101 protein-coding genes and 1 other RNA gene (2 of these 102 cut by a window edge) are annotated in these 115,343 nt (G+C 43.8%); 35 read left to right on the top strand and 67 right to left on the bottom strand.

From position 1 onward, the window contains the following. Window positions 1-469 carry the 5' portion of a CBASS oligonucleotide cyclase gene (locus ABHV44_RS06055; protein WP_459073770.1) on the bottom strand. It extends 509 nt beyond the left edge of the window, so 469 of the gene's 978 nt are visible here — the first part of the coding sequence; the start codon lies at window positions 467-469; the stop codon falls past the left edge of the window. Between the two features lie 2 nt (window positions 470-471). Beyond that, window positions 472-693: a DUF2188 domain-containing protein gene (locus ABHV44_RS06050; RefSeq protein ID WP_459073769.1), complete on the bottom strand. Its 222-nt coding sequence runs from the start codon at window positions 691-693 to the stop codon at window positions 472-474. A 505-nt stretch (window positions 694-1,198) separates the two neighbouring features. Between ABHV44_RS06050 and dacB the strand changes: the two genes are divergently transcribed. Both dacB and ABHV44_RS06040 read left to right on the top strand, forming a co-directional pair. Continuing rightward, window positions 1,199-2,548 carry a D-alanyl-D-alanine carboxypeptidase/D-alanyl-D-alanine endopeptidase gene (gene dacB / locus ABHV44_RS06045; RefSeq protein WP_459073768.1) on the top strand — a complete coding sequence of 450 codons (1,350 nt, stop codon included), beginning with the start codon at window positions 1,199-1,201 and terminating at the stop codon, window positions 2,546-2,548. A gap of 461 nt (window positions 2,549-3,009) precedes the next feature. Next, window positions 3,010-3,537 carry a hypothetical protein gene (locus ABHV44_RS06040; RefSeq protein ID WP_459073767.1) on the top strand — a complete coding sequence of 176 codons (528 nt, stop codon included), beginning with the start codon at window positions 3,010-3,012 and terminating at the stop codon, window positions 3,535-3,537. Window positions 3,538-3,955: 418 nt separating this feature from the next. On the opposite strand, the gene ABHV44_RS06035 is transcribed toward ABHV44_RS06040, so the two are convergent. Further along, on the bottom strand, window positions 3,956-4,534 hold the full coding sequence (locus ABHV44_RS06035) for a YqgE/AlgH family protein (protein ID WP_459073766.1): 579 nt from the start codon (window positions 4,532-4,534) through the stop codon (window positions 3,956-3,958). A gap of 92 nt (window positions 4,535-4,626) precedes the next feature. Here ABHV44_RS06035 and ABHV44_RS06030 point away from each other — a divergent pair, with 92 nt between their 5' ends. Beyond that, entirely contained in the window at window positions 4,627-6,378 is a 1,752-nt protein-coding gene (locus tag ABHV44_RS06030; protein WP_459073765.1) for a M14 family zinc carboxypeptidase, read from the top strand. A 222-nt stretch (window positions 6,379-6,600) separates the two neighbouring features. On the opposite strand, the gene ABHV44_RS06025 is transcribed toward ABHV44_RS06030, so the two are convergent. The 5 genes from ABHV44_RS06025 to ABHV44_RS06005 form a co-directional block, all read right to left on the bottom strand. Further along, window positions 6,601-7,233, bottom strand: coding sequence for a carboxypeptidase-like regulatory domain-containing protein (locus ABHV44_RS06025; RefSeq protein ID WP_459073764.1), 633 nt, complete (start codon window positions 7,231-7,233; stop codon window positions 6,601-6,603). A gap of 174 nt (window positions 7,234-7,407) precedes the next feature. Further along, window positions 7,408-9,009: a peptide chain release factor 3 gene (locus tag ABHV44_RS06020; protein WP_459073763.1), complete on the bottom strand. Its 1,602-nt coding sequence runs from the start codon at window positions 9,007-9,009 to the stop codon at window positions 7,408-7,410. Window positions 9,010-9,092: 83 nt separating this feature from the next. Then, window positions 9,093-9,989, bottom strand: coding sequence for a mechanosensitive ion channel family protein (locus ABHV44_RS06015; protein ID WP_459073762.1), 897 nt, complete (start codon window positions 9,987-9,989; stop codon window positions 9,093-9,095). 8 nt (window positions 9,990-9,997) lie between these two features. Beyond that, a complete protein-coding gene (locus ABHV44_RS06010; RefSeq protein WP_459073761.1) occupies window positions 9,998-10,705 on the bottom strand; it encodes an LOG family protein in 708 nt (235 codons plus the stop codon). 123 nt (window positions 10,706-10,828) lie between these two features. Beyond that, window positions 10,829-11,365 carry a hypothetical protein gene (locus tag ABHV44_RS06005; protein WP_459073760.1) on the bottom strand — a complete coding sequence of 179 codons (537 nt, stop codon included), beginning with the start codon at window positions 11,363-11,365 and terminating at the stop codon, window positions 10,829-10,831. A 124-nt stretch (window positions 11,366-11,489) separates the two neighbouring features. On the opposite strand from ABHV44_RS06005, the gene ABHV44_RS06000 reads away from it, so the two are divergent. The 4 genes from ABHV44_RS06000 (at window position 11,490) to ABHV44_RS05985 (ending at window position 16,056) form a co-directional block, all read left to right on the top strand. Beyond that, window positions 11,490-11,906, top strand: a complete 417-nt coding sequence (locus tag ABHV44_RS06000; protein WP_459073759.1) for an acyl-CoA thioesterase — start codon at window positions 11,490-11,492, stop codon at window positions 11,904-11,906. Window positions 11,907-12,048: 142 nt separating this feature from the next. Further along, complete coding sequence (locus tag ABHV44_RS05995) at window positions 12,049-14,400, top strand: T9SS type A sorting domain-containing protein (protein ID WP_459073758.1); 2,352 nt, start codon at window positions 12,049-12,051, stop codon at window positions 14,398-14,400. 238 nt (window positions 14,401-14,638) lie between these two features. Beyond that, window positions 14,639-15,043: RNase P RNA component class A (gene rnpB, locus ABHV44_RS05990), an RNA gene on the top strand. Between the two features lie 11 nt (window positions 15,044-15,054). Continuing rightward, window positions 15,055-16,056, top strand: a complete 1,002-nt coding sequence (locus tag ABHV44_RS05985) for a glycosyltransferase family 2 protein (protein ID WP_459073757.1) — start codon at window positions 15,055-15,057, stop codon at window positions 16,054-16,056. Between the two features lie 60 nt (window positions 16,057-16,116). Here ABHV44_RS05985 and pruA read toward each other — a convergent pair whose 3' ends face one another. The 20 genes from pruA to htpG all read right to left on the bottom strand — a co-directional run bounded on the left by pruA (window position 16,117) and on the right by htpG (window position 42,128). Next, window positions 16,117-17,745, bottom strand: a complete 1,629-nt coding sequence (gene pruA, locus ABHV44_RS05980; protein WP_459073756.1) for an L-glutamate gamma-semialdehyde dehydrogenase — start codon at window positions 17,743-17,745, stop codon at window positions 16,117-16,119. 203 nt (window positions 17,746-17,948) lie between these two features. Beyond that, window positions 17,949-20,366 carry a TonB-dependent receptor gene (locus tag ABHV44_RS05975; protein ID WP_459073755.1) on the bottom strand — a complete coding sequence of 806 codons (2,418 nt, stop codon included), beginning with the start codon at window positions 20,364-20,366 and terminating at the stop codon, window positions 17,949-17,951. Between the two features lie 69 nt (window positions 20,367-20,435). Continuing rightward, window positions 20,436-20,963, bottom strand: a complete 528-nt coding sequence (locus ABHV44_RS05970; RefSeq protein WP_459073754.1) for a hypothetical protein — start codon at window positions 20,961-20,963, stop codon at window positions 20,436-20,438. Between the two features lie 63 nt (window positions 20,964-21,026). Next, entirely contained in the window at window positions 21,027-21,785 is a 759-nt protein-coding gene (locus ABHV44_RS05965; protein ID WP_459073753.1) for a DUF481 domain-containing protein, read from the bottom strand. A gap of 86 nt (window positions 21,786-21,871) precedes the next feature. Next, window positions 21,872-22,912, bottom strand: a complete 1,041-nt coding sequence (locus ABHV44_RS05960; RefSeq protein WP_459073752.1) for a GNAT family N-acetyltransferase — start codon at window positions 22,910-22,912, stop codon at window positions 21,872-21,874. Window positions 22,913-22,999: 87 nt separating this feature from the next. Then, complete coding sequence (locus ABHV44_RS05955) at window positions 23,000-25,396, bottom strand: FG-GAP-like repeat-containing protein (RefSeq protein WP_459073751.1); 2,397 nt, start codon at window positions 25,394-25,396, stop codon at window positions 23,000-23,002. Window positions 25,397-25,400: 4 nt separating this feature from the next. Next, entirely contained in the window at window positions 25,401-27,827 is a 2,427-nt protein-coding gene (locus tag ABHV44_RS05950; protein ID WP_459073750.1) for an FG-GAP-like repeat-containing protein, read from the bottom strand. Window positions 27,828-27,923: 96 nt separating this feature from the next. Continuing rightward, the gene (locus ABHV44_RS05945; RefSeq protein WP_459073749.1) at window positions 27,924-30,308 is read right to left on the bottom strand and encodes an FG-GAP-like repeat-containing protein; all 2,385 of its coding nucleotides are present in this window, start codon (window positions 30,306-30,308) and stop codon (window positions 27,924-27,926) included. Between the two features lie 55 nt (window positions 30,309-30,363). Further along, window positions 30,364-32,748: a penicillin acylase family protein gene (locus ABHV44_RS05940; RefSeq protein WP_459073748.1), complete on the bottom strand. Its 2,385-nt coding sequence runs from the start codon at window positions 32,746-32,748 to the stop codon at window positions 30,364-30,366. 58 nt (window positions 32,749-32,806) lie between these two features. Continuing rightward, window positions 32,807-34,537 (bottom strand): DEAD/DEAH box helicase, encoded by a 1,731-nt coding sequence (locus ABHV44_RS05935; RefSeq protein ID WP_459073747.1) that lies wholly within the window; start codon window positions 34,535-34,537, stop codon window positions 32,807-32,809. Window positions 34,538-34,621: 84 nt separating this feature from the next. Next, complete coding sequence (locus tag ABHV44_RS05930) at window positions 34,622-35,209, bottom strand: hypothetical protein (RefSeq protein ID WP_459073746.1); 588 nt, start codon at window positions 35,207-35,209, stop codon at window positions 34,622-34,624. Window positions 35,210-35,274: 65 nt separating this feature from the next. Further along, complete coding sequence (locus ABHV44_RS05925) at window positions 35,275-35,703, bottom strand: hypothetical protein (protein WP_459073745.1); 429 nt, start codon at window positions 35,701-35,703, stop codon at window positions 35,275-35,277. Window positions 35,704-35,766: 63 nt separating this feature from the next. Next, the gene (locus ABHV44_RS05920; protein ID WP_459073744.1) at window positions 35,767-36,276 is read right to left on the bottom strand and encodes a hypothetical protein; all 510 of its coding nucleotides are present in this window, start codon (window positions 36,274-36,276) and stop codon (window positions 35,767-35,769) included. Between the two features lie 77 nt (window positions 36,277-36,353). Then, complete coding sequence (locus ABHV44_RS05915) at window positions 36,354-36,929, bottom strand: 5-formyltetrahydrofolate cyclo-ligase (RefSeq protein WP_459073743.1); 576 nt, start codon at window positions 36,927-36,929, stop codon at window positions 36,354-36,356. A 7-nt stretch (window positions 36,930-36,936) separates the two neighbouring features. Beyond that, window positions 36,937-37,224, bottom strand: a complete 288-nt coding sequence (locus ABHV44_RS05910; RefSeq protein ID WP_459073742.1) for a YbaB/EbfC family nucleoid-associated protein — start codon at window positions 37,222-37,224, stop codon at window positions 36,937-36,939. Between the two features lie 44 nt (window positions 37,225-37,268). Then, window positions 37,269-38,036 carry a TerB family tellurite resistance protein gene (locus ABHV44_RS05905; RefSeq protein ID WP_459073741.1) on the bottom strand — a complete coding sequence of 256 codons (768 nt, stop codon included), beginning with the start codon at window positions 38,034-38,036 and terminating at the stop codon, window positions 37,269-37,271. A gap of 263 nt (window positions 38,037-38,299) precedes the next feature. Beyond that, complete coding sequence (locus ABHV44_RS05900) at window positions 38,300-39,121, bottom strand: TPM domain-containing protein (protein WP_459073740.1); 822 nt, start codon at window positions 39,119-39,121, stop codon at window positions 38,300-38,302. Continuing rightward, window positions 39,111-39,548, bottom strand: a complete 438-nt coding sequence (locus ABHV44_RS05895) for a TPM domain-containing protein (RefSeq protein ID WP_459073739.1) — start codon at window positions 39,546-39,548, stop codon at window positions 39,111-39,113. Before ABHV44_RS05895 ends, ABHV44_RS05900 begins: the two co-directional genes overlap by 11 nt. A gap of 67 nt (window positions 39,549-39,615) precedes the next feature. Continuing rightward, complete coding sequence (locus ABHV44_RS05890; RefSeq protein ID WP_459073738.1) at window positions 39,616-40,197, bottom strand: LemA family protein; 582 nt, start codon at window positions 40,195-40,197, stop codon at window positions 39,616-39,618. 29 nt (window positions 40,198-40,226) lie between these two features. Next, complete coding sequence (gene htpG, locus ABHV44_RS05885; RefSeq protein WP_459073737.1) at window positions 40,227-42,128, bottom strand: molecular chaperone HtpG; 1,902 nt, start codon at window positions 42,126-42,128, stop codon at window positions 40,227-40,229. 241 nt (window positions 42,129-42,369) lie between these two features. Between htpG and ABHV44_RS05880 the strand changes: the two genes are divergently transcribed. The 3 genes from ABHV44_RS05880 (at window position 42,370) to ABHV44_RS05870 (ending at window position 44,655) form a co-directional block, all read left to right on the top strand. Then, window positions 42,370-42,918, top strand: coding sequence for a hypothetical protein (locus ABHV44_RS05880; protein WP_459073736.1), 549 nt, complete (start codon window positions 42,370-42,372; stop codon window positions 42,916-42,918). Window positions 42,919-42,992: 74 nt separating this feature from the next. Beyond that, window positions 42,993-43,430: a hypothetical protein gene (locus ABHV44_RS05875; protein WP_459073735.1), complete on the top strand. Its 438-nt coding sequence runs from the start codon at window positions 42,993-42,995 to the stop codon at window positions 43,428-43,430. 121 nt (window positions 43,431-43,551) lie between these two features. Further along, complete coding sequence (locus tag ABHV44_RS05870; RefSeq protein ID WP_459073734.1) at window positions 43,552-44,655, top strand: FAD:protein FMN transferase; 1,104 nt, start codon at window positions 43,552-43,554, stop codon at window positions 44,653-44,655. 3 nt (window positions 44,656-44,658) lie between these two features. On the opposite strand, the gene ABHV44_RS05865 is transcribed toward ABHV44_RS05870, so the two are convergent. The 3 genes from ABHV44_RS05865 to ABHV44_RS05855 are packed head-to-tail and all read right to left on the bottom strand — an operon-like array spanning window position 44,659 to window position 46,761. Then, a complete protein-coding gene (locus ABHV44_RS05865) occupies window positions 44,659-44,865 on the bottom strand; it encodes a membrane or secreted protein (protein WP_459073733.1) in 207 nt (68 codons plus the stop codon). A 48-nt stretch (window positions 44,866-44,913) separates the two neighbouring features. Further along, the gene (locus ABHV44_RS05860) at window positions 44,914-45,651 is read right to left on the bottom strand and encodes a GIN domain-containing protein (RefSeq protein ID WP_459073732.1); all 738 of its coding nucleotides are present in this window, start codon (window positions 45,649-45,651) and stop codon (window positions 44,914-44,916) included. A 3-nt stretch (window positions 45,652-45,654) separates the two neighbouring features. Beyond that, window positions 45,655-46,761, bottom strand: coding sequence for an acyloxyacyl hydrolase (locus tag ABHV44_RS05855; protein ID WP_459073731.1), 1,107 nt, complete (start codon window positions 46,759-46,761; stop codon window positions 45,655-45,657). Window positions 46,762-46,840: 79 nt separating this feature from the next. On the opposite strand from ABHV44_RS05855, the gene mazG reads away from it, so the two are divergent. Next, the gene (gene mazG / locus ABHV44_RS05850) at window positions 46,841-47,602 is read left to right on the top strand and encodes a nucleoside triphosphate pyrophosphohydrolase (protein ID WP_459073730.1); all 762 of its coding nucleotides are present in this window, start codon (window positions 46,841-46,843) and stop codon (window positions 47,600-47,602) included. A gap of 77 nt (window positions 47,603-47,679) precedes the next feature. Here mazG and ABHV44_RS05845 read toward each other — a convergent pair whose 3' ends face one another. Further along, window positions 47,680-48,108: an FKBP-type peptidyl-prolyl cis-trans isomerase gene (locus tag ABHV44_RS05845; RefSeq protein WP_459073729.1), complete on the bottom strand. Its 429-nt coding sequence runs from the start codon at window positions 48,106-48,108 to the stop codon at window positions 47,680-47,682. Between the two features lie 255 nt (window positions 48,109-48,363). Next, a complete protein-coding gene (locus ABHV44_RS05840; RefSeq protein WP_459073728.1) occupies window positions 48,364-50,088 on the bottom strand; it encodes a phytanoyl-CoA dioxygenase family protein in 1,725 nt (574 codons plus the stop codon). A 715-nt stretch (window positions 50,089-50,803) separates the two neighbouring features. On the opposite strand from ABHV44_RS05840, the gene ABHV44_RS05835 reads away from it, so the two are divergent. Both ABHV44_RS05835 and ABHV44_RS05830 read left to right on the top strand, forming a co-directional pair. Continuing rightward, window positions 50,804-51,907, top strand: coding sequence for a slipin family protein (locus ABHV44_RS05835; RefSeq protein WP_459073727.1), 1,104 nt, complete (start codon window positions 50,804-50,806; stop codon window positions 51,905-51,907). A 68-nt stretch (window positions 51,908-51,975) separates the two neighbouring features. Then, a complete protein-coding gene (locus ABHV44_RS05830) occupies window positions 51,976-53,382 on the top strand; it encodes an RtcB family protein (RefSeq protein WP_459073726.1) in 1,407 nt (468 codons plus the stop codon). A 72-nt stretch (window positions 53,383-53,454) separates the two neighbouring features. Here ABHV44_RS05830 and ABHV44_RS05825 read toward each other — a convergent pair whose 3' ends face one another. Further along, on the bottom strand, window positions 53,455-54,669 hold the full coding sequence (locus ABHV44_RS05825) for a DEAD/DEAH box helicase (RefSeq protein WP_459073725.1): 1,215 nt from the start codon (window positions 54,667-54,669) through the stop codon (window positions 53,455-53,457). 572 nt (window positions 54,670-55,241) lie between these two features. Between ABHV44_RS05825 and ABHV44_RS05820 the strand changes: the two genes are divergently transcribed. Next, a complete protein-coding gene (locus ABHV44_RS05820) occupies window positions 55,242-55,694 on the top strand; it encodes a cold-shock protein (RefSeq protein WP_459073724.1) in 453 nt (150 codons plus the stop codon). A gap of 97 nt (window positions 55,695-55,791) precedes the next feature. On the opposite strand, the gene ABHV44_RS05815 is transcribed toward ABHV44_RS05820, so the two are convergent. The 7 genes from ABHV44_RS05815 to gyrA form a co-directional block, all read right to left on the bottom strand. Continuing rightward, window positions 55,792-56,406, bottom strand: a complete 615-nt coding sequence (locus ABHV44_RS05815; RefSeq protein WP_459073723.1) for an invasion associated locus B family protein — start codon at window positions 56,404-56,406, stop codon at window positions 55,792-55,794. Window positions 56,407-56,475: 69 nt separating this feature from the next. Beyond that, window positions 56,476-57,153, bottom strand: a complete 678-nt coding sequence (locus ABHV44_RS05810) for a response regulator (protein WP_459073722.1) — start codon at window positions 57,151-57,153, stop codon at window positions 56,476-56,478. Window positions 57,154-57,158: 5 nt separating this feature from the next. After that, the gene (locus ABHV44_RS05805; RefSeq protein WP_459073721.1) at window positions 57,159-57,929 is read right to left on the bottom strand and encodes a sensor histidine kinase; all 771 of its coding nucleotides are present in this window, start codon (window positions 57,927-57,929) and stop codon (window positions 57,159-57,161) included. A 732-nt stretch (window positions 57,930-58,661) separates the two neighbouring features. Beyond that, window positions 58,662-59,033 (bottom strand): hypothetical protein, encoded by a 372-nt coding sequence (locus ABHV44_RS05800; protein ID WP_459073720.1) that lies wholly within the window; start codon window positions 59,031-59,033, stop codon window positions 58,662-58,664. Window positions 59,034-59,074: 41 nt separating this feature from the next. After that, complete coding sequence (locus tag ABHV44_RS05795; RefSeq protein WP_459073719.1) at window positions 59,075-59,200, bottom strand: hypothetical protein; 126 nt, start codon at window positions 59,198-59,200, stop codon at window positions 59,075-59,077. A 253-nt stretch (window positions 59,201-59,453) separates the two neighbouring features. Next, complete coding sequence (locus tag ABHV44_RS05790) at window positions 59,454-60,599, bottom strand: tetratricopeptide repeat protein (RefSeq protein WP_459073718.1); 1,146 nt, start codon at window positions 60,597-60,599, stop codon at window positions 59,454-59,456. Window positions 60,600-60,835: 236 nt separating this feature from the next. Further along, the gene (gene gyrA / locus ABHV44_RS05785; RefSeq protein WP_459073717.1) at window positions 60,836-63,391 is read right to left on the bottom strand and encodes a DNA gyrase subunit A; all 2,556 of its coding nucleotides are present in this window, start codon (window positions 63,389-63,391) and stop codon (window positions 60,836-60,838) included. A gap of 235 nt (window positions 63,392-63,626) precedes the next feature. Between gyrA and ABHV44_RS05780 the strand changes: the two genes are divergently transcribed. Next, complete coding sequence (locus ABHV44_RS05780) at window positions 63,627-66,251, top strand: ATP-dependent Clp protease ATP-binding subunit (protein ID WP_459073716.1); 2,625 nt, start codon at window positions 63,627-63,629, stop codon at window positions 66,249-66,251. A 140-nt stretch (window positions 66,252-66,391) separates the two neighbouring features. Next, complete coding sequence (locus tag ABHV44_RS05775; RefSeq protein ID WP_459073715.1) at window positions 66,392-66,691, top strand: FtsB family cell division protein; 300 nt, start codon at window positions 66,392-66,394, stop codon at window positions 66,689-66,691. A gap of 27 nt (window positions 66,692-66,718) precedes the next feature. On the opposite strand, the gene ABHV44_RS05770 is transcribed toward ABHV44_RS05775, so the two are convergent. The 3 genes from ABHV44_RS05770 to ychF are packed head-to-tail and all read right to left on the bottom strand — an operon-like array spanning window position 66,719 to window position 69,003. Beyond that, the gene (locus ABHV44_RS05770; RefSeq protein WP_459073714.1) at window positions 66,719-67,396 is read right to left on the bottom strand and encodes a rhomboid family intramembrane serine protease; all 678 of its coding nucleotides are present in this window, start codon (window positions 67,394-67,396) and stop codon (window positions 66,719-66,721) included. A gap of 13 nt (window positions 67,397-67,409) precedes the next feature. Next, on the bottom strand, window positions 67,410-67,901 hold the full coding sequence (locus tag ABHV44_RS05765; protein ID WP_459073713.1) for a YybH family protein: 492 nt from the start codon (window positions 67,899-67,901) through the stop codon (window positions 67,410-67,412). Between the two features lie 4 nt (window positions 67,902-67,905). After that, window positions 67,906-69,003, bottom strand: a complete 1,098-nt coding sequence (gene ychF / locus ABHV44_RS05760; RefSeq protein WP_459073712.1) for a redox-regulated ATPase YchF — start codon at window positions 69,001-69,003, stop codon at window positions 67,906-67,908. Window positions 69,004-69,174: 171 nt separating this feature from the next. Here ychF and ABHV44_RS05755 point away from each other — a divergent pair, with 171 nt between their 5' ends. The 3 genes from ABHV44_RS05755 to ABHV44_RS05745 all read left to right on the top strand — a co-directional run bounded on the left by ABHV44_RS05755 (window position 69,175) and on the right by ABHV44_RS05745 (window position 71,593). After that, window positions 69,175-70,020 carry a transketolase gene (locus ABHV44_RS05755; protein ID WP_459073785.1) on the top strand — a complete coding sequence of 282 codons (846 nt, stop codon included), beginning with the start codon at window positions 69,175-69,177 and terminating at the stop codon, window positions 70,018-70,020. 4 nt (window positions 70,021-70,024) lie between these two features. After that, window positions 70,025-70,978: a transketolase family protein gene (locus tag ABHV44_RS05750; RefSeq protein WP_459073711.1), complete on the top strand. Its 954-nt coding sequence runs from the start codon at window positions 70,025-70,027 to the stop codon at window positions 70,976-70,978. A 360-nt stretch (window positions 70,979-71,338) separates the two neighbouring features. Further along, the gene (locus tag ABHV44_RS05745; protein ID WP_459073710.1) at window positions 71,339-71,593 is read left to right on the top strand and encodes a hypothetical protein; all 255 of its coding nucleotides are present in this window, start codon (window positions 71,339-71,341) and stop codon (window positions 71,591-71,593) included. A 441-nt stretch (window positions 71,594-72,034) separates the two neighbouring features. Here ABHV44_RS05745 and ABHV44_RS05740 read toward each other — a convergent pair whose 3' ends face one another. After that, complete coding sequence (locus tag ABHV44_RS05740) at window positions 72,035-72,577, bottom strand: LA_2272 family surface repeat-containing protein (RefSeq protein WP_459073709.1); 543 nt, start codon at window positions 72,575-72,577, stop codon at window positions 72,035-72,037. Between the two features lie 327 nt (window positions 72,578-72,904). Between ABHV44_RS05740 and typA the strand changes: the two genes are divergently transcribed. Continuing rightward, on the top strand, window positions 72,905-74,704 hold the full coding sequence (typA, locus tag ABHV44_RS05735; RefSeq protein WP_459073708.1) for a translational GTPase TypA: 1,800 nt from the start codon (window positions 72,905-72,907) through the stop codon (window positions 74,702-74,704). A 61-nt stretch (window positions 74,705-74,765) separates the two neighbouring features. Here the strand turns inward: typA and ABHV44_RS05730 are convergent, their stop codons facing one another. The 3 genes from ABHV44_RS05730 to ABHV44_RS05720 all read right to left on the bottom strand — a co-directional run bounded on the left by ABHV44_RS05730 (window position 74,766) and on the right by ABHV44_RS05720 (window position 76,765). Continuing rightward, window positions 74,766-75,110, bottom strand: a complete 345-nt coding sequence (locus ABHV44_RS05730) for a thermonuclease family protein (RefSeq protein WP_459073707.1) — start codon at window positions 75,108-75,110, stop codon at window positions 74,766-74,768. Window positions 75,111-75,253: 143 nt separating this feature from the next. Then, window positions 75,254-76,144, bottom strand: coding sequence for a 4-hydroxy-tetrahydrodipicolinate synthase (gene dapA, locus ABHV44_RS05725; protein WP_459073706.1), 891 nt, complete (start codon window positions 76,142-76,144; stop codon window positions 75,254-75,256). 69 nt (window positions 76,145-76,213) lie between these two features. Beyond that, window positions 76,214-76,765, bottom strand: a complete 552-nt coding sequence (locus ABHV44_RS05720) for a DUF6913 domain-containing protein (RefSeq protein WP_459073705.1) — start codon at window positions 76,763-76,765, stop codon at window positions 76,214-76,216. Between the two features lie 145 nt (window positions 76,766-76,910). On the opposite strand from ABHV44_RS05720, the gene ABHV44_RS05715 reads away from it, so the two are divergent. Then, complete coding sequence (locus ABHV44_RS05715; protein WP_459073704.1) at window positions 76,911-77,636, top strand: hypothetical protein; 726 nt, start codon at window positions 76,911-76,913, stop codon at window positions 77,634-77,636. A 99-nt stretch (window positions 77,637-77,735) separates the two neighbouring features. On the opposite strand, the gene ABHV44_RS05710 is transcribed toward ABHV44_RS05715, so the two are convergent. Beyond that, window positions 77,736-78,302 carry a type 1 glutamine amidotransferase domain-containing protein gene (locus ABHV44_RS05710; protein WP_459073703.1) on the bottom strand — a complete coding sequence of 189 codons (567 nt, stop codon included), beginning with the start codon at window positions 78,300-78,302 and terminating at the stop codon, window positions 77,736-77,738. Between the two features lie 244 nt (window positions 78,303-78,546). Next, window positions 78,547-79,368: a DUF7282 domain-containing protein gene (locus ABHV44_RS05705; RefSeq protein ID WP_459073702.1), complete on the bottom strand. Its 822-nt coding sequence runs from the start codon at window positions 79,366-79,368 to the stop codon at window positions 78,547-78,549. A 295-nt stretch (window positions 79,369-79,663) separates the two neighbouring features. Here ABHV44_RS05705 and ABHV44_RS05700 point away from each other — a divergent pair, with 295 nt between their 5' ends. Together ABHV44_RS05700 and ABHV44_RS05695 are read left to right on the top strand one after the other, a co-directional pair. After that, window positions 79,664-80,182 (top strand): hypothetical protein, encoded by a 519-nt coding sequence (locus tag ABHV44_RS05700; protein ID WP_459073701.1) that lies wholly within the window; start codon window positions 79,664-79,666, stop codon window positions 80,180-80,182. Window positions 80,183-80,391: 209 nt separating this feature from the next. Then, window positions 80,392-82,800 (top strand): TonB-dependent receptor domain-containing protein, encoded by a 2,409-nt coding sequence (locus ABHV44_RS05695; RefSeq protein ID WP_459073700.1) that lies wholly within the window; start codon window positions 80,392-80,394, stop codon window positions 82,798-82,800. Here ABHV44_RS05695 and msrA read toward each other — a convergent pair. The 5 genes from msrA to hflK form a co-directional block, all read right to left on the bottom strand. Continuing rightward, window positions 82,797-83,351, bottom strand: a complete 555-nt coding sequence (gene msrA, locus ABHV44_RS05690) for a peptide-methionine (S)-S-oxide reductase MsrA (protein WP_459073699.1) — start codon at window positions 83,349-83,351, stop codon at window positions 82,797-82,799. The two genes, ABHV44_RS05695 and msrA, sit on opposite strands and share 4 nt — an antisense overlap. Before the next feature lie 53 nt (window positions 83,352-83,404). Then, on the bottom strand, window positions 83,405-84,241 hold the full coding sequence (locus ABHV44_RS05685; RefSeq protein WP_459073698.1) for an alpha/beta hydrolase: 837 nt from the start codon (window positions 84,239-84,241) through the stop codon (window positions 83,405-83,407). 83 nt (window positions 84,242-84,324) lie between these two features. Next, a complete protein-coding gene (locus ABHV44_RS05680) occupies window positions 84,325-86,367 on the bottom strand; it encodes an FAD-dependent oxidoreductase (protein WP_459073697.1) in 2,043 nt (680 codons plus the stop codon). Between the two features lie 27 nt (window positions 86,368-86,394). Continuing rightward, window positions 86,395-87,339 carry a protease modulator HflC gene (gene hflC, locus ABHV44_RS05675; protein ID WP_459073696.1) on the bottom strand — a complete coding sequence of 315 codons (945 nt, stop codon included), beginning with the start codon at window positions 87,337-87,339 and terminating at the stop codon, window positions 86,395-86,397. Between the two features lie 3 nt (window positions 87,340-87,342). Further along, window positions 87,343-88,326, bottom strand: a complete 984-nt coding sequence (hflK, locus tag ABHV44_RS05670) for an FtsH protease activity modulator HflK (protein ID WP_459073695.1) — start codon at window positions 88,324-88,326, stop codon at window positions 87,343-87,345. An 891-nt stretch (window positions 88,327-89,217) separates the two neighbouring features. On the opposite strand from hflK, the gene ABHV44_RS05665 reads away from it, so the two are divergent. Further along, complete coding sequence (locus ABHV44_RS05665; protein WP_459073694.1) at window positions 89,218-89,490, top strand: RNA recognition motif domain-containing protein; 273 nt, start codon at window positions 89,218-89,220, stop codon at window positions 89,488-89,490. A gap of 50 nt (window positions 89,491-89,540) precedes the next feature. Here the strand turns inward: ABHV44_RS05665 and ABHV44_RS05660 are convergent, their stop codons facing one another. After that, the gene (locus tag ABHV44_RS05660) at window positions 89,541-90,422 is read right to left on the bottom strand and encodes an RluA family pseudouridine synthase (protein WP_459073693.1); all 882 of its coding nucleotides are present in this window, start codon (window positions 90,420-90,422) and stop codon (window positions 89,541-89,543) included. 86 nt (window positions 90,423-90,508) lie between these two features. Here ABHV44_RS05660 and ABHV44_RS05655 point away from each other — a divergent pair, with 86 nt between their 5' ends. Both ABHV44_RS05655 and ABHV44_RS05650 read left to right on the top strand, forming a co-directional pair. After that, complete coding sequence (locus ABHV44_RS05655) at window positions 90,509-90,826, top strand: DUF3817 domain-containing protein (protein WP_459073692.1); 318 nt, start codon at window positions 90,509-90,511, stop codon at window positions 90,824-90,826. A gap of 76 nt (window positions 90,827-90,902) precedes the next feature. Next, a complete protein-coding gene (locus ABHV44_RS05650; protein WP_459073691.1) occupies window positions 90,903-91,853 on the top strand; it encodes an aldo/keto reductase in 951 nt (316 codons plus the stop codon). A gap of 52 nt (window positions 91,854-91,905) precedes the next feature. Here the strand turns inward: ABHV44_RS05650 and ABHV44_RS05645 are convergent, their stop codons facing one another. From ABHV44_RS05645 to ABHV44_RS05630, 4 genes are all read right to left on the bottom strand, one after another. Then, window positions 91,906-92,298, bottom strand: a complete 393-nt coding sequence (locus ABHV44_RS05645) for an acyl-CoA thioesterase (RefSeq protein ID WP_459073690.1) — start codon at window positions 92,296-92,298, stop codon at window positions 91,906-91,908. A 51-nt stretch (window positions 92,299-92,349) separates the two neighbouring features. After that, entirely contained in the window at window positions 92,350-93,666 is a 1,317-nt protein-coding gene (locus ABHV44_RS05640; RefSeq protein ID WP_459073689.1) for an ABC transporter permease, read from the bottom strand. Next, the gene (locus ABHV44_RS05635) at window positions 93,663-95,048 is read right to left on the bottom strand and encodes a DoxX family protein (RefSeq protein WP_459073688.1); all 1,386 of its coding nucleotides are present in this window, start codon (window positions 95,046-95,048) and stop codon (window positions 93,663-93,665) included. The genes ABHV44_RS05640 and ABHV44_RS05635 overlap by 4 nt, the downstream gene beginning before the upstream one ends. Before the next feature lie 101 nt (window positions 95,049-95,149). After that, entirely contained in the window at window positions 95,150-95,734 is a 585-nt protein-coding gene (locus ABHV44_RS05630; RefSeq protein ID WP_459073687.1) for a DUF1599 domain-containing protein, read from the bottom strand. Window positions 95,735-95,779: 45 nt separating this feature from the next. Between ABHV44_RS05630 and folP the strand changes: the two genes are divergently transcribed. The 3 genes from folP to ABHV44_RS05615 are packed head-to-tail and all read left to right on the top strand — an operon-like array spanning window position 95,780 to window position 98,355. After that, a complete protein-coding gene (folP, locus tag ABHV44_RS05625) occupies window positions 95,780-96,625 on the top strand; it encodes a dihydropteroate synthase (protein WP_459073686.1) in 846 nt (281 codons plus the stop codon). 9 nt (window positions 96,626-96,634) lie between these two features. After that, the gene (gene cdaA, locus ABHV44_RS05620) at window positions 96,635-97,417 is read left to right on the top strand and encodes a diadenylate cyclase CdaA (RefSeq protein WP_459073685.1); all 783 of its coding nucleotides are present in this window, start codon (window positions 96,635-96,637) and stop codon (window positions 97,415-97,417) included. 17 nt (window positions 97,418-97,434) lie between these two features. Next, window positions 97,435-98,355, top strand: a complete 921-nt coding sequence (locus ABHV44_RS05615; protein ID WP_459073684.1) for a bile acid:sodium symporter family protein — start codon at window positions 97,435-97,437, stop codon at window positions 98,353-98,355. 1 nt (window position 98,356) lies between these two features. On the opposite strand, the gene ABHV44_RS05610 is transcribed toward ABHV44_RS05615, so the two are convergent. From ABHV44_RS05610 to ABHV44_RS05595, 4 genes are all read right to left on the bottom strand, one after another. Continuing rightward, window positions 98,357-98,824: a DUF2383 domain-containing protein gene (locus ABHV44_RS05610; RefSeq protein ID WP_459073683.1), complete on the bottom strand. Its 468-nt coding sequence runs from the start codon at window positions 98,822-98,824 to the stop codon at window positions 98,357-98,359. 70 nt (window positions 98,825-98,894) lie between these two features. Next, window positions 98,895-100,334 carry a choice-of-anchor B family protein gene (locus ABHV44_RS05605; RefSeq protein WP_459073682.1) on the bottom strand — a complete coding sequence of 480 codons (1,440 nt, stop codon included), beginning with the start codon at window positions 100,332-100,334 and terminating at the stop codon, window positions 98,895-98,897. A gap of 54 nt (window positions 100,335-100,388) precedes the next feature. After that, window positions 100,389-100,652: a hypothetical protein gene (locus ABHV44_RS05600; RefSeq protein WP_459073681.1), complete on the bottom strand. Its 264-nt coding sequence runs from the start codon at window positions 100,650-100,652 to the stop codon at window positions 100,389-100,391. 147 nt (window positions 100,653-100,799) lie between these two features. Then, window positions 100,800-102,866: a dipeptidyl-peptidase 3 family protein gene (locus ABHV44_RS05595; RefSeq protein WP_459073680.1), complete on the bottom strand. Its 2,067-nt coding sequence runs from the start codon at window positions 102,864-102,866 to the stop codon at window positions 100,800-100,802. 123 nt (window positions 102,867-102,989) lie between these two features. Between ABHV44_RS05595 and ABHV44_RS05590 the strand changes: the two genes are divergently transcribed. The 6 genes from ABHV44_RS05590 to ABHV44_RS05565 all read left to right on the top strand — a co-directional run bounded on the left by ABHV44_RS05590 (window position 102,990) and on the right by ABHV44_RS05565 (window position 111,742). Then, window positions 102,990-105,932: a GH92 family glycosyl hydrolase gene (locus tag ABHV44_RS05590; protein ID WP_459073679.1), complete on the top strand. Its 2,943-nt coding sequence runs from the start codon at window positions 102,990-102,992 to the stop codon at window positions 105,930-105,932. Next, window positions 105,929-106,465 (top strand): hypothetical protein, encoded by a 537-nt coding sequence (locus ABHV44_RS05585; protein WP_459073678.1) that lies wholly within the window; start codon window positions 105,929-105,931, stop codon window positions 106,463-106,465. The genes ABHV44_RS05590 and ABHV44_RS05585 overlap by 4 nt, the downstream gene beginning before the upstream one ends. Next, window positions 106,462-106,842, top strand: a complete 381-nt coding sequence (locus ABHV44_RS05580) for a YopX family protein (RefSeq protein ID WP_459073677.1) — start codon at window positions 106,462-106,464, stop codon at window positions 106,840-106,842. Before ABHV44_RS05585 ends, ABHV44_RS05580 begins: the two co-directional genes overlap by 4 nt. 111 nt (window positions 106,843-106,953) lie before the next feature. After that, the gene (locus ABHV44_RS05575; RefSeq protein ID WP_459073676.1) at window positions 106,954-109,521 is read left to right on the top strand and encodes a zinc-dependent metalloprotease; all 2,568 of its coding nucleotides are present in this window, start codon (window positions 106,954-106,956) and stop codon (window positions 109,519-109,521) included. Window positions 109,522-109,862: 341 nt separating this feature from the next. Continuing rightward, a complete protein-coding gene (locus tag ABHV44_RS05570; protein ID WP_459073675.1) occupies window positions 109,863-110,606 on the top strand; it encodes a hypothetical protein in 744 nt (247 codons plus the stop codon). A 14-nt stretch (window positions 110,607-110,620) separates the two neighbouring features. Then, window positions 110,621-111,742, top strand: a complete 1,122-nt coding sequence (locus ABHV44_RS05565; protein ID WP_459073674.1) for a hypothetical protein — start codon at window positions 110,621-110,623, stop codon at window positions 111,740-111,742. A 2-nt stretch (window positions 111,743-111,744) separates the two neighbouring features. Here ABHV44_RS05565 and ABHV44_RS05560 read toward each other — a convergent pair whose 3' ends face one another. The 3 genes from ABHV44_RS05560 to ABHV44_RS05550 all read right to left on the bottom strand — a co-directional run. Further along, window positions 111,745-112,131 carry an iron chaperone gene (locus ABHV44_RS05560; RefSeq protein WP_459073673.1) on the bottom strand — a complete coding sequence of 129 codons (387 nt, stop codon included), beginning with the start codon at window positions 112,129-112,131 and terminating at the stop codon, window positions 111,745-111,747. 117 nt (window positions 112,132-112,248) lie between these two features. Next, window positions 112,249-114,573 carry a M1 family metallopeptidase gene (locus ABHV44_RS05555; protein WP_459073672.1) on the bottom strand — a complete coding sequence of 775 codons (2,325 nt, stop codon included), beginning with the start codon at window positions 114,571-114,573 and terminating at the stop codon, window positions 112,249-112,251. Between the two features lie 175 nt (window positions 114,574-114,748). After that, window positions 114,749-115,343, bottom strand: the 3' end of a protein-coding gene (locus ABHV44_RS05550; protein WP_459073671.1) for an HYR-like domain-containing protein. Its footprint extends 5,828 nt past the window's final position; the window shows 595 of its 6,423 coding nt (coding positions 5,829-6,423); its start codon lies off the right edge, out of view; it ends in the stop codon at window positions 114,749-114,751.

Genomic DNA, 115,343 nt, shown 5'->3' with positions numbered 1-115,343 from the left:
CTCCACGTTCTGGCTGCCAAACGTAATCTTCATGGTTTTCGATGGGGACAACTGGCACTATGTCGACCTCAAGGCCAGTGTTTATGAATACTATTTTAACAGCTTTGGTTTTGCCATCGGCATCAACATCTTTAGAAATATCTTTAGTAGGGTATATATCTTCGAGATATTGGACCACGAAATCATGAAGCTTTTCGATGTCATCTTTCTTAGCGTCATCACCTTCAATTACGAAGACTAAGTCAACATCAATTGGGTTATCCCCAGTTGATCGGAGAATAGTCCCTTTCTTCCATGACCCGGCTCTAATTACCTTGGTAACTTTTAAACCTGTACTCTCATCCTCGTGAATCTTGTCTTCTAATCGTGAAATTAGATTGTTGAACTGATCACGATATTTTGGCATGTTCTCTCTGCGTAGTTTAATACTATCTACAAAGATCTGAAGTTGTGAATTTTTTAATTGCATAGTTATCCTTTTGGTGGGTAGGGATCGTTTCCGTAGCTGTTACTTTCCCGAAAACGTCCATCTTTCCCTTTGATTAATACTTCTGAAGACTGCTTCTTCGCAATCTTTTTTGCTTTATTGATTGCCTCTTTCTGAGTCTTTGATATTTTGCTCGCTCTTTTGTTTCCATATCCTTTTACAGACCATCCATCAGGATGAGGTGAAACTATTTGTTTCTTCGCCATGATTTAATGGGTTTTATTTGATAAACAATACATTAGTCCCGGAGTATCCGGATGTGGAAGAGTCACCAAGAAGCCAACGAAGCGAAATATCTAAGAGATCTGAGAGTATTCTACAGATAAATCTATATTTGCGGAAAATTGACTTGAAAGATTGCAACCCTTTGTAGTCAATTGATATCCAAAATAATTTGGTGGCTGGTTGGATTTTTTCAACCGAGCCACCAAATTACAATTTCAATGCCATAATAATATCTAAATTATATTTTTTAGGCCTTTTTGTTATATCCATTGTTAGTTTTGCTAGTTGTATCGCGGTAACTTGGTTTATCTACACCCAAAAATACATTCTATCAACAGTTAATAGTTGAAAACTTTTTGTCGGTTTTCATGACACTAACATGACAATTGTTCGCGAAAACTGTCAAATTCTTTACCAGTTTGAGTCTAATTGTCAGTTTTCGAATTTCTTTACCTTTCTCAGGAAATTGCAAATGATATTTAAATAATGAAAGTCAAAGAGGCATTCATCATTCTATTTGTAGGCTTTTTAAGTGGCTTTCCGCGGGCCCAATCCCAACCCGCCTTCAACTCCTTCCTTTCCGACCCAGTCCTTCACCACGCCACAGTTTCCTGTGCATTGGTGGATGTGGCAAGTGGAGAAGTGGTTTTTGAGCACGAAAGCGAGAAGACGATTTTGCCAGCTTCGAGTCAGAAGTTGTTTACCACGCTGGCAGCACTGGAGCTCTGGGGCGATGAGCATCGCTTTCCAACAGAGGTTTGGCGCAAGGGTAACTCCGTTTATCTCGACACCGCTGGCGACCCGACTTTCGGTTCTGATCGGTTTGCCGAGTCGCGAACGGATATCGAAGAGCTTGTCAGCAAACTCAAGGAAAACGGAATCACTGAAATCGACACGCTTTTCGTGAGAAACGATGTTTTCACGGACATGCCGTTTGCCGGAACAGTTCCAGTAGAGGATGTTGGCAACTACTACGGTGGCGGTGTGCGCTCTTTCTCTTATCTGGAGAACATCTACAAGCTGCACCTTCAGTCGTCTTCGCAAGTAGGAGGAGAGGTGAAAGTTCTGAGAACCGAGCCGGAGTTGCCGTTTTTGGAGTTCGACTGCCAGGTGAAGTCGGCCGACAACAACCGTGACAACGCATACATCTATTCTTTCCCCAATTCTAAAAGTGCACTGATCAGTGGAACCATCCCAGCCGGAAGAGTTGGTTTTGAAATCAAAGGCTACATGCCCAATCCGGTAGCGGTTTTTGGAGAGGCTTTCAAAAAAGAAGCACAGAAAGAAGGAATTGCGGTCGGTGTTGTCAAGGCTCGTGACTTTGGTAAAGAGGACTTTGGAGCGACAATTTTTACGATGACTTCTCCGCAACTCTTAGACATGGTAGCCGAAATCCACGACCACAGTCTTAACAGCTACACCGATTTTATTTTCAAAAGGCTGGGAGAGGAGATTGTTGGCGATGCGAGCTTTGCCGGTGGACAAAAAGCGGTGAACGGGTTTTGGACCGAAAGAGGAGTTGACATGAATGGTGTTCGACTGGCAGACGGTAGCGGACTGTCAAGAGCCAATGGAATCACCACTGAAGCTTTGGCGAAAGTGCTCTCGTGGTTTGCCAGAAATCACCCGGGATCAACGCTGGATGAACTGAAGCCCTTTGGGAAATTCGCCAGAGCCAAAAGCGGCTACATGGAAGGTGTGAGATCTTACGCAGGAACTGCCACACACAACGGCCGCCAGGTATCTTTCGCCATCGTGGTCAACAACTACAACTGTTCCCCCACAGCCATGCGACTGAAGATGCAGAAGCTCTTTGATGAGTTTTTTGGTGATTAAGGGTCTATCAATTATGAGTTTTTCGAGGCTTCAGAGTCCAATATCCTCGCGCGAAAGATCGCCCCTGTAGGGGTTGGGGGCGTGGTCCGAGGTTAATGGAATTGTGTGTTCTAAGGTGACTCAGGTAATTAAGTGTCCTTGAACAACGAAATACTCTCAATACTCACACCCAAACTCACACTGTAATTTCCTCCCCCGTCTCGACATCGCGCGTGTCCGCCCTAAAATCTAAATGTCGATCCACCCCCTCCAGCGGGGGATAGGCGTTATTCAACTATTTTCGGAAGTGATTTAAATGCTTCTTCCAAGAAACACCAGACCTATCAAAGGGTTGCAGTTCAATCTGTGCTTGTCCCCCGCTGGAGGGGGTGGCCGAAGGCCGGGGGAGGACTTATAAAAGTTCATTGCTGGTAAAAGATGTTTTTTTGTTAAAGTTGTAATTCAGGAATGAAGAAATACTCATGAACATCAAGCAGGCACTCATCGATGAGCATTCGAAAGCTCAAAAAGACCGCATCGCGGATTACGTGGGCCACGACACTGATCGCTTTGAGACTTTTATGAGGATTTTCCTTCATGGTGAGAAACCTTTGCCACAGCGTGCTGCCTGGTGTTTGGATGTGATTTACCGAAACAATCCGATTGCCACTCAGCGGTTTTTCCCGGAGTTGATTGAGCGACTGGCTGATGACTCGGCCCACGATGCTGTTCACAGAAATATCCTCAAGATATTTGAGAGTGAGCCGATTGATGTTCTTGGCGAGGAGCTTCAGGGAAAGCTGATCGATTTGTGTTTTGGTTTTTTGGCGAGCCCTCAGCGTCCAATTGCAATTCGAGCGTACTCAATGACTGTGCTCTACAAGTTTTGCGAGCTCTACCCTGAACTAGGTGGCGAGTTGAAACTGCTCATCGAGGAAAACATGAAGTACGGCTCAGCGGGAATCAAGTCACGTGGAAGAAAGGTATTGAAGGCTTTGAAGAAGTTGTGATTGCTTTACAACAGGACCTTAACCACATAGGCACATAGTTTTTATTTCTGGTCTCCTTTGCTATGTGCCTTCAAGATCTACTTTGATAATTGAGGGCTTTCAATTCTCCACACTAAAGGCACTTAGAAGAAAGCTAGAAGTTCGCCTATTGTGCCTATGTGGTTACTTTCCGTAGCTGAATGCTTTTGCGACTTATGAGAGGGACTTTTTTTATTACGAGTCACAATGAAAGAATCCTCCCTCCCCCTGCGGGCCTTGCTCTGCCGAAGCGGCTACGCGAAGGCGCAGTACTCCCTCCAAAGGGAGATATCGCGCAGCTATTCTTTCCTATGCAACGGTGGAAATTTTATTGCAAGATGAAGCCCTCAATGCCTTAATGAAAACCTTAATTTCTAAATGTTTAAAAATGAAGAGAACCCTAGTTCAACTTCGGGTCTTCCGGCAGGTTGGCGATCATTTCGCCTTTTTTGCCGAGGCCGCTCATGATTTTCTTCCAGAGGTCCTTGATTCGGGTGTTCATCAACACTTCTTTTTTCACCTGGGTAACAAACCACGAATTGGTTTCCAGTTCACTGTCGAGCTGTTTTGGCGACCAGCCTGAGTAACCCACGAAAAAGCGAATTTGATCGTGCTTTACCTCACCGTTTTGCATCATCTCCCGAAGCACCTCAAAGTTGCCACCCATGTAGATTCCTTCAACTACTTCTATGCTTTCTTCAACACGATCGCCAAGAGTGTGAATGTAGTAGAGGTTGGAGTTTTTGACAGGACCGCCAATGCTGATGCGAGAGCCGTGGCCCGGGAGCGATTCCATGATCTGATCCAGAGAGAGTTCGATGTAGTTGTTGAGCACAAACCCAAAAGACCCCTCTTCGTTGTGCTCGCAGAGAAGCACGACAGTTCTCCTGAAATAAGGATCATCTAAAAAAGGCTCGGAGAGGAGTATCTTCCCCTTTTTTGGTTCGATGTTATTTTTAGGGACAAAATTCAATTCCATTTCAATCTCGCTTTTCTTCGATCCTTTCTTGCTATTTTACGCATCTTTTAGCGTTTTAACCAGTCGCAAGTCTAATAGTTTTCAAGAAAGTCATGCACATTAACAACACTTCTATTTCTTTATTATTTACGGTACTTTCAACTTGCTGTTTCGCAATGACCTCTATGGGCCAGTCGCACACTCCTTTTACCGGAAACGAAAGTCTGAGCTACGATCAGGCGATCGATGCTTACACGAAGCTGGCAAATAGTGATGACAGAGCCACGCTCGTGGAAATGGGCAGCACTGATGTCGGTGAACCCCTTCATCTTTTTATCATCGATTCGGATGGTGTTTCCAAACCTGATGAGATTTCAGAAGAAAAGGCTGTGTTCCTTATCAATAACGGAATTCACCCAGGAGAGCCTTGTGGAGTGGATGCATCGGTGATGCTTGCAAGAGAATTTTTGAGCGGAGAAAAGTACTACAATGAAATTCTCGAGGAAATCACGATTTGCATTGTGCCGATGTACAATGTTGGTGGGGCATTGAATCGTGGTTGCTGCAGTCGAGCTAACCAAAACGGACCCAGGGCTTATGGTTTTAGGGGAAACGCCAAAAACCTCGACCTGAACAGAGATTTCATTAAAGCCGACTCTAAAAATGCAAAGTCTTTTCACCTCATTTTTCACGCTGCAGATCCTGAAGTGCTGGTCGACACACACACTTCCAATGGAGCGGATTATCAGTACACGATGACACTGATCACAACTCAGCCAGATAAAGCTTCACCAATGGTGCGCGACTATATTCGTGGAGGAATGAACGATTGGCTTTATGCAGCAATGGAAAAACGAGGTTTCCCAATGACGCCATACGTCAGCACAATGGAAAGAACCCCCGAATCGGGAATAGTTGACTTCAACGAAACTCCTCGTTACTCCACCGGCTATGCAGCGCTTTTTAACACGATTGGTTTCGTTTCTGAAACGCACATGCTCAAGCCTTTTGAAGACCGAGTAGAGAGTACTTATCACTTTTTGATGTCACTGGCGGAGTACACTTCTCAAAATGCACAGGAGCTCATCGAAATGCGAAAGTCTGCCAACGAACAAGAAAAGTCTAAAGAGACCTTTGCCCTGGACTGGGAACTCGATACAACTCGCTACGAGATGTTCAGCTTTATGGGGTATGAACACGAGATGATAGAAAGTGATGTCACCGGTAAGAAGCGTTTGTTCTATAACCAGGATAAGCCTTTCGAGAAAGAAATCCGATACTACAACCGATACGTTACTACCGACTCCGTTTTGGCACCCGACTACTACATTATTCCTCAAGCCTGGACTGAGGTAATTGAAAGGCTGAAATGGAACAACGTAAAAATGCATCAATTGGAAAGCGACCGCACGCTTGACGTTGAGCTGTACTACATCAAGGATTTTAATACGGTTAAAAATGTTTACGAGGGCCACTACTTGCACAGCAACGTGGTGGTGGAGAAGGTCGATGCTTCCGTTGACTATCGCGAAGGTGATTACATCGTTCCTGTAAACCAGGAAACGAATCGCTTCATCGTGGAAACACTGGAACCAAAAGGAGTTGATTCCTTTTTCGCCTGGAACTTCTTCGACTCAGTATTGCAGCAGAAAGAGTGGTTTAGCGATTATGTTTTTGAAGACACAGCAGAAGAGATGCTGGAGAAAAACCCTGAGCTCAAAGAAGAGTTTGAGGAGAAGAGAGCGAGCGATGAGGAGTTTGCTCAAAAACACTGGGGCCAGCTTTACTGGATCTATCAGCGGTCAGACAATTACGAAAACACGGTGAATCGCTATCCGGTGGCGAGATTTTTTGGTGAGCTCTAGCTGAGAAGGTAGGCTGATTTTACGGGAAATCGTCTCCTTGAGAAATTCCAAAGACAAATTCCAAAGCAGGTTTTGACGGAAGAGTTAACGAACAGAGTTGACTTAATCACTCAATTACCCCAATTCGCTTTCTCGCCCTTCATCCGCGTGTCGCAGACCGCGTGTCGCCATAGCTTCAGCGGAGGTGCAAGCTTTAGCGTAGAAGGGAATCCCTAAAACCACTTAGTCGTCACGTTTGAAATCGCCATCTCGCCATGCTCTGATGAACTTGGCCCAGGCAATTGGGTTTAGGACTTGAATTGGAGGCGCTTGCCCGGCATATTGAAAATCCTCGCGTCTCTTGCGCATCGTGTAGCGATAAGCTTCCTGGCTGTCCATTCCCATTTCCATCATATCGCTGTACATTTCCTCGGGGTCGAGATTCTTGCGAGCTCTTTCCACTTCATCTTCGTAAAGCTCCAGCGCCAAAAACTCTTCTTTGAATTGCTCGGGAGTGGGCCATGGGTAAACGAATGTCGTTGGAATCTGCACAGTGTCTTTTCTCAAAACCTGAACTACTGAATAGCGTTTTGACTCGAGCGTGTCTGGAATGGTGTATTCAACAGCCTTGTACCCAACTCCTGAAAAACGAATAGTATCTCCTTTGAAAGCGGGAAGTGTAAAAAACCCATAATCATCGGTCATCGTACCTCGATTGGTGCTTTTGAGCGCTACAGTCGTGTAGGCAACTGGCAGCAAAGAATCGCCAGTGACAACCACACCGGAAAACTGTACAACCTCTTCCGAGTCTTGCTCTTGTGAGAAAGCCAAAGCCGGCAATAAAATGAAAAGTGTAAAAATTAAAAGCTGTCGCATATCTGCTAGAGTACTGTTATTTTCTTCTTTCGAAGGTAAGCATATTTCATTCCCAACGGGATCAAAGGAGTTCAATTGAGCCATTATTCACAACTTTTCTGAAATTGAACCGAAGGTGCAATCTCTTTGAGAAAAGAACAACTTCCGGCAAATCAAGTTCGTGCGGAAATTGATTTAAGCTTCCTCTTTGGCCGTTTTGAACTCCGAAGTAAAATGAAATTCTATTTCGGGGAAATTCTGACGTTCCATGTTGAGGAGAAACTCTGAAGGCGCTAAGAAAACCAGGTTGTCGTCTTTGTCGAGCACTACGTCATTTCCTTTTATCCTCCTGAACTCCATAAGCTTATCCTTGTCATCTGAAGTGATCCAACAAGCCTTGTAGTAATTCTTCGGTTGGAATTCACATTTGGCTCCGTACTCGTTTTCGAGACGATACTGAATCACATCAAACTGGAGTTCACCAACAGTACCGATAATTTTTCGATTACCCGATTCAATGGTGAAAAGCTGAGCTACACCTTCTTCGGTGAGCTGCTGAACTCCTTTCTCCAGCTGCTTGCTCTTCATCGGATCCTTGTTGACCAGTTCCTTGAAAATTTCCGGAGAGAAGCTCGGAATCCCTCTAAACTGAAGTGCTTCACCTTCAGTCAGCGTGTCGCCAATCTTGAAGTTTCCAGTATCGTAAAGCCCAATAACATCGCCAGGAAAAGCTTCTTCAACCACTTCCTTTTCACGAGCCATGAAAGCTGCCGGGTTGGCGAATTTCAGCTTCTTGTCGAGACGAACGTGTTTGAAAAAAGTATTTCTTTCAAAGCGCCCGCTACAAACGCGCAAAAACGCAATTCTGTCACGGTGCCGGGGATCGATGTTAGCGTGGATTTTAAAGACAAATCCAGTGAACTTGTCTTCGTTTGGCGCCACAGTTCGCTCGTCAGTTTGGCGGCCTCTTGGAGCAGGGGCGATGTCCACAAAGTTGTCGAGCATTTCTTTCACGCCAAAATTGTTGATGGCGCTACCAAAGAACACAGGAGCCAGGTTGCCGTCTTCGTAGTCTTTTTGATTGAAAGGATCGTAAACGCCATCTACCAATTCCACATCCTCGCGAAGTTGATTAGCGTCTTCTTCTCCCACCAGCTGGTTGAGCTTCGGATCAGAAAGATCGCTGATCGTTTCGATATCTTCGGCAATCTTCGTTTTGCTCGGATTGAAGAGGTTTACACTCTTGTCGTAAATTTTATAAACACCTTTAAAAGAGTGTCCCTGGCTGATTGGCCAGCTCATCGGGCGCACCTTAATCTGAAGCTTTTCTTCCAGCTCATCGAGCAGTTCGAACGGGTCGCGACCCTCGAGGTCCATCTTGTTGATGAAGATAATTACCGGAGTGTTTCTCATGCGGCAAACTTCCATCAGCCGCTCGGTTTGAGCCTCTACACCTTTCACACAGTCGATCACCAGAATCACGCTATCCACGGCAGTGAGCGTTCGGTAAGTGTCTTCAGCAAAGTCCTTGTGACCGGGAGTATCGAGCAGGTTAATCAGTTTTTCACGATAGTTGAAAGCCATCACAGAAGTCGCCACAGAGATACCACGCTGGCGCTCAATCTCCATGAAATCGGACGTAGCCGTTTTCTTGATCTTGTTGGATTTCACAGCACCAGCTACCTGAATAGCTCCACCAAAAAGAAGAAACTTTTCGGTGAGTGTAGTTTTTCCCGCATCCGGGTGACTGATAATTGCGAACGTCTTTCGCTTTTCTATTTCTTTCTTGAGGTTCATATTCGAAAGTGATAACTGATTTGGCAGCCGCAAAGGTACTTACTTTGTTGCGAATGCTCTCATTTTGAAGATAGGGAAGGAGACTATGATTTTGCTTCTGGCTGATCGAGGACTTTCACGGGAATAAAATCATCTGAGCTGTACATTTTGAGCTCCTGGATATTGGCGGGCATTCCGATTTTGTTTTCGATCAAGAGGTCTTTTACCATTTCCATTACTTCACTCTTCAGGATGAGTGTAGAGTTTTTGTAATCAAAAGTATTGACCCAAAAAAGCACTTTGAGATCCACCGTATTTGGCGCCAAAGTCTCCACAACAACCAATGGAGGATTGTCCTTGAGAATACCTTTAATCTTGGATAGCTCTGACAAAATCAGCTCTCGTGTTGCCTTCACGCTGTGTTTGTAATCGATGCCGACCACAAAACTCATTCTCACCAGGCCGTCTCGAGTATGGTTGGAGAGATCGTTTTTCACGATGCTGGCGTTGGGGACGAAAATGTCTTTTCCGTCAAATGACTTGAGGTGAGTGTTTCTGAAGTTCAACTCTTGTACAACTCCCATTTTGTCGCCAATGGTTACTGTGTCGCCAATTGAAAACGGCCGGTCGAAAACGAGAATGATTCCCGACAGGAAGTTTTCGCCAATTTCTTTGAAAGCAAACCCAATGATAACTGCACCAACTCCGGCTCCTGCAAGCAGACCTCCAGCCAGGTTCTTAAAGCCCATGAGCTGAAAAGCCAGCACAATGCCAATGAGAATAACGATCAGTCGGATGAGCCGAATAGTAAAGCGAATGGCGATTCTGTTTTCGCGCTTTTTGCGCTCCAGCCTGCGGGTGAAGAATCTCGATAGTCCGACTGCAACAAGGGCAAAAAAGCAAACCACGAGCACACCAACGATAATGTCCGGAAGCAATTGAATAAAAGCCTCCCAGTAGTCAGCGATTGTAGTTTTCAGTCGAACTAATATATTCTCCATCAGGTGATTTAGAAGTTTGGCTTGAGAAGATATTCAGAGTAAAACTTGTCAATTTCCTGAACGGCTTCATCAACGGTGTCTACCAACGCAAAGAGTTCCAGGTCCTGAGGACTCACGTTGTTTTCCGCTTCAAGCATTGTGTCTTTAATCCAATCCAGCAGACCCTTCCAGTAGCTTTTTCCCACTAAAATAATTGGGAAGCGACCGATCTTATGTGTTTGAATGAGTGTAAGAGATTCGAACAACTCATCCAGAGTTCCAAATCCTCCTGGCATTACCACAAATCCCTGGCTGTATTTCACGAACATCACTTTACGCACAAAGAAGTAGTCGAAATCGATGTTTTTGTCGCGATCAATGTATGGGTTGGAATGTTGCTCAAAAGGCAATTCGATGTTGAGTCCAACGGAAGTTCCACCGCCTTCGCTGGCGCCTTTATTTCCGGCTTCCATAATTCCAGGGCCACCACCGGTAATCACACCGTAGCCTTTGCGAGTAAGCTCCAGAGCAATATCTCTGGCCATTTTGTAGTACTTGTGGTCGGGCTTTGTTCGTGCCGATCCGAAGATGCTCACACAAGGCCCAATTTTTTGAAGGCTTTCATAACCATCTACCAACTCGGCCATGATTTTAAAGATCGACCAGCTGTCGGTACTTTTTATCTCATTCCAACTTCTCTGGGTGAATTTATCGTTGATTCTATTGTCTTTCTCCATGTGATATTTTTAGGTCAAAACGATCGGCAAGTTATGGGTTTTTATTTAAAGAAAAACACCTGCAACGTTGAGACTGCGAACAGTTGGTTGTTGGCGAAGAGACGTTCTGAAATAGTGGAGTTATCAATTCGAAGGAAGCATTTCTTCTCTCGTCACCGGTTTGATAACTGGCACGAAAAACTGCAGCCTGATAGAGAAGTCGAGCAGGTCTGGAACTCTCATGTCGGACACAAAGAAGTTGTAACCAAATGAAGCCACAAGATTTTTGTAATTAAAAGCGACAAAAGGCTGTAGCGCTATTGTGGCATCTTCCGGGTTCCAGTAGTAAGAGATTCTTCCACCGCCTCCAACAATGTCGACAAAAGCGTGACTTAGTTCCACAGCTTTGGTATCCCAGTCTGTAGTGAACTGACGAAAACTAAGGTCGGTGTAGTGAATGTGGCTGAGCGTTCTCGACTCGATGATACTCTTGTGTTTTCTGGCGATACCGAGAGAGGCGTAGCGCAAAGCCCAGTGTTCTATACCTGCTGTCACACCCCACGCAGGTAGCGAAACGGAGTAGTTATCACCTTCAGTGGGAAGCCCTTCGTACTGGCTATTTGCAGTAATCGAGAAAGCCATCAAAGTGGCGACTAAAAATCCTTTCGAGAGAATATTCATGTGCTCAAATATATTTTTTCCTTGATCATGCATTGAAAAATCCAGGCCATCGATCGAGTTGTTTGGAGATAAGTCTCTTGATTGTTTGCATGAAAATAATTGTCAACTCCTTACTTTTACCAGCATGAAAGTAACACACAAAATCGAAGTGCGTTTTGCCGACATCGATGTGATGGGGCATGTCAACAACGCAGTCTATCTGAGCTATTTCGAGCAGGCTCGAATGAAGTTTTTCGAAGAGCTTATTGGAAAAGAATGGGACTGGGAAACCAACGGGATACTACTTGCCCGCAACGAAATTGACTACAAGGCTCCGGTCTTGCTCAACGATCAGGTGAATGTGGAAACTTCAATTCTCGAAATGGGAAACAAAAGCATGACCCTGGGATACAGTGTGGTAGTGGACAGAGATGGAAAAAAAATGACCTGTACTGAAGGCAAGTCGGTACTCGTGTCATTTGATTATCACGAGAGAGCTACCAAACCTATCCCTGAGGAGTGGCGAAAAAAACTGGGATATGAAACAGAAAAGGGCAACTAGTGGGGAGAGTTGCAGTCTTACTTAAAGTAATGAACCGATGATTGTAGAAAATGTCGGAAAGAATTACTTGTAGAAAACGAGTGACAACACTAAATTTGAGAACTTATACTAAAGAAACAAATCACATCAATCCTTAAACCTTATGAAACGAATTTTACTTTTTCTTTTTGCGTTAACGCTATCAATAGGAGTGAATGCCCAGGCCACGGGTGTCACTGTCGAAGTTTATGAGGAGCACACCGGAATGGTTGGTAGTGCTGATCTGACAGGGTATACGACCTATCGCGTTTACGTAGACCTGGCCAACGAAGAAGATTTCTTATCTGCTATTTACGGTCTGGCCGATGAGCAACTACTGATAACCACCACAACTTCATTCTATCAAAACCTTGAGTGGGGTGATGTGCTTGGTTCAGAAATCAATACACTTGCTTACTCAATAGACGCTGCATCTGAGTTCGACTCCTGGTTGACGATCGACCTTGAGAACAATTCACAATCTGGAGGTATCGGACTTGTTGCAACCAATCCGGCTGTTCCTGGAGAAGATTTTGAAAACAACGGTGGAGATTTCTTCCTGATCGATGGTTCGATTTACTCAACCAATGGAAACCCAAATGGAGTGGCCGGACCTGATCTTCGAGTTCTTGTTGGTCAGTTCACTACTGATGGCGTTCTTTCGGGATGTCTCAACACTCAAGTTCAACTGCTCGGTCAGTCAGGCTCCAGCAATACTTCAAACTCAAATATTCCTTTCAGCAGTGATTCGGAAGCAGTTTTTGGATGTATCGATCCAGATGCTGAAAACTACGATCCAGATGCGACAAGCACAGATTGTTCTTGTGTTTATCCCTGTGCACTAGAGATCGTTGATCCTGTGATTACCCAAAACGCATGTCCTGGTGGTAGCAACGCGGTGATCGATGTTGCGGCTAGTGGACAACAAGGTTCGGTTTCTTTTGAACTTGGCGCAAGCACAAATGCAACTGGGATTTTCAGCGGACTCGAAGCCGGAGATTACACAATCACTGCAACTGATGGACAAGGCTGTACAGCGGAATCTACCATCACGGTCGAGGATCCCGAGCCGCTAGCATTCGATGCTGAAGTTTCGGATATTTCTTGTTTTGGTGAAGTTGACGGTTCAATTGTAGCAACAACTACAGGTGGGTCAGGAGAAATACTTTATAGTATTGATGATTCCGATAACATCACCAATACAGAAAACGAGTATACAGAGTTGAGTGCAGATACTTACACCATTTACGCTCAGGACGAGTGTACTACTATCAGTCAGGAAATCACCATTACCGAGCCTACAGAACTTTCTGTTACTGTAGACAACACTATTGATGTGTCGTGCTTTGGCGAAATGGATGGTGAAATTGAAGTGACTGCAACTGGCGGTACTCCTGAGTACACTTTCTCTGAAATCAACAACCTCGGACCAGGCAATTACACAGTTACTGTTACAGATCAAAACAGCTGTCAGGCAACAAGTGAGGAAGTTACTATTACTGAGCCGGCAGAGATCACACTTACTACAGAAGTAACACCTGTTTCTTGTACTGGTGATACCAATGGTGTTGTTACTGTGACTGCCGAAGGTGGTGCTGGAAACTTCACTTATTCCTTCAATGCTGGAGAATTTGGCGATGATTCCGAATTCATCAACATCGAACCTGGAACTTACGAAGTTGCTGCCCTAGATCAGGATGGATGTTCTGCAACAGCAAACATCGAGGTGACTGAGCCAGAAGCACTGGAGTTGGATGTTGAAGAAGAAGATGTTTCTTGTAATGGTGAAAATGATGGTTCGTTCACGATTTCTACTGAAGGTGGAAATGGCGGTTACGAATATTACATCGATGGAGATGGCCCAACCACCGAAACAGAGTTTGAAAACCAGGAGCCAGGAACTTACGAAATCATGGTAGAAGATTCGGAAGGCTGCTCAACGATGACAACAATCGAAATTGAAGAACCAGAGGAACTCGTAATTGCAAACTCTGACGTTACTGTAGACAGCGGAGCTGGAGACGGTGAAATCAGCATTGACGTTGATGGTGGTACTGAAGACTACACCTACGACTGGACTGGTCCTAACGGATTTACTTCTGACGAAGAAGACATCGATGGCCTCGAGGCAGGCGAGTACACTGTTACTGTTACCGATGAAAATGGATGTACGGTAACTGAAACTTTCAATGTACTTGTGGGAATCGAAGAGCTTTTCAACTCAGTTGAAGTTTCGCTCATGCCAAACCCAAGTGAAGGCGAGTTCTTCCTCGATCTTGCTGGACTTGACGGACAAGAAGTAGCTTATCAGGTTGTAGACATGCAGGGAAGAGTTGTACTTGACGAAAAGATCGAGTGGAATGCTGCTGAGGTTCGCGAGTTGATTGACCTTACTAGTCAGTCAAGTGGACTTTACTACCTCATGATCCAAATCGGAGATGAGACAGGTACGCTCAAAATGATGAAGCAAAACTAATTTGTCAGTTTAGTAAGCCCAATAGTTGCGTTATGCTTGATTTGAAAAAAGTCATTTATCTCGGTAAACTCCTTATTTTCAAATCTACACAAGCCTTACTCTAGAGCTTACTAAAGCAGACAAGAAAGTAATTTGACAACTATAAATTAGTTTATCAAAAAAAAAAAATGAAAACCCTTTTCGCAACGAGCGGAAAGGGTTTTCTGCTTTTATAGAATCAAAGAATTACATTTGCCCGATGGCAAACCGCTCTATCGTGTTCTGCTTTTTGGTAGAATAAGGAAAGTCCGGGCAGCACAGGGCACCGCACTTCTGAAAAGGAAGGTTTTGCAACCGATCTCTTGCGAGCGTAGGTTGCAGAAACAGAAAGTGCTACAGAGATTTAAACATCCCGGCTTCGGTCGGGAGAAAGGTGAAAAGGTGGTGTAAGAGACCACCAGTTCTGAGAGCGATCTCAGAAGCTGAGTAAACCTTGTGGGCTGAAAGACCATGTATACCGGAAAGGGCTTTGCCCAATGAGCGGCCCGTTCATATTTTCCGGGGGGTAGGTCGATTGAGGCAGTCGGTGACGGCTGTCCCAGATAAATGATAGAGGTCTCACTTCGGTGATTCACAGAACCCGGCTTACAGGTTTGCCATTTTTTTATTCCAATCATGAGCGATTTGATTTCCATCCTGATGCCAGTGAGAAATGCAGCGCCCTTTTTAGAGGATTGCCTGGCTTCAATCCAACAGCAAACGTTAGAAAACTGGGAGTTAATTGCTGTAGACGATAATTCTACTGACGATTCTTATGCAACACTTCAGTCTTTCGCTAAGAGGGATTCGCGGATACTGGTTTTGAAAAACCGTGAATCGGGAATTATCCCAGCTTTAAGATTAGCATTGTCCAACTCCAGTGGCACTCTTATCACACGCATGGATGCGGATGACGTGATGCCTTCAGACAAGCTCAAAACACTATCAGAGACCTGTAAAGCTGAAGGCGAGAAGGCAATTGCCACTGGTAAGGTTTCTTACTTCAGTGACGGTGAGTTGATGGACGGTTTTATCCGATACCAAAACTGGCTCAATGAACTCGTTGAAAAGGGAAATCCATTTCAGCAAATATTTCGGGAGTGCCCCATTGCTTCGCCAAACTGGATGATGAAAAGACCATTTTTTGAGAGGATTGATGCTTTTGAACCGAATGTGTATCCAGAAGACTACGATTTGATTTTCCGGGCGTTTATTCAAGGGGCTCAACCGGTATTTTCTCAGAAGGTAACCCACCTGTGGCGAGACCACGAAACGAGGGCATCAAGAACAGACGAAAACTACGCAGACAATAGTTTTTTTGAACTTAAGCTGAACTACTTTCTGCAGCTTTTCCCGAACGAAAAAATTGGCCTCTACGGTGCCGGAAAGAAAGGAAAGCGTTTGGCTCAAATGCTGATCGATCGAAATGTTTCTTTTCGCTGGTTCTCGAACAACCGAAAGAAAATTGGCAGAGAGATTTACGGCATTTATCTCGAAGAGGATAACCTCGTCTTCCAATCCAGCATGAAATCAAAAATGATCGTAGCCATTTCTTCACCTGAGAAACAAGAAGAGATCTACAGAATGTACGATGAAGCGAGAAAGCAGGAGGGAAGGGACTATTTTTTCTTTTGCTAAATAAAAAAGCCGCTTTGCACTTGTGGCAAAACGGCTTTTCCTATTTCAGTGTCCAGTGGATCATCCCATAAATGGGTAGCGATAATCTTCTGCTGGAACAAATGTTTCTTTTACTGTTCTCGCAGAAACCCAACGGAGCAAGTTTAGGTAAGAACCAGCTTTATCGTTGGTACCAGAACCTCTGGCTCCACCGAATGGCTGCTGCCCAACAACGGCACCAGTAGGCTTGTCGTTGATGTAGAAGTTACCTGCAGTATTCACAAGACGTTTTGTAGCCAGGTCGATGGCATAACGGTCTTGAGAGAAAATGGCTCCGGTAAGTCCATAAGGTGACGTGTTGTCAACGAGGTCGAGCGTTTTCTCGAACTCATCAGCCTTGTAAACATAGATCGTCACAACAGGACCGAAGATTTCTTCTTCCATGGTTCTGAAGTGAGGATTGGACGTTACCACTACCGTTGGCTCCACGAAGTAACCTTTTGATCCATCGTAGTTTCCTCCAGCAATGATTTCTGCATCATCTTGTTCTTTGATGTAATCGATGTAGCCAGTAATCTTTTCGAATGCTGGTTTGTCAATTACTGCATTGATGAAATTTTCGAAATCAATTGGCGATCCCATTTTAAATGAGTTCACCTGCTCGAGAAGGTGAGACTTCACATCGTCCCAAATGTTGTCTGGCATGTAGCAACGCGACACCGCAGAACATTTCTGACCCTGGAATTCGAATGCTCCTCTGGCGATGGCTGTTGCCACAGCTAAAGGCTTCGCAGTTTTGTGAGCCACGATGTAGTCTTTACCACCTGTTTCTCCAACAATGCGTGGATAAGACTTGTAGGTATCGATGTTTTGCCCAATTTCTTTCCAAAGGTGCTTAAACACTTTTGTTGATCCAGTGAAGTGAAGCCCTGCAAAATCTGGGTGTTTGAAAATCACATCTCCGGCATCCGGACCTTCAACAGTAATCATGTTGATCACACCATCGGGAAGTCCGGCTTCTTTGAATACTTCCATTACCACGTTGGCAGCGTAAACCTGGCTTTCTGCTGGTTTCCAAACGGCCACGTTACCCATGAGGGCAGGAGCGCTTGGAAGGTTACCGGCAATTGCGGTAAAGTTGAATGGAGTAATCGCAAAGACGAAACCTTCAAGAGCTCTGTATTCGAGACGGTTCCATTGTCCTTCGTTGGAGTCGGGCTGCTCGCTGTAAATGTCGCTCATGTAAGCCACATTAAAGCGCAAGAAGTCGATCAACTCACAAGCCGCATCAATTTCTGTTTGAAAAGCATTTTTTGACTGACCCAACATCGTAGCTGCGTTGATTTTGTCGCGGTATGGACCTGAAATCAAGTCTGCTGCTTTGAGGAAAACACCAGCACGCTGCTCCCACGAGAGTGAAGCCCACTGATCTCTTGCGCCCAAAGCTGCATCGATAGCCGACTTCACGTGAGATTTATCTCCGTAGTTGAAGTGACCCAATACCTTTTGGTGTTCGTGAGGAGGGCTCAGAACCTTTTTGTTGTTGGTACGAACCTCTTCACCGCCAATGTACATCGGTACATCAATTGGTTCCTGATTGTACATCTCGTTGTATTTGGCGATCAGACTTTCGCGCTCGGGAGTTCCTGGAGCGTAGTCGTTCACCGGCTCGTTAGTGGGAAGTGGTACTTGATAAATTCCTTTTGGCATATTTGTTTCGATTTATTTTGATTTGATGGACAAATGTAACAAATGATTTGCCAGCAAATGGCACCTGTGTTACTCTGTCTGAAAAGCCTATTTTACAAGGTGTGTAGCCACTTTTTAAACTTCTATTTGAAAAGAAAAAAACCGCTGTTGTAGACTCAAATGCACAACAGCGGTTTTTCGTGTGAAGGATTTTAAACAGTCAGTTAAAAAGTGGCTCTAGCTGAGAGCACAACATTTCTTCCTGCCGCAGTTAATCCAGAGCTGTAAGGTCGATATCTCTGATCGAGCATATTCTCCAGCCCTGCACTCAAACTAAGATGTTCGTTTAGTCTGTAGTTTGCTTTGAAGTTCACGGTATACCACGAAGGGGAATACGGGTTGCCGTTCTCATCTGAAGCGTAAAGCCATGGTTTGCCTCTCTCCTCAATATTGAGGTTTTCGAAGGTAACTTCTCCACTGTACATGGCATAAACCTGCATTTCTAATTTGTCTTGAGTGTAGGTGAGTCTGGAAACTCCAAACCACGGAGCAGCATGTCTCGAAGGACTCACTGATCCATCATCGAGTTCTTCTTCACCTTCCTGATAATTGAATCTGGAGCTGATACCAAAGCCTCCGGGAAGCTTAACTTCCAGACCGGCCTGAACTCCCCAAACTGTAGCTTCAGCTGCATTCTGAATTGCCTGCACCTGACTGAGCTCATCGTCATACAAAATGCTATCCTGGCCGTTTAGAGTAAAATCTCTCCTGACCATGGCATCTTCCAGAATTGTGTAGTATCCGGTGACATCCAGTTTCACAGATTCTCCAAATATTTTGGCAACTCCGACTTCTGCGTTGTACGCGTATTCAGCATTGAGCTGACTGTTTGGAACTACAACACTACCAGCTTCCGAATCGAATATTTTACCAAAGTCATCGACATTAGGTGCTCTAAAGCCACTTGATAGGTTGACGTTAATGGCCCACTTGTCGTTTGGTTGGTAAACGCCACCAAGACTTCCGGTTGCTGCTGCATTCTCGATTGAAGCATTTTCAAAAGGAAGTGGATAGTAGGGGAGGTTATCACTAAAGTCAGCTTCGAGCATGAAGAGGTTATAGCGTCCACCTGCCTGAAGTGTAAATCTTTCGAAAACTTTAAACTCATAGTTGAGATAACCAGCATAAGATGCCCAGGTCGACTCAGGATATCTGTCCGGTCCATCTTCCACCACTTCGGTGATGATGTTTCTCTGGTTTCCTACAGAATGGACATCGTTGTAAATCGCCTCGAAACCATAGAACAGGTGATGCCTTTCATTAAACTGTTTGTTGAAGTCAAGGTTGGCAGAGTAAGCGTAGACCTGTTCCGTGCGTTCGTTTCTAATGGGGCTATTAAAATCTCTATCAAATCGGCTTTCCTCGAAATATTGCATGGCTAAACGCAGGGTCACTTCATCGTAAAGTGCATTCACTCTCGAATTAGTAATGCTCAGGTTGTTCATTGCCCATTTTTGAGGGCCGTAGAACCAGCGAGCACTTCTTGGCTGACCGTTGTCTTCTCTTCTCACCAGCCTGTCGTAGCGAGGAAAATCTGAAGTTTCTGAATAGTGGAAGGCATAGTTGAAGTCCCACAGTTCATTCGGTTTAAACCGAACTTTTTGCATGATGTTGGTTTGAGTGTAACCGGTCGGTTTCTGCACCAATGGGTCTTTGTTATCTACAACCTGATCCATACTGTCAATTCGCTGAACATATTGCTCAGACAAGTAATCATCAGGTCCTTCCGATCCCATTCTCAAGTCTCCGTAGTTAAAGTGTGAGATGCTCGTTACCATCGCCCATTTTTCCCATCCTACGTTCACATCAAAGTGACCTGTTTGCTCGTTGTTGGCAGAAGAGAAACGCATCAAGCCACTTCCTTTAATCAGAGGGTCTTCGCTACTCTCTCCCAGTTCTGGGTCGAGTGTTGTGAAGCTCATCACCCCTCCAATGGCATCACTTCCATAAATCACAGAGCCGGGGCCGAAAAGCACTTCTGTGCGTTCTATGGCAAACGGATCCAGCGAAATGACATTTTGAAGGTTTCCACTTCTAAAAATTGCAGTGTTCATTCGCACTCCATCCACACTTATCAAAAGACGATTGGTGGCGAATCCTCGTATCATTGGGCTGCCGCCTCCTTGCTGGCTTTTCTGGATAAAAACTTCTCCAGAAGTACCCAACAGATCTGCCGTAGTCTGTGGATTTTGAAGTTCCACATCTTCTGCAGAGATGGTTGAGATTTTTGCCGGAATATCACTTTGTGATTGTTTCCAGCGCGTAGCTGACACCACCACCTGATCGAGCGTGATTTTAGATGGCGTGAGTAGCAGCGGCCCTTGCAGCTGTGAGAGACTGCTATAATCAATCACCTCCATTCTGTGCCCTACATGGGTAATCTTGATTTTTTCAGCTCCTTTAAATTTTTCAATATTAACTTCACCCTTTGCATTGGTTGTGGCAAATGCCTGAGGTGAATTACTCGACAGCGTTACGAGCTCGAGAGGCTCATTACTCTGTCTGTCTTTGATTGTGATCACCTGTGCCTGTAGCCCGTAGGAGAAAGCTACCAGAGCTGCGATCAAAAATATTCTATTCATTAAAATTATTTTTCTGTTTGTGAAAGTTGATAATACTTTTTCGGCAAAATTGAGTTTCAGTTTTATCAACTAGCACTTTGGTGGGGGAGTGTCGGGGACGGAGTTGTTAGTCAGAATATTGAATTCTCCGGAAGTTTCGTGGGTAACTCCCAATTCAGAGCTTGCAGCGCTTGTCACATTTTTTGGCGGCAGATTCAAAAGCTTTACAAACATTAAAAAATGCTCCTGCTGTTTGTGTGTCTTTTCATCGCCACTTAGGGCAACGTAAGCGAGCTTATCAATCCTTTTATTCAGCAACGTCTCTTCCTTATCCCACCAGCACCAGAAGTGAGTGCTGTCGCCAGTGATTTCTGTTTGGACGATGTCGAACATCTCTCCTTCATATTCAAACTCTTTGCTGTGCTTCCAATTGACCAGGCTGTCAATTTCATCGGATTGAAAAGAGAGCTGGGTAAGTTGTGATTTTGGCAAACCTTCGGCAATCGACCATTTGATTTCTCGCTGCAAGGCTTCTTTCTGAATATGCAATGCCACAAAGCTTCCCCAAAACGGGAAGGTGAGAGCGAAAAAAAGTAATATGGCCGTGGTCTTTTTCACTGGTAGCGCAAGGTAATAAAGGTCACTCTAATCCGATCCTGAATTTCCGATAAGACTTTTGCTTTAATTGAAGTTGTAGCGAAGGCCGTTGCTAACATTGATGATGTTGTTTGGGATATTTGGTAACGGGCGATTGTCGTAAACCAGATTCACTGAAGAAACGAACCTGAGCTTTTCACTTATTTTCAGTCGCAGTGCAAACTCTCCACTAATTCGATAGTCCTGAAAATCTTTGAAGACAGGCTGATAGTAAACGATGAGATTCATACCGAAATTTTCGGTGGCTTGCCAGTCTGCAGACAAATAACTACTTGCGCGCCAGTTGCGTTCAATTTCAGTTGACTCAGTAGATTCTTCGTATTCGTACATACCGCTTACTCCCAGATAAAATGCAATTGAATCGGTGGAGGCCAGAGAAAATCTCATTCCCGAGCCGGCCAGAGCTCTCAGGTCGATGTTTTGCACTCTGTTTTGTTGCAATTGCTCAAAAGCCTCAAACACAAAGATTCGGGCGGTGTCCAAAGCCAGGTTGTATCGAACGTGTTCAAAATTGTTGTTCACCAAATCTTCTCCGTCTGTTTGAACTACTTTGGAGTCTCCCAAAAGCATAAATCCATGTTGCTTTTTGAAGTAGTAGAGTCTGCCGGTACCACCGAATTGATAGATTTCTTCGAGGTTTTTTACGTAAGAAAAGTCGATGTTAATGTTTCCAGAGAAGCCTTCTTCACGCTGCGATTTACGTTTGTTTTCAATGTTGGCTATTTGCCCTATGACTTGTGAAGAGCAAGCCAGAATGAAGAATATGAGTGTGAGTTTTCTCATGGCAGAGTAAAAAGTTGCTCGGGCAAAAATGAAACTTTAATCTGCGCTGAACAATTAAAGTCGATCCACTTTCTCAAAAATAGGACTCACGTGAGGAACTCAGCGATCTGTCGTTTGCTACTGCTAGTTAGCAAAAGATCATCGGTAGCGATCAGCTTTCGGAAGTAGTTTTCGCTCTGTGCCAACTCATTGCTGATTTCGATATTCACCAAACTCTGATGTTTTTCGTTGCTATCCACGAGCAAAACTTTAAAGGCCTTTTCATCAGTGCAGTAGACCACAATGGTCGATTGATCTCCAATTTGATCGATGTGCAAGAAAACAGGATATCTCAAAAAATCGACATCCCAACTATTCATAAATCCCATCGAGAAAAAAGGATAGAGGTACATTTTGTGCTTTAAACCAAACCTGTTTAGCTCTTCGGACAGACTTCTGGTTTCCGTCATCAACTTGCTGCCGAGGGTTTTGGCAGGGTCAAATTCACTAAACGGCAGCCACTTTTTATTGGTGTGGTAAAACTCATATTCACCAAGCCCCAGCTTGTAATCGAACGAAGAGCTTTTGTCTAGTACATAGCCTGGGTAGTACCAGTGAATACCCTGGTCTTTTGCGTATTCAACTTCATGAAGCATGGTAAAAATCCCGAGGCTGTCTTTACTGTAATCCTTGTCGTAAAGGCAGAGCAGGCTGGCCATGCTTCTAAATCCGACATCAAAATAGCTAACAGCAACCAGTTCTTCACCATCGTAGACTTCAACCTGTTTGGTATCGAACACTGTATCCATGAATCCTGCATGCAAAAAGTCTGATAGTGAACTATGGATAAAGCCTTTGAATTTGTGTTTTTGCTTTTCGTACAGGTCTTCTTTTCTGGAGCTTATAGAGGCCTCACTTACTTTGACTGTGTACTTCTTGTTGTTTTTCTTGAATAGCTTGCGGTGGCGCTTCTTCATTTCGAAGTCTCCTGTGTTCAGCCGAATATTTACCACGGAGAAAATGTCATTGTCGAGGCAAAGAAGTTCCATTTTGTAGAGCATCACCGACCCTCTAAACCAGCCTGAAGCCAGGTAGTAGTCATATCTGGCGGGCGCCAGCGTATTTGGAAAATAAGTTTGGACCAGCATAGCTGTTTCAAAAAGGTTGTCGGAGTTCCAAATATACTTCGCTTGAAGTTCTTTTGCAATCGGTTAATAGAACCGATGAGAAATTTTTCAGTGTTTGATTATCTGCTTTGTAAAAATGCCAGTCTGATGATAAATTTTGAGGAAATAAACTCCGCTAGACAAATTGTTTAGATCGACAGTGAGAGAAGATCTCTTTGTAGTTGCTACTTTGCTAATCAATGATCTGCCGTCCACGTTAGTGACTTCTACTAATCTGGTTCCTAAAGGTAGGTTTTCGATTTTTAGATTACTCGAAACTGGATTGGGGTACGCTTTTACTTTTTCAGCATCAGGACTTGCAAGAGATTGAATAAAGTCGATGAACAAGATTTCGTACTCTTTGCAACCATTTGTGTCCACCACCCAGACACCATAAAAACCTGCCTCCAGGCTGTCTTGCAAGAGTGTGTTCTCAGCTCCGTTGCTCCAGTAGACAGAGTAGGGAGAAGTGCCACCATTGATAAAAACCTCAGCACTTCCAGCCTCGTCCCCGACTTGATTTGTCGTGTTAGCCGTAAGCTTAAGTGGGTAGGGCTCAGCTATGCTTAGAGTGCCAGATGCTGAGCACCCATAGATATCTATGAATTCATAATTGTACTGGCCAGGAGGAAGTGAGTCTATTGCAGTTCCCGATATTTCGTTGTTCCAAATGCAGGTGTCGACAGGAGAACCAGACAGGTTTTGCAGTGAAATTGCCCCGTCATCATTGCCAAAGCACGATACATGTTCGACAGTAGGAGAAATCAACGGGTTAGGGTGATGAGCTATATTCACGGTGTCTGAATGAATTTCAAACCCAAAGCTATCAATTACAGCAACTGAGAAATCGCCATTTGAACTGACTGAGATAGAAGAAGTTGTGTCTCCGGTGTTCCATAGAAAACTTTCAAAATCTCCTGCAATGAGAAGTGTAGAATCGCCATCGCAAAGCGAAAGTTCACCATCTACCACTATTTGGTTACTCAGTGATTGTCCTTCGACTATTTCGATATCTTGATTTGGAGGAAGATTATAGATTTTATCAATCACTCCACTGAGCCAGGTAACTTTGAGAGAGTCTACGGTGGTTGCTGATCCCAGGCCAAAAATCATGTTATTGCTATTTTGTCCGAGGTATCCTTCACCGCATAGGGTATATTTCGTTTGCTTTACGGAATCGGTCCAAAGCTCAATTCTGGAGCCTATTCCATCTCGGTTGCTGATCACACCTTCCAGTGTTAATTTGAGGTAATTACCACCATTTCCAAGGTTTTTCATCACAACAGAAAGGTCCTCATTACCTCCTGTAATGAAGACATCTGAAAATCCATCGTTGTCAATATCGCCACTTATTGGACAATATGAGTCTGTCAATTGATTTCCCAGTCCCGAAATATTGTTTAGAGTGAATGAGTCATCACCATCATTCATAAACAATCTGTTTCTGCCGCTCTGTGCAATTTCTTTTGAAGAGCATATTATCAGATCGAGAAGAGCATTGTTGTCTACATCAACAAACAATCCGCCCCAGGTGAAGCCAATGTTGGAGAGTCCCGCTGACTGAGCAATTTCTTCGAAAGTGCCATCACCATTGTTTTTGTGAAGCAGGTTGTTATTAGCATCAGATATAAAGATATCTTGCAACCCGTCATTGTTGTAGTCCGCTACAGTGTTGCTCATTGCGTTTACCTGATAGTGAAGACCCGAAGCGATGGTCACATCTACGAAAGTCCCATATTCATTTTTATAAAGCCTGTTTGGATGGAATGTTTTATCGTTTATCACCAAAAGATCCTGCCATCCATCATTGTTGTAGTCGAGAAAAACCGATTGAAAAGAAAACTCTAACTCCTCGTCAAAACCCAACTCAACAGTTTTGTCGGTGAAGGTGCCATCGCCATTGTTTTTAAAGATCCAATTGGAGTAAGATTGATGATCGTAGTTACAAATGAACAAATCGAGTAATCCATCTTTGTTGTAATCCCCCCATGAATGGCCGTTGGTGCGTGCATTGGTTGATGGAAGTCCTGACTCAACGGTGATTTCTTCAAAAGTGAAATCAGCGATTCTTTCAAAAAGTCGAAAAGGAACATACTCACCGCTGCAAAAGAGATCCTTATCACCATCATTGTCGAAATCAACCCAGGTGACTTGTTTGTACGCACTTTCTAAGTTCACAGGAGGCGTAATCAGTGAAAACTGTCCGCTGTCGTTCTTGAAGAACTTGATGCCATCATTATCGCAAACCGTGAGGTCGTCCCAGCCGTCATCATCAAAATCTACAAAGCTTGCACCTCCACCATACTCGGCATCAAAAGAATGGATTACATTACTGCCGTTGGTGATGTCATTAAAAAACTGCTGAGAATAAACTTCATTGGACAAAAGGCAGGTAAGTATCAAACAACATGAAAGCCGCTTGAGGTATTTACTGATTGCTTGCCGACCAAGAAGTGAATGAATCATCAATTTAGTTTTTGATCACTTTGAACTGCCTTTTTCCTGACTCCAACTCAATTATTAAAAAGTAAAGACCAGAGGGGATTTGACTCAGGTTGAGTGTCTGCTTCCTTTTGCTTCCATTGGTCTGGAACATTTGGGCGACAACTTTTCCTGCTGTGGAAGTGAGCTTCATTTTGAGAATCGGTTCTTGAGAGTTAACATTAATCAGAGTGTTAAATGGGTTAGGGTAAACATTAATCTTTTCATTCACTCCGTATCCAGGAATACCGACATATTCGTCTACCAAAAATGTGAGAAATTCTGAACAGCCGTTGGCATCAACCACCTGCACATTATGCTCTCCAGGAAGCAAGTCGTCAACAAAAATCATATTGCTATCACCAACAGACCAGAATATGGAGTAGGGAAGAGTACCTCCGGAAACCGTAACTAAAGCAGTGCCATTTCCTTCCTCACTTTGGTCTTCAACTTCGAGTTCAACTTCGAGCAATGGGGGCTCGTCTATAGTTATAAGCCCTTCAGTTTGACATCTGTTATTATCATAAAATGAATACTGATAATTGCCGGCCGGTAGCCCTTCGAGGAATTCCCCTGTAGGGCCGATATCCCAGATCACCTGGTCAACACCAAATCCATTTTGGTTTGTTAATAAAACGGAGCCGTCACTTTCACCAAAGCAGGAAACGTCTGTGATTGTAGCTTGAATGGCTGGTGGAGGCAGATTGTTCACCACAAAAGTGTCGGTAGTCACTGTTATTCCTTCGATCGTTGTGAAGGCGTAATAAGATCCGGCAGTAACCCATTGAGATTGGCTCGTAACACCATTTGACCATAAAAAGTCTTCTCCGCTGGATACAGAAAGCAAGACGCTGTCGCCAGGGCAAATACCAGTCTGACCATTACTCACGATTGTAGCCTGTAGTGTTTCTCCTTCTATCGGGTGCAGTGTCTGGTTTGCTTCAACGTCATAATATCTGTCTACAATTCCACTTGGCCAGTAAACGTGAAGAGAGTCTGCTGAATCGTTGTTTTTCAATCCAATCATTTCTCGACTCGTAGCCTGAGAAAGATAGGCTTCTCCGAGGTGAACATACCTAAGTTGAACCACATCGTTAACGTAAACCTTTATAAGGCTTCCAACTCCTTTCGAATTACTCAGTACTCCTTCAAGATCCACTTTTAACCACGATTGACTACCCCCCGAATTTTGCCACAGCTGGCAAGGTGCTGTTTCTTGATTATTCTCCACAAAATCTGGAAAACCATCGTTGTTGATGTCACCCAGAGCAGTAGAAAAAGTGCCGAAGTCATCATCTTCCAATCCGATTTCATTGTGTACACAGGTAAACACACCATCTTCGGCTTCGTAAAAATGATTTTGAAAATTTATCGTACTGACATTGTTGATATTCGCCACATGAAGATCTTCATACATGTTGTTGTCGTAATCCATCCATAGTGCTGACCAACTTTCCTGAAAAACCTGAAGATCGTATTCGGCAGCCACATCAGAAAATGTACCGTTGCCATTGTTTTTTAAGAGCCTGCTGATGTAGGTGTCAGTGATGTAAATGTCAAAATCCTCATCGCGATCGAAGTCGGCTACTGAAACCGTCATGGCATCCATAATTACATCTGCTCCTGAAGCAGCCGACACATCAGTGAAAGTGCCATCACCATTGTTGTGAAACAATGTATTGGCGAAAGATAGCCTATCGTTGATGACATAGATATCCTCCCAGCCATCATTGTTGTAATCGAAGAAAATTGATTGAAAGGAAGCCTTAATGCCATCTCCCACACCAGCAACTGTAGTAACATCTGTGAACGTGCCATCACCATTATTTTCATAAAGGTGATTGGTGTATTCATATCCCTGACTTACCGTGGGGTTGTGATACTTACAGATGTAAACATCCAGATCACCATCCTTGTCGTAATCACCCCACGATGCACCGTAGTTACGGACCATTTGTATTGCAAACCCTGCTTCTTCAGTGATCTCTACCAGGTTCAATTCTCCGGTGTTTTCGAAGAGTAAGACAGATTTATGCTCCCTGGTAATGAAGAGGTCAAGATCGCCATCATTGTCAAAGTCAACCCATTGAATCGCTTTTATAGCACTGTTTTCTTCAATATCCACATTCAGAGACAGTTCGTAAAAACTGCCTCCTGCATTTTTATAAAAAACAGGGTTTCCAGTTTGAGTGCCAAACGAGAGATCGTCCCAACCATCCTGATCGAAGTCAGCGAAACTTACTCCATTGCCAAAAGTAGCACCGCTGTTTTCAACGTTAATGAAGTTTTCTGCAGTGACATTAGTGAAAGTCTGTGCATGAATAGAAGGACATGCGAATGTCAGAATAGTCGCAACAGCGCAGCACGACAAGTGTTTCAGATGCCTAGAAAGCACTGAGGTTAGGTAAGTAAGCATAATCGATGTTAGTCAAGGTAAGACTTAAAGATAGTGATTAATCAGGTAGTTAACAATTCCTTAATAAAAAAAAATACACCGATGGTTTAGGCAGAGTTATTGAATGATCAATCTGAAATAGGCCTGCTCATTTTTAGATAAGACATGTAGGAAGTATAGCCCTGGGGGTAATTCTTCTAGGTTCACTGTTGTTCTTCGGATTTCTCGAGAGATTAGTTGTTTAGCAACTTCTTCTCCAGAAGAGTGAAATACCCTGATTTCTCGTGCATTCGAAAGGTTTTGCACAGTTACATGATCGATTGCAGGATTTGGATGAATGCTAATTGTCGATCGACTGTAGTTGGGTAGTCCTGTCAAATTTGAGATAGTAAAAAATGTGGTGTCTGTGCAATTTTGTGTGTCAGTGATCTGCAGGAAATAATTGTCTGGAATAAGCCCTTCGATAGCTGTCTCCTGTTCAAGACCGTTGGACCAGAAAATGAAGTAGGGTGAGACGCCTCCGGTAATTGAAAGAATTTCGGCAGTTCCAGGAAAACCGTCAATTTGATCAGTGGTAGTTAATTCGGCATAAATTGAGTCTGGTTCTTCAATTTCGAAAGCAGATGACAATCTACAACCGTTCATGTCGATTACTTCAACCTGATACAGGCCAGGGGACAAGTTACTGGCTACAGTTCCGGAAAAATCAGGATTTTGCCAGATCACCGTATCTATTCCCATTCCACTGTTGTTAGAAATACTCACCTGACCGTTGTCGAAACCAAAACAGCTAACGTTATCGATTTGGTAATCAATTGCTGGTGGAGGAAGAACCTCTACCATTACTGTATCAGAAAGGAAAGTCATACCCAGATATTCAACTTCAGCTGAGTACTGTCCTGGTTCATTTACTAGAATTGTCTCACTTGTTGATCCGTTCGACCAGGATACATTGCTCCAACCTGCAAGATTCAAGGTGAGAGTGTCACCCGAGCAGATAGATGCATCGCCATCAAATGTGATTTCCGGGGAGATAGAGCTTCCTTCTGCAATTGTTATGCTCTGATTAGCTTCCAAACCGTAAAAGTTGTCTACCATACCGCTAAGCCACTCCACTTTCACAGAATCTACTACAGTATGGGAACCTAAACCAAAAATCTTGTGCTGAGAGTCCTGACCCAGGTAATTTTGACCACACATGGTATACTTTGTAAATGCATCGTCACCACAATAAACAGTGATCCAGGAGCCAATTCCATCTCTATTGCTTACCACTCCTTCAAGTGTGACTTTCAAAAAGTTGCTCCCGTTATTCAGGTTTCGCCAGACTATTGCTGGATTGGGGGCCAGATTGTGAACAGCAATGTCCGAAAATCCATCGTTGTTAAGATCACCGATTGCAGGACAAACGCTTTTCGCTGTGTTTCCCTGGTAGAAAATGCTGTTGTCATTTGTAAAACTGCCATTTCCATCATTCACGTAAAACTCATTTTCTTGAGGTGGTAAAGAGGGGTTGTAGGTAGCAACATAAAGATCTTCAAATCCATTGTTGTCATAATCGATCCAAACAGCACCCCAGGAATAACCGTCAAGTATGTCTCCAATACTCTCACTTACATCAGTAAATGAATCCCCTGTATTTCCTCTAAGCAGTCTATTACCTCCAGGAGTGTTGGTGACGTAGATATCTAATTCTGCATCATTGTTATAGTCTCCCACAGTGGCTGTCATCGCATCAATTACAATCCCTGCAAGAGAAATGGTGCTTACATCACTAAAAGTTCCGTCCCCATTGTTGTGATACAGTGTGTTGTTGTCGGTTTTATCGTTTATGACGTAAATATCCTGCCAGCCATCTTTGTCATAATCGATCCAAACGCTGCCGAATGACATTGTGATCCCATCTTCGACTCCAGCTTGTAAAGTGATATCGGTAAATGTTCCGTCACCGTTGTTTCTGTAAAGTTTATTGAGTTTGTAATAATCTGCTGGGTTGTCGACTTCACCGATGAATTCATAATTTGAAAGGTACAAGTCCAGAAGACCATCATTGTTGAAGTCCCCGAAAGAGGCTCCATGGGTATGAGCAAGCACCTGGGATAGACCAGTGTTTTCAGTAATATCTACAAAATTGAAATTACCTGTGTTTTCAAACAATCGAAGTGGGGACATGTCTGCAGTAACCAGAAGATCGGAGTCGCCATCATTGTCAAAATCGACCCATAGCACGTGCTTGGTTTTTCCATAGCCATAAATACTGTTTGGCAGCTGTTGGAGCACACCGGCCTGATTGAGGTATATTTCGATGTATCCGTTAGTTTCACTAAAAGTCAGGTCGTCCCAACCGTCTTTGTTGAAATCATAAAAACTGACTCCACCACCGTATTCATTATCGCTCACAGAAATATCAATGCCTTGTTGTTCGGCTACATTGACGAAAGTTTGGCTGAATACTAGAAATGGATTAAGAACAGCAAACACAAGAAGAATCTGCCTTATCATCAGGTTCAGTTGTCGGTTTATTACAAGCTATGAAGATACGAAATCCTGAAGCAATTTACTTTGCTCTGAAAAACTTTATTGAGGTGTTTTCATCAGGAACTTTCATCAACTGCTCTCTGAACTCACCGTTGCGATACATCTCGGCCTGGTCGGAGTAGTGGTCGCTAAAAAAGTGTCCGGACTGTCCACTTGGAGAAATGCTCAACGATTTAGTGATGTCCTCAAAATCGATGATGATGCGCATCTGCGGACCGGCTTTCACCTGAAACTTTCCGTCATTATCCAGCAGAAAATCGGCCTGATTCACTGTTTCGTAGCCGCCTTGAGTGGGTTCGGGAGCGACATTAAAGAAAGGTTTTAATAAGTCTACTTTCCCAATAGGGTGCTCGAGCTCCAATGTGTGTAGCTTGCCCCAGGTCCAGTTTTCGGGATTATCACCAAATTGATTTGCCAGAGATTCTACTGCATCTGCATAAGCCTTTCTGAGGATTTCCTCTCTGGTTTCTTTTTCAGAAGTATTTACATTATCCCACCAAATAGACTCTGAGTTTCTGAGAAGCTTCGGGTAGGCTCCTTTCACCAGGTGCGTTTTAAGCATTAGGTTGTACTCATCTTCCGAAAGTTCATCAGCAAGCGCTCCGTGGATAATTCGCTCGAGCAATCTATAGTAAAGTGAGGGAGAGGTGTTTTCGATAGAATGATCGCCATCCCAAATCAGCAGGCTCAAGGCACGTGCTTCTTCAGGTGAAAAGTCTCCAGAACCGCGAAGTTGCTCATAGAGATATTTCGACAGATCTGAGTCGATCGGTGAAGTCACATCAGTGATCACATCTTTCATTTTCTCGGTGTTCCAGTCATTTACAGGGTCAAGCAGCTGCCTGATCCGAAGCGCTCTTTGCTTTGGTTTGTAGTAACCCGGATAAAAGGAAGAATCCGGCAGTTGCGGCTGATCGTTTGCCGAGTAAACAAACCCCGATGTAGGATTCACCTGCTGCGGATTCATTGAGAAAGGTAGGTAACCGAGTGGTTCATCGTTTCCGGATGCTCCATCGAGGAATAGCTTGCCCTTCACATGATCCGGTCGGTCGAGCAGGCGAGTGGCGCCCCACCAGGCAATGTTGCCATCGCCATCACCATAAATGAAGTTAAGTCCCGGCCCGTGAATCCGACTCACTTGCTTCTGAGTGTTCTCCAGGTTTTGCGAGTGGTTGATTTCATAAAAAACACTCAACAGGTCGTTCTCAAACTTGTGGTAGTTCCACCAAAAGGAAACCGGTTGGTCAGAAGAAATCTGATCGAAAGCTCCGTTCACTACAGGACCGTGGTGCGTTACTTTGGTTTGAATGATGGTGTCGTTGGCGCCTTTTACCTTGATCGTGTCGGTGAAAACTTCAGCATCGAGCCAGTCGCTACGGCTTTTGTAGCGGTTTGAATTTTCAGATTCGAATGTTTCGCGATAAAAGTCACAGTCGTCTTCTTCCAAAATTGTCAAACCCCATGCGATGTCGCGATTGTGGCCAACAAGTGCAAATGGAATTCCACCCAGGAAATTTCCGTAGAAATCGAAATTAGGGCAGGAGAGATGAGCCTCATACCAAACTGCGGGCTGCGAATAGCCAATGTGCGTGTCGTTAGAAAGCATCACTTTTCCCGATTCTGTCTTATCTCCTGAAATCGCCCAGCCGTTGCTACCCATAAATGGCACTACCGGTAGCTTGTCTATGATCGTTTGTACTTCGCTGGAAATGGAAGAATACTTTTTGAAGTTCCGATTGTAGATGGTGTCTACAAATGCAGTATCGACATCGTACCAGCCAAGGTCGGTCAAATAACTTTCCCCGTGTTGATGGTAAATGCTGTTCACGAGAGGGTCTGTACGAGTACCCAGATTAAAGCTGAACGCCATGTAGCCGGCAATGCAATAAATGTCGTAAGTGGTGAATTTCTTTTTAGGAATGCCCATCAAACTGAATTCGATGGGTTTTGGGCCGTTTTCAATAAAGCTGTTTACTCCATCCAGATACGCCTGAAGCATACGGAAGTACTTTTCATTTGCATGATTTTGCTCAATGCGGTTTGCATTTTCTCTGGCTATTCTTGGAACACCGAGAGTTCTGAACAAAACATCCGCATTCAATAGGTCTTCTCCCAGTACTTCGGAGAGAGTGCCACTGCCAACCCTTCGCATGAGCTCCATTTGAAAAAGCCGCTCACTGGCGTGAACGTAGCCAAAAGTTCGATAGAGATCTTCCTCGCTTTCGGCTTCGATGTGAGGAATGCCCCATTGATCAAAAGTTACTTTGGAGTCTTTGTCCAGCGTATTGAGCTGTACTTCTCCGCTGTAATTTGGAGTGATCGATGCCAGGTAGATCCATGTTCCTCCTGCCAGTATCAGCGCGAAAAACACGACCCACAAGAAAATTCTGAGGAACTTCTTCATTACGTTCAGTTTAGGTTCAAAACCCCAAAAGTAGAGGGCTTAAAAAAAACTGAAGTAACTAATTTTTTCTCTTCGCACGGAAATTAGGTTTCCCTTTACCGCCTTTATCGAAAGATTTTTTTCCCTTTCCTTTTCCCTTATAACCTCCTTTGTGGCCACCGCCACCGCCTTTTCGTTTGCCAGGGCCTTTGTCCGAAATATCGGCTTTCACCGAGCGGCCTTTGATCTTGAGTCCAGAGAGTGCCTTGGCTACTTTCTGAGCCTGGTCCTTATCGATGTCGACAAAGCTAAACTCGCGCTTGATATCAATTCTACCAACGTGCTCACCAGTGATACCGGCATTATCGCAGATAAATCTCAAAAGCGAACCTTTGTCGAACTGATCGAGTTTTCCGAGGCTCATGAAAACGGTCTGGAATCGATCGTTGTCGCTGCCGTAGTATTCCTGCTTCGAATCGGCTGGTTTGCGGTTAAGGTCAGCTGCATCGGCATGATCGGCCATGATGTCGCTCAGCTGGTGGGCAACTAGTTTTTCAATCAACTCTTCCTTCGAAAACTGCGCAAGCTCATCGTAAGCCAGTTCTAGCCAGGGCTGAACGTTTTTCTGACCGAGCGGCACTTCAATCAATTTATCGAGATAGTGAACCAGCTGACTTTCGAGCACTTCATCACCTGCAGGCACTTTTGAATGCTGCATCGGTTTGCCGATTTTCTTTTCGATGGCTTTGATCTTGCCTGTTTCGCGAGGCGTCACCAGAGCGATCGACATACCCGATTTTCCGGCACGTGCCGTTCTACCGCTTCGGTGGGTGTAGTTTTCAATTTCGTCAGGAAGCGTGTAGTGAACAACGTGAGTAATGTCGTCCACGTCAATTCCACGAGCGGCTACATCTGTTGCCACCAAAACTTTAATCGAGCGCTCTCTGAATTTTTTCATCACTGAGTCGCGCTGCATCTGAGAGAGGTCTCCGTGAAGAGCATCCACAGGATAACCTGCTTTGGCGAGCTTTTCGGCTGCTTCGATAACCTGACGTCTGGTTTGGCAAAAGACCAATCCGTACATGTCAGGCCAAAAGTCAAGCGTTCTTTTAAGCACTGTAAATCGCTGGCGACCATCAACAATGAAGTAGTGGTGCTCGAGATTTTCGGCACTTGAGTTTTTTGTTCCCGCTGTTACTTCTAGCGGGTTGGTCATGTATTCTTTGGTGATACGAGCGATTTCGGGTGGCATGGTTGCAGAGAACAACCACACTTTTTTGTCTTCATTGGTTTGCGACAAAATTTCATCGATATCCTCCTTGAAGCCCATGTTCAACATCTCGTCTGCTTCGTCCAACACGCAGTAATCGATTCTGCTCAGATCGATTTTTCTACGGTTCATCATGTCCATCAACCTTCCGGGAGTGGCCACAATGATTTGCGGCTTTTTGTCAAGCTGTTTCAATTGCTCACCAAAGCTTGCACCACCATAAATGGCTACAACTCTGGCATTGTCGGTAAACTGGAGGAACGTAGTAAAGTCAGCGTGAATTTGATTACAAAGCTCACGCGTAGGGCAGATCACCACCGCCTGAACATGTTTTTTGCTAAAGTCAATAAGGTGGCCCAGCGGCAAGCCAAATGCAGCTGTTTTTCCTGTTCCTGTTTGTGCAAGTCCTATAAGATCTTGCGGAGTTTCAATAAGGGGAGGTATGGCTTTGGACTGGATTTCTGAAGGTTTTTCAAATCCGAGTTGCTCTACAGCCTGAACGATTTCAGGTTTTAGCCCGAGCTCTTGAAATAATGTCATGAAGAAATTTTTTGCAAAAATAGTTTATTCCCGGTCAGGAATTACAAAAGAGTTTGGGGTTGGGATGAATTCAAGATTTTATCTTTATGCCTCTTTCAGAACTCTTTCTAAAACAACAAGATTTTTCAGATACTCATCTGTGTTCTGCCATTCATAGAATTTTGTAGCGTATAGCTTTTGTCTTTTTAAAGCTAACTCAACTATTGGTTTATTCTTGTTATCAATTTTTCCTTCATCTACCAATTGGGCAAACCCGGTGGCGATGACAGAAGTGTCAACAATAAATATTTGATGAAGGTCCTCCTGAGGAGAGACAGATGATTCATCTAAAACTTTCTGATTGTAATCTGATAAACCCTTGTCAGTTAAGTTTTCAATTGTCAGTCTCAAGAAATCCAATGTTTCTGACTTTGGATTTCTGGTTCTCCACTCTCGGAATTCTGCTAAGGCCATATCACCCTCATCAGAGCCAAAGGGAGCTAATTCATCAAAATTGGACCAGAAGAATTCTTCCGGAATCAGTTGAATTGCCCTCTGATGAGCACGATCTTTATCAATGCCATAGGGTTCATCCAGATTAGATTTATCGTCATACTTTAAAGATGGTTTCGCAGCCGTCTTGTTCTTACCGAATATTCGATTTAGTATTCCCATAGTTTCTGGTTTTTTCAAAAATGTAAATCAGTTTGGCAATCAGTATATGCTTAAATCTTTGATTTGATTTTAAATCATCTTTATCAGAGCCAACTCACAATTGTTCCGATCCCAATGATAGCAAGTGCAATAAGACCTATTCCAATTCCGATGAAGCCAAACATTACCATCTTACCTTTCCAGTTTTCTTCATTTTTAGGAAATGATTTACTTCCTGGTTGTTTATCCTTATTTGTTAACTCAACGTGGTCAAAGAAAAAATCACTGTTTTCATCTATCCAATCTAGATCCAACCCTGTAGTTTCAGCTTTGCCTTTGTCAAACTTTCTGTTATAAGATTCAGTAGCAGCTTTCAGGATTTCAGCTGCAAATAATTCCAGTCCCTTTCGATTAGCTTTTATGCAACTTTCATCTGGTGCTCCACCATATTGATAAAAACCGAAATAAGCCTCATCTTTTACGTTTCGCCTTTCTAATTCTGAAATGACGCTTTTCAATTCGAAATCTTTCATAGTTCAAAATGATGAGTTACCACAAATATGCAAAAGCTAAAATTGGTTTGTGTTTAATCATAATTATCGCTGACGCTGCATACTCTTATGTCTCAGCTTCCATGTTAAAGAATACCACAAGCGTTTAAATTTCTGATGTCTCCAATTAATGTCGAACTTCTTTCCTACTTGAAACCACGGAGGTAATGAAAACAAGGGTTGGAACGGTGGGAATTCACTTACCAGATTATTTAATTCTCCCTCCTCACGTAACCTTCGGCTACAAATGAGTTTGACTACTGTTCTTTCTTTTGTTGAATGAACTATTTCGGAATTAACCCATAGTGGAACTATTCCTTCATCAACCAATAATTCGGATGTTTCATCAAAGTCAAAAAGTTGTCCTTCCAGCTGATTAAATTCATGGAGTTTCTGAATTTCCTTTTCGTTCAAATGTTCACTTTCAGTACGGTCATTTGGTTCAATTAGAAATTTGGTGTTACCAGACAAAGAATTGGACACCAAGTCTTGTGAGAGTAAGATCAGTTTTTCGGTTGATTTAACGAGTCGGTTTCTGAGTTCTTCTTCCTTCAACTTAGAACATGTTTTGTCAGACAAGCAGTTTCTATTTTCTTGAATTCCTTTTTCAAGATTAACTTTTGATAACGAACCTAAAACCTAAAAATCCCGTCAGGCGTCACACAACTTGTCAGCTTCACATCGTGGTCGGCAACATCTTCGATTTGGTCGATGGGAGGGAAGAAGGAAATTCCGATTCGTTCGGTGTTAGGATTGCACATGGAGAGGAACTTGTCGTAAAAGCCTTTGCCGTAGCCAACTCTGTAACCTTGTTTGTCAAAGGCCAGGAGTGGTATCAAAACCCGGTTGATCTCTTTCGGGTCGATTTCTTCTCCGTCTTCGGGTTCGTCAATTCCCCAGGAGCTTTTTTTGAATCGGGTGGTGTCGAAAATTTCGAAGTGGCGCAGCGTGTCGCCTTCAAAGTCGGTCACTGAAGTGGAAACTCTGATCCCGGCCATCGTCCAAAACTTGCGGATCAGCGGCCAGGTGTCGGCTTCGTTGAATCTGGCGATGGGAATGAAAACATGAACAAAGTGGTCCTTCCAGTCGAATTCGGTGAGTAGCTTTTCGGCAATTTGCTCGCTCAGTTTCTCCCGCTCATTGTCTGAGAGTTCCTGTCTTTTTGCTTTGTATTCTTTGCGAAGTTCTTTTTTCGAAAACCTGCTCATAGCCAGATCACATTCCCGGGAAGTTGGGCATGATGTTTTGCGCTGAAGAAGCCATTTCCGCTTCGTAAACCTTTTCGGCTTCCTCGAGTGCTCGGTTCGTGGCAACAAGGAGGAGATCCTGAAGACTGTCTTTGTCGTCCATAAGTTCATCGTCAATTTTAATGTCGCGAACTTTTCTGTTGCCGGTCATTTCAACCACAACGCCTTCTGATTTTCCTTCCACAATCACAGATTCGAGTCTCTTTTTAGACTCTTCTACCTGTGCCTGCATTTTTTTTAGTGCGTCCTGAAACATAGATCTTTAGATTTTATGATGTAAGAGTTTTAGTCTTCAATTGTTTATTTAATGCCGCGCTCTTTTTTGATGGTTTCGTAAGCGTCAGTGACTTTTTGAAATTTGTCTCTCGCTGCATTGGCGTGCTCTTCGCCCAGGTTCTTCAATTTGTCTGGGTGGTACTTCATCGCCATTTTCCGGTAGGCTTTTTTCACTTCGTTGTCGCTGGCCGAGCTGTCAATCTCGAGCACCTTGTAGGCGTTGCCAACGTCTTTGTAAAACATGGCCTGGATAGATTGAAAATCTTTTGCGCTGATTCCCAGGTAACCGGCAATTCTCTCGATGGCCGAAGCTTCCGAAGAATCCACTTTCCCGTCTGCCTGTGCAATTCCAAAGAGGTAGTGGAGCAACTGCAATCGCATCGGGTGCTCCATGTTGTAGCGGATCTGCTCGCAAATAGCTCTCTCCTGAATCGGCTTTTTGAGGATTTCGCGAAGCAAACCAACCTGTTCAGCTGCCATTGCCGGTCCAAATTGTTTTTCAAAAAAATCGCGGACGTAGTTCAGTTCCGACTTCATCACTTTGCCATCAGCTTTCATGATGGTAGCCGAAAGCACCAAAAGGGCAGAGGCGAAGTCGCCTGGCTGGGTTCTGTGACGATATTGCTGATAATTTCTGCTGTAGTTTCTGGATTGACGACTGTCTTGCTGACCTTTCACGGCCAGTGAATTGTCTTCGAACATGTAGCCAAGAGCAAACCCCAGTGCCGCGCCAATGGGTCCACCCATGGCCCAACCAACTGCTCCGCCTATCCACTTTACATATTTTGCCATTTGTTTTTTCTAAACCTCTTTTTAAACTCTTATTAACTCTTACTAATTATCGATTTAATTCCGATTGAAATTCATTTTGATTCCTCCGTTCACACATCTCTCGACTTTACTTCGACTGTGCTCAGCACAAGCGCTCGAGAATCGGCCAACGCGCGAATGCCGGTTGTCGAGCGGAGTCGAGACAAAAGGGCAGCATTTTAATAGGAATTAATTTAATAGTCTAATAATTATTTTTTCAGGTGATTGTTTTTATCGAGAGAGACTTACCAGCTTCCACCGGCACCTCCGCCTCCGAAGCCGCCTCCGCCAAAACCACCGAAGCCGCCTCCGCCTCCTCCAAAGCCACCTGAGCCGGAAGAGAAGTTGTTGTAGTAACCTCCGTGGCCACTGCTGCTGCCGATTAACCAAAAGGCAGCCCAGAATCCGAGGTCGTTGGTGCGGGCATAACTGCGTGCTCTTTTGGCGCGAACCAAAAAGACAAGAACAAAAATGGCCAGCATGAAAAACATGGCAAAAATGGCTTTTCCACGACCACGTTTACCCACATTTTCGGTGTAGGCTTGTGAATTAATTTCGCCTTTGGCAAACTTCATCACCATGTCCGCCCCCGCATTAAGACCTTTGAAGGTATTTTTCTGCTTGAAGTGCGGAATCATTTCGTTGTCCACAATCATTTTTGCCGTGGCATCCGGAATTGCACCTTCGAGCCCCATTCCCGGAGAGATGAATACTTCGCCTTTTGAACTTGCAGTTTTCGGTTTGAAAACGATCACCACACCGTTGTCCAAATCTTTCTGGCCAACGCCCCAGTTTTGCCCGATTTCAGTCGCAAAGTTGTAAGGTGCGTCACCGCAAAAATCCGGGTGAGTAACAATCACAATCTGGTTGGAGGTTTCCCTCGCGAAGCTATTGAGCTTTTTGGTGAGCTGCTGCTCTTCGCCACTGGAAAGAACGTTTGCAAAGTCATTAACAAGTTTGCCTGTGCTCTTTGGAGGGCAGTCCTGGGCTGACAAGCTAAGCGATAGCCCTATAAAAATTGCCAGTGCAATGAGCCTGATGTAGTGGAATTGTTTTTTAAGAGCCATAGGAGATATCGTCTGAGAGTTCGTTAACATCGTCTTTTTTCACCGGGAAATTCTTAGAGAGCTGTTCACCTGCGCGGGCAATTCCTTTGCTGAGTCCCTGAGTGAACTCACCTTTTTTGAAGTGCTCTGCCATTTCGTCTTTAATGTCGTCCCAAAAATGATCTGGAACAACCTTGTTGATGCCTGCATCACCGAGAATGGCGAATTTGTGATCTTCGTAAGCGAGGTAGAAGAGAACACCGTTTCGCTTATCAGTTTTGTGCATTTCCAGTTTTTCAAAAAGAAAGGCAGCGTGGTCGAGAACATCTTCCTTGCATCGCTTATCCAGATGAAGTCGGATTTCGCCACTGGTTGTGTTTTCCGCCTGCCGGATAGCATCTTTTATAGATTTCACTTCTTCGTCAGTGAAAAAATTGCTCGCACTCATAGTCCGTTGGTTTTTGGTGTAAAGAAGTGAGGGCAGCTTTTGGCTACCCTCACTGAATTATTAAAACTTAAAACTGCACTTCGGGAGCATCTTCTGAACCCGGATCGGCCTGAAAACCTTCACGAGTAGTGAAGTTGTCATCAGGAGATTCGGTAAACGAAAGAGCCGTTTTCTTAAAGTAGCCCCGAATGTAGCTGTTGTACTTGCTCACCGACTCGTTGTATCGCTGCCTGGCCACGTTGATTCTGTTCTCTGTCCCTTCAAGTTGAGATTGAAGTTGAGCGAAGTTTTCAGTGGATCGAATTTGCGGATAGCGTTCAAAAACCAACCCGATGGTCGAGTTGATCTTGCGACCGACAGATTCGATTTCTCCAGGAGTTTTTGCATCGGCAATGCCAGCACGAGCTTCGGTTACTCTGGTGAGAATTTCTTTTTCATTCTCTGCAGCACCTTTCACGGTGTTCACAAGGTTTGGAATGAGGTCGGCCCTACGCTGGTAGGTGGCCTGAACATCGTTCCACTCTTTGTCAACTTGTTCCTGGTACTGAACGGCACTGTCGTGCACGCTGGCTGCCCAGAGCCAAAAGATCAAAAATATCAACCCGATTACTCCTACAATGCTGAGAAGTACAGCTACTGTTTTATTCATTTTGTTTGATTTTAATGTTTGTCAATTGATTACTCAGCAAGCTGCTCTGCTTCGCGTTTCACAAAGTCTGTGAGCGCTTTTCCTTTGAGCAATCCCTGAGCGAGTAGTGCCAAATCTACAGCTTGTTTTGCCAAAAGCTCTTTTTTAGCATCGTCTTTTTCGCTCAACATTTTTTGAGCGAGCTTGTGATTGGAGTTTACCACGAGGTTGTATTTTTCAGGAAGCTGACCAAACATGTGCATTCCGCCACCTCCGGCCATTTGCTGCTCTTTCATTCTTCGCATAAACTCGCTTTGAGTAATCAAGATAGGAGCATCCTTCTCGCTCATGCTCTCAAATTGAACATCAAACTTCTCCTTGCCGGCAACTTTTTCGAGCACTGGCTTCAAAGTGTTTTGATCTTCTTCTGAAAGCTTTGATGGAAGGCTGTCTTCTTTCTGAATCAACTTGTCGATAGTGTCGGCATCAACTCGTGCAAACTGGAAGTCGCTGTGTTTGCTTTCGAGCTTTGAAATCAAGTGGCTCGTCAGCGGACTTTCGAGAACGAGCACTTCATAGCCGCGCTCTTTGGCCGTCTCGATGTAGCTGTGCTGCGCTTCCATGTTGTTGGTGTAAAGCACCACTGTTTTCCCGTCTTTATTTTTCTGAGTGTCCTTGATCTTTTCCTTCAATTCATCGAAGGTAAAGTACTTTTCCTCAGTGTTTTTGAAGAGAGTGAATGACTCTGCTTTCTCGTAGAATTTCTCATCGCTAAGCATTCCATAGTGAATGAAAATCTCGATGTCGTCCCATTTCTTTTCGAAGTCTTCGCGATCTTTTCGGTACATCTCAGACAGCTTCGATGCCACCTTTTTGGTGATGTGGCTGGAGATCTTTTTCACGTTAGAATCTTCCTGGAGGTAAGATCTCGAAACGTTCAGAGGAATATCTGGTGAATCGATAACACCGTGGAGCAGTGTCAAAAATTCAGGTACGATGTTCTCTACATTGTCTGTGATAAAAACCTGATTGCTGTAGAGGTTGATCTTGTTCCGCTGAACTTCAATGTTGTTCTTCAGCTTCGGGAAGTACAGAATTCCTGTCAGGTTGAAAGGGTAATCCACATTTAGGTGAATGTGGAAGAGCGGGTCCTCAAAATTCATTGGGTACAGCTCGCGATAGAAACTGTCGTAGTCTTCCTGAGTCAGGTCGCTTGGAGACTTTGTCCAGGCCGGAGTTGTGTTATTGATGATGTTGTCTTCAACAATCTTTTCTTCTTTACCGCCTTCAATCTCTTTTCCTTCTTCGTCTTTTTCTTTAACTGTGCGTTCGTTTGTTCCAAACTTCACAGGAACCGGCAAGAACTTACAGTATTTGTTCAAAATTCCACTGATGCGCGATTCATCCAAAAACTCTTCTGAGTCTTCATTGATGTGCAGCACCACGTCTGTTCCCTTGTGCTCTTTTTCAATTTCGTCTATCGTGTAGTTTGGAGATCCATCGCACGACCAGTGAATGGCTTTTGCGCCTTCTCTTTGCGACAAGCTGATGATTTCCACTTTTTCGGAGACCATAAAAGAAGAGTAGAACCCAAGTCCAAAGTGGCCGATGATGGCGTTTTTCTTATCCTCGTCTTTGTATTTCTGAACGAACTCTTCTGCGCCAGAAAATGCAATTTGGTTGATGTATTTCTCAACTTCTTCCTCAGTCATCCCGATTCCATTGTCACGGATGGTAATGGTTTTAGCATCCTTGTCAAGGATTACTTCCACCTGAAAGTCTTCCGATTCGGGCTTAAGTTCTCCAAGGTCGCCAAGCGTTTTTGCTTTTTGGCAGGCATCCACTCCGTTGCTCACCAACTCTCTCAAAAATATCTCGTGGTCGGAGTAGAGGAATTTTTTGATGATCGGAAAAATGTTTTCCGTCTGTACGTTAATCGTTCCTTTTTCCATTGATTATTTCGGTTTTGTTCAGATTTTCGATTTGTAAACATTCCGTGACTGTCAAAGTCAGTGCCATCGCTTTTGTCTGTGACAAAGGGGCAGGGCATGACCCATTGAAAGAATGCTGGCGGCAATTCTGACAGTTTGAGCATCCATGAATGGACAAAAAGTTAGCATCAGATTTAACAGAAAAATAGAACTACACTTCAGTTTTCTGCTTATTTTTTGATTTCACAATACCACGAAATTTATGTTGGGAGCTCAACTCAAGTACAATCGATACAAAATTAACCGCCAACCCCAGCGAGAGAGTGGCTTTGTAACGGTTTTGCTTAACCTGAGTAATGACGAAAACTTCACTTTTGTAGCCGAGCAGGCAGCCGAAAGAGCTATAAATTGCGGTCTCGAAATTCGTGGGCTATTGCTCGATTTAGATCAAAGAGCCAATGAGAAGGATATCGAACAGCTTTCCAAGCGATTTAGAAATGAGTTGGAAAGCCACGGTTTTAAAGGCGATGCGAAAATTGATGTAGAGAGGAAGTCGTTTCACAAATTGATTGACTCCTATTTTCATGAGTCAGCTCTAATCATTTGCGATAGCGGTTTTACCAACACAGAAAAAAGATGGCGTCATTTTCTTGCGCGCACTGTCGGGTGCGAAATGGTAAGAGTAGAGAAGAGGCGGTCCAACCGGTTTTTTAATCTGGATAAAGTGGTTGAGCGTGTGTCTTCAGAAAAAATCACTCTGCCGGATTTGATGTCGTGGGTCGATCGAGATGTTGATTTGTATTACGCTTAGGTTAAAAGTGTTTGTCTTATCAGATTATTTCTATTTTGGGCTTCCTAAAAATTTAATCCTTAACAAATTTATCTATGGAAGATTCTACTCTCGACTCTAAGTTCAACACAGAAATTGGTCTCACAAGCTACACACTCGATTACTTGCAATCAGCAGCCAAATGGGCAAAGTTTCTGTCGATTGTCGGATTTATAGGTGTTGCTCTGATGGTTTTCTTAGCATTTTGGGTTGGAAATAGCTTTTCTGCGATAGGACGTGGTTTTGGAATCAACCAATTAGGTGGTCTTGTATTCACTATTATTTACCTGGTTCTGGCTGCGGTATATTTCTTTCCTGTATTCTTTCTTTTCAGGTTTTCCAGTAAAGCATTGATAGCAATTAGACGAATCGATCAACATGAAATGGATGAGTCTTTCTCTAACTTGAAGGCAATGTTTCAATATATGGGAATCGTAACGATCGTAGGGTTAACACTGAATATTTTCGGTTACTTGTTCGCAATGGCCATTTGAAATAAAACTAAAGGTATCTCCAGTATTTTTGAGGTTAGTAATTTTTTAAAATGTTTATCTACGATTTGAATGTCCGGCAACAATTATGCGACATTTGCATCGATCGATAAACTCGAATGGTATGAATCGGAGAATAAAGTTTTCATTTGTTTATTCTGCACTTGCTGTATTCGCAATACTAGTATCTAGCTGTGGCGATGGAGGAAAGTCATCGGGAAATCAAAGCGAAGTAGAAAGCGAGATCACTACGCTCAACGGGGAGGCTCAAGGAACCACATACTCAGTTTCCTACTGGGGCACTGATAAAGATTACAAGTCCGAAATTGACTCTATTCTATTGGAGTTCGACAAAGGCATGTCGACCTACCGCGAAGGCTCGCTGATCAATCAAATCAACGACTTCACAAGAACAGACACTGTTTTCGCTTTTTACGACTCCACGAAGTTTATGAGCGTGGTGTTCGAAGTGGCCCGCGAGATTTGGAGAAAAACTGATGGTGCTTTCGACCCTTCAGTTTATCCTCTGGTGCAAGCCTATGGGTTTGGACTAGAAAACAGACAGGAAATGACCCAGGAGAAGGTGGACTCAATTATGGAGTTTACCGGGTTTACTCCGAGCCACATCGAAATGATAGAAGTGGAGAAGGAGCATCTCTACAAAGTTACCTGGATTAGAAAAGGGGTTCCTACAACAAAGATCGACTTCAACGCCATCGCTCAGGGATATTCGGTAGATGTGATTGCCGATTATCTCTTTATGGACGGCATCGAAAATTTCATGGTTGAGATTGGCGGTGAGGTTACCTGTAGAGGCATTAAACCAGATAGCTCTCTTTGGCGCATCGGTATCGATAAACCTATTGAAAATGCTGAGAAAAGAGAACTCGAAGCCATTGTAGAATTGCACAATACTTCAATCGCCACTTCTGGAAGCTATCGGAAGTTTTATGAAAAAGATGGGATAAAGTACTCTCACACTATCGATCCTAAAACCGGTTGGCCTGTTCAACACTCATTGCTAAGCGCAACAGTGATGACACCCTCATGCATGACTGCAGATGCCTATGCAACAGCGTTTATGGTTATGGGAGTTGAAAAGACGAAAGACTTCTTGAGAGCGAATCCAGGGTTAGACCTGGAGGTATTTCTGATCTACGACCAGGACGGCAACTGGGAGACTTTCGCCAGCAAGGGAATGGAAAAAGTGATCCAAAAAATAGAGTAGGAACTAGGCCGCAGCTGTATCCTTATCACCCTGACACTTTTCTTCGGGACGCGCTCCACACACTGAGCAAGAGGCTCCTTCTTCTTGAAGCATCGGGTTGTTGCTGGCGCAAGTGCCGGCAAACTTACCGTCCTTCTTCACAAGAATTTTGATTGCAATTCCAGCAAAAGCTAAAAGTAATAATCCTATGGTGAGCAATACTAACTTCATAATCTGTCCTTTCTGATTGCAAATTTAATACCTTCTTTCGGTTAAAATCTAATCGAGAGGGATAAGTTCACCGCTTCCCTGAATGATTGGCTCCACATTAGCAGATGGGCCTGAATAGTAGATGTTTCCATCTAAACTGATTGAGGCAAAGAGGTATTCCGAAAAGTTTACATAAATGTCATTGACCGAGGAGTTGTTTACAAAAGCCTGCTCAGACTGGAGGTACCTGGCGTCTATCACACCATATCCACCATTGAACAAACCCACTTTTTGCGTTGTACCTGTCAACTTTATGTTTCCAATTCCGGTGTGACAAATCACACTCACCGAATCCGCCTCAAGCGAGAGGTCCACATCGCCAACCCCGTGGTTCTGCTCGTAAAAGAAGACATCCGTTTTAAGTTGGTTGGTCGATTGAATTTTTCCCTGGCCGTAGTTGATGAGAGCACTGAGATCTGAAGTGTGTAGCTCTATGGACACCTTGTTTTTAAAGCTCCTCACAAACCGGCAGGTATTTTCATTATCAATAGTGAGAACGTTTGCTTCTACGTCCGTCACAATTTTATCGAGAAGGTTTTCATTGGCTGTTACAATGGCAAAAGTCGCACTGGTATCTTCAACAATGGTAAGCTCAATGAGATCGTGGAGGTCGATTCTGGTGAAATTTTCCAGGGTTCGCGTTTCTTGGGCAACGTCACCTGCACGTGTAAAGCAGTCTGGTGCATCGGGCTTATTGCAGCTAGCAGTTAGCAGAATCATCGCTATGAAAAAAACACTTTGCTTCATTTGTTAAAATCTGTAACCGAGCCCCAGCTCAAAATGATCGGCAACTGTTATATGAGTTTTTAAATGCAATCCAGCTTCGAGTCTTTCTGTGATCTTGTATCGCAAGCCAAACCGATTGTAGAGAATGCCGTTTCTTTTGTATTCGTCATGAATGTAGAGCCCGGCTTGCAAAAGAATCCTAAATCTGTGGAGGTGAAAAGCATAACCTCCAAAAGCTCCAACGAGTATTTTCTTGCTTGACGGTGTTGGCTGATTCAACTCTGCATCGGGATCTTCGATACCTCCGTTGTAAAATGCATCGAGCCCCACGGCCAACGAGCTTTTTAAAGAGATTCTCTTTTCGATCATGCTACTCAGAGTATAGGTCATACGCTTTCCACTTTTTGGCGGGAAGTTTTCCTTCACTCCAAAGCCTCCATAAACCGATAGGAGGTAAGGGGAAGGCTCTGTCGGGTCAGAGTCGGTTTCAATTCTGTTTCCTTCGCGAGCGGTCCATTTCACGCCCACAAAAACTGAAGGGACATTGTAGCCTAGGTTGGGCTTTTGATAAGCCGCATTCGAAAAATGTGTCAACCTAATGCCCGGAAATATCTTGAGTCGGTTGGATAGCACGATTTCACATCCGGACTCAAGCATCACAGCACCGTTTATCTTCGATCCGATGGCGAAGTTCTTCGAGTTGGTTTCAGGGTCGTAGATTTTTGTCACGTAACCGATTCCAATACCTGGCTTAATGTAGATTCTAAATTTTTCAGATTTATTAAGTGGCAGCAAGATGTAGCTCATGCCGCTATAGGCATTTCCCATCTGGGTGGGGTTGCCAAGATTTGCGGCAAACAATTCAAAACCGAGAGTCGGGTACCGATAAGGCTGGTGCCATGACTTTGACCCGTTGAGTTCTTTCTCGATTGAAAGTGTGATCCCGGATGTGTGTCCCTGAATAAGGTGCCGCATTTGATCTCGGTGAGCAATCACAAAACCACCTTGAGGGGCGGCACTCAATGAAAGTTTCGAGGTCACTTTCTGATTGCTATCTGTCTGCCCAAAAAGCGACATTCCCAGTAACAGTCCCAAGAGTAGAAAAGAGAGTTTGGACATCCAGCTAATCATGGCTCAAAGATATTAGTCTAATCCGTTTAGTTGGCAGAGTCTCTTGTGCAAACTTTATCTTTGACAAAAATTTGAGATCATGGACGAGAAACTGAAAGCTTTTGAGCGACTGCTAAACATCATGGACGACCTGCGGGAGAAATGCCCCTGGGACCGAAAGCAAACCATGGACAGCCTGCGGCATCTCACCATCGAGGAAGTTTACGAACTGACCGATGCCATCCTTGAAAAGGATATGGAAGAGATCAAGAAGGAAATTGGTGATATCTTGCTTCACATGGTTTTTTACTCGAAAATCGCCTCTGAAACAAATGATTTCAATATTGCCGACTCACTCAACGCCATTTGCGACAAGCTGATTTCTCGTCACCCTCATATTTATGGGGATGTGAAAGCCGATGATGAAGAAACGGTGAAAGCCAATTGGGAAAAGCTCAAGCTTAAAGAGGGAAAGAAATCTGTTCTGGAAGGAGTTCCTAACTCGCTTCCGTCTCTTGTTAAAGCAAGCCGCATTCAGGACAAGGCCAGGGGAGTAGGCTTCGATTGGGAAAAAGACAGCCAGGTTTGGGAGAAAGTGGTGGAAGAGCTCAATGAGTTTAAAGAAGAGGCAGACAAAGGGTCGGAGAAAATGGAGGAGGAGTTTGGCGATGTTTTATTCAGCTTGATCAACTTTGCCAGGTTCAAAGGCATCAATCCAGACGATGCGCTGGAGCGAACCAATAAAAAATTCATTTCCAGATTTCAGTATCTCGAGGAACAATCTGCCAAAGACGGCAAAAAAATGGGGGAGATGTCCCTCGAAGAAATGGACAAATACTGGGAAGCAGCTAAGTCAATTTAAGCTCCTATGATAATGACCTACAAAAAAAGCCTGATGGAATTTCCATCAGGCTTTTTTATGTTAATGCAGTTGTCTGCTTACTTAATTTCCAAAACTTCGATATCGAAAACGAGGTCTTTTCCAGCCAATGGGTGATTGGCATCCACAACGATAGCATCGTCTTTTACCTCTTGTACTGTAAGGCGCATTTCCTGTCCTTCAGGAGTTTTCGAAACAAGACCCATTCCTACTTCAGGCTTAATGTCTGGCGGAAGATTGTCTTTAGGCACTTCCTGAATCAGTTCTTTTCTTACATCTCCGTAAGCATCATCAGAGCTGATCTCAAAAGTTTTCTTTTCATTCACTTTCATGTCGATCAGTTCTTTTTCGAACCCTGGGATGATTTGTCCCTGACCGAGAGTGAACTCTAGTGGTTCACGATCTACAGAGCTGTCAAAAACCTCCCCGTTTGAAAGCTTTCCGGTGTAATGCACCTTTACAGTGTCGTTTTCTTTTACTTGACTCATAAAAAATTGCTTTTTGTTATTTGCTGATTCACCAGGGATCAATGATTGTACCGTGGGCCAAAAATGCGGCAAAACCTGACAAATCAATTTTTTGCAAAGGTAAAATTTTAAATTTCAGCTAAATCCACTCAACTGAATCCCAGGGCAGTCAGCACTCTTAGCGATTTAAATAACCTGAATGAGCAAAAGTGTAAATGAGTCAGTCTCGATGTGTTTGACTGTTAATGTGTCAGGTCCGTACTTTTCAATACTGTATTAAATTCTCTCAGCCCATTCCATTCCTTCAGGCAATTCGAGAGGGTTGAATTCAAGGTGAATCACTCTGCGGTTTTTGTGTGACCAAGATTTCGAGGAAGAGTGGAGAAGGAGAGGCTTCATAAACTGAACCCCACCTGGTTGAACTTCGCAAATTTGGGCCTCACTGTTTTCCGTTATCAAAGTCACTTCAGAGTTCGTCAGAATCTTTTTGTGAGAGCCCGGGAGTACTTTTAGTGCACCATTTTTCTCAGTGGTTTGATCCAGATGTATTCTAACGCTAATAGTTTTGTCGAGAATTTCGAAAGGAGGGCGCACTCCGTAATGTGTGTCTTTTTTGGTCCAACCTGAGAATCCATCTTTGTGGTTCTTTTCTTTCACATTGATTGTGGCATCCTGATGCCATGTAACATACCAATTTGATTGAGGAGCTTTGTTGAAATAGATGGCTTTTGTTAACTCAAGCTTTGAGTCGAGTTTTTTTATAACTCTCTTCAGGTTTTCGTTAACACAAACTTTATAGAGGTCAGGTATTTTCTTCATGAGGGACCTTATAGCATAGGTCGATTGTTTATTCATATCCATACTCTCTTCATAGCCCCTTAATATTTTGGCCATTTGTGCCACTTCCTTTCTTGTGTAGATATGATTTATTACTTGATAGCCTCTTGCATTTAGCTTCTTGTCCAGACTCTTAAGCTGTTTATAGTTCAGTTCTGTGTCATATAGGTCCAAAGCGTTTACAAGTTTATCCCTGATCAAACGCTTTAACCTGAGAGGTGAAATTACTTTAATGTAGTCTCCGAAACCTAATATCTCTCTCACCAACTCGAAGTTCGTTTTCACATGAATGGAAATAATGACGCCCTGGTCATTTCTTTCGATCAACTGCTGACTGGAGTGAATAGGCTTTGTTAATACATACGGAGCATTTGCATGACTAATTAGTAATTTTACTTCTTGAGCTTCCTGGCCTTCATTTACAGTTACCCCAACCACATCTTTGAAGAAGTCAGAAATATTACTGATGTGGAAATCCATTACTTCTTCCTGAAGCTCGCTCAATTCCTGAATTCTATCTAGTGCGAGAAGTGTATAGGGGGCACTTTCCTTTTCTTTTCCGAGTACGAACCACCGATTGCGATACTCTTTCAAAAGTGCCGGGTGAAACTTGAAAGTTCGCGGAGTTCTTGCGCGAAAAGATTGGTAAGAAATCCGAAGCGTCTTCTTTTTGATGATTGCGTTATAAATTGGATCTATGTGCTCAAGACCTACCAGTCCTTCATTTTTCTCCAGGTCGATCACTGGTCGCTCGTTTGTCCTTGAAACGTGGACCTTGTCTTCAAGCTTTTGAACCATTCCACTTAGTTCCCGAAAGTGAGTAAACCCTTTAAACTGCTTTAGGATGTCTACAACTTCTGTGAGCTTTCCTAGATCCTGATTGGTAAGTGGAATATTGGTGATGGAGTAGTCCTCGTCTTTATAGGTGTAGAACTTTTTGTCAATGACTATGATCGGAGTATTGTATCCCAGTTTTTCGCTGCGCATCATCTGGATATCCATCTGCACAGTTCTTCGGCTCACGCCCTTATCAATTCCTTCATATTCATAAAGCGCATCAGAACACGCATCAATTAAATCTTCCAAAGTCCACTTCCTGAACCTGTTTCTCAGGCAGTTATCAATGGTTTTGTATCTGATTAAGGCATTGCGGTTGACAGGCATAGCAGAAAATTTTCATGAAAAAATGAAATTAATTTTTACTACGCAAAAAGATTGCGCACTACCTGTTGAGATTTGCTTCGTGATTGAAACAAAGGGATGTAAAGAATAGGAGCAAAGGGGAAGTTTCAAGACCACAAAGAAAGTTCTTTTAATCAGATAAAACATTGTGCTTTCAGCACTAAAGGTCTTCCCCAAAAGGGAAGTGGGACATGAGACCTGGCGTGAGTTTCTGTATAGCTCCGCAGTGCCGGTAACGGTATGCTTCAAAATTGTCCAAACTGTGAGTCGGGGGTTCGAATCCCTCTTCCTTTGACAGGAATAGCTCAGTGGGTAGAGCAACACCAATCCAAAAGGTGGATTTTAATAGACTGTAAATCTATTAACACAACTCAAAGAAGACGTCAACTTCTAAAAATGACACCACTGAAAGCAGCAGACATCGGGTCGGTTGATTAAAGTCTCGACTGAAATCAGCAACCTGGAGATAGCTCAGCAGGTTTGAGGATGTTCTTTTGAAGATCCCATTACTTTTTGAAGAGCCGGTTCTTACGGAGAAGAAGTTCAAATTAGAATGAGTTTCGGACTGTAAAAACCCCTTGACAAAAACTAATGGTTTCTGATGACGAGCACACAAGCCTCCGCGTTTTCCGGGTGATCCGATGTCTCTGCTTTCTATTAAATGAAAATGAAGTTATAAACCATAAATAAACACGCTATGAAAAAGGTGAGAATTAAAGCCGGTCAGATCGGTTTGGTATTTCGTAAAGATGAATTGAAAAAAGTGATCAAAAGAGGCTACCATCGTCTCGGTCTCTTCGATGATCTGGTAGTTTGCGAATTGTCAAAGCGATTTGTGCCAAGCATCGATTTGTCAATTCTTCTGGAGTACGAAGAGTTGAGAGAGAATCTTGACGTGATAGAAGTTGCGGATAACGAAATTGTTATTCAATACGAAAGCGGCAATTTCAACAGAGTTCTCACCGCGGGTGAATATGCATTCTGGAAAGATTACAAAAAGTTCACCTACGTGACGATTGACCTCTCCAAGCCAGAGGTGACTGAAGAGGTGGACGTAAAAACGCTCGCACGTCAAAGTGAACTGCACTTGTACATCCAGTCTTTTGGCGTGAAAAGCTACGAACAAGGTGTGCTTATCATCGATAACAAGATCCGCGAGATCCTGGAGCCAGGTTCATACTACTTCTGGAAGACAAATCAAGCCGTTTCGGTTGAGACTGTTGACCTGCGTCAGCAACAACTGGAAGTGTCTGGTCAGGAAATACTGACTAAAGACAAGGCAGCTTTGCGAATTAACTTCTTCACGCAATATCGAGTGGTAGATGTGAGCAAGGCAGTGATCGACAATAAGGAATACGAAAAGCAGCTCTACATCCTGATGCAGTTTGCCCTGCGTGAATACATCGGTAAGTTGACTTTGGATAACCTGCTCGAGAATAAAGAGGGCATTTCAGAATTCGTGATGGAAACGCTGAAAGAGTCTTCCGAGAAGCTCGGTGTCGAGGTCTGCAGTTGCGGTGTGCGTGATGTGATTTTGCCTGGTGAAATGAAAGAAATTATGAACCAGGTGCTGATCGCACAAAAGAAAGCTCAGGCAAACGTGATTACGCGTAGAGAGGAAACTGCTTCCACAAGAAGCCTGTTGAACACAGCAAAATTGATGGAAGAAAATGACATGCTATTGAAATTGAAAGAGATGGAGTATGTCGAGAAAATCGCTGAAAAAGTTGGCGAGATCACTTTGTCCGGCAACGGTCAAATTCTCAGTCAATTGAAGGGCATCTTCGCCCCTGATAAATGATGGATGAATGGGACCCACAATACGGTGGGTCCCTTATGATTATTAACTTGAAGCAGAATTTTGAAAAGATGGAATCTAATTCAAAACTACTTATAAAAATAGGAATGCCAGAGGGAAAAGCCTTTGGTGAGGCGCTAAAAGCAATCGAAGAGCATTTTCCCGAGAAATCCGAATCAGACTTGAAAATGATACTGAAACCGGTATTGATTTCTCCGGAGCGATACGTGTCTGATTCTAAGGTCGGAAAAATGGCGGAAGCACTTCTCCCACCGGAGGATCAAGTACTTCCTCTTAGAGAAACTCCTGATCTGTACAAGGTCTATGGAGCTGAAGGGATTGAAGCAGGCGCATTGAGTCAGATCGATGTGGCTATGAGATTGCCGATTGCTAAAGCCGGAGCCTTGATGCCAGATGCTCACCAGGGTTATGGATTGCCGATTGGTGGTGTTTTGGCTACTGAAAATTCTGTAATCCCTTATGGAGTGGGAGTGGACATCGGTTGTAGAATGTGCATGTCAATCTATGAACTACCGGAATCGATGATCGACACAGAAAGAGAAGGCTTGAGAAAGATGCTGATCGACAACACAAAGTTTGGTCGTGAATTTTTCAAGAGGCCAAAGGATCACGAAATCCTGGAACACGAACTTTTTAAGGACATTAAAATAATTCGTGATTTGAAAGATCGTGCAGCAAGTCAGATCGGTTCTTCCGGAGGAGGAAATCACTTTGTGGAATTCGGTGTAACTGAAATCCTTGATGAAAACAATGAATTCAATCTGCCGGTCGGACGTTATCTCGCTCTGCTTTCTCACTCAGGATCCAGAGGGCTGGGCGCAAACATCGCCCGTCACTACACCAAAATTGCCATGGAAAAGTGCAAGCTTCCGAAAGAAGCAAGGCACCTGGCGTGGCTAGATCTGGATTCGGAAGAAGGGCAGGAGTACTGGCGTGCTATGAACCTTGCCGGTGATTATGCTTCGGCATGTCACCACCAGATTCACGATCGGATGGCAGTTGGTTTACGAACTGATCCTGTGGCGATGGTAGAAAACCACCACAACTTCGCCTGGAAAGAAAAGGACAGGGAAGGAAACGAGATCATCGTTCACCGAAAAGGTGCAACCCCTGCAGGTAAAGGAGTTTTGGGAATAATCCCCGGATCGATGACTGCTCCTGGCTTTATCGTTAGAGGACGAGGTGATGAAGCCTCGATCAATTCAGCGGCACACGGAGCCGGAAGAAACATGTCCAGAACTCAGGCAAAGAAAACGCTGAATAAAAAGGAGGTAACCAACCATCTTAAAGAAGCAAATGTAGAGGTGATTGGATCTGGCCTGGATGAGGCACCAATGGCTTACAAGAACATCAACGATGTGATGGAATCACAGAAAGATCTGGTCGATGTCATCGGGAAATTTCAACCGAGGATTGTGAGGATGTGTGGCGACAAGAGGTTTCACGAAGTGGACTAAGTTTCCTAGAAATTAAAAAAGCCCTGTTCCGAAATCGATCGGAGCAGGGCTTTTGATTATTTTCCAGTCAAACTAGTTGACGAAGGTGTAGGCTTTTCCAGCTTTCCCAGCGCGGCCGGTTCGACCAATTCTGTGGATGTAACTGTCAAAAGTCATCGGGATCTGGTAGTTGATCACGTGAGTGACATCTGAAACATCAATTCCTCTGGCAGCTACGTCTGTAGCTACCAATACTTTTACCTGTCCGTTTTTGAATTTCGACAGTGCTCGTTGACGCTGGCTTTGACTCTTGTTTCCGTGAATTTGATCGGAGCTAATGCCGGCCTTGTTCAATTGATCACACAGCTTGCTCACTCTTCTTTTGGTCTCATCAAATACAAGTACCTTCTCGAAAGTTTTGTCCGAAACCATGTCTATCAACGTCTTGAGCTTGTCTTCACCGACCTGAAGTTTTATCACTTCCTGGTCGATGTGATCGCCAGTTGCTTCACCGGTGCTCACTTTAACTGTCACAGGGTTGTGCAAGGTGTTGTCAATCATCTGTTGCTGCGTTTTGTCCAGCGTTGCAGAGAAAAGCATAGTCTGCTTTCGTTGCTGCATCGATTTGATAATCGACTTCACATCGTTGATGAACCCCATGTCGAGCATTCGGTCGAACTCATCCAAAACCAGTGTATTGAATTGTCTGAGATCGAGAGCTCTTCTCTTCTCTAAATCGAGTAAGCGACCAGGAGTGGCCACTACCAAATGAACCGATCTGCGGAGAGATCCAATGTCCTTGTTAATGTTTGTTCCACCGATGAGGCAGGCGCTGAAGAATCCCATTCCGCGGGTCATGCTTTTGAATTCATCGTCTACCTGAACAGCGAGTTCTCTTGTGGGAACCACTACCAGAGCGAATGATTTCTTTCTGTTTTGCTGAAGTTGCTCGATGATGGGCATAAGAAAAGCTCCTGTCTTTCCAGTTCCTGTTTGGGCAATTCCGAGGATATCGCGTCCTTCCAGAAGGCTTTCCAGGGTTTTATCCTGAATTTCAGTTGGTTTTTCAAATCCTTTCTTAGACAGGCACTGCTTGAGTTTTGGGCTCAATGGCATGTCTTCAAATGTCCTTGTAGACTCGTAGTCAATAACTTCAACGTCAGACGCTTTGCGTTGCAAAAGAGCGGGATTGAGGTTCGAAGGTTTTGCTTTACTCTTGGTGTTTCTGCGGTTGTTGAAACCACCTTGTGTACGCTTTCCACCATTAAAAGGCTTGTTGCTGCGCTTTTTCTTAAAAGATTGTTGCATATAAATTTGCTGGCAACTTCGATATGTTTTTTAAATCGAGCTGCGTTCTTGTTTTGCCTTATTCACGCGCTGAAAAAAGGCCTGTTAAAAAGTGTAGGGAAAAAGTTTTATGACAACCCTAAAATCAATGCGCGGAGTGATCTTCGAGGTTACTTTACAATTTTCTGCTGCTCCAAATTGGGCAGTGCTGCACAAACGAACTTTTCCAGGTCGTTGCTCTTAGCCGATACAGAAAGTAAAGATGATGAAATCCGATTTTAGCCGGAGAGCTATCTTGACAGAACGTCAACTAAGAATTGGCGCAAATGTAGTTCAAATTAATGACCGAATTACATTTTCTTTTTAAAAGCCCTAATAGAGAGGCTTTTAGACAGTTAGGAGTCGAGCGTATTTATCTCTATCTTTGCTCCATCGAAAAATGCTTACAATCCCTTCAGGCAAGTAACTCCTACTGTTCGGTTTCTGCCGAAAATTGCGGTCAATTCTCTCTGATCGATTTCTGCATTTTCCCTTCCTTAAACTGTTTCGGTTAAACAGTTTGCAAGTAATTTATATTCATCAAAAAACAGTTAATGGGTAAGTCTCAAGAAAGTTTTAGTAAGAAAGAACGCGAAAAGAAAAAAGCCAGAAAGAAGAAAGAAAAGCTGATGCGCAAAGAAGAGCGCAAAGCCAGAGCTGAAGAAGGCGAGGGGCCAGGAGAGTTCGCCTACGTTGACGAATACGGCAACTTATCAGACACTCCACCAGACCCCAAGAAAAAAGAGGAAATTGATGCCGATGACATTGTGATCGGTGTACCTAAAAAATCTGAGTTGGAAGCTCAGGACCCTGTAAAAAAAGGAACTGTAGCATTCTTCAATGATGAAAAAGGATACGGTTTTATCAAGGAAAAGGGTGGCGAGCAAAAGTACTTTGTTCACGTCACTGGACTTCTGGAAGATGTCTACGAAAATGACAGGGTATCTTTTGAACTTGAAAAAGGTCCTAAAGGATTGAACGCAGTCAAAGTGAAAAAACTCCTTTAGTCAGTTCGTTCCAAAGCAAAAGAAGATGAAAAAGCACAGCCGACAAGCTTCAAAAGCTGACGGACTGTGCTTTATTGTTTTTAAGAAGGACTCAGGCCTAATCCTTTTTTCGAGCGTCAATCTTGTTGTCCACGGTCATGTTAATTGACCCTTCTATAGGAATACTGTCTTCGTTTTTAATATCCATTACTTTCCCACCAGTACCTTCGAACTCGATGTCGAGCTCAAGAGATTCTTCATCGAGCTGGTTGATTGTGAGGCTTCCCTGCTTCAAAACCACCTGATCACGAACATCATCCTTGTTGTAAAAACCCACCATAGTGACCCTGGCGTAGGGTCTCGCTTTAGGGTTAGCCTGGTCAACTTCAATTGTCAACGGCCTGGTTTCATAAACCTGAGGGCCTGTCAGCAGAACCATTACGTATCTGTCATCAGATGCATTTGTAAGACGAAGCGAAATGCTCTCATCTGTGTAGGTTAGTTCGGTTTTATTCTTCCGAAATTCTGTGATAGAAAACTCCTGATCGTCAATTTTTATTTGTGCTTCGCCAGTGAGGAGCTCTTCGCGGATTTCTTTCTTTGGCTTTTCTTCTGTCTCATTTTCTACAGCTTCTTTTTCTGTAGAAGATGTCTCATTGTTCTTTGAATCTGATCCACAGGAGAGTAAAAACATTAAACTCGCGAATAGTAAAACTTTGGTAAGAGTGTTCATAATGAGTTGGATTGATTAAGTAGTTAAATTTATTTTCTTTTTGTGTTTCTGTTAATTAGTGGCAAACAGTTAACTTGATTTACCGCTCGACACAAGGTTGTTACTAAGTGCGTACATGACCAGGCCAACCCTGGATTTGACACCCAACTTCTCGAAAACCCTTGCACGGTAGCCATCGATTGTTTTAATACTCAAACACATCTTATCGGCAATTTGCTGATAGGTGTCTTCAGAACAGGCCAGATCGATGAACCTTAATTCTTGTTCGCTCAATTCATGTTGAGGCATTATGCTTTTCTCTGGTTTTTGGAGAATTTCAACCAGCTTACTTGCCAATTCATTGTTGAAGTAATTTCCGTTCGTAATCACAGATAGCAGAGCTTCATGTAATTCAGATGGTTCTACGTCCTTACTCAAATAGCCATTTGCACCCGCTTTCAGCATGCGAATAATGGTGGATTCGTCATTCTTCATGGTAAGAGCCAGGACTTTGAACTTGTATCCAAACTCGCGAATTTTAATGGTTGTTTTCACACCGTCCATCACAGGCATATCGACATCGAGAATTACGATATCAGGTAGAGAGTTCTCAGAAAGCGAAGCCAAGAATTCTTTGCCGTTTCCAGCTTCTGAAATCACTTTGAAATTGGCGTCTACACTTTCAACTAAGTTTCGCAGCCCCTTTCGGAACAGCTGATGATCGTCAACAACTGCGATTTTAACCACCTTGTTTTCAGGTTCAGACATGAGAGTTATTTTGGCAGAGTTATTTCGATAAAAGTACCGCTATTTGGAGAACTATCAATCGAATACTTTGCTCCAATAATCTTACAACGCTCTTTTATATTCCTTAATCCATTGCCTCCAGATTTGTTTTTTTGATGGCCATTGTTTGCTAACATCATCCCAATGCCATCATCTTTCACCGATAGTTTGAAGGAACCTTCATTTGCCTCTAGCTTTACTTCAGCCTCGCTGGCCTCAGAATGCTTCAGAATATTGTTGATCATTTCCTGAAACATACGATAAACAAAAATAGAGTAGTGGGGAGGAGGCGTGAAATCTTTAATGTCGTTTATGAACTGAACCTTGATATATCCTGAAGCATTCACCCTGTTGACATCCCTGGAAATCTTCTCGGCAAGACCGATCTTTTCAATCTTATCTCCTTGTAGGGAGGATGAAAGCTCTCGGATATCCTGAATCATTTGTGTGAGTAATTCCTTGGACTCAATCACTTTTAGTTGATCGTCCTTTTCGAGGTTTGCCGAAAGCAGATTCAAATTGATTTTTATGAGCGAAGCAACCTGCCCAAAGTTGTCATGCAGGTCGCGGGAAATATCTGTGAGAGTCTGTTCCCGAATTTCAACTTCCGTTTGCAGAATGGCACGCTGGTACTGTTGACGCTCTAGCTGAAACTTAATTTGCGACTTACGATACGAGACGACAAAGAGGATGATGAAAAGAACCATTATACTGAAAAGTGCGGTTCCAACGTAAAGTGGTAGCAAGTCTTCAGTCATCGGTCAAGAGTTAATATTTTACGTGACTTTGCGTCCTTAATGAAGCTAACGAGATATGAAACGTAAAGTATGATAATTCCCGCTGAAAGGAGGTAAGTTGGAAAGTAGGAAGGAGTATCAATTCCAGCCGAGTCGTAATATTGTTTAAAGGTTAAAAAACAGAAGTTTACAGAGTAGAAAAGGAGATTTCCTGAGACAAACCAAAATGGTGGAAACTCGATGATGTTCTGTTCTGAAGGGAATCGAAGCAAATACCTGAAATACAGCAATGAAGAAACAATGACGAGTGAAGCTGTTAACATTATGTTGAACGATGGAAACGAGTGAAGCCCCTGGTAAAACAAACTATTTAAAGTTTCTATTAGGACGAAAACCAAAGATACATACAGAACAATATTTCCTATCAAAATTGATTTTCGGAAAAGCCTTTTGTAGATCAAGCCAAAATAGAGAGCACTTGCTATTGCAAAGGCATGGAAAAGAGGAAGGTTAGTAGTGACCCAGTCAAAAGGTAGGACCATATAGTTTTGCACGAATGCACTAAACAATGTGAGCTGCACAGCTAGCTTGTTAAAGCCAGAAAGCTTTCGGTACTTGAGAAGGCCGTAAATTCCGACAACAGGATCAACACCATATAGAAATATGAAATATACCTTGTATTCACAATGACTCCAAGGTAAGAGTGTATGCTAAATATAAGCATGAGTGGGGACAATAAAATTCTTATTAATGCTACTCGGAATCGTTAAGACCAAATTCGTCTCTGTAATTTGCCGTACATGCTTTTGGACAGGGGTCACCATATTCAAAAACCAAATCGGTGATCAGATTATTTTGATCGTCAATTCCTGCCAGGGCAAATGAGAAGAATTGATCAGCTGGCTGTTTATTCTCATCTTCAGGCCTCACAATGGGCATTATGAATAACTCCGTAATATTCTTTCCTGTTTGGTTGAGTAAGTCCTCAATCCCTTCTTTGGTATATCTTATACCGTGCAATGTTTCGATTTTTCCATCTACCGAAGTTTTAAGTGCTGCTGGATTCTTGCGATACAATTCAGCTAATTTTTTTACCAGATCCCAGGGTATTTTATCTGATGCCATAGTTGAGAGTGTTGTTAAAAAGCAGAAGTAATTACTGAGGACTATTTCAAATACTGTGAACTTTTCACCTTGCGATTGTAATAAATTCTGAGCAGGGTTTTGGCAACGGCAAGGTCTTTTTCATAGTTTACTCTGTACCCGCTGTCTGGAAGTTTATGTTTGTTCATGTGGAATAGGCGTTTCAATGTATGTGCGAATGTAACTTAGCTGTTTCAATACTTCAGAGTAAAAAATCAATAAGGGGAAAAATCCTGTATTCGGTTTAGGGGTGAAATCTCAAAACCGGTACTCGGAAGATACATAATTAACATTATGTTAAATAGGTGATTTTAATCTGAGCGCCTATCTCTATCATCTGCAAACAAAAAGCCCGATAAGATCAACTCACCGGGCTTCTTTATGAAAACTAAAATGGGATTTCTACTTTTCAGCAGGTTCTATCCCGAGTTCCTTTTGAATCGCTTTGTATTTTTCGTCCTGATTGGTTCTGGCATAAATAGCCATCAGTGAACGCAACGTGTTCTCGTCTTCCGGCTCAAGCTCTTTTGCTTTTTCCAAATAAGGAACTGCCTTTTTAAAGATGTCTTTCGCTTTAGCTACTTCAGCTTCGTATTTCTTTTGTTGGCTCGGTGGAATTTCTCCAGCTGCCTGAATGATTTCTACTCCACTGTTGTAGTAAAGAATTCCGAGGTTGAAGTTAGCATCAAAGTAATCTGGGTCTATTTCCAGTGCTGATTTATATGCTTCAACAGCTTTTTCATCTTCTTCTAATTCATCGTAAACTACTCCAAGTGCATAGAATAAATTTTTATCCTCTGGATTTTTCTCTATGGCTTCGTTTAGACGACTTTTGGCTTCGTCAAACATTTGATTCGATAGATAGTAGTTGAGCTCTTCTCTTAGTAGCGCTTCGTCTTCAGGGTATTTCTTTCTCGCGTCCTTAACGGTTTGTAGCGCAGCATCCTCATTGCCTTGCTGACGCTGAATGCTCGCGATCAACATATAGACAGTTGGAACGTTGTAATTGATCTCTGCTGCCCTTTGGTAGCCAACGAGAGCCGAATCAAGGTTCCCCATTTTTTCATACGACAAAGCCGTGTTGTAAATGGCGAGTGAGTCAATCATATCGAAGTGATTGGTTATCTCTTTAGAGATCTGAAATTTCTCAATAGCAGATTCGTACTCTTTTGATGAGAAGTCGGCAATTCCAGAGTTAACAGCTATCACTCTCAGTTGCTGAAGTCCAGCCTGGATGACATCTTCGTAGTTAGAGCCCATTTCGAGAGCCTTCATGTACGATTTCTGAGCTTTGCCTAAAGCCTGTGGAAATTGATTGCGAAGTTGTTCGTCTTCAGACTTCACAATATTCAGGTAAATGTTCCCACGGTATCTCCAGGTTTTTTCTTTGCCCGCTGCTCTGTCGTTTTCAATGGCCTCTTCAATATACTTTGCCGCAGCTGCATAGTCTCCGTCATCGTTCGCATTATAAGCTTTGGTAACTTCTGGCTGTGCCCAGGCTGCCACTGTCACGAACATCAAGGTCAGTACAAATAGTGATTTCTTCATCGGTCAATTAATTTGTTTTTTAAATGATCTTTTTTGTTCCAGGCGAAATGCAGTAAATCTTAACTGCATACGCCATTTTATCATCGGATGTAAAATTATGAATTATTCCACAGCCCAAAAGGCAAATACTTTGCCAATTCCAAAAAGTGGCTGCTTCCAGAGCCCTTAATCAGTTCAAAAAAAAAGCCTCCTGAAAAATCTTTCTCAGGAGGCCTTGTCAAATATTTCTGAAGACTTTAATCTTCGCTGTTTTCGTTTTCTTCGTTTTCAGATGAATCGGGTGATGGATTTTCACCCTCATCGCCAATTACATCATCTGCAACGTCTTCTATTTCTTCTTCATTTTCTTCGGAAACTACTTTGCAAACAGCAGCTATCTCGTCAGAGTTTTTCAAGTTGATAAGTCTCACACCCTGTGTGTTACGGCCCATTACTCTCATCTCAGAAACGTTCAGCCTAATCGTGATTCCTGATTTGTTGATAATCATCAAATCGTCCTCGTCAGTCACGTTTTTAATGGTGATAAGACTTCCTGTTTTATCCGTAACGTTAATGGTTTTCACACCTTTTCCACCACGGTTAGTGATGCGATAATCTTCGAGAGAACTGCGTTTACCATATCCTTTTTCAGAAACTACCAGAACTGAAGTTTCCGGATCTTCAACGCAAATCATTCCGATCACTTCGTCTTTATCGTGAGCCAGGGTCACTCCCTTCACTCCCTGTGCAGTTCTACCGACTGCGCGAACTTTGCTTTCGTGGAAACGGATGGCTTTTCCGCTTTTCAATCCAAGCAAAATTTCATTGTCCCCATTGGTCAACTTAGCTTCTAGAAGCTCATCGTTGTCGCGGATCGTAACTGCATTAATTCCATTAGAACGTGGACGACTGTAAGCTTCAAGAGAAGTCTTTTTCACCAGTCCTTTTTTCGTTCCTAGAATTACATTGTATTGGTTCACATAATCCTCGTCTTTCAGGTCTTTCACTGAAATGTAGGCCATGATCTTGTCGTCCTGCTCAATATTGATCAGGTTTTGGATAGCACGACCTTTTGAAGTTTTTGATCCTTCTGGAATTTCAAAAATCCTCATCCAAAAACATTTTCCTTTCTGGGTGAAAATCAACAACCAGTTATGGTTTGTGGCAGTGAAAATGTGCTCGAGGAAGTCTTCGCTTCTGGTGGTACTACCACGGGAGCCCACTCCTCCTCTACTTTGTGTTTTATACTCTGTAAGTTGAGTTCTTTTAATGTATCCGGCATGTGAGATGGTAACAACTACCGATTCATCCGGAATCATGTCTTCGATGCTCAGGTCAGCAGAAGAGAACTCAATTTGTGATCTTCTTTCATCACCGTACTTATCGGCCACTGCCTGTAGTTCATCTTTGATGATCTGCATACGCAATCCTTCATCAGCGAGGATAGACTTCAGATATTTGATGGTTTCCATCAGCTCTGCATACTCCTCTTTGATCTTGTCTCTCTCGAGTCCAGTGAGTTTCTGAAGACGCATATCGAGAATTGCTCTCGCCTGAAGCTCCGACAATTCAAACTTCTCCATCAAGCCGGTTCTGGCTTCTTCTGGGTTTTTAGACGCTCGAATCAAAGAAATCACCTCGTCCAGATTGTCAAGTGCAATGAGCAACCCTTCGAGAATATGCGCTCTGTCTTCTGCTTTCTTGAGCTCAAACTTGGTTCTTCTCACAACTACTTCGTGGCGATGCTCCACAAAGTGTGAAATAAGCAGCTTGAGATTCAGCATCTCTGGGCGACCTTTCACAAGCGCAATGTTGTTTACAGAGAATGATGTCTGGAGAGCAGTGTATTTGAAAAGCTTGTTGAGAACGACATTTGGAATGGCATCTCTCTTCAGTTCGTAAACGATCCTCATTCCATGACGATCTGATTCATCGCGAATTTCACGAATGCCATCGATCTTCTTGTCATTTACCATGTCGGCCGTCTTCTTGATCATGTCGGCCTTATTAACAAGGTATGGAATCTCTTCAACGATGATTGATTCGCCACCAGCTTTGGTTTCTTCAAAACGAGTTTTGGCACGAACTACTACTCTACCTCTACCGGTTTCAAATGCTTCTTTAACCCCTTCTACTCCATAGATGACACCACCTGTCGGAAAGTCAGGAGCTTTCACGTGCTCCATCAATCCTTCAATAGATATGTCGTTGTCATCAATGTATGCAATAGTTCCATCTACAACTTCGCGAAGATTGTGTGGAGGCATGTTTGTAGCCATCCCTACCGCAATTCCGCTTGCTCCATTCACCAAAAGACTCGGCAGCTTTGCCGGAAGCACTGACGGTTCTTTTAGTGAGTCGTCAAAGTTGTAAACGAAATCTACGGTATCCTTGTCGAGGTCCGAAAGCATTTCTTCTGCAATCTTTTGCAGTCGAGCCTCGGTGTAACGCATTGCTGCCGGACTGTCACCATCGACAGATCCGAAGTTACCCTGTCCGTCTACCAGTGGGTAGCGCAGAGACCAGGTTTGGGCCATACGGACCATAGTATCGTACACGGCTGTATCTCCGTGAGGGTGGTACTTACCGAGCACCTCACCGACAATTCTTGCCGACTTTTTATAGCTCCTTGATGCGAGAAGACCGAGGTCTTCCATTGCAAATAGAATCCTCCGGTGAACGGGCTTCAAGCCATCTCGAACATCGGGGAGCGCACGCGAAACGATAACGGACATCGAATAATCGATGTAGGCCGATTTCATTTCATCTTCTATGTTAATAGGAATTATTCTTTCTCCTTCTCCTTCTGCCATATCGTCTTATTTCTATTTTTTGCACAAATATTGAAGTGCACAAATGCAAGCAGCTAAAATATGGCTTTTGAGTCGCTCGTTAACCTTTTTAGAGCGCTAAATTTTTCACAAAATTCTGTGGATAACAACCCGGTCGGAATAGACCTACAAGCATTAGAGAATATAATTTTGAAAATGGGTGCTCGAAGCCTTAAATTTAGCAAATCAACACAACACTAAAATAGGAGAACGTTTTATGGAAGCGAAATTTTCACCACGTGTGAAAGATGTCATCACCTACAGTCGCGAAGAGGCTCTGAGACTGGGCCATGGCTACATTGGTGTGGAGCACCTTTTGCTCGGAATTATCCGGGAAGGTGAAGGTACGGCTGTGAAAATCCTCGAGGGATTGAATGTTGACCTTCAAAAGTTGAGAAAATTTGTGGAAAACTCAATACAATCAAACACCACAAAAAGCACTGTTCAGGGAAACATCCCGCTCGTGAAACAGGCAGAAAAGATTTTGAAAATCACATATCTGGAAGCGAAAATCTTCAAGAGTCCAATAATTGGAACTGAGCATTTGCTACTGTCTATCCTCAAGGATGAAGACAATGTAGCTACTCGCACCCTAATGCAATTCAACATCGACTACGATGTTGCAAAAGAAGAATTTGAAATGATTTTACAAGAAGATTCTGATATGGATATCCCACGTTCGGAGTTTCCTGGCTCGGCTCAGGATGACGATGACGATCGCGGATTCTCTGGCGGCTCCGGAGGAGGAAACCCCAAGAAAGGTGATAGCAAAAGCAAAACCCCTGTCTTGGACAACTTTGGCCGTGACCTCACAAAACTGGCTGAGGAAGATAAGCTCGACCAAATTGTCGGACGCGAAAAGGAGATCGAGAGAGTTTCTCAGATCCTTTCCAGGAGAAAGAAAAACAACCCGATTCTGATCGGTGAACCTGGCGTTGGTAAATCGGCCATTGCCGAAGGACTTGCGCTTAGAATTATCCAGAAGAAAGTCTCTAGAGTTTTGTTCGATAAAAGAATTGTGACTCTTGATGTGGCTTCACTCGTTGCAGGTACAAAGTATCGCGGTCAGTTTGAGGAACGCATGAAGGCTGTGATGAACGAATTGGAAAAATCACCAAACGTGATTCTCTTCATCGATGAGCTGCACACGATTGTAGGTGCAGGTGGCGCAAGCGGTTCGCTTGATGCGTCAAACATGTTTAAACCAGCACTGGCCCGTGGTGAAATTCAATGCATTGGAGCCACTACACTCGATGAGTATCGCCAGCACATTGAAAAAGACGGAGCTCTCGAGAGAAGATTCCAAAAAGTGATTGTAGAACCTACTACAATCGAACAGACAGAAACAATTCTGCACAATATCAAAGACAAGTACGAAAGCCACCACAGCGTAGACTACACTGACGAGGCGATAAAAGCTTGTGTTACTTTGACCACGCGCTACATGACCGATCGATTCTTGCCGGACAAGGCGATCGATGCGCTCGATGAAGTTGGTGCAAGAGTTCACCTCAAAAACATCAAAGTCCCTAAAGAGATTGTCGAGATCGAAGAAGACATCGAGGACATCAAGGATGAAAAGACTCAGGTGGTTCGCAGTCAGAAATACGAAGAGGCTGCAAAACTTCGCGACAAAGAGCGTCAGCTAATCGAAAAACTCGATGCGGCCAAAAAACGCTGGGAAGAGGAAACGAAAACCCACAGAGAAACGGTTACCGAAGAGCACGTAAGTGAAGTTGTGGCGATGATGACAGGTGTTCCTGTACAGCGAATTGCAGAGAAAGAAAGTGGCCGTCTCGCTCGCCTCGATCAGGAACTGAAAGGAAAAGTAATCGGTCAGGAAACGCCTATTCAAAAGGTAGCCAAGGCCATTAAGAGAAATCGTGCCGGATTGAAAGATCCGAACAAGCCGATTGGTTCTTTCATTTTCCTTGGACCAACTGGTGTCGGTAAAACACAGCTCGCCAAGGAACTTGCTAAATACATGTTCGACAGTGAAGATTCTCTCATCAGAATCGACATGAGTGAGTACATGGAGAAATTTGCAGTGTCTCGTCTGATTGGAGCGCCTCCGGGATACATCGGTTACGAAGAAGGTGGACAGCTGACAGAAAAAGTTAGAAGACACCCCTACTCGATTATCCTGATGGATGAGATCGAGAAAGCTCACCCAGACGTTTTCAATCTGCTGTTGCAAGCTTTGGATGACGGTGTACTCACTGATAGCTTGGGTCGTAAAATCGACTTTAGAAACACGGTGATGATTATGACATCAAACCTCGGTGCTCGTCAACTTCAAGATTTCGGTACAGGTGTTGGTTTCGCAACTGCGGCCAAATCTGCCAAGCTTGAAGACGACCGAAAAGGAGTTATCGAAAATGCAATGAAAAAAGCATTCTCTCCAGAATTCCTGAACAGGATTGATGACATTGTGGTATTCAACTCTTTGACAAGAGAACACATCCACGAAATCATCGACCTCGAACTCGAAAAGCTTTTCGTTCGCGTGAAGGAACTTGGTTACACCATCGAACTCACGGATAAAGCCAAAGATTACATTGCTGACAAAGGCTTTGATCAGAAGTTTGGTGCACGACCTCTAAAACGCGCCATCCAGAAGTATCTCGAAGATCCTTTGGCAGAGGAAATCATCAATGCCAACCTCAAAGAAGGTGACTCAATTTTGGTTGACTACGACAAGAAAAACGAGGAAATAAAAGTGAAGATAACCCCTGGAAAAGGCGATAAGAAAAAATCGACTGACACTAAGTCGAATGCCAAATCCAAAGGTGAGGACAATGAAAAAGAAGAATCTACTGAATCGAAAGACAGCAAAGATTAACTCAAATCATATTTAAACTAAAGGGCTGCCCAATTGGGTGGCCCTTTTTTTTGAATTAGACGTAGGTTTTAACACACATCTGTTCGAAACGAAATGTTTCCGAATACAATTCCTCTTTTTCTTCTCGTTATTTTTGGTGCATGAAAATCCCCCGGATTCCGAAATATCTCAAAAACAAGTACAGCATTGCGAGCATCGTCTTTGTGGTTTGGATGCTCTTCTTTCACGATATCGACATTCCATTTATGATAGAAACCAGAAGTGAATTAAATCAGCTTCAGGAACAGAAAGAATGGTACCTGGAGGAAAATAAAAAGGCGAAGGAATCACTAAAGGATTTGACAACAAACAGTCAAACCCTGGAAAAATTCGCCCGAGAAGAGTATTTCATGAAACGTGACAACGAGGATGTTTACGTAATTCGGGAAGAGCAAGATTAATCAAATCCTTCCTCCTTTTTTAACTCATCAAATCCAGGGAATGTATTCCAAAACCTGGCTGAAGAACCTTACCCAGACCTGCGGTTTTAAAACGGTGATGAAAACCAGTCCAAAAAGACCTCCCCAGATGTGGGCATCGTGAGCGATGTTGGTCATGCGGCTTTTCTTCAGATAATACTCGGCAATAAAAAATACAGCACCAGCTACAAATGCCGGCATTGGGATAATAAAAAACAGGCTCAATGGATAAGTCGGTAGAAAGACTATAAAAGCCATGAGAATTGCCGACACCGCTCCTGAAGCACCAAGTGAATTGTAGTTTGGATTATCGCTATGATTTTTGAGTGAGGGCAACGTAGCAAAGGCTACAGCTCCCACATAAAGCAAAATGTAAAAAGCAACTCCGGCTGCACTTCCCCACCAGGGCGTACCTGGAAGCACTCTTTGAAAAACTTCTTCTTGAGTGAAGATAGGCTCGAGCATTTGACCAAACATGTAGAAAATGTACATGTTGAAAAGCAAGTGAATGAAATCGGCATGAATGAGTCCGTGCGATAAAATTCGATAGTACTGCTTTCGATGTTTCACCTGATAGGGATTCATCATAAACTTCAGGAGCAGCTCCTGATTGTTGAAGGCCCTCCAGGAAACCAGTACTGTGATCCCGGTTATGATTAAAGTTATCGGAGCAGTAATGTCATTCATTCAAATTCAATTTTCAGCTTGAGTGATCACTTACGATTTTCCATTCACCCTCGATCTTCTTCCAAACAAGAGAGTAATGCCCAGAAAGATCTCCTTGGGACCGCTCTAAATTCCATTTCCCAATAACGTAAGCGTGTGTACTTGAAAGCTTTTCTATGCTCAGGTTATCAAAGGTCAGTTTACCCATTGCAGCTTTGTCTGGATAAGACTTTCGGTAGTTATCCAGAGTGGTTTGCCAGCCGTGATTCACTCCGCTTCTTCCGATAAAAGCTAACGAGTCGCTTTGCCAGTAGTGTTGCATGAAAGCCTCAAGGTCTCCTGAGCTCCAGGCTTCCTCCTGCTCGGTCATCAGACGATTGATTTCTACAGCAATTTGCTCTTCTGATTGTTCCACTCCTCTCGCCTCTGCTTTTTCTACTGGTTCCTGAGACTCACCTTTGTCGGGTGAAGAGCAGCTGAAAGTCAGAATGGTCAGACTTAAAATGAGAGCTTGAAAAATTTTCATTGTTCTACACATTAAACCTGAAATGCATGATGTCGCCATCCTGCACAACGTACTCCTTCCCTTCTACTCCCATTTTTCCAGCATCTTTCACAGCGCTCTCAGAACCGAGGGATACGTAGTCGTTGTACTTCATCACTTCAGCGCGAATGAATCCTTTCTCAAAGTCTGTGTGGATCACACCAGCAGCTTGAGGAGCTGTGAAGCCTTCTTTTATCGTCCAGGCTCTAACCTCTTTCACACCAGCGGTAAAGTATGTTTGAAGCTTGAGTAGCTTGTAGGCGGTGCGAATGAGTTTTGCAACTCCTGGTTCGTCAAGTCCCAGCTCATCCAAAAATTCCTTTCTCTCCTCATAAGTTTCGAGCTCTGCGATGTCGGCTTCAATGGCAGCTCCAATAGTGAGCACTTCGGCATCTTCATCTTTTACAGCTTCTTTTACCTGATCAACGTATTTGTTTCCGTCTTTCACAGAACCTTCGTCAACGTTACAGAGGTAGAGAATCGGCTTTGAAGTCAGCAGCTGCAAATCTTTCATCAAAGGCTTTTCGCTTTCTTCGAGATCGATCACACGAGCACTTTTCCCTTCCTCAAGCGTCTTGATGACTCTCGAATAAAACTCGTGAATTCTCTTCGCCTCTTTGTCTCCAGTTTTGGCAGCTTTCTCAACTTTTGCGATGCGGCCTTCCATCGTTTCAAGATCTTTCAATTGAAGCTCAGTATCGATCACTTCCTTGTCGCGAACCGGGTCTACAGAACCGTCAACGTGAACAACGTTTCCATCGTCAAAGCAGCGAAGCACGTGAATGATGGCATCCGTTTCACGAATATTCCCGAGAAATTTGTTTCCAAGTCCCTCACCTTTGCTGGCACCTTTCACCAGTCCGGCAATATCTACGATTTCGATGGTAGTGGGCACCACTCGCTCTGGAGTCACCAGGTCTGCCAGTTTGTTCAATCGAGGGTCTGGAACAGTAATAGTCCCAACGTTTGGGTCGATTGTACAAAAAGGAAAGTTGGCCGATTGCGCTTTGGCATTCGACAAGCAATTAAACAAGGTCGATTTACCGACATTTGGCAATCCGACAATTCCGCATTTTAAAGCCATATAAAAGAGGTTGAAATTTCGGGCGCAAAGATACATTTTTAAAGGCAGGCAGAAAGACCAAATCGAGCCAGTTTCAAAAAGTGGATTTTCTCAAAAGTTTTAAACATTTGCAGCCGTAGACAAATGAGACTTCTATTTTTGCAGCACACAAAAATCGACAGACTCTTCGATATGAAATCTACTGAAGAACTCCGAACCATTTGCTCACAAGTGAGGCGAGACATCGTTAGAATGGTGCACGGAGCAAGTTCCGGTCACCCGGGTGGTTCTCTTGGATGTGTTGAATATTTCGTAACGCTTTATTTCGACATCCTCCGCCACAACTCAAAGAATTTTACAATTGACGGCAAAGACGAGGATTTGTTTTTCCTCAGCAACGGCCACATTTCACCGGTTTGGTACAGCGTGCTTGCCCGAAGCGGTTATTTTGATGTTGAAGAGCTAAAGACTTTTCGAAAAATTGACTCCAGATTGCAAGGTCACCCTACTCCAGAAGAAGGCCTTCCTGGAATTCGTGTTGCCTCCGGATCGCTCGGTCAGGGACTCAGTGTTGCACTCGGTGCTGCTGAGACTAAAAGAATGAATGGCGACAAAAAGCTCATCTACAGTCTTCACGGTGATGGAGAAATGCAGGAAGGTCAGATTTGGGAAGCGGCCATGTACGCAGCTCATCACAAAGTTGATAACATCATTTCTACCATCGACTACAACGGCCAGCAAATTGACGGTCCTGTAGATGAAGTGATGAGCCTCGGAGATCTTCGCCAGAAATGGCAAGCCTTCGGTTGGGACGTTTTAACCATGGACGGAAACAATATCCACAGCGTGAAAGACATTCTCGGCCAGGCCAAGTCGATGACCGGCAAAGGTCGTCCAGTCATGATTTTGATGACTACCGTGATGGGCCAGGGAGTTGACTTTATGGAAGGAACGCACAAGTGGCACGGAGTAGCTCCGGATGACGACCAACTCAAAGAAGCACTTTCACAACTTGAAGAAACAATAGGCGATTACTAGGATCATGAAAGAGTACAAAGAATTAGGAAAGAAAGACACTCGTTCCGGATTTGGTGACGGATTGTTGGAACTTGGAAAGAAAAATGAAAACGTTGTTGGGCTTTGTGCCGACCTCACGGGGTCGCTCAAGATGAACGCGTTTCAAGATGCTTTTCCCGATCGCTTTTTCCAGGTGGGAATTGCCGAGGCTAACATGATGGGTCTTGCTGCCGGAATGACCATTGGTGGTAAAATTCCTTTCACCGGAACTTTCGCCAATTTTTCGACCGGCCGTGTTTACGATCAAATCCGTCAGTCGATTGCCTATTCAGAAAAGAACGTAAAGATTTGTGCCAGTCATGCTGGAATAACTCTGGGAGAAGACGGTGCCACACACCAAATTCTAGAAGACATCGGGATGATGTGCATGTTACCGAACATGACCGTAATTAATCCTTGCGACTACAATCAAACCAAGGCTGCAACTCTAGCGATTGCGGATCATGAAGGTCCAGTTTACTTGCGGTTTGGAAGACCCAAAGTGCCGATATTTATTCCTGAAGATCAAAAATTTGAAATCGGAAAAGCGCTTCAGCTGACTGAAGGCTCAGATGTAACGATTTTCGCTACGGGCCACCTCGTTTGGGAATCGCTCGAAGCAGCTAAAGAATTAAACAAAAAAGGAATCTCTGCGGAAGTAATCAACATCCACACGATCAAGCCACTTGATGTGGAAGCTGTAGTAAACTCAGCCAGGAAAACCGGTGCTGTTGTGACTGCTGAGGAGCACCAAATCATCGGTGGACTTGGTGGAATGATCGCTCAGACCTTGAGCAGCCACGCCCCTACTCCAATTGAATTTGTGGGAGTAAACGACAAATTTGGAGAAAGCGGAAAACCACACGAGCTCATGGCCAAGTACGGTCTCGATGCAGCGCACGTGGCAAAAGCTTGCGAAAAGGTGGTGAAGAGGAAATAGTACCGAGAGAAAATAATTCAAAGCCGGATGTCATGCTGAACTTTTTTCAGTATCTATCCGGCTTTTTGTTTGCAAATCGTTCAGGAATGTGAAGTCCTGAAAGGACGCCAGCTTTCAACAAAGGGTAAAACCCTTTGTATGAGGCACCCTACTGCAAGGCCGAGTCCTGAAAGGACGATATCATATCCTCCTGACCCCAAAATTTCCTGATGTCGCTCCTTTTAGGGCTCAATCCAAAATAGACTTCAATTTCATGAGCTGCGCTTCGCAAAACTCTAATAGATGTTGCCCTTTTAGGGCTATTTTTTTTACAGATAATTCTTTAACTTCGAAAGAATTACAAACTAAAAACTAGAAGTCATGAAGAATTTCTCATTCATTTTAGCCAGTGCCATTTTCGTGTTGGGTTGCACAAGTACCATCAATTCGGACCAGTTGGCAGAAAAGAAGGAAATTGAATCAATCACCTACCGCATTCAGAAAGATGACTTGATGAAAGAGTTTGGTGCTTACTACGATTCGGAATACTCTAAGAAAAATCATGAAGTGGTGATCTGCAATGTAAACGATGAGGAGTATGAAATCACCTTCACGGAATTTGAGAAAGAAGATTAAAACATTTAAAAGCGTTCTTTTAGATCAACTTCAGACAACAAATGTTTGAAGACCAACAGTTGCTACCATCAGGCGAAGGGTTATTGCAAGCTAAGCTAACTTTATAGTCCAGTCCTGAAAGGACGTCAGCCTACAACAATGGGTAAAACCCTTTGATAATAGAACCTAACTATTCACATGAGCCCCGAAGGGGCGACATCAAAATAACCTAAGTCTGTAATTAATTGACACCGCCCCTTCAGGGCTTACTTGTCTTTCAGAATTGTTTTCGTGAGATGTGCTTCGCACAACTCTGATGAATGACGCCCTTTCAGGGCTCGAGGAATTGATATTCCTAATGAACAGAATTACTAAAAGGTATAAATAATTCTACGGTTTTACCCCCATCAACTTATTCAGGCTTTTCATAAACCGTGTTGAAAAAAACGTCAGTGCGGTTTTTTAGTCTTTAAAGTTCCAGTTTATGAAAGGTAATGATCTTTTCTCATTAACATTCCATAGCCCAAACTGGAAGCCGCGAGTGATCTCAGAGTTATTGAAAAGCCCTATTTGAATCCCTTTTAGATCAAACGCTTTATTACCTAGTAAACTCATTTGTATTCCGTGGCAAATAATTGCATTGTTGTATGCTCCGGAGAGTTGCACTCCAGATATTTTACCTGAAATTCTGCTATTAACACCTGTTATTTGCACTCCTTGAACAAAATCTATGTATTGAGCTAATCCTCCTAATGAAACACCATTTACGCGTAGATCATCAATTGTTCCGAAAAGTGAAATGTTAAAACCGTTTACTTGATTCTTGGTCCTTCGTACAGGGTTGTCAATTAAACTGGCATGTGTGGCAGAGTCTTCTGAAATAGTATTCGAATTCAAAAAACCTACACCAACTCCCAACCCAAGGATTTCAACCTTCAAACCATTCACAGTACTATTGCAGCTGTCTTTCTGTAGGTCCCCTAAACCAATTGCAATACCGTGCACTGTCTCAAATCGTGAAGGAAAATACCAAACAGGCGCTATCCAGTTTAGACAATTCGTGTCCGATGAATCAGCCTTTGAAAGTGTAAGTGAATCAGATTGAGCTACCAACAAATTGCTCAAAACAAGACTAAGGCACAGAACAAGTAGTTTGAACAGTTTTATCACAACAGATGCAAATTATCTTTCCCGTCCAAGATACATCAAAGCTTGAATCTATATAGGGCAAATACCTAACTTCCTGTAGTTGCATTATTAAAACGTTAAAAGCCATTCTCACACGAGAGAAATAACGTACTTTTGCGCACATTTTTAAAACGAGTAAACAGCATGCAACAATTGCGAAATATTGCCATCATCGCCCACGTAGACCACGGGAAAACAACGTTGGTGGACAAAATGCTCCTGGCCGGTAAGCTTTTTAGCGACCACGAAGCTCCGGGAGAATTGATCATGGACAACAACGACATCGAGAAAGAGCGTGGAATCACCATCCTCTCGAAAAACGTTTCCATGAACTGGAAAGACACTAAAATCAATATCATAGACACCCCGGGTCACAGTGACTTTGGTGGTGAAGTGGAAAGGGTTTTGAACATGACTGACGGTGTGATTCTGTTGGTTGATGCGTTCGAAGGCCCTATGCCACAAACGCGCTTTGTACTTCAAAAAGCAATCGAACTTGGATTGAAGCCTATCGTTGTTATCAACAAGGTAGACAAGCCAAACTGTACACCAGACGAGGTTCACGAATTGGTTTTCGAACTGATGTTTAACCTCGAGGCTTCAGAAGATCAGTTGGATTTCCCAACAATCTACGGTTCTGCCAAGCAAGGTTGGATGAGCACAGATTGGAAAGAGCCAAAAGAAGACATTTCCGCTTTGATGGATGCCATTGTGGAGCACATCCCAGAACCAAAAGTTTCTGAAGGAACTCCGCAAATGCTGATCACATCTCTCGACTACTCTCAGTATATCGGCCGAATTGCCGTTGGAAGACTGAGCCGTGGAGAGCTCAAGACAGGTCAACCGGTTTCTCTTTGCAAGCGCGAAGGAGGAGTTGTGAAATCAAAAATCAAAGAGCTTTACATTTTTGAAGGCCTTGGTAAAAAGAAAGTTGAGTCGATCAAAGCCGGAGAAATCTGCGCAGTAGTTGGACTCGAAGGATTCGACATCGGTGACAGCATTGCTGACTTCGAAAACCCTGAAGCTCTTGGCGGAATCAAAATCGATGAGCCTACAATGAGCATGACCTTTACGGTGAACGATTCTCCTTTTTTCGGAAAAGAAGGAAAGTTCGTGACTTCTCGTCACCTCAAAGAAAGATTAGAAAAAGAGCTTGAAAAAAACCTGGCCCTTCGTGTGGAGCCAACCAGCTCTGCCGACACTTTCACTGTTTTTGGCCGTGGCGTACTTCACCTCTCTGTTTTGATCGAAACGATGAGACGTGAAGGCTACGAACTGCAAATTGGTCAGCCTCAGGTAATCATCAAAGAAATTGACGGTATGAAATGCGAGCCTGTTGAGGAACTCGACATTGACCTTCCAGACGAAGTTTCTGGAAAGGCGATTGAAATGGTGACGCAGAGAAAAGGTGAAATGCTCAGCATGGTGCCTAAAGGAGACCGCATGAAGTTGCAGTTCGAAATTCCATCTCGCGGAATCATCGGATTGAGAAACCAGCTTCTTACAGCCACTGCCGGTGAGGCGATTATGTCGCACCGATTTAAGGAATTCCAGCCTCACAAGGGTGTTATTCCAGAAAGAATGAACGGCTCTATTATCAGCATGGAAACCGGAAAATCGATTCCTTTCAGTTTGAACAACCTAAAAGATCGTGGTACTTTCTTCATCCCTCCTAACGAAGACATTTACGAAGGTCAGGTGATTGGAGAAAACTCGCGCCAGGGAGACATGACAGTGAACGTTACCAAAACGAAAAAGCTCACTAACATGCGATCTTCTGGAGCCGATGATAAAGTGAAGCTCGCTCCTCCGAGAGAGTTTTCACTGGAAGAAGCCTTGGAATACATCCAGGGTGATGAGTATGTGGAAGTAACTCCTAACTCACTTCGTATCAGAAAGATTTACCTCAAAGAGCATGAGCGAAAGAAAGTCGCTAAAGTGTAAAAGCAATAAAGAAGCCGTCTGGAGAAATTCAGACGGCTTTTGTTTTTAGAGAAGCTCGGTATCAATATGTTCCTGCATGTCCTTTATCCAGCAGTTCGTCATTGAGGCTGATGTTTGAATCATCAAAAATGATCACACCGATGAATCTGCCGTAAACTCCCGGAAGCTTGTCAGTGCGAATGAGAAATTCTCCTCCGTTCTGGGCAAATCGCTCTTCGACAAATTCTTTTGCAGCCTGGCCTTTTTTGTATTCCTCGGACTCTTTTTTCTGACGGTAAATTTCTGGCGTGTCGATTCCTTTTAACCGGATTCGCTGCTCAGTTTTCATGCGAAATCCGAGGTCGATTTCAACATCGATGGTGTCTCCATCCACCACTCTTCGAAGTTTTCCTTTGTATTCGTACATGGCTAAAGAATTAAGTGATTTAATTGGAGGTAAAATTATGTATTCCAGACAAATAAAAAAGTCGGAGGTCCTGAAGATGTCATCCTGAACTTGTTTCAGGATCTCTTCAGGACTTCCGACTTTTATAGACAAAGGTTGTTTGCCTAAACTTCCATCAGGTCTCTTTCTTTCATCAGTTTTGTCAGCCTATCCTTCACTGTAGAAGAAACAGGCACAAGTGGCAACCTCAAGTGGTTTTCGCAGAGGCCTTTAATCTGAAGTGCCTCTTTCACTCCTCCGGGGTTTCCATCGGCAAAGAGCTGACCGATGACATCGAGCAACTGGTAGTGGTACTTTCGCGCAGTTTCGAAGTCGCCTTCAAGCGATTTATGAACCATGGCCGAGTACTCTTTTGGAAAAGCGTTTCCAACAACGGAAATAACTCCATCGGCTCCAGCTGCAATGAACGGGAGCGTTAGTGCGTCTTCACCTGAAATCACCAGGAAATCGGCAGGTTTTCCCTGAATGATATCCATCACCTGATCGATATCTCCACTGGCTTCTTTCACACCCACGATATTTTCAAAATTCTGCGCAAGCCTCAAAGTCGTTTCAGCTTTCACGTTGCTGGCTGTTCGCCCTGGAACGTTGTAGAGAATGATTGGAAGATCGGTCGCTTCAGCCAGCATTTTATAATGCTGGTAAATGCCTTCCTGAGTTGGTTTGTTGTAGTTCGGACTTGCACTGAGAATGCCATCAACACCTGAGAAATCAAAGGTCTTGAGCGTTTCTACGAGAGCAGCTGTGTTGTTTCCTCCCACACCGTAAACGATGGGTAGCTTGCCGTTATTCACCTTCATTACCGTGTCGAGCACCTGGCGCTTTTCTTCTGGCTTAAGCGTTGCTGCTTCGCCAGTTGTTCCCTGCACCACGAGGTAATCCACTCCACCATCAATCAAAGTTTGAGTGATTCTCTTCAGCGCTTCAAAATCAATTTCCTTATTGGCTTTAAACGGAGTCACCATGGCCACTCCAAGGCCTTTGAACGTATTCATATCGAGATCTTTTAGATTCAAAAATTTGGATGCTGCAAGTTGTAAAAATCTCCTTAGTTGAGCACAACTTTACTGAAACGAAAAGTTGGAAAGGTAGTGATCTACTTGATGAAGAAACTCATCGATGTTGTCGCGACCTTCGAGGTTGAGTACGATGTCGCAGTGCTTCGCTCCGGGAGTGTGGTGCTTACCTACTTTCATTCCGGCTTGTGATTCAGCCAGCGCAAACTCCATTGGTAAGGATTTTTCAAACACCAAGTCAATGAGGATATCGTACGGTTTCTTTAGGATTTTATCTACTGCTCCCTGAGGTTTGCAATACCAGTTAAGGTCATTGCGGCAGAAAAACTCGATTTCGAGTTGATGTTTTTGGTAGTGTGGAAGGTTCTTTTCGGCAAAGTCAGCATAACCAAGCGCCAGAACATCGCGCATACCGTACTCTTCTTTGAGGTGTTGAACGTATCGCTTTACCTTTTTGTAGTAGTCTTCGCCCTGATCGAGGTACAAAATCAAGACGCTCTGACCTTGAGTGAAATTGGATCCCTTTCGCTTCCTCTTCCACTCTCCTCGATTTAGGAAATACCTTCCTGCTTTCTTCTTTATGCTCTGTAATAACGCCATGTTGATTGCCGGCTAAAATAAAAATTTAGAGCTGTCAATGAATAGCCGTGTGACTTAGTGAAATCCAAAAAATACTAACACCACTCAGCCGGACTAAACCATTTTTTGGGGTTTTTCGTTAAAGAATTAATAAACACCTGAAAGCATGGCTATTAAATCTCTTCAACCCGACTGGCTCACTTCTGGAGTTCACGACTTTGAGTACAAGCAGTATTTACTTTTGGCTTATCTGCAGTACGTGAAAGAACACTTCGATCAGGCCAGACTCTACCCGCCTTTGGCTGAACTTGTGAGTCACTACAATCATCTTATGGAACTCAAGCAAAACCAGGATAAGCTGGCATCCCTTTTCCCGAAGTCGCTCAGTGAAATCGACCTCAAGGATTTGAAGATGCACTACAAGGAGCTGGTGGAGGATGATGAATCTCTAAAAATCGTGAGGGACCTCATGGAGTTTAGCATTCCCAGGCTACGCTCAATGATTGACGAAGGAAGAGACATTTATCAATTTGTAGAAGAGAATGTGGAGTTGGATACTGTCGGCTTGTTACCGATGTACAGGAATGAAGGTTATTTCTTTCTCGAGGAAGAAAAGAACAGTGAAATATTCATTTACCGCTACCAGCTGTCACTCATAGAAGCGACTGAGGAAACTTACCGCTCTTTGAAAACTATGTTGATTCAAAAAGAGAAGAAAAGTATTGCCCGAACGCTGTCACAAGTGAAAATGGAACTGACGAAGAAATTCACTGAACTCCCAAATCCGGCAACCTACGTTTTTCGCTCTGCTCTGAAGTTTCCGCTTAACGAAACTGTACTTCCCGTAGCCAAAAGAATTTTAATCCGGGAAATTAAACCTTCAGCTGCTTAAAAATGAAAAAGGCCCAGAGCCAGCTCAACCAAACTAAAGCTGTACTCCAGACCTTTTTGCTATACAAAAGTCCTCGAATAATTGAGGAGGGTGTGTGTCTTAGACAGTTTTCTGCTCTTCGTGCACTCCTTCAGCAAACTCCTCAAGCATTTTATTGCAAAATGCTTCCATGTCTTCTGGTGAGCGACTTGTGGTCAATCCTTCATCCACCACAACTTCTTTGTCTACCCAGCGAGCGCCTGCATTTTTCAGGTCGGTCTTGATAGATGGAAAAGATGTCATTTCTCTGCCATTGAGCGCGTCAGTCTCTATCAAGAGCTGTGGCGCATGGCAAATAGCAGCGATTGGTTTACCGTCTTCAAAAAATGATTTAGTGAATTCTACTGCTTTCTCATTTCTGCGAAGCTTGTCTGGATTGATTACTCCTCCAGGCAGCATCAGTCCGTTGTAGTCAGAGGCCACTACGCTGTCTACCGTCTTGTCCACTTTGAAGGAATCGCCCCAATTGGTGCTGTCCCATCCTTTGATCTCTCCAGACTCTTCGGAAATCACGTGAACTTCGGCACCTGCTTCTTCCAATTTCTGTTTTGGGGTTGTGAATTCGACCTGTTCAAATCCGTCTGTCGCCAAAATGGCTATTTTCTTTCCGCTTAAATCGTAACTCATTTTTTAAAATAGTTTTTAGGGTTCAACTTGTTGTCTCGATGAAGTGAGAAATGCGTGCCAGCAGAATCGAGACCGACTTGAACTCAGGACCAGCAGTCATTTGAGTCGATTTTCAAGAGTGCTTACTCTGGAGGATTGTGGAGAATCGTACAGTTTTCTGTAAACGATTTAACACAAAAAAACCGGCACCTTTTAACAAGATGCCGGACAAAGTGCCTCTACTTTGATTTTACTCTAACCTTAATTACTGAACAGTAATTTCTGTAACAATTATATTCGATTCACTGAATCCAAACACTTCAGGAACGTCTACTCCCGGGAAGTTATATTCTCCCAGCGGACCTTCATCGATGTGAAGCATAGGGAATAAGCTCTGGCCAGTGTTGTAAGTAACTTCGTCATCGAGTTCAATTACCACATCGTTATTCATACCTGCTTGCACGGCTGTTTTACCAACGATGCCTGGAAGTTCAATTTCTCCTCCCATTTCATTGTGGACTACAATCCAACCGTCTACGGCTGCATTCACCTGGTCGATTGTGATTGTGTTGTTCATTACAGGCTGATTTTGAACTTCGATAGAAGTAGACATGATTGTGATAGGTGAAGTCACAACGTTTCCATCAGAATCGAGGATTGGTCCGTCTTCACCGCTGTTTCCATCAAATTCATAAACTCCTTCTACACCAGTGTCGGTGTGAAGCATAATCCAGATGTCATCACCGCTTTCGAATTCAGCTGTTTGCTCGAGAGCAACTTTCACATCTGTAGAAGTACCTGCTTCCACAAACTTAGGAGTAGAAATGATTCCGGGAACTACTGGTCCACCGTTGCCATTGTCTGCGTGGATCACCACCCAACCGTCTTCACTCATAGTGATTGATTCAACAACCACCATGTTTTGTGAAAGACGCTGGTCCATTGCTTCGAAACTACCTGTTGGATCATCGCTTTCTTCCATCATCTCCTCCTCCATGTCATCTTCGTCATCTTTTTCGCAAGATGAGAGACCTAAAACGAGTAGTGAGGCAAAAGCGATTAGACTAAATAATTTAAAATTCTTCATAAACTGCATTGATTTCATAATTCTTGTTTTTTGGGGTTTTTAAAATTCAACTTGCCCAGACTTACGAACTAAATCTCCGACTGGATTTTTTCAATCCGACTTTTTTCGAATATCACTTTGTTGTGGATTAAATGGATAATCCTCAATTCGATTGTAGACTTTGATCTACACAGAGCCTCAATTCCAGAAGTCGAAACTTTTTGGTTTTGGCGTACTACAAAGAATTTCAGCGGAATAAAAAAATCACGGTGATGAGGAACGCGAATTGATTGTGAATAGAAAAACACAGTCAAGAATGAAGAGTCAATTATCAGTTTACTTTATCGGAATTCTATTTTTTATGCTCGTTGGAGCTGACGCAGCTCAAGCTCAGTACAACGGAACAGCATTAGGAATTAGAGGTGGCGCACGAGGTGGCCTTACCATAAAAGGAATGGGTAAAGGTCCAGGAGCAATTGAAGGAATTGTCGGTTTTTACCCTAACAGTCTCAATGTGACTGTCCTTTGGGAGCACTACCAAAATGCATTTGATGTGCAAAACCTTTATTGGTACTACGGCCTTGGAGGTCACGCTGCGTTTTACAACACTCTGAACAATGGACGATATCCACGTTGGTATGGCGATGCAGCATTTGATGACACTGGTATTGGATTGGGAGTAGATGCCATTTTAGGTCTGGAGTATTTGATCCAGACAGAACTCCCTTTCGATCTCGCAGTGAGTGTAGACGCCATTCCATTTTTGGAGGTTAACACTGCCGGTGGAGCCTACTTTTGGGTCGATCCCGGATTGGGAGTTAAAGTCGTTTTTTAAAAAATCATAAGAAGACCATTTTTCAAAAGCCTTCATGCTCATCGAGCTGGAGGCTTTTTTTTGTTGATCTTAAATTTTGTCAAATACCTGCGCCTTCACCGGGGTTTTCGGTAGATCACCTAGAACATATCGACAGATCTTTAGTTTCTTTGTAGCCTTGTAAATCGAAAATTTGATTTCTACAGGCCAATAACCTAATGTTAGATCTCGTGAAGAAAGTTGTTTCCCTCATCACTTTATTTTTTCTTTTGGTAACTGCCAACATTGCTCTGGCACAATCCAACCCAACTGTTGAGGGTAAGGTGAAAGACGAAAATGGAGCACCCATCCCCTACGCTACCGTTGCCCTTTATTCACAGTCGGATTCTACACTCGTTCAGGGAGCAGCTACAGATGTGAACGGTGAATTCAAGGTTCAAGCGCAACCTGCAGTTTATTACTTGCAGATATCTTTTTTGTCTTACCAGAAGAAGACTATTTCAGACATAAATTTAAACTCTGGCGATCGTGATCTAGGTGAGATAAAACTCACTCCCGGCTCGGTCGCACTTGAAGAAGCTGTTGTTGAAACCGAGCGTAGCCAAATGGAACTCAAGCTCGACAAGCGCGTTTTTACAGTTGGTCAAGATTTAAGTAATCAGGGCGGAAGCGCATCCGAGGTTCTCGACAACGTGCCTTCGGTAACGGTTGATGTCGAAGGAAACATTAGTTTACGAGGGAGCAACAATGTGCAAATCCTGATCGATGGTAAGCCTTCGGGAATGGTCGGATCAGATCCGGCAGAAGCCCTGCGTCAGATTCCTGGAGATTTGATCGAAAGAGTTGAAGTCATTACCAACCCATCAGCGCGCTATCAGGCAGAGGGCGAAGTCGGGATCATCAACATCATTCTAAAAAAAGATGAACGAAAAGGCTTGAATGGTACCTTCACGGGAACGGCTGGCTATCCAGAGAATTTTGGCGCCAGCTTCAACCTGAATTTCCGAAGAGAAAAGATAAACTGGTTTGCTCAGTACGGCATTCGCTACCGCGACCTTCCCGGAGGTGGAAATCGCTTCAGAGAAGTGAATGCACCAGACACCGCCTATATTTTCAGAAGCGAAGAAGAACGTTCTCGTGGAGGTATTTCACACAACTTTAGAGCAGGTGCCGATTTCTATCTTAAAAACGACAATTCTATCACGATCTCGGGATTGTATCAGCATGAAAACGGGCTGAACACCGAGGTCAATACGTATCGTGATTTCGATATTGACGGAAACTTTCTTGGAGAAGAAGCCCGCGATCAGGAAGAAATTGAGATCGAAAATACGGTTGAAGCTGCTTTCAACCACAAGAAGAAGTTCGATGGTGATGACGATCACACCTGGGAAACGATCATCAACTTTTACAACGAAGAGGACACAGAAGATTCCGATCTCACAGAAACCTCAGACGATGCCAACGTGCCACCTCTGGAGCAGGATGCTTACAACACTGAAAACGAGCAGAACTTTCTGTTTCAGTCCGACTACATTCGTCCGATTGGTGAAGAAGGAAAGTTTGAAACCGGTATGAGGATTAGCAATAGGATTATTGAAAACGACTACAGTGTGAGAATCCGGGAGCAAGGTGGTGAATGGATGACTGTGGACACGTTGGATAATAATTTTCGCTACGATGAGACCATCTATGCGGGATACATGATGTACGGAAATGCCCTGAACAAATTCAATTACCAGTTCGGTGTGCGGTCAGAGTATTCGGTAATTGGAACAGAACTAATCAAGTCTGCCGAGGAAAACGACCGCGATTACATCAACTTTTTCCCCAGCATTCACCTGGGCTATGAGTTCAATGAACAACACACCATGCAACTCACTTACAGCCGTAGGCTGAGTCGTCCTCGTTTTCGATCGTTGCTCCCATTCTCCAACTTCAGCGATGACAGAGATTTTTATCGGGGAAATCCCGATCTAAACCCTGAATTCACCGATTCTTACGAAGCGGGATATTTGTATTTCGGTGAAAAAGGATCTTTTCTTTCGAGCGTTTATTACCGCCACAGAACTGGCGTGATTGAGCGAATTGCCGTGCAGACAGAAAACGGAAACAACACACGATTCCCGGTGAATCTTTCTGTGCAAGACGCCTATGGACTCGAATTTAACTTCTCCTACCAACCCGTGGAATGGTACAGCGTGAATTCCGATTTCAACTTTTACAGAGCCATCACCGTTGGGGAATACAACGGACAATCTTACAATGCTGACACTTACACGTGGTATGCGAGAATGAACAACAAGTTTAGCATCGACACCAAGACAGATGCTCAGATCTCTGCGAGGTATCGTGCTCCAAGAGAAACCACTCAGGGACGAGTGAAAGCCCTCTACTCCATTGATTTGTCTATAGCGCGCGATGTGCTTGATGGAAAAGGAACACTTGCGTTCAATGTGAGGGACGTGCTGAACTCCAGAAGGTGGAGACAGGTGTTGGACCAGCCTACATTCTACGAGGAATCAGAGTTCCAGTGGAGAGCTCGTCAATTCATCCTCACATTCACTTACCGATTGAATCAAAAGAAAATGAGAGGACCTCAGGAAGGCGGCCCGGACGGCTATGAAGGCGATAATTAATTTGCCAACTTTGCTCTGAACTTTTCCTTGAACTTCTCAACCTTAGGCCTTATCACCATCTGGCAGTACGGCTGTTCTCCATGCTCGTTGAAGTAATTTTGATGACCTCCTTCTGCTTCGTAGAAAGTATCAAAGGCAGTGATCTCCGTAACTATTGGATCGCTCCAGTCACCACTTTCATTAGCTGCCGCCTTTGACTTTTCAGCAATTTCCTTTTGCTCATCCGAGTGGTAAAAAATTGCGGACCTGTATTGCGTGCCAACATCTCCTCCCTGACGGTTTAGAGTTGTGGGGTCGTGAGTTGCAAAAAACACTTCGAGAATTTCAGCGAAGGAAATTACTGAAGGATCAAAGTGAACCTGCACGACCTCAGCGTGGCCAGTTCTTCCGGTACAAACCTCCCGGTAGGCCGGATTTTTCACATGACCTCCACTGTATCCAGAAAGGACTTTCTCCACCCCTTCGAGTCGTTGAAAAACAGCTTCTACACACCAAAAGCACCCTGCTCCGAGAGTAGCTTTTTCCAAGTTCTTATCTCCGTTGTTGCTCATAATTTTCTCAGTGATTTTTGTCCGAAATGTAGGTTGAAAACAGCTTGATTGGCTCAATGTTTTTCCAAGTCTTTCACAAAAGTCCCCACCTTTTTCAAAGCATCTTTTGCCTCGGGCATAAAATTGGGAAAAGCGTGCCAGGCATGGAAAAGTTTATCATAAAAATCGGTTGTAACAGGCATTCCTGCTGTTCTCAATTTCTCTGCGAAAAGCCGACTATCGTCAAAAAGCAGTTCGTTTTTAGTTGCCTGAATGAGAACTGGTGGAAATGAATCCGGCTCGGCCAAATAAGGGGAAAGCAGTGGGTTGCTCCGATCCTGGTCATCGCAGTAGCGATCTGCGTAACTGCCAAGATCCTCAGCATCGAAAACTGATTCTTTCTTGTAGTTTTTGCTCAGCGAAGCAGAATCCTCACGCAAGTCGAGCCAGGCAGAAAGCAGCACAAGTCCATCAGGTCCTTCCCCTCCTTTTGTTTTGAGTAAATGACAAAGAGCTGCCGCCAGGTTGCCACCTGAAGAGTCGCCTCCAACAATTACTTTCAGTCCAGGATGTTTCTTTCGGATCTCCTGATAAACCAGCTCGCACTCTGCAAGGGCTGTCGGAAACTTATGCTCTGGAGAAAGACTGTAAGCCGGCCCGTAAACAATTGAATCGCCATATTTGGCTAGATGGGCCATCAGGTTGGCATGTGTTTTAGGCGAGCAAAGCGAAAAACCTCCCCCGTGAATGTAGAGGAAAGCAGCTTCAGGATCTTCCTCTCCCCAATTTGTGATGAGTGTCTTGGTGTCGGCAATTTCTTCATACCGCTGTCTGGTCTCCGATGGCGGTTGGTTGAAAGGACTGAAAAACTCAATGGTCTTTCGGAGTATGGAGACTTCAGGGTTCGTCATTTTCCGAAGCGGTCTGGTTATTCGGTAATATAACATTACCAGGAGATATTGCCAACTTGCCAGAATCATAAAGGGATATTAAATCAGAATTTATGGGCTAACTCAAACCCATCGCGAATGGCTTTCTGAGCATCTAGTTCACGCGCCTCGAGTGCTCCTCCTATCAAATGTGCAGAATGGCCTTTTTGTTTCAATTTTTCGAAAAGGGTATTCTCAGAAAGTTGACCAGCACAAACCACAACGTGATCTACTTCAAGGCACTCGTCTTTACCATCAACACGAATGTGCAATCCGGAGTCGTCAATTTTTTGGTACTCGACTCCAACGATGTTTTTCACGCCCGCTTTTCTAAGCGAAACGCGATGAATCCAGCCAGTGGTTTTACCCAGGTTCTTTCCCGGTTTCGAGGTTTTTCGCTGCAGCAGAAAAATTTCTCTCGGAGATTCTACAGGAATTTGTTTTGTAGTGCTAATGCCCCCAGGATGACTGATGCTGTTGTCGATCCCCCAGGTCTTCAGAAACTCTTCGACTGTCGGCTGAACTGCTTCGACTTTGGCGTGGTCTTCCGTAAGGTACTCACAAACATCGAAGCCAATTCCTCCCGCGCCAATCACCGCTACTTTCTTTCCAGCTGTTACTCCACCACTTAGCAAGTCCTGGTAGCTGACGACTTTAGAGTGATTTTCGCCTTCAATTCCGGTTTTCCTGGGAATCACACCTGAAGAGACCACAACTTCGTCAAACTCGCCACTGGCGATCAATTCATCATCAACTCTGGTGTTCAGTTTCAAGTCAATACCCAGGTTCGCAATTCTATTTCTGTAGTAGCGTAGCGTCTCGTAAAACTCTTCTTTACCCGGGATGACCTTGGCGTAGTTAAACTGACCGCCTATTTCATCGGAAGCTTCAAAAAGTGTGACATCATGCCCGAGCTCTGCCGCACTTACAGCGCAGGACAGACCTGCTGGACCAGCACCTACTACAGCAATGTTTTTTACTTTTTCAGCTCTTTCTTTTTCGAATTCTGTCTCACGACAAGCTCTTGGATTCACCAGACAGGACGCAACCTTCTTTTCAAAAATATGATCGAGGCAAGCCTGGTTGCAGCCGATGCATGTGTTGATAGACTCTGACTTTCCTTCTTCAGCTTTTTTCACGAAGGCTGAATCCGCCAAAAACGGACGAGCCATGGAAACCATGTCTGCTTTACCCGCTGAAAGAATTTCTTCAGCTATTTCGGGAGTGTTGATCCTGTTGGTTGTGACAAGCGGAAGATTTACTTCCTGTTTTAATTTTTGGGTCACCCACGAATACGCTCCTCGCGGCACCATGGTCGCGATAGTTGGAACACGTGCTTCGTGCCATCCAATCCCTGTGTTGATGATGTTAACACCGAGTTTCTCAACTTCTTTTGCCAGCTGCACCACCTCTTGCCAGGTGCTACCGTCCGGCACCAAATCGAGCATGCTGAGTCGATAAATCAAAATAAAATCATCTCCGACTTCTGCTCGAACCGCTTTGATAATCTCGAGTGGAAAACGCATTCTGTTTTCGTAGCTGCCTCCCCACTTGTCAGTTCGCTGATTGGTGCGTTTTACCAGAAATTCATTGATCAGATAGCCTTCCGAACCCATGATTTCAACTCCATCGTAGCCCGCTTTTCGGGCCAACCTGGCGCATCGTGCAAAGTGCCGAATGGTTCTTTGAATTCCTCTCTCGCTTAAGGCATTTGGCTTAAACTTAGAAATCGGAGCCTGAATAGCTGAAGGAGCCACATTGAAAGGATGATAGGCATACCGGCCGGCATGAAGAATTTGAAGGCAGATTTTCCCTCCCTCTCCATGCACTGCTTCAGTGATTTTACGGTGTTTCTTTACACCGCGATTTGTTGTTAACTTACCTGAAAATGGCGAAACCCAACCTCGCCAGTCAGGGGCGAAACCTCCAGTAACAATCAGCCCAACTCCATTTTTTGCCCTTTCAGCATAAAACCTGGCCATTTTCGAGAAGCCATCTTTGCTCTCCTCGAGACCGGTGTGCATCGATCCCATCAACACACGGTTTTTCAACTTCGTAAAACCGAGGTCGAGTGACTCAAACAATTTTGGAAAGTGCGGATTCGACATGACTTAACTACCTGATATAAAGTGATTTTAATTGTCGCTTTTCAGATATTTATACAACTCCGAGTCCGTAGATAAAATGATCGAAGTTTGATTGTCAAATGTTTTCTCGAAGGTTTCCATCGATTTCAAAAAACTGTAGAGTTCGCGAGAACGAGCGTTTTTATCGTAAGCACTTGCATAGATGGCAGCTGCTTCAGCATCTGCTCTACCCTTGATCTCTTCAGCTTCGCGATAAGCTTCAGATTGAATTGTTTTAAGCTCGCGCTCTTTCTCACCATTAATTTTTGAAGCCTCTCCCTGCCCTTCAGATCTGAACTTATCGGCAATTCGGAAACGCTCACTTTTCATTCGCTCGTACACTTGCTTTCTTACTTCCTCTATATAGTTGATTCTTTTGAAACGGAAATCGAGGACTTCGATGCCAAGCTCTTGCGTGCGCTTGTTTGCCGACTCCTGAATCATTCTTTGAATTCTCTCTCTTCCTACTTCAATTCTAACCAGAGAATCTTCAATCAACTCAGAGATCTCACCAGACTCTTCGGGTTCCCTGTTGCTGGTACGAATGGCTTCCTCCAAATTGTGGTTGGCCACATTGTCGCGAGTTTCTCCATCGAGAATATCATCCAATCTTGACTGAGCGCCTCGCTCGTTGTTGAGTCGCTTGTAAAACTGAAGCGGATCAGTGATTTGCCAACGGGCGTAGCTATCGACAAAAATGTACTTTTTCTCTTTTGTAGGAACTTGATTGGCATCACCATCCCATTCCAAATAGCGCTTATCGAAGTAGTTTGCTTTCTGAATGAATGGCACTTTGAATTTTACTCCAGGAGTCGTGATGGGATCTCCTACCGGCTTTCCAAATTGAGTAATGACAACCTGCTCATATTCATTCACGACAAAAGCACCTTGAAAAAGCACTATGAGGAATAAAATGGAAGCGACAATTATGATTATGATCTTTTTGACGTTCATGGCTTAGTTAGATTTTTTGATATTCTCCATCTGCATTTGCAATAGCGGCAGCACATTGCTACCTTCTTCATCGGTGATGATTTTATTACCGAGAAGCGGTATTACATCGCCCATAGTTTCCAGATAAATCCTTTTCCTGGTTACTTCAGGAGCTTTCACATACTCAGTGTACAAATCATTGAAGCGAGAGACTTCACCCTCAGCGCTGTTCACTCGTTCTGTGGCGTAACCTTCGGCTTTTTGAATGGTTTCCTGAGCCTGACCTTTGGCCTTTGGAATCACCTTGTTGTATTCTGATTTGGCCTGGTTGATCAGCGTTTCTCGCTCCTGCTGTGCCTCGTTCACCGCGTTGAAAGCTGCTTTCACAGGGTCTGGTGGATTTACATCTTGCAATACGACTTGCTCAATGTGCAAGCCGAGTGAATATTCTTTGGCAACATCCTGAATGAGTTGCTGTACTTTTACGGCAATCTCGGCACGCCCAACTGTAATGACTTCATTTACGGTACGGTTTCCCACAACCTGGCGCATTGCCGCTTCAGAGACATCGCGAAGAGTAGTTTCTGGGTTGCGAACCTTAAAAAGGTACAGGTAAGGATCCGTGATTCTGTATTGAACGACCCACTCGACATCGGCAAGGTTTAGATCACCGGTGAGCATTAAAGATTCTACTCTGTATCCAGATTTCTGATAGGTAGACTGAACACCAGCACTTGTTGTTCTGAAGCCAAACTCCTGCTTTTGCTGACGCTCTACAGGAACTTTGTAAACGTGGTCTATGAAAGGAGCTTTTACGTGTAATCCGGGTTCAACGGATTTTACATAAGCTCCAAAGCGTGTAATCACTCCCACCTCTTCAGTATTTACCTTGAAAAAGGATCCAAAAGCGAGAATAACGACTACAATAGCGAGAATGATCACTCTCAAATTCCGCATGATTTTCCGCAGAATTTCCTGACCCTGGTCCTGGGGATTATTTATGTCCATTGGATTGTTTGGTTTAGATGTTTTCTAATTGAAATCTTTAGTTGGCAAGTTAGTAATAATGCACCGATTTTTGAGCTTTAGAAAAAGTGGGGAAAATGCGCCCGCTAAGGTTTACCGCTCAGCTATCTCTGCATGATTCACACAAACAATTCGTGTTAGTTTTTAAAAGTAAAAACCCCGATAAATCTCGATTTTTTCAATTGCTTCTTCTCCAGACTCCGTTTAGTAATTCAAGAGGACTCGGAAAACAACTCCTTGCCTGACAGCGTGCCACATCGTAATATTCGGATTATGAAACACTTACTCGCTGTGTTTCAGAGTGCTGTGGATAAAAAGCATCAAAAAATGAGTTTCATCCACGCTTATGGAGGGTAGCGACACTAAGTGTGAAGCGTATCAGATTGATTATCTGAGAGATAAAAAAGTCTAATCGATTTGGATATTGAATTGCCTATGAAGAATCATAACCCCTTAAATCAAAGGAAATGTCTAAGAACAAAGAATCACAGAAAAGAGAAGTGAAAACGCCTAAGGCTACTACTCAACAAAAGACACCAGCTGCAAGAAAACAGCCTGTGAAGAAATAAAAGAGCTGAAAAGTAGAATAAATGAGGTCTGCACGTCAAAGTCGCAGGCCTCATTTCTTTTGGAAAAATAGACGAAGTCAAAATAATAGATTAACAGGGAGTTAAGAAAGTAGGTGTGCTTCAAAATTGTTTGATGATGTCGTTTGCACATCAATTATTTGAGTACATTTGTCTTGTATTAGAATTTAGGTTTTTTGGAAAACGTACTATCACCTTAGATTTTCGCTCTCCTTCTTCCACTTCCGATACAGCCGGAATAAAAAAGTGTATCCGGTTTTTATTTTAATTATTTCAATTTTTTATTATGAACATTTTTGTTGCCAGACTTGATTATGGCGTTACTTCACAAGATCTAGAAGATCTTTTCAGCGATTACGGATCAGTTTCTTCCGCTAAAGTTATTATGGACAGAGACACCGGAAAATCTAAAGGATTCGGCTTTGTAGAAATGGATGACGATGATGCTGCTCGTTCAGCGATCAACGAACTCAATGACTACGAAGTAAAAGGTAGAAACATTGTTGTGAAACAAGCAGAGGACAGAAGAGAAAAAAGACCATCAAGGTCTAATTGGTAAAATAAGAATTGCCGGTAACCCCGGTATTTGAATCTTTTATTAAGCGCTCATCATTGTGATGGGCGCTTTTTTTGTGTCCGCATAAATCGCTCAAACTTTTTTGGTGGATTGGCGTCCAGATGAAGTCGCTCGCCAGTTTCAGGATGATTAAAACTTATCGATTCAGCGAAAAGGAGCAAACCTCTTCCAGATTTTTCACCTCCAAATCTCTGGTCACCCAGGATGGGCATTCCTGCACCGGCCAGATGTACCCTAATTTGATTCTTCCTTCCAGTTTGCGGAAAACAATGTAGCTCTGTGAGCACACCATGCTTGTGGCTCGTCACCTGACGCAACTTCTTAAATCCGGTAAATGCTTGTCTGTCATCAACCTTTGATTCGATTTCAAAGTAGTCTTCAGTTTCTCCATGAACTATTGCTCTGTAAGTCTTTTTAACGGTGCGGTCTTCGAACTGGGCACCCAAATTTGAAGCTGCTTTGATCGTCTTTACTATTACCAAAATGCCGCTCGTCTGCCTGTCGAGTCGGTGGACCGGCCTCGGGCGACTGTAGCGATCACGCTGACTGCTGATCTTAAGGTTGCTTTGAAGTGCATTAGCAACTGTTCTGAGCATGTTTCCACTGACAGGTAGGTCACCAGGCTTGAGGATTGCGGCCAAATAATCGTCCTCAAAAAGTACTTCTAGCTCCTTGTCGTAAACTGTCTTTTCAGAAGAATTGGCCACCACCGTTATTTCATCTCCCGGCTGCACCCAGTAGCCAGTAGTGGAAAGCTTCTCGTTTACCAGCATCTGATCGCGTTTTATCGCTTTCACGATACTTTTTCGCGAGGGCAAACTCTCAAAAACTCCTCTGGCATACTCACTCAAACGGTCAACCCTGGCGTCCGCTGGGACGATGTGTCTCTCGATGATTTCGGTGGTTAGGTCCATGGTCGAAAGTTACGCAATCAATTACTGATAAATAGATGACGGATGAGCGACCTGCGTCATTAACTTTGCCGAAAAATTAAACGGTTTTGACAAATTCTAAACTCATTTCGGCTCTCCGATGGTCGGCTCTTTTCGAGGGGATTTCGCTTCTGCTCCTATTCTTTATCGCCATGCCACTTAAGTACGGTTTAGAACAGCCGCTCATGGTAGAAGTTGTGGGAATGGCGCACGGAGTACTCTTCATTCTCTACTGCGTTCTGCTCGCTGTCGTCAGCGTAAAAATGAAATGGATGGGAGTGCCAGCCATTGTTTCTTTCTTTGCATCGTTCGTTCCGTTTGGCACTTTTTACGTAGACAAAAAGTATTTTAAATCGCTAGCTGAAAGAGCCAATTCCCTTAAGTAAGTAATTCTTCCTTTTAGAGAACAATTTGTGATTTCAGTCCTTTATAAATGGTATGGAAGCACAAACGAAATCTAGAATGAAGACTTTAAAGTTCGATAACGGAGACCTTATGCCAGCCTTGGGGTTGGGAACCTGGAAAAGCAAACCGGGAGAGGTAAAAGACGCTGTTTACACGGCCATCAAAACAGGATTTAGGCACATCGACTGCGCTGCCATTTACGGCAACGAAAAGGAAGTCGGTGAGGGAATTGCAAAAGCCATTTCTGAAGGCCTTGTTGATAGAAAAGATCTTTGGGTAACCTCCAAACTCTGGAACTCAGAGCATAAAATTGGCGATGTAGTTCCAGCACTGGAAAAAACACTGTCCGACCTGCAGTTGAATTATCTCGACTTGTATTTGGTTCACTGGCCTGTTGCCATGAAGCCTGGTGTAACTTTCCCGGAGAAACCTGAAGATTTTTTGAGTTTGGAAGAAGCTCCACTGGAAAAAACCTGGGAAGGAATGGAAGGCGCTAAGAAACTTGGACTCGCCAAGCATATCGGAGTGTCGAATTTCAACATCAAGAATTTGAGACATATTATAGCTCATGGAAAAGTGAAGCCTGAGATGAACCAGGTAGAGCTTCACCCTTATCTACAGCAGGAGGAGCTTTTCACGTTCTGTCACAAAGAAGGAATCTTTATGACGGGCTACTCGCCTCTGGGCTCCACAGATCGTTCTGAAAAAATGAAAAAAGACGATGAACCAATTCTTTGGGAAAATGACCTCATTAAGGAAATGGCCAAAAAGTACGATTGCACTCCTCAGCAGTTTTTGATTGCGTGGTCGCTCAATCGCGGAAACGCGGTGATTCCAAAATCAGTGAACCCCGATCATATCAAAAGTAATTTTGATGCGAAGGATATTAAAATTGATCACGAAGACATGGTGAAAATGACTGAGCTCGACAGAGGATACCGATTTGTTGACGGTCATTTTTGGACGATGGAAGGAAATCCTTACAACCTAGATGATTTGTGGGATTAAGAGTCTCGAATAAACCAATTAGAGAAAGCCTGGAATTTATTTCCGGGCTTTTTTATTTGCCTTCGAGTCGATCCTTCACGTATTCAATTTCAGTTTTTCCATGCGGACAGGCTTTTCCATCCTCATCAAGATTAACCATCACAATCGAATTGATCTGAATGATTTCTTTGCGTGTCACCTTGTTTCTCACTTCGCAGCGCAGAGTTAGAGATGACTTTCCAAACTTGACCACTTCCAGACCGATCTCTACGATATCACCTTGTTCGGCAGAACTGATAAAGTTGATCTCCGACATGTATTTGGTCACCACTCGTTTGTTCTCCAGCTGAATGATGGTGTACAAGGCGGCTTCCTCGTCTATCCAGGCTAGTAGCTTGCCGCCAAATAAAGTTCCGTTAGGATTCAGGTCTTCGGGCTTCACCCATTTTCTTGTGTGAAAATTCATTAATTAATTTTTTCGTTGTTCAAATTTCAAACAATCAACCTGCATTTTAGATCACTCTGAATTGCCGATTCTCACTCGAGGATCGATGACTCCGTAAAGGATGTCGACCAGAATGTTGAGCAACACAAAGATTGAAGCAATAACGATTACAGATCCCATCACAACCGGAAGGTCTTCCTTTTGAAGCGAGGTGAAAATCTCGAGACCAAGCCCTTTCCAGCCGAAAACAAACTCCACAAATACGGCTCCTGCAAGAAGCGAAGCAAACCAGCCCGAAACGGCTGTGATCACAGGGTTCAAAGCGTTTTTCAACGCGTGCTTCAAAACCACTTTCCACTCCGACAAACCTTTTGCTCTGGCGGTCCGGATGTAGTCCATAGACATCACTTCAAGCATTGAGGATCTTGTGAGTTGTACGACTACTCCCAATGGGCGGATTCCGAGTGTTAGAGCGGGAAGTATCAAGTTCTTTGGCGTAAGATATTCTCCCCGCCATACATCTACGCTGTAGAGACTGCCGGTCATTTCCAGACCCGTACCGGGGAAGGTAAGCATGGCATCTGTCAAAGGCAAATTGGTATTGAAGATCATCTCAAACAATTCCCCCACCAACCACACTCCCATGCCCAATAGAAAACCCAAAACAGCATACTTCGAGATAGAAGGAATTGAATCCACTCCCTCCAAGCGCATGGCTCTGCTCTTTTTGATCGCTCCAACAATTATTCCTGCCAAAAGCAATAGTAGCGGCCACATGGGAAGCACAGTGGCTTCATGCCAAACCAATCCGCCAATAAAAGCTATGATAATCGCCATGAAAAATGATGGTCCAGACATTCCGAAAACAGAAATTACAAGAGCAATTTTATCGAAGTAGGTATCTTTCTTTAGCGCGGCTAAAACACCAATAATCAACCCTAAAAAAAGCCCGATGAAAATTGCAGAAACTGCCAGTATCATAGTTCCTGGCAATGCTTCACTGATGATTGCACTAACGCTACGGTTCGACTTGTAAGATTTTCTTAGATACGGTGCCTTCAAAACTAGCGATCGCTCATCACCCACCGAAAACAACTCAGTAGCGCTGTACTTTTCGCTGTCGAGAAAGATGCGGCTTTCGCTGTTTACCGTGTTGAGAATGGAAACTGGAGAGATGTCATTTAAATAAAGAAGATAGCGTTTACCAAGCGGTAGATCAAGTCCAAGATTGTGCCTGATCTGCTCAAGCACTTCTTCCGAATCGTTTTGCCCAGCAATAACTCTAACCGGATCTCCCGGAGAGCTGTTAAAAATGAAGAACACCACAGACACCACCCCGAAAAGCACGAGGATGCCATAGAATAATTTTCTGGTGATGTAAGCTATCAATCTGGATCGACTTCTTTGTAGTACTGATTTTGTTTGATCTGTTCCAGGGTGGGCGTGTCGTTGTTATGCCACTTCCGAATCACCTTGCCGTCTTTCAAAAGCATTATTCCAGGGTTGGCTCGAATCATTGTTTTTAATACGATCCCATCACCAACTAAAAACTCAAAAGCCAGGTCGTGGTCGTGTCTAAACTGTTCAGTGGTCTCGTAATTAGATGAAGTGAGACCATAAATTTTATGTCCTTCGGCCTGCACATCTTCCGCCAGTTGAGCGATCTCTTCGATTTCTCCAGTATCGGCATTCTCTATATCGTAAGCCACAACTAGAAAGATATACTCCTCTCCATTGATAAGCTCCTCAGTCATAGGAGATCCATCCCGGGTCGTAATTTCAAAATCACTGATTGGAGGTGTATAACCTTCTTCAAAGGTTACTGTTGGGCCTTCCCATGACTTGTTTTCGTAAGTGCTTTTAAACCACTCCTCCTTGTAAATCTCCAAATAATCGTTTGAGAGAACGATAGTGTCTTCACCCGTTTTGGTATTTGTGAATGTGTACTCCACAGCATAAACTGGCGGTTCTTTGCCTAGCTCCTCTGCAGATTTCATTTGTTCTCTAATGTTCTTTCCCTCAGCATAAGGGCGATAGTCTTTGATTGGCAGATGAGCTAAAGTGTAGTATTGGAAAATGCCACAAACGAGGATAACTGAAATTGCCATAAACCACTCGTTGTTTTTGTTGCCTTTTAGTCTGCGCTTCACCGTAATGGCTAACCCAAGTGCGATAGCTGTAAATAAAACAGGGAAAAGCCAGTCGAGCAGCGCCATGCTGAAAATAGCAATAAGCAAAAGGCTGAAGGCCACGATGACCATATCCTCGCCAGACTTGTTGAGTCTCACTTTGCCTGCAAAAGTTCCAATGAAAATAATGACGATGAGCACCAGGAGAATGACATCTTTAGTGAAAGATTCCCAGGGCGTTAGTGGAATAGCATTTCCAAAACAACCACACTCCAAAACACACTCGGGAGATTCTGTGACCTCTACTCCATCTCTCACCACTGTGATTTGCTCATGAGGATCGCAAGTGGCGGTGTAGAACGTGAGCCACGTGAAAAACAAGATCATGAGCAGAAGAAGGACCGAAGTGAGTTTAGCTTTTGCTCCGAGCAACACCGCGACTCCGAGTAAAATTTCAGCTACACAAATAACAATTGCCAACTCGAGGGCCCAGGGTTCGAAGAACGGCATATCGAGCGCCTTTGGACTAAAGTACTCTTCCAGTTTGTAGGAAAAACCAAGTGCATCGTTCGCCTTGATCAGGCCCGAAACGATAAAAAGAGATCCGACTAAAATTCGGGCTATGGTCACGATTGTTTTCATGGCTCTAGAGGTTTTAAAAAGTTGTGGCTAAAATAAGGTCAGAGTGTGCTGTTTAGACATTCATTAACGAGAGTTTAACACAAGTAGCTGTGGAAAGCGAATCACGCCAGAGGATCTTCACCTTCACCAATTCGAATGAGCGCAAATGCAGCGTAGTTGAGCATGTCCATGTAGTTCGCATCAATTCCTTCGGAGACTAAGGTTTTGCCAGCGTTATCTTCAATTTGCTTGGTTCGCAAAAGCTTCATCAGGATCAAGTCGGTAATTGAGGAAACCCTCATGTCGCGCCAGGCCTCACCGTAGTCGTGGTTCTTTTTCATCATCAAATCTTTGGTGTCAGCTGCCCATTTGCTGTAAAGCTCAGACGCCTCTTGCAGATCGAGCTCCAGTTCCTTGTTCCCGGACATTTGGAGCTGAATGAGCGCCATCACACAGTAGTTGATGATTGCGATAAACTCAGATTCGACATCCTCTTCAACCTTGCTTTGCTTTGTCTCCTGAAGAGTTCGGATTCGCTGAGCTTTTATGAAGATTTGGTCTGTTAGTGAGCTGGGCCTGAGCACACGCCATGCACTGCCGTAATCGCTCATTTTTTTGTCAAAAAGCGACTTACACTTTTCGATCACCTCATCGTACTGCCGGCTGGTTTTTTCTAGTTGCTGATCCACTTTTTGGGCTGTTTCCAATTGCGTGATTTAAAATATTTACTTTGTGCGAAAATAGACAACAGGGTGAAAGATACAGGAAAAAAATTCCTTGTAAGTAAGGGGCGGTTAATCGAGTTGGAATTTCCTGCTGTGATGGGGATTTTAAACGCCACACCCGATTCTTTTTTTGAGTCGAGCCGGGAATTGAAAGCCGAAGGAGCGGTTAAAAAAGCAGCTCAAATGATTGATGAAGGTGCTGCAATTCTCGACATAGGAGGCTACTCCTCTCGTCCTGGAGCCTCTGACATCTCTATTCAGGAAGAGGCAGATAGAGTGCTGCCGGTGATTGAGTCCATCCGACAGAATTTTCCGCAGACACTAATTTCTATCGATACTTTTCGCTCTGAAATTGCTGAGCTAGCAGTGAACAGCGGGGCTGACATAGTCAACGACATTTCAGGAGGAAACCTCGATAAGAAGATGTTTGAAACTGTTGCCAGGTTGAAAACTCCTTACATCCTGATGCACATGCAGGGCAATCCGCAGACAATGCAGAATGCTCCCGAATACCTAAACGTTGTAGATGAAATTGTAGCAAATTTTTCTGAAAAGCTAGGGGAATTAAATGACCTCGGTGTTCATGATATCATCCTTGACCCGGGTTTTGGCTTCGGAAAAACGGTGGACCACAACTACGAACTATTGAGAAGGCTGCAGGAGTTTGAAATCTTCAACTCCCTGATCCTGGCTGGAGTCTCAAGGAAGTCGATTGTGAATAAAGTGTTGAATACAAAGACAGAAGAAGCACTCAACGGAACAACAGCTTTACACATGGAGTGCCTAAAAAATGGCGCTTCAATTTTGAGAGTTCACGATGTGAAGCCCGCTGTTGAAGCGGTCAAAATTCATAAGTTTGTGCGACCGAGATAAAAACCAAAGATGACGCTACAGTTTATTCAGTTTACATTCATCGACTTTTTGGACATAGTCCTGGTGGCGTTCATCATTTACCTTTTTTACGATCTGATTAAAGGAACGGTCGCCATTCAGATTTTCCTCGGCATTCTTTCGATTTATCTTCTTTGGAAATTGGTGACAGCACTTCAGATGGAAATGCTCGGGGAAATTCTCGGCCAGTTTATCGGTGTCGGAGTGATTGCCTTACTGATCGTCTTTCAGCCGGAGCTGCGGCAGTTTTTGCTTTTTATTGGAAACAGAAATATTCTTCAGCAAAAGAAAAGCAGGCTTTTCAAGCGTTTCTTTAAAAGCGAGGAAGACAGCGAGAAGAAAGACTTCACACCGATAATTAAGGCTTGCGAGAAGATGGCGAGAACCAAAACCGGTGCGCTGATTGTGATTGCCAGAGAGTCTGATCCCAGCATTTTCATCAAGAGCAGTCAAAAAGTGGATGCATTGCTGACAGCTAACCTCATTGAGGCGATCTTTTTCAAAAACAACCCGCTTCACGATGGTGCAGTGTTGATTCGGGGTAATCGAATCGTTTCAGCCCGTGGTGTACTTCCAGTTTCCGAGAGCGAGGAGATAGATGCCGAGCTTGGCATGCGTCACAGAGCTGCACTTGGCATTACTGAGTCGACAGACGCCATGGCCATTATTGTTTCTGAGGAAACCGGGCGAATTGCCTACTCACTGCGCGGTAAGCTTTTCTTAAACATTACACGTGACGACTTGCTGAACGCGCTCGAAGAGCACGGTCACTAATCATCAATCTGCATTCGATGGAAGAACAGCTGGCCAACCTCGACCTGACCTTTAATGAATCGAGTCTCACGGTGCTCAACCTCTGCATTGCCTTCATTATGTTTGGTGTTGCGCTCACTTTAAAGAAGAAACACTTTGAGCTGCTCATTACTTCGCCAAAGCCGGTTTTCACCGGGATGTTGTCACAGTTCATTGTACTTCCTGCACTCACTTTTGTGCTCGTCTATTTTTTACAGCCCGCTACTCCACTTGCCCTGGGAATGATCTTAGTTGCAGCTTGTCCGGGGGGAAATGTTTCCAACTTCTTTTCGATGGTAGGTGGCGGAAATACAGCTTTGTCTGTAACGTTAACTGCAATCGCCACTGTGCTGGCAGTAGTGATGACACCACTCAACTTCGAGGTCTGGTCGCACTTTTTATACATCAAGGGTTTTGAAAAGAGCTTTTCTGTAGACCCCTTAGACATGTTCAAAACGGTGTCGCTGATCATCGGTCTGCCAATCATTGCAGGTGTCATCGTAGCACTCAAGCTGCCGAAACTCACCGAAAGAATTCACAAACCTATAAAGTGGTTGTCATTCTTGATTTTGCTCGGGTTTATCGGAGTTGCTTTTTGGAATAACAGAACCATCTTTGTGAATCATTTCGAGAAAGTAATCTTCCTGGTTTTCCTTCACAATGCGATTGCCATTGGTTCGGGATTTTACCTTGCCAAAGCGCTAAAAAACAATAAGCGCGACTCGAGAACCATCAGTCTTGAAACGGGAATTCAAAACTCTGGACTGGCACTCGTAATCATCTTTTCTTTCTTTGGTGGGAATGGAGGAATGGCTTTCATCGCAGCCTGGTGGGGCGTGTGGCACATTGTAGCCGGCTTTATCATCACCAGGATTTTCGTCTACAGCGATAGTAGGCAAACTGTGGATTTGGAGCAATAGCTCAGAAGCGAGTGCCTCCTGGCTTTTCGTTGGCAAACAATACCAGTTGCAACTTTGCTTGCGCATTCGACTCCTGTAGTTTGTCAACTATGTTTTCCAGCTCCTTAGGCATTTCGCCCAGTGACTGAAGCTCCTCGATGGATTCTTCAATTATTCTCTCCGAGCGAAGTGTTTCTTTCAGAAGCCTTCTTTCACGTTGTTCGTTGAAGGGTTCCTTCATGGCTACCCAAAGCTTTTGAAGCATCCCTACTCCGGTCCCAACGATGTTCTCCAGAGTTTGGCCCTGGTCTTTCAGCAGGATTTCGAAACCCACAAGAAAGTTGTTTCTCTCATCGGATAAGGCACTAAAAAAACTGCGAAGGTCTTCGTTCGCAGTTTTTTCAGCAGCTTTTTGGCACACGTCCCTGGTGTCGGCACAATGTGCAGCAATATTTTGAGCTTGTAGTAGTTGATCGTGGTTCAGTTTCATGTTTCAAATGTATTTAAATCTACTTTTGAATAAAACGTCTACCACATGAAAGCACAAAAAATCTCTCAACTTACTTTACTACAAAGCGTTTTGTTTTCTGCCCACCAAAGTTGATCATGTAGATTCCCGGTGAAAGGTCAGAAATGTTCAATTGGAACTTACCACTCATTGCCGGGAAGTTAGTTTGAGAAGCAACCTGTTTTCCAGTGATGTCGACAATTGAATAATCTACAGTTGGCTGATTGAAATTAGAAAAACGGACATTCAAAAAGTCGCTGGCTGGATTTGGATAAACTCCAACTTGAAACTCTTTGCTTTCTTTTTCATTTACAGAAACCAGAGTCCCTTCGGTAGGCTTCACGAGGAAAAGTCCTGTTTGCATACCTGTCAAAGCGATAATGCCAGATTCAAAGTATGGATAATTACTCCAGGATCCTTCGTAGCCAGATTCATCAGTGTTAGGCACTACATCAAAAAAGCCAACTTCGGTTAGCTCCGCGCTAGCGAGATCTGTGAGTTCAAGAATTCTCAGTCCAGAATTGTAGTTCGATTGAAATACAAAGTCACCTTGAATATACATGTTGTGATCAGTCGCTTCAGTTACTCCAAGGTGAGCACCAACTAATACTGGATTGTCGAGGTCTTCAATATCCCAGATATAAGTCTTGGTGTTGTGACCAAATTGATTCTCATCGATCTCATCGTCAAGCAGGAAATAGCGGTGATCCTCTGTCACCCAACCCTGGTGAGAATAAGCATTTCCTTCGTACTCTTCTCTAGCCACGAGCTGACAATCTTCTTTGTCGTCTACATCTACAATTGTCAAAGTGTTTTCATTGCAAGCAAACACTATTTCTCTGTTTTGATAATCAGCATCAGGACCGTTGTAAATAATTGCCTGGGCATCGTGTGTGTAGCCATCCTCAGCAAAGCTTCCTGCCAGCTGTGGATTGGTTGGCTCCGAAATGTCAACAATGTGAAGCCCTCCCTGAAAGGTGCTCGTACCAACTGCGTAGGCATACCCAGTTTCTTCATTAATCACGAGGTTGTGAGCGTTGCCAAAAAGCTCGTAGTGAGTGGTTTCTTCGAACTCTACCGGAGCGTCTTCCACATCTCTGAGCTGCGTCAGGTCAAAAACCTGCATCCCGTGCATGTTAGCTTCGCTGACGATGAAAGCGTGATTTTGATAAACCTTAACATCACGCCAGAGGCTTGGATCAGTATGTGTTGCAAGGCTTCCTAGAAAAAGCGGATTTAGAGGGTCGGTGATGTCGACAAAGGCAGTTCCGTCTGAGAGGCCGACAACAGCATACTCATTTCCAGTTTCAGGATCTGTCCATCCCCAAATGTCGTTTGTTTCAAATTCCCCGCCCATCTCTTCGGTGGTTAGGATTGAATACAGATCGACATTACTACAGGGGTAGCCATTTGCCATGCCATTTTCGCACGGAGTCTGCGCACTTGCAGTGGCAGTCAGCAGAATTGCTGAGAAGAGTAAAATTCTATTCATTTCTTAACTAATTAAATAATTTGGATAAATGCTTGACTGGCCTTTCATAAGAGCTTACCAGTTTTCGGTTTCTTTTTCAAGCTCTTCGAAAGTCATGAATTCCCCGTTAGGGATATTGTTTTCAGACATAACAATACAGCTGGCAAACTGACTTTTGATCACTTCTGTACCGTTGGGGTGATAACCAATCACCTTAGTTTTGCTTTCTTCGTCATAGTCGATTCCGCTGAGCAATCCTTGAACTTGCTGTAGATTTTCGGAATCCTTTTGGGCCATCACCCATTCGATAATGGCTAATTTTTGATTTTCAAGAGACATAATAAATTAATGCAGGTTTGCTCCAAAGCTAAGCTTTTCTTACGACCGAAAAGAGTTGGAATGTTGCAATTATTACAAGTCTAAATAAAAAGCCCCGAACTGAGAGGGCAGTTCGGGGCTTCGTTTTTAATTACTTATCTAAAGAAATTACTCTTTCTCTGCACTCTCAGACAAGTAGTTATAATTCTTGCTGTAGTACATCATCTGCTCAGCAAAGTCTTTGGGGAATGTCATTTCCACATCAATTAGTTCACCGTTTTCATCGGTCACTTCTTTCATTTGCGGGTTGATGAATCCACCGTAAGGCGGAATATCAAGGGCCTCTACTCTCTTCAGCACTTCGCTATGGATCTCTGGATCAACTTTTACTCCGTAGTTTTCTACCAGATTTTTGGCGGCTTCGTAGTCACCTTGCGACTTGATTCGTTGAACTTCCTGAAGCAGTTCGCCAAAAAGTTCTCTCAACTTTTCGTAATCATTGATGTCGTAATAAGTCTCACCATCGCGCTTCACCTCCTCGATGATTTTCGAATCTTTACCTTTCTCAAACACCCAGTGCGAAACCCATGCGCGGTTTCTCATGTGAGCTTCTTCAATATCTGCGTTTGGCTCAAGTCTTCGCAGCTGAAGCATGAGTCCATTGAGTATGTAAGAATTGTATTCGGCTTTAGCAACATCCAGTGATTCCATCAATCCGAGATCTACCATTTTGGGATCCATCATGAAGTAAAGAGCAACTAGGTCCGCTCTTCCTTCCTCAATGGTGCTGGCGTAGTTTTGCAGTGTTTCTGCCGGTTGGCCTACTCCCTCTTCGAGCTGACCACTGGCATGACCGATAACCTCGTGAAGTGCTGTGTGGAGTTTGCTGGCGATGCTGCCGTGTTTTTCTGACAGTTCCACTTCTTCTTCATCGTGAGCAAACTCTTTGAGCATTCCTTCTCCGCTTCCCATTTCGTAGGCATAAACAATGTTTCCAAGGCTTACAGACTTCGAACCGAACTTAGCTCTGATCCAGTTGGCATTAGGTAAATTCACTCCGATTGGTGTGCTAGGGCTAGCATCTCCAGCTTCACCCGCAACGTTCACCACATTGTAAGTGATTCCTACTACTGAGTCCCTTTTGTGCGCATCCATAAACGGAGAGTTGTCCTCAAAGTACTGAGCATTTTCCATCAGGGTAGACATGCGATCGGATGCTTCAAAATCTTTGATCTGAACAATTGTTTCGTAAGAGCCCCTCATTCCGAGTGGATCATTATAAACTTCCACAAAACCGTTGATGTAATCGATGTCGCCTTCGGTGGCTTGCACCCATTGGATGTTATAATCGTCCCAGGTGCGAAGCTTTCCAGTTTCGTAGTACTCAATGAGTTTTCTGAAAGCCGCTGCCTGCTTGTCATTTTCAGCAACACCTTCTGCTTTCTTAAGCCAGTAAACAATTTCTTCAATTGCCGGGCTATAAAGTCCGCCCACCTTCCAAACGTTCTCGTAGAGCTCGCCATTTTCGTCCTTTTCCAGACGGCTATTGAGTCCGTAGCTGATCGGTGTTCTCGACTTTTCTTTTGTTTTTTCTGCGTAAAAAGCTTTTGCTTCTTCTGTAGTTACATCCGGAGCGTAGAAATTAATAGCCGAACTTTCGAGAAGTCCTTTTTCTGCTTTCTGCTCTACCTTTTTCGGATCTACAGAAGGGTCCAAAATTGCAGCTTTCGCTTCTTCAGAAAGCATCGTTTCGGTAGTAGAGAGTAGTTCCTCAAAATATTCAGCCGAAAATCCTGGTGTGAACTTCATGTTTGAATAGTGGTGATGAATACCATTTGCAAACCACACTTGCTTCAAATACTTTTCGAATGACTTCCAGTCTTCGGTTGATTTATCTCCGGCATATTTCTCGTAAATTCTCTCCAGAGCCGAGCGAATTTCGAGATTGTGGCGATAGTTCTGATCGTACATAATGTCCCGACCACTGAGTCCAGCTTGATTTAGATAATAGACCAATTTCTTTTGGTCTGAAGAGAGTTTGTCCCATCCGGGAACGCGGTAGCGGAGTATTTTTACATCTGCAAATTCCTCCGTCTTCCATTCAAATTCGCTGTCCGAGACAGCTTCTTTTTTAGCAGGTTCTTTAGTGCTCTTTTTAGAGCTGTCACCTCCCTGATTGCATGCCGCAAGACCAAAGCCCACGAACGCTGCAAGAGAAAGTACTTTTAAATTCATGATTTGAAGATTAGATTAAAATTCGTCCGCCAAGGTAGAAATTTATTGCCGTTTAGCTATTGGTTCAAATTCAGGTCTGTTACTTTGCCAGATTCACTAAATTGCTTTCATAAACCGGATTTCATGACAACCAGATACTTTCTACTCTTCGCTTTGCTCCTGGCAATGGGATGTGGCAACACCGAAAAAACTAAAAGCTCACTCGATTATGCCGATCCGTTTGTAGGCACTGGAGGACACGGACACACCTTCCCCGGAGCTACTGTCCCATTTGGAATGGTTCAGCTGAGTCCGGATACAAGACTGGAAGGTTGGGATGGCTGCAGCGGCTACCACTACAGCGATTCTGTAATCTATGGCTTTAGTCACACACACCTACAGGGAACTGGAGTTTCGGATTACGGTGATGTACTCCTGATGCCGGGAACCGGAAAAATCCACCTAAACAACGGCAGCAAAAAAGGAAGCGCGAATGGCTACTCTTCTACTTTTAATAAGGACTCTGAAAAAGCTTCTCCTGGGTTTTATTCCGTTCATCTTGACAAATCGAACGTGGATGTACAACTAACGTCCACAACTCGAACCGGAATTCACCACTACCAACAAAAAGATGGAAATCCACTGAACCTTGTAGTTGATTTGAAGCACCGGGATCAAGTAAAAGATGCTTCGCTGAAGATTGTCAACAGAAAAGAAGTTGAGGGTTATCGGGTTTCATCAGCCTGGGCTACCGACCAGAGAGTGTACTTTGTGATGCAGTTTTCGGAGCCTATCACCGACCACATTGAAAGCACCGGACACGAAGGAACTTTTGAGACAGACTCAGTCGTTAGCTTCCCCGGTCAGGTTTGCGGTTTGAATTTCAAAACTCCAGAACTGACAGTTAGAGTGGGGATTTCCGGCACCAGCATTGATGGCGCCAGAAGAAACCTTCAGGAAGAAGCGACTCACTGGGATTTTGACAAGTATCGGAAAGACGCTGAAAAACTGTGGCTTGCGGAACTCAATAAAATTGAGATTCAAACGGACAGTGAAGAGAAAAAGAAGAATTTCTATACGGCACTCTATCACTCTTTTGTTGCGCCCAATGTTTTCTCTGATGTGGATGGGCGCTACAGAGGGACAGATGGTAAAATCTATCAGGACGAGGAGCACACACAGTACACAGTTTTTAGCCTTTGGGACACTTTTCGAGCTACTCACCCGCTTTTCACGATGGTCCAGCGAGAACGCACAGAAGACTTCATCCATTCGTTTTTGAATATGTACGAGCAAGGCGGACAACTTCCCGTGTGGGAGCTTGCTGGGAACTACACCGGATGCATGATTGGCTATCACTCAGTACCAGTTATTTTGGACGCCTATCGAAAAGGCATAACAAATTTTGATCACGAGCTGGTTTTGGAAGCAATGGTTCAGGCTGCAGACTCAGCTCATCTCGGAAAAAAGGAATTTGCCGAGTTCGGCTTTATCCCAGCAGACAAAGAGCACGAATCAGTTTCCAAGACTCTTGAATACGCCTTTGACGACTGGTGCATTGCTCAGTTTGCCAAAGAAATCGGCAACGTCTCCGTTTACAATCGATTCATAAAACGAGCTCAGGGTTACCAAAACCTGTTTGATCCGGAAACAGGTTTTATGCGCCCTCGCGAGAATGGCAGCTTTATCGAACCTTTCGATCCCGCAGAGGTCAACTTTCATTTTACAGAGGCCAATAGCTACCAGTATTCGTGGTTTGTGCCGCAGGATCTCAGTGGGCTCATGAAACTGCACGGTGGAAAAGAAAAGTTCAATGAGCGATTGGATCAGGTTTTTGCTGCCAATTCTGAGCTGAAGGGACGGCAACAACCAGATATCACAGGTCTTATCGGGCAATACGCTCATGGGAACGAACCCAGTCACCACATGGCCTATCTCTACAACTACTCTGGTGAGCCGTGGAAAACGCAGGATTTGTGTGATAGAATTTTGAACGAACTCTACTCACCCACTCCAGATGGACTTTCTGGAAATGAAGACTGTGGTCAAATGTCTTCTTGGTACGTGCTCAGTTCAATCGGATTTTATCCTGTGAATCCTGCTGAGGATTGCTACACCTTCGGATCTCCTCAATTTGACAAAGTCACGATCAACCTGGAAAACGGAAAGACCTTCAGTATTGAAACATTCAACAAGAAGGAAAATGGCAGTTATATCAATTCGATAACGCTGAATGGCGAGGATCACAGGAAAAATTACATTTCAGATAAGATAATTCAGCAAGGTGGAGACATGAGCATCCGCATGACTCCAATGGATCACCCCGACTTTGGAGTTGAAATGACCGACCGGCCGCAGACAAAAATCGATGACCAGCTCATCTCCGCTGTTCCCTTTGTGAAAACAAGCGGTTCAATTTTTACAGAAGAAAAAACCATAGCGTTTGGCTGTGCCGAGCCAGATGCCAAAATCTATGCGAAAGACGTTTCAACTAAGGACGGCTTCGAGGAAGTGACAGATGAAAATCTGACTTTTTCTGAAACCACAATCCTTGAATTATTCAGCGAAACGGATGGGCAAAACCAGTCTAACAAGATCCGGGCAGAATTCAGAAAAGTGAACCCAAACATGACCATCAAACTGAGAACCCAGCCAGATCCTCAGTACAGTGCCGAGGGAGCCATTTCTCTGATTGATGGCAAACTGGGAGACGAAGAGTTCCGCACCGGCAAGTGGCTTGGCTTTCAGGGAGAAGACTTCGAAGCACTGATCGACCTGAAAGAAACTGAAAAAATCCAAACCATCCAGATTCGCTTTCTGCAGGACATTCGCCCGTGGATTTGGCTTCCGGTAAACGTGACTGTTTCATTGAGTAACAATGGAAAAGACTGGGAAAAGGTAGCTACACTAGGGCATGGAGTTTCTCCAAAAAATGAAGACATTGAGATTTACACTTTCAACCTGGATCTCGATCGGAAAGCCAGATTCGTTAAATTAGAAGCTCAGAGTTTCGGTAAAATCCCTGAATGGCATCCTGGCAGAGAGAATCAATCGTGGCTCTTTGTTGATGAAATAATTGTCGAATGAATAGACTAGCTCAAATAGCCGCGCTATTAGCAATCGCCTTTTTTGCTTTTCATTGCAGCTCAACGAAATCAGCTGGGGAGAAAAGCACACCACGGCTATCGGGCACCTATAAAATTTCGAAACTGATTATCCCTAAAGAAAACATCACTTTAAACACTCGAGATGCCGAATCGACTTTCCACAATATTGTTGAACAACTAAAAGAATCCGACCCAGATTTTGAGTTGGACAGTGCCAAAGTGAGGCAACAAGTCGAACTCGACCTGATTTCGATCGGAGCTTTTAGAATGCATTTTCATAAAGACGGCACTTACAATCAGTCTGAGTTTTTTTACAATAATACAACTGCTCCTCCATTCAGCGGATTCTTCATTGTCGATAAAAAGAACCTGGTCTTGATGAATTCTCAAAGTGATGTTTACGACACTTATGAGGTTGTGAATCGATCCGAAGGCCAATTGACGCTTCAGAAATATTCAGAAAACAATTCCTCTGTGTTGTTTATTATGGTAATGGAAAGGGCAGGAAAATGAACACGTATAGATTGCGTTCGGAAAAGCAAATTGTTGGCTACGAGAGGATTGAAGGTAAAAGCAAATTTTACTCAAAAGACTATTTCTGGTGGAACGGAAGCCCCATTCAGCACGACCTTCGCGATCAGTTTTCAGGATTTAAAGACAAAAACAATCGACCGATTTTCGAAAACGACATCGTAAAAGTCAGGTTTCAAAACCCTTTCAAGAAAGATCGTCAGTTCAGGATTCGATCTTTGAATCAAACACTCGAACTCATAGAACTAGACTCAGAAAAGAAGGAACCTCTGGAATTATTGGGAAAAGCAAAATCCGTAGCTTTTGTGAGCTTCACGTTCATCAACACGGAATACATTTTCAACACTTCGCAAAGCTGAGTTCACCTCAAGGGATACAAACCCATTTTCGACCGTTTATCAAAAATTGGGAAGGGCGTAGGACACTTCTTGTCTATTTTTGAGATGAAGCCAAATAAAAATCACATCACCATGAAAAAATCTCTCGCGCTGTTGTTCATGACAGCAATCACAATTACTTGCTCTGTGCCGGCTCATGCTCAGCTGTTCGGCAAGAAAAAGAAGAAGACTGAGACCACAGAAAAGAAAAAAGACGAGAAATCCTTCGAAGGAATTACCGAAAAGTGCGAAAAGTACGATGGCCTTTTCACCGTCTATCAGGACACTGCCAAGGGAAACACCTATCTCGAAGTTCCAGCCGATTTTATAGGAGACGAATTCATCTATTTCAGTCATGTTTCTGATGGAGTTTTAGATGCAGGTTTCTTTCGTGGAGCTTACCGTGGTTCCAAGATTGTAAAGTTTGAGAAACACTACGACCGCATTGAAATCATTCAGGAAAACACTTCCTACTACTACGATGAAAACAATGCTTTGTACAAAGCCAAAGATGCCAACATCAACACTCCGATTGTGCTTTCGCAGGAAATCGTGGCGACTTCGGAAGACAAAAGTAAATACCTGATTAGCGGAGACGCAGTGTTCATGGCCGAAGATCTTCAAATGGTAAAACCTCCGCAGAGAAAAGGAGCACCACCGAGCATGCTTGGCAAGCTCAGCAAGGACAAAACGAAGATTCAAAAAATCAGCAACTATCCTGAGAACACCGATGTTAGAGTGGCTTATGTTTATGAAAATGGAAATCCTCAACGCAGAGGTTCTTCAGCTGTCACCGATGCGCGTTACATCACCGTCACCTATCAGCACAGCTTGATCCGCGTTCCTGAAAATAACTTTCAGCCGAGAAAAGACGATGGTCGTATTGGTTATTTCATGACTCAGGTAAACGACATGACATCGTTTAGCGCCACTCCATATCGCGACATGATTCACCGCTGGCACCTCGAAAAGAAAGATCCTTCGCAGGAAATTTCCGAGCCCGTTGAACCTATCGTTTGGTGGATAGAAAATACGACTCCTGAAGAATTTCGTCCAATCATCAAAGAAGGTGTAGAACGATGGAATGAAGCATTCGAAAAAGCAGGATTTAAAAATGCTGTGGTCGTAAAGGTTCAGCCAGATACGGCAACCTGGGATGCTGGCGACATTCGCTACAACGTCCTCCGCTGGACATCTTCGCCCCAGCCTCCTTTTGGCGGCTACGGCCCCAGCTTCGTCAATCCAAGAACAGGACAGATCCTTGGAGCCGACATCATGCTCGAGTTCGCAAGCATCACCAACAGGCTGAGAAGAGAAAAGGTGTTTAGCCTCGCGGGCCTACCCATGGCAGAGGATTTTCACAACCACGAGGGAGATTTTGACCCACACTTTTGCTCTGCAGGTTCGTTGATTAAGCACAACACTGTTTTCGGAACTACGGCCATGGAAGCAATGAACATGAGCGAAGCCACTCAGAAAGATTTTGTGAAAGAGACTCTTTACAGACTTGTGCTTCACGAAGTAGGACACACGCTGGGACTCACTCACAACATGCGAGCGAGTACTTTACAGTCTGTTGAAGACATCAAAAACAAAGAAATCATTGAAGCAGAAGGATTGTGTAACTCAGTGATGGAATACCCTGCAATTAACTTTCCCGCATCGGAAGAAGAGCGCACACTTTTCTACGACACTAAACCGGGACCTTACGATTTGTGGGTAATCGAATACGGCTACTCTCCTGCCCTTGCTGATGCCGAAGCTGAGGACGCCCGACTGGAAGATATTCTCAGCAGATCTCATCAACACGAATTAGCCTACGGCAACGATGCTGACGACATGCGTTCACCTGGACGTGGAATTGATCCCGACATAAACATTTATGATTTGTCAGATGATCCGCTGGCATATGCTGTGGGGCGCCTGGAGCTTGTTAACTCTGTGATGCCAACGATTAAGGATCGATACATCAACGAAGATGAAACGTATCACGAACTGAGATCGGCTTACCTTTCGCTCACTGGAGAATACGCCATTCAATTGGGAGTAATTACACGTCAAATTGGTGGTGTCCACCTCGACAGGAGCCTTCCGGGACAGGAATCAGGGAATCGTCCATTCGAGCCTGTAGCAGCTGAAAAACAAAAAGCGGCAATGGACGCTCTTGCAAAATATGCTTTTGCTCCCGATGCTTTTGAAGTTCCGGGCGATCTACTGAACTATCTACAGGCTCAGCGAAGAGGCTTTAACCATTTCGGTGACAACATCGCTCCTGAGATTCACGATCGCGTACTCGGGATTCAGGAAAGATGCCTGGACCACCTTCTACACAGAAATGTATTGAAGAGAATCACCGATAGTCAGCTCTACGGTGGCGATTACGACCTTGGTGAAATGATGACCGACCTGACCGATGCTATTTTCGAAGCTGATAAAAGATCTAGTGTTAACACAATGCGTCAAAACCTTCAGGTGGAATATGTAGAGCGTCTGATCGGAATGCTTGACGATAAGAAAAAGTACGACAACGTTTCACAGGGAATGGCTCTTCACGAATTGAACAGAATCAAAAAGGAGATAAATAACTCTAAGCCCGATGTTCTTACAGCAGCTCACCGCGATCACATTTTAACATTGATCGACAAAGCACTAAAAGCTTAGAAACTCAAAACTCAATTCCGATTTACAAAACCCCGGGGCACACCAAGCCTTCGGGGTTTTCTGTTTTTACTGAGACAATGGTTAAAGATTAATTTAGTAACATAGAATTTAAATTGGATAGAGGTCGAAAAATCTACTTCCCATTATCTTTGCAGCGCTAAGGATTAGCGGCACTTCATTAACTCTTTGGTAGCGAATAGTTAATGATGTTTTTACAAAACCAAGCAGATATAAAAACTGGAAGAAATCGAAGGAACAATTTTGACACTGAGAACGAAGAGCAAGATCTTTTTTCAGTTTGAGCCTGTAACTTCAATTTCCAGATTAGACCATTCTTTTATATGAGTAAAAAGAGATCAGTTCTATCGGTTTTTCTTTCAGAACTCTTTGCCGCAGGAGTTTTCTCAATGATGTTTTTCATTTTCGCCAGTCGCTTTGCGTCACCAAATTTTGAGATGACTCATCTCGATTTTGCATACATTATTGGTGCCGGTTACCTGGTGGCTGTCTTTGTTTCTTCCTATCATTTCTCAGCTCACATTTTGCCCATCTACTCGATTGTTGAGGCCGTGATAAAGAGTAACCCGAAAATTGTATTGGTTAGAGTTCCCGCTCAAATCATTGGTACGATCATCGCTTTATTGGTTTTCAACGGCTTGCAAAGCGCAATTCTGGTTCAGGGAACTATGGAAGGCCTCATAGGCTTCAAGCAATATCAACTCAACGATCCGTACTTACTCATTTTTATTCAGGGTGGCCTCATACTGACAATGAGTTATCTGTATCATATTGTCAAGAACATTTTCGGGTTGAGGAAATTTACCGGAGGTCTCCTTTTAGGACTGTTGCTCACCACGATTTTTGCTGTAACTGGTCAAATTGAAGGGATTTTTATAGCCAACCCATTTGGCTATCTCTTCTACACAATCTTCAACACCGACTACCTTTCCAATCCATTGCAGGCTGAGGACTGGAAAAACCTGATAGTTGTGGTGCTTCTTTTTGCTCTTGTACCTTTGCTGGTAAAACTGCGCAGCCTTGAGATGCTGAGGAGCAAAAACGAAATCAACGAATACGATATTTAAGTAGCTGAATTTGAATGAAAAACGACAGCAATAACCTGGCATCAAGTATTATTGGAGAGAAGCGATATCGCATTCTCTCTTTGTTTTTCTTCAGAGAGCGCACCTTTTTGCGCCTCATTATTTTCATGGCATTCTTGTCAGTGATCTTTTATCCCTACCCAAGAATTGCCATGTGGTTGGGTTTTTCTTTTGCTGCTTATTCGGCTATCGCCAACGATTCCATTCAGACCATCGGAACGTTTATCGCATCTAATGAAGACCGCAAGTGGTGGCATCTTTGGCTGTTTATCGGGATTATTTTTGTGGGTACAGTTTACTACAGCTGGCACACCTATGGCGGTGACGTTTCTTATCAAAGACTGTCGTCAAAGGGATTCTCAGAGTCCCCGACTGATTTTCATTTCTTGCAGGTAATCGCTCCGTTAATCCTCCTGGTTCTCACCCGAATGAGGATGCCGGTTTCCACTACGTTTATGCTCCTGAGTGTTTTCAGTACTACCTCTAGCGGTATTCTGAATGTCACTATGAAGAGTTTGATGGGGTACGGAATTTCGTTTGTAGTGGCAATCCTTGTTTGGTTCCTTCTGGCAAAATTTATTGAGCGACTGGTAAAAGGTCAGCCTCACCCCTACTGGCGAGCAGCGCAATGGGCCGTCAGTGGTGCCTTGTGGTCAATGTGGATTCAACACGATGCTGCCAACATTGCAATCTACCTAAATAGAAGTTTGGGCGTGTGGGAATTCATAGCTTTCACCAGCTTCATTTTCTTTGGGCTCGGATTGCTCTTTTACCTGCGTGGAGACAAAATTCAGAAAATCGTTAAAGAAAAATCTAACGTGCAGGACGTGCGTTCGGCTTCTGTGATTGATCTCACCTACGCTTTGATTCTTTTTGTGTTCAAAGAATGGAGTACTATTCCGATGAGTACAACCTGGGTGTTCCTCGGCTTGCTCGGAGGTCGTGAGTTGGCTATTCAGCTGTCGAAGCACAGCAAGACGAACAGACCGATGTCTAAGACCGTTCAACTAATTTTCCGCGATATCGGATTTGCAACCATCGGCCTCGTTATATCCGTGGCGCTGGCAGCCGCAATCAACCCTGGGTTAAGGGATAGCATTCTGGATGTTTTTAGGTAGGCCTAGTTATCTCTTTGCAGCTCATCTTTTCTGAATTTCACCATTCTTCTGATCAGTTCTTTAGGGAGTGGTTGGTTTAGAGGAAACTGTACCGAACCCTTTCCTTTTTTAAAACCTTTGAGTTCCTCCGCGAATGCTTCCATCGTTGTAGGAAAAGGATAAAATCCGATGAACCGAGCATACCCGGCCATCATAATTTGCTGATCCCTCTTACCTTCTGACACAAGTGTAAAACATGGGATTTTGTAGTTCAAAACTTCTTTAGCATCCGGTGCAGCCTCTTTGATTATCGCTCTCAACTCGTTCAACTTTTCGCGTGCATCTTCAGGTTGGTGAGCAATGTAATCATCAATAGTTTCGAAACTAGGCATTGGTCCTTTCTTAGCCATTTCTGTGGATTTTCTTTGAAAGCAAGGTAAGTAAGCATTTTCAAAAAAGCCTTGAAAAGAAAAAGCCCTTTTCGGTTTGTTCCAAAAAGGGCTTAAATTATTCGAACTGTGTTTTCATTAATCTTTCAACTCTTCGTTGCGCTGATTTCTTTGCATCGGGTTTTCATTTCTTTTCTCCATTTTGTCTTTAAAGAGGTCGAAACGAGTTGGAGTTGGCTGCTTCGGCCAATAGTTGTTGCTCATCTCCGTGTCTGCTGTTTCTAAATGAGGATCGAGTACAATCCGAGTAGCAGGCTGATCTGTAACAAACACTTTGGTGACTTTCGGCTCACTCATTCTCCAAATCTCTGCAGGAATACGAACTATTTCGGAAGTACCGTCCTTATATTCGAATTTCAAAATGAGCGGCATCACAAGACCTCCATGATTTTCAAAAGTGATTTCGTAGAAATTGTCACCGCTCTCAAGCACTTCTTTTTCTTCATCCGTAAGATTGTCGAGATATTCCTGGTACTCCTTTTTATCGAGTTGAGTAACCTGGTAAGGGTCGTGTTTCACATAGAAGTCTCTCAGTGACTCATCTTTCTCAACTCTGGTTTCAGGGACATCTTCTTCATTCTTGATATCTGTTACATCCTCAGGTTCGTTTTCTGCTTTCTCTCTTGCAATGGGCTTTTCCACTTCTGGGTTGCCGGTGCTGATTTGATACCACTCCACGCTTTCCATACCGATATCTACATGGTCTGTAGTGTAGAACCAACCTCTCCAAAACCAGTCGAGATCCACAGCAGATGCGTCTTCCATAGTACGGAAGAAGTCTGCAGGAGTCGGGTGTTTAAAAGCCCAGCGCTCTGCATAAGTTTTGAATGCAAAGTCGAACAGCTCGCGCCCCATCACCGTTTCTCTGAGAATATTGAGAGCGGTGGCTGGCTTGCCGTATGCGTTGTTACCAAATTGATAAATGCTTTCAGAGTTGGTCATAATTGGTGAAATCTGACTTGGGTCGCCTTTCATGTAATCCACAATATTTCTTGCAGGTCCTCTTCTCGATGGGTAATTCGCGTCCCACTCCTGTTCTGCCAAATACTGGCAAAATGTATTCAAGCCTTCGTCCATCCACGTCCACTGTCGCTCATCAGAATTGACAATCATCGGGAAGAAATTATGGCCGACTTCGTGGATAATCACGCTGATCATTCCGTATTTCAGCCGTTCCGTGTAGGTGCCGTCCTCTTCAGGGCGTCCATAGTTGAAGCAAATCATGGGATACTCCATGCCTATTCGAGCGGCATTTACAGAAATTGCAACCGGATAAGGATAATCGATGGTGTGTTTCGAATAGGTCTCGAGTGTCTGCACAACAGCCTTAGTTGAGAAACGCTCCCAAAGTGGGTTCCCTTCTTTCGGATAGTAGCTCATAGCAAGGATTTCATTTCCTCCGATTTCTACTCCCTGAGCATCCCAAAGGAATTTGCGGGACGAAGCAAAACCAAAATCTCTCACATTTTCAGCATAAAACTCCCAGGTCTTTTTGCCAGATGCCTTTGTTTTCTCGTTTTCACGAGCTTCGTCTTCGGTGATGATCATCACTGGCTCATCGGAATCGCGAGCCTCGTCCATTCTGGACCTTTGTTTTGAGGTGAGCACAGAGCGCTCATTTTGAAGTGTGCCTGTAGCGGCAATCACATGGTCTTCGGGAGCAGTGATCGATACTTCGAAATCACCAAAAGGAAGTGCGAACTCCCCTCTTCCCAGGAATTGTTTGTTGATCCAACCTTCGTGGTCACTGTAAACAGCCATTCGAGGATAAAACTGAGCAATGGTGTACAGGTAGTTGTCTTCATCTTCGAAATACTCGTACCCACTACGTCCACCAATTTTCATTCGGTCGTTGATGTTGTACCACCACTTGATTTTGATGACCGTACTCTGACCTGCTCTCAGTTTTTGCGGAAGATCGATGCGCATCATCGTCTTGTTCACCGTATGTTCCAAATCGTTTCCGCTTCCATCTTTCACGTAATCGAGCTTAAAACCTCCATCAAACCAGGGCTCCAGTCTGTCCAGGTCTCCTTTGTCTACATTATCGGGGTCGATGCTCGACTGGCGAATTTTATAAGAGTCTGAATCTTTTGCTCTCATGTTTTGATCGAGCTGAACCCAAAGGTAAGTCAGATCGTGGGGAGAGTTGTTGTAGTAGGTGATGGTTTCTTCACCGTAAATTCTTTGCAACTCGTCATCGAGCTCAATGTCCATTTTGTAGTCGGCTTTTTGCTGCCAGTATTTTTCACCTGGAGCTCCGGAAGCCGTTCTGTAAACGTTTGGTGAGCGCAGTTCAGGCCCGAGCTGTCTGAATTTGTTTTGATTTGTGTTTTTCTGGGCAAATAGCAGAGCTGGAAATACCAGCAGACATATCAGGTTAGTTATTTTCAACTTCATCATTTAGGTTTTTTCGACAGAGACAAATGTATCAAAATGCCTCGAAGCTCTGATTGTTCGTTTCACAAGCGGAGATCTGAAAGTATGAGCGGGTAAAAAAGAAAAAGCCCGGACAGCGATCTGTCTGGGCTTTTTCCGATTAACACTAAAACTACAGATGTTCACTAATTTGAACTACTTACCTCGTCACGATTTCTTTGTCAGAAATCGATTCTGATCCGTAGACCATCCGGAAGAGGTAAATCCCGGAAGTAAAGCTTGTTTTATTAACCTTTGTGGTGTACTCCTGGCCTTCTTCCAAATAACCATCGAAGATTGTTTTCAGGTGATTACCACTGAGGTCGTACATACTGATATTCACTTTTCCACTCTCTGGCACGTAGTAGCGCAGGTTAAACTCTTCACCCTCACTACCAGTGACGCTGAAGTTTGGCTCTTCGGCAATGAAAGGCATGTTGATGGTTCCTGGTTCGAATGTGCTAGTCACTGTAATTGTTTGAACATGCACCGTTTGATTTCCGGCACAGTCAGTGATTGTCCAGGTTCTAACAATCTCATGGTCTGGACAACAGTTGTTTTCCACAATGATGTCTCCCATTCCTTCGATCTGAGTTCCATTAACTTCTCCATCGTACATAAACCAACCTGACATTCCATATTCGGCATTTCTGTTGTTGGCAGCCCAACCGAGCTGGAAACCGTACATAAAGTCCAGCGGTGCGTGAGAAAGTGAAAGTGTACTTCCACTAAAGTCGCCAGCACCCACTAGTTGA

The organism is Halocola ammonii, assembly GCF_049334165.1.
Lineage (GTDB): Bacteria > Bacteroidota > Bacteroidia > Flavobacteriales_D > Sanyastnellaceae > JBEGHD01.
Note: the sequence above shows the minus strand (reverse complement) of the source record. Positions and strands in the feature narration are given on the sequence as shown.

What these genes read in the sequence shown, in the direction of transcription:
- ABHV44_RS06050 (WP_459073769.1), bottom strand. Translation starts at nt 693, where the DNA reads ATGGCGAAGAAACAAATAGTTTCACCTCATCCTGATGGATGGTCTGTA.
- dacB (WP_459073768.1), top strand. Translation starts at nt 1,199, where the DNA reads ATGAAAGTCAAAGAGGCATTCATCATTCTATTTGTAGGCTTTTTAAGT.
- ABHV44_RS06040 (WP_459073767.1), top strand. Translation starts at nt 3,010, where the DNA reads ATGAACATCAAGCAGGCACTCATCGATGAGCATTCGAAAGCTCAAAAA.
- ABHV44_RS06035 (WP_459073766.1), bottom strand. Translation starts at nt 4,534, where the DNA reads ATGGAATTGAATTTTGTCCCTAAAAATAACATCGAACCAAAAAAGGGG.
- ABHV44_RS06030 (WP_459073765.1), top strand. Translation starts at nt 4,627, where the DNA reads ATGCACATTAACAACACTTCTATTTCTTTATTATTTACGGTACTTTCA.
- ABHV44_RS06025 (WP_459073764.1), bottom strand. Translation starts at nt 7,233, where the DNA reads ATGCGACAGCTTTTAATTTTTACACTTTTCATTTTATTGCCGGCTTTG.
- ABHV44_RS06020 (WP_459073763.1), bottom strand. Translation starts at nt 9,009, where the DNA reads ATGAACCTCAAGAAAGAAATAGAAAAGCGAAAGACGTTCGCAATTATC.
- ABHV44_RS06015 (WP_459073762.1), bottom strand. Translation starts at nt 9,989, where the DNA reads ATGGAGAATATATTAGTTCGACTGAAAACTACAATCGCTGACTACTGG.
- ABHV44_RS06010 (WP_459073761.1), bottom strand. Translation starts at nt 10,705, where the DNA reads ATGGAGAAAGACAATAGAATCAACGATAAATTCACCCAGAGAAGTTGG.
- ABHV44_RS06005 (WP_459073760.1), bottom strand. Translation starts at nt 11,365, where the DNA reads ATGAATATTCTCTCGAAAGGATTTTTAGTCGCCACTTTGATGGCTTTC.
- ABHV44_RS06000 (WP_459073759.1), top strand. Translation starts at nt 11,490, where the DNA reads ATGAAAGTAACACACAAAATCGAAGTGCGTTTTGCCGACATCGATGTG.
- ABHV44_RS05995 (WP_459073758.1), top strand. Translation starts at nt 12,049, where the DNA reads ATGAAACGAATTTTACTTTTTCTTTTTGCGTTAACGCTATCAATAGGA.
- ABHV44_RS05985 (WP_459073757.1), top strand. Translation starts at nt 15,055, where the DNA reads ATGAGCGATTTGATTTCCATCCTGATGCCAGTGAGAAATGCAGCGCCC.
- pruA (WP_459073756.1), bottom strand. Translation starts at nt 17,745, where the DNA reads ATGCCAAAAGGAATTTATCAAGTACCACTTCCCACTAACGAGCCGGTG.
- ABHV44_RS05975 (WP_459073755.1), bottom strand. Translation starts at nt 20,366, where the DNA reads ATGAATAGAATATTTTTGATCGCAGCTCTGGTAGCTTTCTCCTACGGG.
- ABHV44_RS05965 (WP_459073753.1), bottom strand. Translation starts at nt 21,785, where the DNA reads ATGAGAAAACTCACACTCATATTCTTCATTCTGGCTTGCTCTTCACAA.
- ABHV44_RS05960 (WP_459073752.1), bottom strand. Translation starts at nt 22,912, where the DNA reads ATGCTGGTCCAAACTTATTTTCCAAATACGCTGGCGCCCGCCAGATAT.
- ABHV44_RS05955 (WP_459073751.1), bottom strand. Translation starts at nt 25,396, where the DNA reads ATGATTCATTCACTTCTTGGTCGGCAAGCAATCAGTAAATACCTCAAG.
- ABHV44_RS05950 (WP_459073750.1), bottom strand. Translation starts at nt 27,827, where the DNA reads ATGCTTACTTACCTAACCTCAGTGCTTTCTAGGCATCTGAAACACTTG.
- ABHV44_RS05945 (WP_459073749.1), bottom strand. Translation starts at nt 30,308, where the DNA reads ATGATAAGGCAGATTCTTCTTGTGTTTGCTGTTCTTAATCCATTTCTA.
- ABHV44_RS05940 (WP_459073748.1), bottom strand. Translation starts at nt 32,748, where the DNA reads ATGAAGAAGTTCCTCAGAATTTTCTTGTGGGTCGTGTTTTTCGCGCTG.
- ABHV44_RS05935 (WP_459073747.1), bottom strand. Translation starts at nt 34,537, where the DNA reads ATGACATTATTTCAAGAGCTCGGGCTAAAACCTGAAATCGTTCAGGCT.
- ABHV44_RS05925 (WP_459073745.1), bottom strand. Translation starts at nt 35,703, where the DNA reads ATGAAAGATTTCGAATTGAAAAGCGTCATTTCAGAATTAGAAAGGCGA.
- ABHV44_RS05915 (WP_459073743.1), bottom strand. Translation starts at nt 36,929, where the DNA reads ATGAGCAGGTTTTCGAAAAAAGAACTTCGCAAAGAATACAAAGCAAAA.
- ABHV44_RS05910 (WP_459073742.1), bottom strand. Translation starts at nt 37,224, where the DNA reads ATGTTTCAGGACGCACTAAAAAAAATGCAGGCACAGGTAGAAGAGTCT.
- ABHV44_RS05905 (WP_459073741.1), bottom strand. Translation starts at nt 38,036, where the DNA reads ATGGCAAAATATGTAAAGTGGATAGGCGGAGCAGTTGGTTGGGCCATG.
- ABHV44_RS05900 (WP_459073740.1), bottom strand. Translation starts at nt 39,121, where the DNA reads ATGGCTCTTAAAAAACAATTCCACTACATCAGGCTCATTGCACTGGCA.
- ABHV44_RS05895 (WP_459073739.1), bottom strand. Translation starts at nt 39,548, where the DNA reads ATGAGTGCGAGCAATTTTTTCACTGACGAAGAAGTGAAATCTATAAAA.
- ABHV44_RS05890 (WP_459073738.1), bottom strand. Translation starts at nt 40,197, where the DNA reads ATGAATAAAACAGTAGCTGTACTTCTCAGCATTGTAGGAGTAATCGGG.
- htpG (WP_459073737.1), bottom strand. Translation starts at nt 42,128, where the DNA reads ATGGAAAAAGGAACGATTAACGTACAGACGGAAAACATTTTTCCGATC.
- ABHV44_RS05880 (WP_459073736.1), top strand. Translation starts at nt 42,370, where the DNA reads ATGTTGGGAGCTCAACTCAAGTACAATCGATACAAAATTAACCGCCAA.
- ABHV44_RS05875 (WP_459073735.1), top strand. Translation starts at nt 42,993, where the DNA reads ATGGAAGATTCTACTCTCGACTCTAAGTTCAACACAGAAATTGGTCTC.
- ABHV44_RS05870 (WP_459073734.1), top strand. Translation starts at nt 43,552, where the DNA reads ATGAATCGGAGAATAAAGTTTTCATTTGTTTATTCTGCACTTGCTGTA.
- ABHV44_RS05865 (WP_459073733.1), bottom strand. Translation starts at nt 44,865, where the DNA reads ATGAAGTTAGTATTGCTCACCATAGGATTATTACTTTTAGCTTTTGCT.
- ABHV44_RS05860 (WP_459073732.1), bottom strand. Translation starts at nt 45,651, where the DNA reads ATGAAGCAAAGTGTTTTTTTCATAGCGATGATTCTGCTAACTGCTAGC.
- ABHV44_RS05855 (WP_459073731.1), bottom strand. Translation starts at nt 46,761, where the DNA reads ATGATTAGCTGGATGTCCAAACTCTCTTTTCTACTCTTGGGACTGTTA.
- mazG (WP_459073730.1), top strand. Translation starts at nt 46,841, where the DNA reads ATGGACGAGAAACTGAAAGCTTTTGAGCGACTGCTAAACATCATGGAC.
- ABHV44_RS05845 (WP_459073729.1), bottom strand. Translation starts at nt 48,108, where the DNA reads ATGAGTCAAGTAAAAGAAAACGACACTGTAAAGGTGCATTACACCGGA.
- ABHV44_RS05840 (WP_459073728.1), bottom strand. Translation starts at nt 50,088, where the DNA reads ATGCCTGTCAACCGCAATGCCTTAATCAGATACAAAACCATTGATAAC.
- ABHV44_RS05835 (WP_459073727.1), top strand. Translation starts at nt 50,804, where the DNA reads ATGAAAAAGGTGAGAATTAAAGCCGGTCAGATCGGTTTGGTATTTCGT.
- ABHV44_RS05830 (WP_459073726.1), top strand. Translation starts at nt 51,976, where the DNA reads ATGGAATCTAATTCAAAACTACTTATAAAAATAGGAATGCCAGAGGGA.
- ABHV44_RS05825 (WP_459073725.1), bottom strand. Translation starts at nt 54,669, where the DNA reads ATGCAACAATCTTTTAAGAAAAAGCGCAGCAACAAGCCTTTTAATGGT.
- ABHV44_RS05820 (WP_459073724.1), top strand. Translation starts at nt 55,242, where the DNA reads ATGGGTAAGTCTCAAGAAAGTTTTAGTAAGAAAGAACGCGAAAAGAAA.
- ABHV44_RS05815 (WP_459073723.1), bottom strand. Translation starts at nt 56,406, where the DNA reads ATGAACACTCTTACCAAAGTTTTACTATTCGCGAGTTTAATGTTTTTA.
- ABHV44_RS05810 (WP_459073722.1), bottom strand. Translation starts at nt 57,153, where the DNA reads ATGTCTGAACCTGAAAACAAGGTGGTTAAAATCGCAGTTGTTGACGAT.
- ABHV44_RS05805 (WP_459073721.1), bottom strand. Translation starts at nt 57,929, where the DNA reads ATGACTGAAGACTTGCTACCACTTTACGTTGGAACCGCACTTTTCAGT.
- ABHV44_RS05800 (WP_459073720.1), bottom strand. Translation starts at nt 59,033, where the DNA reads ATGGCATCAGATAAAATACCCTGGGATCTGGTAAAAAAATTAGCTGAA.
- ABHV44_RS05795 (WP_459073719.1), bottom strand. Translation starts at nt 59,200, where the DNA reads ATGAACAAACATAAACTTCCAGACAGCGGGTACAGAGTAAACTATGAA.
- ABHV44_RS05790 (WP_459073718.1), bottom strand. Translation starts at nt 60,599, where the DNA reads ATGAAGAAATCACTATTTGTACTGACCTTGATGTTCGTGACAGTGGCA.
- gyrA (WP_459073717.1), bottom strand. Translation starts at nt 63,391, where the DNA reads ATGGCAGAAGGAGAAGGAGAAAGAATAATTCCTATTAACATAGAAGAT.
- ABHV44_RS05780 (WP_459073716.1), top strand. Translation starts at nt 63,627, where the DNA reads ATGGAAGCGAAATTTTCACCACGTGTGAAAGATGTCATCACCTACAGT.
- ABHV44_RS05775 (WP_459073715.1), top strand. Translation starts at nt 66,392, where the DNA reads ATGAAAATCCCCCGGATTCCGAAATATCTCAAAAACAAGTACAGCATT.
- ABHV44_RS05770 (WP_459073714.1), bottom strand. Translation starts at nt 67,396, where the DNA reads ATGAATGACATTACTGCTCCGATAACTTTAATCATAACCGGGATCACA.
- ABHV44_RS05765 (WP_459073713.1), bottom strand. Translation starts at nt 67,901, where the DNA reads ATGAAAATTTTTCAAGCTCTCATTTTAAGTCTGACCATTCTGACTTTC.
- ychF (WP_459073712.1), bottom strand. Translation starts at nt 69,003, where the DNA reads ATGGCTTTAAAATGCGGAATTGTCGGATTGCCAAATGTCGGTAAATCG.
- ABHV44_RS05755 (WP_459073785.1), top strand. Translation starts at nt 69,175, where the DNA reads ATGAAATCTACTGAAGAACTCCGAACCATTTGCTCACAAGTGAGGCGA.
- ABHV44_RS05750 (WP_459073711.1), top strand. Translation starts at nt 70,025, where the DNA reads ATGAAAGAGTACAAAGAATTAGGAAAGAAAGACACTCGTTCCGGATTT.
- ABHV44_RS05745 (WP_459073710.1), top strand. Translation starts at nt 71,339, where the DNA reads ATGAAGAATTTCTCATTCATTTTAGCCAGTGCCATTTTCGTGTTGGGT.
- typA (WP_459073708.1), top strand. Translation starts at nt 72,905, where the DNA reads ATGCAACAATTGCGAAATATTGCCATCATCGCCCACGTAGACCACGGG.
- ABHV44_RS05730 (WP_459073707.1), bottom strand. Translation starts at nt 75,110, where the DNA reads ATGTACGAATACAAAGGAAAACTTCGAAGAGTGGTGGATGGAGACACC.
- dapA (WP_459073706.1), bottom strand. Translation starts at nt 76,144, where the DNA reads ATGAATACGTTCAAAGGCCTTGGAGTGGCCATGGTGACTCCGTTTAAA.
- ABHV44_RS05720 (WP_459073705.1), bottom strand. Translation starts at nt 76,765, where the DNA reads ATGGCGTTATTACAGAGCATAAAGAAGAAAGCAGGAAGGTATTTCCTA.
- ABHV44_RS05715 (WP_459073704.1), top strand. Translation starts at nt 76,911, where the DNA reads ATGGCTATTAAATCTCTTCAACCCGACTGGCTCACTTCTGGAGTTCAC.
- ABHV44_RS05710 (WP_459073703.1), bottom strand. Translation starts at nt 78,302, where the DNA reads ATGAGTTACGATTTAAGCGGAAAGAAAATAGCCATTTTGGCGACAGAC.
- ABHV44_RS05705 (WP_459073702.1), bottom strand. Translation starts at nt 79,368, where the DNA reads ATGAAGAATTTTAAATTATTTAGTCTAATCGCTTTTGCCTCACTACTC.
- ABHV44_RS05700 (WP_459073701.1), top strand. Translation starts at nt 79,664, where the DNA reads ATGAAGAGTCAATTATCAGTTTACTTTATCGGAATTCTATTTTTTATG.
- msrA (WP_459073699.1), bottom strand. Translation starts at nt 83,351, where the DNA reads ATGAGCAACAACGGAGATAAGAACTTGGAAAAAGCTACTCTCGGAGCA.
- ABHV44_RS05685 (WP_459073698.1), bottom strand. Translation starts at nt 84,241, where the DNA reads ATGACGAACCCTGAAGTCTCCATACTCCGAAAGACCATTGAGTTTTTC.
- ABHV44_RS05680 (WP_459073697.1), bottom strand. Translation starts at nt 86,367, where the DNA reads ATGTCGAATCCGCACTTTCCAAAATTGTTTGAGTCACTCGACCTCGGT.
- hflC (WP_459073696.1), bottom strand. Translation starts at nt 87,339, where the DNA reads ATGAACGTCAAAAAGATCATAATCATAATTGTCGCTTCCATTTTATTC.
- hflK (WP_459073695.1), bottom strand. Translation starts at nt 88,326, where the DNA reads ATGGACATAAATAATCCCCAGGACCAGGGTCAGGAAATTCTGCGGAAA.
- ABHV44_RS05665 (WP_459073694.1), top strand. Translation starts at nt 89,218, where the DNA reads ATGAACATTTTTGTTGCCAGACTTGATTATGGCGTTACTTCACAAGAT.
- ABHV44_RS05660 (WP_459073693.1), bottom strand. Translation starts at nt 90,422, where the DNA reads ATGGACCTAACCACCGAAATCATCGAGAGACACATCGTCCCAGCGGAC.
- ABHV44_RS05650 (WP_459073691.1), top strand. Translation starts at nt 90,903, where the DNA reads ATGAAGACTTTAAAGTTCGATAACGGAGACCTTATGCCAGCCTTGGGG.
- ABHV44_RS05645 (WP_459073690.1), bottom strand. Translation starts at nt 92,298, where the DNA reads ATGAATTTTCACACAAGAAAATGGGTGAAGCCCGAAGACCTGAATCCT.
- ABHV44_RS05635 (WP_459073688.1), bottom strand. Translation starts at nt 95,048, where the DNA reads ATGAAAACAATCGTGACCATAGCCCGAATTTTAGTCGGATCTCTTTTT.
- cdaA (WP_459073685.1), top strand. Translation starts at nt 96,635, where the DNA reads ATGACGCTACAGTTTATTCAGTTTACATTCATCGACTTTTTGGACATA.
- ABHV44_RS05615 (WP_459073684.1), top strand. Translation starts at nt 97,435, where the DNA reads ATGGAAGAACAGCTGGCCAACCTCGACCTGACCTTTAATGAATCGAGT.
- ABHV44_RS05610 (WP_459073683.1), bottom strand. Translation starts at nt 98,824, where the DNA reads ATGAAACTGAACCACGATCAACTACTACAAGCTCAAAATATTGCTGCA.
- ABHV44_RS05605 (WP_459073682.1), bottom strand. Translation starts at nt 100,334, where the DNA reads ATGAATAGAATTTTACTCTTCTCAGCAATTCTGCTGACTGCCACTGCA.
- ABHV44_RS05600 (WP_459073681.1), bottom strand. Translation starts at nt 100,652, where the DNA reads ATGTCTCTTGAAAATCAAAAATTAGCCATTATCGAATGGGTGATGGCC.
- ABHV44_RS05595 (WP_459073680.1), bottom strand. Translation starts at nt 102,866, where the DNA reads ATGAATTTAAAAGTACTTTCTCTTGCAGCGTTCGTGGGCTTTGGTCTT.
- ABHV44_RS05590 (WP_459073679.1), top strand. Translation starts at nt 102,990, where the DNA reads ATGACAACCAGATACTTTCTACTCTTCGCTTTGCTCCTGGCAATGGGA.
- ABHV44_RS05585 (WP_459073678.1), top strand. Translation starts at nt 105,929, where the DNA reads ATGAATAGACTAGCTCAAATAGCCGCGCTATTAGCAATCGCCTTTTTT.
- ABHV44_RS05580 (WP_459073677.1), top strand. Translation starts at nt 106,462, where the DNA reads ATGAACACGTATAGATTGCGTTCGGAAAAGCAAATTGTTGGCTACGAG.
- ABHV44_RS05575 (WP_459073676.1), top strand. Translation starts at nt 106,954, where the DNA reads ATGAAAAAATCTCTCGCGCTGTTGTTCATGACAGCAATCACAATTACT.
- ABHV44_RS05570 (WP_459073675.1), top strand. Translation starts at nt 109,863, where the DNA reads ATGAGTAAAAAGAGATCAGTTCTATCGGTTTTTCTTTCAGAACTCTTT.
- ABHV44_RS05565 (WP_459073674.1), top strand. Translation starts at nt 110,621, where the DNA reads ATGAAAAACGACAGCAATAACCTGGCATCAAGTATTATTGGAGAGAAG.
- ABHV44_RS05560 (WP_459073673.1), bottom strand. Translation starts at nt 112,131, where the DNA reads ATGGCTAAGAAAGGACCAATGCCTAGTTTCGAAACTATTGATGATTAC.
- ABHV44_RS05555 (WP_459073672.1), bottom strand. Translation starts at nt 114,573, where the DNA reads ATGATGAAGTTGAAAATAACTAACCTGATATGTCTGCTGGTATTTCCA.